Annotated in this window: 118 protein-coding genes, 1 tRNA gene and 2 pseudogenes (1 of these 121 cut by a window edge); 59 read left to right on the top strand and 62 right to left on the bottom strand. The window is 61.9% G+C overall.

Going from position 1 to position 109,822, the window contains the following annotated elements; all coding sequences use genetic code 11:
• The 3 genes from KBY75_RS05285 to KBY75_RS05275 all read right to left on the bottom strand — a co-directional run.
• Window positions 1–1,293 carry the 5' portion of a S41 family peptidase gene (locus tag KBY75_RS05285; RefSeq protein ID WP_255023221.1) on the bottom strand. 54 nt of this gene lie to the left of the window's left edge, so only the first 1,293 of its 1,347 coding nucleotides appear in the window; the start codon lies at window positions 1,291–1,293; its stop codon lies beyond the left edge, outside the window.
• A 93-nt stretch (window positions 1,294–1,386) separates the two neighbouring features.
• A complete protein-coding gene (ispG, locus tag KBY75_RS05280; protein ID WP_255023220.1) occupies window positions 1,387–2,580 on the bottom strand; it encodes a (E)-4-hydroxy-3-methylbut-2-enyl-diphosphate synthase in 1,194 nt (397 codons plus the stop codon).
• 133 nt (window positions 2,581–2,713) lie between these two features.
• Complete coding sequence (locus tag KBY75_RS05275) at window positions 2,714–3,322, bottom strand: uracil-DNA glycosylase family protein (RefSeq protein WP_396097985.1); 609 nt, start codon at window positions 3,320–3,322, stop codon at window positions 2,714–2,716.
• A 122-nt stretch (window positions 3,323–3,444) separates the two neighbouring features.
• On the opposite strand from KBY75_RS05275, the gene KBY75_RS05270 reads away from it, so the two are divergent.
• The 3 genes from KBY75_RS05270 (at window position 3,445) to KBY75_RS05260 (ending at window position 5,863) form a co-directional block, all read left to right on the top strand.
• Entirely contained in the window at window positions 3,445–4,635 is a 1,191-nt protein-coding gene (locus KBY75_RS05270; protein ID WP_255023219.1) for a pyridoxal phosphate-dependent aminotransferase, read from the top strand.
• 15 nt (window positions 4,636–4,650) lie between these two features.
• Complete coding sequence (locus KBY75_RS05265; protein WP_255023218.1) at window positions 4,651–5,577, top strand: putative selenate ABC transporter substrate-binding protein; 927 nt, start codon at window positions 4,651–4,653, stop codon at window positions 5,575–5,577.
• Window positions 5,578–5,638: 61 nt separating this feature from the next.
• Window positions 5,639–5,863 carry a hypothetical protein gene (locus KBY75_RS05260; RefSeq protein WP_254936410.1) on the top strand — a complete coding sequence of 75 codons (225 nt, stop codon included), beginning with the start codon at window positions 5,639–5,641 and terminating at the stop codon, window positions 5,861–5,863.
• Between the two features lie 121 nt (window positions 5,864–5,984).
• On the opposite strand, the gene KBY75_RS05255 is transcribed toward KBY75_RS05260, so the two are convergent.
• Window positions 5,985–7,622 (bottom strand): urea transporter, encoded by a 1,638-nt coding sequence (locus tag KBY75_RS05255; RefSeq protein ID WP_255023217.1) that lies wholly within the window; start codon window positions 7,620–7,622, stop codon window positions 5,985–5,987.
• Between the two features lie 4 nt (window positions 7,623–7,626).
• On the bottom strand, window positions 7,627–9,114 hold the full coding sequence (locus KBY75_RS05250) for an arginase family protein (protein ID WP_255023216.1): 1,488 nt from the start codon (window positions 9,112–9,114) through the stop codon (window positions 7,627–7,629).
• 132 nt (window positions 9,115–9,246) lie between these two features.
• On the opposite strand from KBY75_RS05250, the gene KBY75_RS05245 reads away from it, so the two are divergent.
• The 5 genes from KBY75_RS05245 to KBY75_RS05225 all read left to right on the top strand — a co-directional run bounded on the left by KBY75_RS05245 (window position 9,247) and on the right by KBY75_RS05225 (window position 13,572).
• Window positions 9,247–9,519 carry a hypothetical protein gene (locus KBY75_RS05245; RefSeq protein ID WP_255023215.1) on the top strand — a complete coding sequence of 91 codons (273 nt, stop codon included), beginning with the start codon at window positions 9,247–9,249 and terminating at the stop codon, window positions 9,517–9,519.
• 32 nt (window positions 9,520–9,551) lie between these two features.
• Window positions 9,552–10,298, top strand: coding sequence for an ATP-binding cassette domain-containing protein (locus KBY75_RS05240; RefSeq protein ID WP_255023214.1), 747 nt, complete (start codon window positions 9,552–9,554; stop codon window positions 10,296–10,298).
• Window positions 10,295–11,881 carry an ABC transporter permease gene (locus KBY75_RS05235; protein ID WP_255023213.1) on the top strand — a complete coding sequence of 529 codons (1,587 nt, stop codon included), beginning with the start codon at window positions 10,295–10,297 and terminating at the stop codon, window positions 11,879–11,881. Before KBY75_RS05240 ends, KBY75_RS05235 begins: the two co-directional genes overlap by 4 nt.
• Window positions 11,838–12,518, top strand: a complete 681-nt coding sequence (locus tag KBY75_RS05230) for a GDSL-type esterase/lipase family protein (protein ID WP_255023212.1) — start codon at window positions 11,838–11,840, stop codon at window positions 12,516–12,518. Before KBY75_RS05235 ends, KBY75_RS05230 begins: the two co-directional genes overlap by 44 nt.
• Window positions 12,519–12,633: 115 nt before the next feature.
• Window positions 12,634–13,572 carry a sigma-70 family RNA polymerase sigma factor gene (locus KBY75_RS05225; RefSeq protein ID WP_255023211.1) on the top strand — a complete coding sequence of 313 codons (939 nt, stop codon included), beginning with the start codon at window positions 12,634–12,636 and terminating at the stop codon, window positions 13,570–13,572.
• Here the strand turns inward: KBY75_RS05225 and KBY75_RS05220 are convergent.
• Window positions 13,530–14,303: a DUF92 domain-containing protein gene (locus KBY75_RS05220; RefSeq protein ID WP_255023210.1), complete on the bottom strand. Its 774-nt coding sequence runs from the start codon at window positions 14,301–14,303 to the stop codon at window positions 13,530–13,532. The genes KBY75_RS05225 and KBY75_RS05220 overlap by 43 nt on opposite strands.
• A 34-nt stretch (window positions 14,304–14,337) precedes the next feature.
• Here KBY75_RS05220 and KBY75_RS05215 point away from each other — a divergent pair, with 34 nt between their 5' ends.
• Complete coding sequence (locus KBY75_RS05215) at window positions 14,338–14,805, top strand: hypothetical protein (RefSeq protein ID WP_255023209.1); 468 nt, start codon at window positions 14,338–14,340, stop codon at window positions 14,803–14,805.
• Between the two features lies 1 nt (window position 14,806).
• Here KBY75_RS05215 and KBY75_RS05210 read toward each other — a convergent pair whose 3' ends face one another.
• The gene (locus KBY75_RS05210; protein ID WP_255023208.1) at window positions 14,807–15,589 is read right to left on the bottom strand and encodes a 16S rRNA (uracil(1498)-N(3))-methyltransferase; all 783 of its coding nucleotides are present in this window, start codon (window positions 15,587–15,589) and stop codon (window positions 14,807–14,809) included.
• 137 nt (window positions 15,590–15,726) lie between these two features.
• Window positions 15,727–16,167: pseudogene (locus KBY75_RS05205) on the bottom strand (DUF3531 family protein); the annotation flags it as partial.
• Window positions 16,168–16,228: 61 nt separating this feature from the next.
• Here KBY75_RS05205 and KBY75_RS05200 point away from each other — a divergent pair.
• Window positions 16,229–16,909, top strand: coding sequence for an ABC transporter ATP-binding protein (locus KBY75_RS05200; RefSeq protein WP_255023207.1), 681 nt, complete (start codon window positions 16,229–16,231; stop codon window positions 16,907–16,909).
• Complete coding sequence (hslO, locus tag KBY75_RS05195; protein ID WP_255023206.1) at window positions 16,906–17,823, top strand: Hsp33 family molecular chaperone HslO; 918 nt, start codon at window positions 16,906–16,908, stop codon at window positions 17,821–17,823. The genes KBY75_RS05200 and hslO overlap by 4 nt, the downstream gene beginning before the upstream one ends.
• 102 nt (window positions 17,824–17,925) lie before the next feature.
• Here the strand turns inward: hslO and KBY75_RS05190 are convergent, their stop codons facing one another.
• From KBY75_RS05190 to KBY75_RS05175, 4 genes are all read right to left on the bottom strand, one after another.
• Complete coding sequence (locus KBY75_RS05190; RefSeq protein ID WP_255023205.1) at window positions 17,926–18,603, bottom strand: CPP1-like family protein; 678 nt, start codon at window positions 18,601–18,603, stop codon at window positions 17,926–17,928.
• A gap of 67 nt (window positions 18,604–18,670) precedes the next feature.
• Window positions 18,671–18,910 carry a hypothetical protein gene (locus KBY75_RS05185; protein WP_254936423.1) on the bottom strand — a complete coding sequence of 80 codons (240 nt, stop codon included), beginning with the start codon at window positions 18,908–18,910 and terminating at the stop codon, window positions 18,671–18,673.
• Between the two features lie 118 nt (window positions 18,911–19,028).
• Complete coding sequence (gene arsB, locus KBY75_RS05180) at window positions 19,029–20,096, bottom strand: ACR3 family arsenite efflux transporter (protein ID WP_255023204.1); 1,068 nt, start codon at window positions 20,094–20,096, stop codon at window positions 19,029–19,031.
• A complete protein-coding gene (locus KBY75_RS05175) occupies window positions 20,093–20,419 on the bottom strand; it encodes a helix-turn-helix transcriptional regulator (protein ID WP_254936425.1) in 327 nt (108 codons plus the stop codon). The genes arsB and KBY75_RS05175 overlap by 4 nt, the downstream gene beginning before the upstream one ends.
• A gap of 78 nt (window positions 20,420–20,497) precedes the next feature.
• Between KBY75_RS05175 and KBY75_RS05170 the strand changes: the two genes are divergently transcribed.
• The gene (locus KBY75_RS05170; protein WP_254936426.1) at window positions 20,498–21,523 is read left to right on the top strand and encodes an ArsJ-associated glyceraldehyde-3-phosphate dehydrogenase; all 1,026 of its coding nucleotides are present in this window, start codon (window positions 20,498–20,500) and stop codon (window positions 21,521–21,523) included.
• Between the two features lie 9 nt (window positions 21,524–21,532).
• Window positions 21,533–22,789, top strand: a complete 1,257-nt coding sequence (gene arsJ, locus KBY75_RS05165) for an organoarsenical effux MFS transporter ArsJ (protein WP_255023203.1) — start codon at window positions 21,533–21,535, stop codon at window positions 22,787–22,789.
• Here the strand turns inward: arsJ and KBY75_RS05160 are convergent.
• From KBY75_RS05160 to KBY75_RS05120, 9 genes are all read right to left on the bottom strand, one after another.
• Entirely contained in the window at window positions 22,786–23,703 is a 918-nt protein-coding gene (locus KBY75_RS05160; protein ID WP_255023202.1) for a substrate-binding domain-containing protein, read from the bottom strand. The genes arsJ and KBY75_RS05160 overlap by 4 nt on opposite strands.
• Before the next feature lie 77 nt (window positions 23,704–23,780).
• Window positions 23,781–24,596, bottom strand: coding sequence for a DUF4239 domain-containing protein (locus KBY75_RS05155; RefSeq protein WP_254936429.1), 816 nt, complete (start codon window positions 24,594–24,596; stop codon window positions 23,781–23,783).
• A 5-nt stretch (window positions 24,597–24,601) separates the two neighbouring features.
• Window positions 24,602–25,651 (bottom strand): ABC transporter substrate-binding protein, encoded by a 1,050-nt coding sequence (locus KBY75_RS05150; protein WP_255023201.1) that lies wholly within the window; start codon window positions 25,649–25,651, stop codon window positions 24,602–24,604.
• Window positions 25,652–26,077: 426 nt separating this feature from the next.
• The gene (gene pstS / locus KBY75_RS05145; protein ID WP_254936431.1) at window positions 26,078–27,070 is read right to left on the bottom strand and encodes a phosphate ABC transporter substrate-binding protein PstS; all 993 of its coding nucleotides are present in this window, start codon (window positions 27,068–27,070) and stop codon (window positions 26,078–26,080) included.
• Window positions 27,071–27,269: 199 nt separating this feature from the next.
• A complete protein-coding gene (locus KBY75_RS05140) occupies window positions 27,270–28,850 on the bottom strand; it encodes an iron uptake porin (RefSeq protein WP_255023200.1) in 1,581 nt (526 codons plus the stop codon).
• Window positions 28,851–29,019: 169 nt separating this feature from the next.
• A complete protein-coding gene (locus KBY75_RS05135; protein WP_255023199.1) occupies window positions 29,020–30,000 on the bottom strand; it encodes a CHAD domain-containing protein in 981 nt (326 codons plus the stop codon).
• Between the two features lie 7 nt (window positions 30,001–30,007).
• On the bottom strand, window positions 30,008–31,024 hold the full coding sequence (locus KBY75_RS05130) for a PstS family phosphate ABC transporter substrate-binding protein (RefSeq protein ID WP_254936434.1): 1,017 nt from the start codon (window positions 31,022–31,024) through the stop codon (window positions 30,008–30,010).
• 81 nt (window positions 31,025–31,105) lie between these two features.
• Window positions 31,106–32,206 carry a CorA family divalent cation transporter gene (locus tag KBY75_RS05125; protein WP_255023198.1) on the bottom strand — a complete coding sequence of 367 codons (1,101 nt, stop codon included), beginning with the start codon at window positions 32,204–32,206 and terminating at the stop codon, window positions 31,106–31,108.
• Complete coding sequence (locus KBY75_RS05120) at window positions 32,179–32,325, bottom strand: hypothetical protein (RefSeq protein WP_255023197.1); 147 nt, start codon at window positions 32,323–32,325, stop codon at window positions 32,179–32,181. The genes KBY75_RS05125 and KBY75_RS05120 overlap by 28 nt, the downstream gene beginning before the upstream one ends.
• Before the next feature lie 134 nt (window positions 32,326–32,459).
• Between KBY75_RS05120 and KBY75_RS05115 the strand changes: the two genes are divergently transcribed.
• Together KBY75_RS05115 and KBY75_RS05110 are read left to right on the top strand one after the other, a co-directional pair.
• Complete coding sequence (locus tag KBY75_RS05115; protein ID WP_255017212.1) at window positions 32,460–32,747, top strand: hypothetical protein; 288 nt, start codon at window positions 32,460–32,462, stop codon at window positions 32,745–32,747.
• A gap of 89 nt (window positions 32,748–32,836) precedes the next feature.
• Window positions 32,837–33,865 (top strand): AraC family transcriptional regulator, encoded by a 1,029-nt coding sequence (locus KBY75_RS05110; protein WP_255023196.1) that lies wholly within the window; start codon window positions 32,837–32,839, stop codon window positions 33,863–33,865.
• Here KBY75_RS05110 and KBY75_RS05105 read toward each other — a convergent pair.
• Entirely contained in the window at window positions 33,854–35,095 is a 1,242-nt protein-coding gene (locus tag KBY75_RS05105; protein ID WP_255023195.1) for an FAD/NAD(P)-binding oxidoreductase, read from the bottom strand. The two genes, KBY75_RS05110 and KBY75_RS05105, sit on opposite strands and share 12 nt — an antisense overlap.
• Before the next feature lie 99 nt (window positions 35,096–35,194).
• Window positions 35,195–35,419, bottom strand: coding sequence for a DUF3136 domain-containing protein (locus tag KBY75_RS05100; RefSeq protein ID WP_254936440.1), 225 nt, complete (start codon window positions 35,417–35,419; stop codon window positions 35,195–35,197).
• Window positions 35,420–35,548: 129 nt separating this feature from the next.
• Between KBY75_RS05100 and pyrC the strand changes: the two genes are divergently transcribed.
• On the top strand, window positions 35,549–36,607 hold the full coding sequence (gene pyrC, locus KBY75_RS05095; protein WP_255023194.1) for a dihydroorotase: 1,059 nt from the start codon (window positions 35,549–35,551) through the stop codon (window positions 36,605–36,607).
• On the opposite strand, the gene KBY75_RS05090 is transcribed toward pyrC, so the two are convergent.
• Complete coding sequence (locus KBY75_RS05090) at window positions 36,593–38,206, bottom strand: Na/Pi cotransporter family protein (protein ID WP_255023193.1); 1,614 nt, start codon at window positions 38,204–38,206, stop codon at window positions 36,593–36,595. The two genes, pyrC and KBY75_RS05090, sit on opposite strands and share 15 nt — an antisense overlap.
• A 107-nt stretch (window positions 38,207–38,313) precedes the next feature.
• Here KBY75_RS05090 and KBY75_RS05085 point away from each other — a divergent pair, with 107 nt between their 5' ends.
• The 5 genes from KBY75_RS05085 to KBY75_RS05065 are packed head-to-tail and all read left to right on the top strand — an operon-like array spanning window position 38,314 to window position 45,770.
• Window positions 38,314–39,426 carry an acetate/propionate family kinase gene (locus KBY75_RS05085; protein ID WP_255023192.1) on the top strand — a complete coding sequence of 371 codons (1,113 nt, stop codon included), beginning with the start codon at window positions 38,314–38,316 and terminating at the stop codon, window positions 39,424–39,426.
• A gap of 26 nt (window positions 39,427–39,452) precedes the next feature.
• Window positions 39,453–40,946 (top strand): bifunctional orotidine-5'-phosphate decarboxylase/orotate phosphoribosyltransferase, encoded by a 1,494-nt coding sequence (locus tag KBY75_RS05080; protein ID WP_254936444.1) that lies wholly within the window; start codon window positions 39,453–39,455, stop codon window positions 40,944–40,946.
• On the top strand, window positions 40,943–42,340 hold the full coding sequence (locus KBY75_RS05075; RefSeq protein WP_255023191.1) for a cation:proton antiporter: 1,398 nt from the start codon (window positions 40,943–40,945) through the stop codon (window positions 42,338–42,340). The genes KBY75_RS05080 and KBY75_RS05075 overlap by 4 nt, the downstream gene beginning before the upstream one ends.
• 39 nt (window positions 42,341–42,379) lie before the next feature.
• Complete coding sequence (locus KBY75_RS05070; protein ID WP_094561403.1) at window positions 42,380–42,595, top strand: DUF3136 domain-containing protein; 216 nt, start codon at window positions 42,380–42,382, stop codon at window positions 42,593–42,595.
• Window positions 42,596–42,635: 40 nt separating this feature from the next.
• Complete coding sequence (locus KBY75_RS05065) at window positions 42,636–45,770, top strand: efflux RND transporter permease subunit (RefSeq protein ID WP_255023190.1); 3,135 nt, start codon at window positions 42,636–42,638, stop codon at window positions 45,768–45,770.
• On the opposite strand, the gene KBY75_RS05060 is transcribed toward KBY75_RS05065, so the two are convergent.
• The 4 genes from KBY75_RS05060 to KBY75_RS05045 all read right to left on the bottom strand — a co-directional run bounded on the left by KBY75_RS05060 (window position 45,742) and on the right by KBY75_RS05045 (window position 50,453).
• Window positions 45,742–46,452: a potassium channel family protein gene (locus KBY75_RS05060; RefSeq protein WP_255023189.1), complete on the bottom strand. Its 711-nt coding sequence runs from the start codon at window positions 46,450–46,452 to the stop codon at window positions 45,742–45,744. The genes KBY75_RS05065 and KBY75_RS05060 overlap by 29 nt on opposite strands.
• A complete protein-coding gene (gene bchL, locus KBY75_RS05055) occupies window positions 46,452–47,351 on the bottom strand; it encodes a ferredoxin:protochlorophyllide reductase (ATP-dependent) iron-sulfur ATP-binding protein (protein WP_106501518.1) in 900 nt (299 codons plus the stop codon). Before bchL ends, KBY75_RS05060 begins: the two co-directional genes overlap by 1 nt.
• Window positions 47,352–47,497: 146 nt before the next feature.
• Window positions 47,498–49,120 carry a ferredoxin:protochlorophyllide reductase (ATP-dependent) subunit B gene (locus KBY75_RS05050; RefSeq protein ID WP_396097990.1) on the bottom strand — a complete coding sequence of 541 codons (1,623 nt, stop codon included), beginning with the start codon at window positions 49,118–49,120 and terminating at the stop codon, window positions 47,498–47,500.
• Between the two features lie 70 nt (window positions 49,121–49,190).
• The gene (locus KBY75_RS05045; protein ID WP_255023229.1) at window positions 49,191–50,453 is read right to left on the bottom strand and encodes a ferredoxin:protochlorophyllide reductase (ATP-dependent) subunit N; all 1,263 of its coding nucleotides are present in this window, start codon (window positions 50,451–50,453) and stop codon (window positions 49,191–49,193) included.
• Between the two features lie 183 nt (window positions 50,454–50,636).
• On the opposite strand from KBY75_RS05045, the gene KBY75_RS05040 reads away from it, so the two are divergent.
• Window positions 50,637–51,770: a TrkA family potassium uptake protein gene (locus KBY75_RS05040; protein ID WP_254936452.1), complete on the top strand. Its 1,134-nt coding sequence runs from the start codon at window positions 50,637–50,639 to the stop codon at window positions 51,768–51,770.
• 36 nt (window positions 51,771–51,806) lie between these two features.
• Here KBY75_RS05040 and KBY75_RS05035 read toward each other — a convergent pair whose 3' ends face one another.
• Window positions 51,807–52,025 (bottom strand): CP12 domain-containing protein, encoded by a 219-nt coding sequence (locus KBY75_RS05035; RefSeq protein WP_254936453.1) that lies wholly within the window; start codon window positions 52,023–52,025, stop codon window positions 51,807–51,809.
• Window positions 52,026–52,083: 58 nt separating this feature from the next.
• Here KBY75_RS05035 and KBY75_RS05030 point away from each other — a divergent pair, with 58 nt between their 5' ends.
• A complete protein-coding gene (locus tag KBY75_RS05030) occupies window positions 52,084–52,578 on the top strand; it encodes a hypothetical protein (protein ID WP_315859057.1) in 495 nt (164 codons plus the stop codon).
• A 16-nt stretch (window positions 52,579–52,594) separates the two neighbouring features.
• Here the strand turns inward: KBY75_RS05030 and KBY75_RS05025 are convergent, their stop codons facing one another.
• Window positions 52,595–52,759 carry a Nif11-like leader peptide family natural product precursor gene (locus KBY75_RS05025; protein WP_255023187.1) on the bottom strand — a complete coding sequence of 55 codons (165 nt, stop codon included), beginning with the start codon at window positions 52,757–52,759 and terminating at the stop codon, window positions 52,595–52,597.
• A gap of 208 nt (window positions 52,760–52,967) precedes the next feature.
• Here KBY75_RS05025 and KBY75_RS05020 point away from each other — a divergent pair, with 208 nt between their 5' ends.
• The 3 genes from KBY75_RS05020 to KBY75_RS05010 all read left to right on the top strand — a co-directional run bounded on the left by KBY75_RS05020 (window position 52,968) and on the right by KBY75_RS05010 (window position 54,320).
• On the top strand, window positions 52,968–53,312 hold the full coding sequence (locus KBY75_RS05020; protein WP_254936455.1) for an RNA-binding protein: 345 nt from the start codon (window positions 52,968–52,970) through the stop codon (window positions 53,310–53,312).
• Window positions 53,313–53,416: 104 nt separating this feature from the next.
• Window positions 53,417–54,013, top strand: coding sequence for a triacylglycerol lipase (locus tag KBY75_RS05015; protein WP_255023186.1), 597 nt, complete (start codon window positions 53,417–53,419; stop codon window positions 54,011–54,013).
• An 85-nt stretch (window positions 54,014–54,098) separates the two neighbouring features.
• Complete coding sequence (locus KBY75_RS05010) at window positions 54,099–54,320, top strand: hypothetical protein (protein WP_255023185.1); 222 nt, start codon at window positions 54,099–54,101, stop codon at window positions 54,318–54,320.
• Here the strand turns inward: KBY75_RS05010 and KBY75_RS05005 are convergent.
• The 5 genes from KBY75_RS05005 to KBY75_RS04985 form a co-directional block, all read right to left on the bottom strand.
• On the bottom strand, window positions 54,317–55,126 hold the full coding sequence (locus KBY75_RS05005) for an acyl-CoA desaturase (protein WP_254936458.1): 810 nt from the start codon (window positions 55,124–55,126) through the stop codon (window positions 54,317–54,319). The genes KBY75_RS05010 and KBY75_RS05005 overlap by 4 nt on opposite strands.
• 97 nt (window positions 55,127–55,223) lie before the next feature.
• Window positions 55,224–55,496: a cell division protein SepF gene (locus tag KBY75_RS05000; RefSeq protein WP_106501508.1), complete on the bottom strand. Its 273-nt coding sequence runs from the start codon at window positions 55,494–55,496 to the stop codon at window positions 55,224–55,226.
• A gap of 43 nt (window positions 55,497–55,539) precedes the next feature.
• On the bottom strand, window positions 55,540–56,667 hold the full coding sequence (locus KBY75_RS04995; protein WP_255023184.1) for a glycosyltransferase family 2 protein: 1,128 nt from the start codon (window positions 56,665–56,667) through the stop codon (window positions 55,540–55,542).
• A gap of 78 nt (window positions 56,668–56,745) precedes the next feature.
• A complete protein-coding gene (locus tag KBY75_RS04990; protein WP_254936460.1) occupies window positions 56,746–57,123 on the bottom strand; it encodes a hypothetical protein in 378 nt (125 codons plus the stop codon).
• 228 nt (window positions 57,124–57,351) lie between these two features.
• Window positions 57,352–58,551, bottom strand: a complete 1,200-nt coding sequence (locus KBY75_RS04985; protein ID WP_254936461.1) for an NAD(P)-binding protein — start codon at window positions 58,549–58,551, stop codon at window positions 57,352–57,354.
• 58 nt (window positions 58,552–58,609) lie between these two features.
• Between KBY75_RS04985 and KBY75_RS04980 the strand changes: the two genes are divergently transcribed.
• The 3 genes from KBY75_RS04980 to KBY75_RS04970 all read left to right on the top strand — a co-directional run bounded on the left by KBY75_RS04980 (window position 58,610) and on the right by KBY75_RS04970 (window position 59,653).
• A complete protein-coding gene (locus KBY75_RS04980) occupies window positions 58,610–59,038 on the top strand; it encodes a DCC1-like thiol-disulfide oxidoreductase family protein (RefSeq protein WP_255023183.1) in 429 nt (142 codons plus the stop codon).
• A gap of 7 nt (window positions 59,039–59,045) precedes the next feature.
• Window positions 59,046–59,417, top strand: coding sequence for a hypothetical protein (locus tag KBY75_RS04975; RefSeq protein ID WP_255017378.1), 372 nt, complete (start codon window positions 59,046–59,048; stop codon window positions 59,415–59,417).
• A gap of 95 nt (window positions 59,418–59,512) precedes the next feature.
• Window positions 59,513–59,653 (top strand): hypothetical protein, encoded by a 141-nt coding sequence (locus tag KBY75_RS04970; RefSeq protein WP_254936464.1) that lies wholly within the window; start codon window positions 59,513–59,515, stop codon window positions 59,651–59,653.
• Between the two features lie 6 nt (window positions 59,654–59,659).
• Here the strand turns inward: KBY75_RS04970 and KBY75_RS04965 are convergent, their stop codons facing one another.
• Together KBY75_RS04965 and KBY75_RS04960 are read right to left on the bottom strand one after the other, a co-directional pair.
• Window positions 59,660–61,000, bottom strand: a complete 1,341-nt coding sequence (locus KBY75_RS04965) for a cation:proton antiporter (RefSeq protein WP_255023182.1) — start codon at window positions 60,998–61,000, stop codon at window positions 59,660–59,662.
• A gap of 81 nt (window positions 61,001–61,081) precedes the next feature.
• Window positions 61,082–61,240: a hypothetical protein gene (locus tag KBY75_RS04960; protein WP_255023181.1), complete on the bottom strand. Its 159-nt coding sequence runs from the start codon at window positions 61,238–61,240 to the stop codon at window positions 61,082–61,084.
• A 119-nt stretch (window positions 61,241–61,359) separates the two neighbouring features.
• On the opposite strand from KBY75_RS04960, the gene KBY75_RS04955 reads away from it, so the two are divergent.
• From KBY75_RS04955 to bioA, 3 genes are all read left to right on the top strand, one after another.
• Entirely contained in the window at window positions 61,360–63,045 is a 1,686-nt protein-coding gene (locus KBY75_RS04955) for a SulP family inorganic anion transporter (RefSeq protein WP_255023180.1), read from the top strand.
• 456 nt (window positions 63,046–63,501) lie between these two features.
• Window positions 63,502–64,473, top strand: coding sequence for a sigma-70 family RNA polymerase sigma factor (locus tag KBY75_RS04950; RefSeq protein WP_255023179.1), 972 nt, complete (start codon window positions 63,502–63,504; stop codon window positions 64,471–64,473).
• 4 nt (window positions 64,474–64,477) lie between these two features.
• Entirely contained in the window at window positions 64,478–65,746 is a 1,269-nt protein-coding gene (bioA, locus tag KBY75_RS04945; protein ID WP_255023178.1) for an adenosylmethionine--8-amino-7-oxononanoate transaminase, read from the top strand.
• Here bioA and KBY75_RS04940 read toward each other — a convergent pair.
• The 6 genes from KBY75_RS04940 to KBY75_RS04915 form a co-directional block, all read right to left on the bottom strand.
• Window positions 65,743–66,918 carry a cation:proton antiporter gene (locus KBY75_RS04940; protein WP_255023177.1) on the bottom strand — a complete coding sequence of 392 codons (1,176 nt, stop codon included), beginning with the start codon at window positions 66,916–66,918 and terminating at the stop codon, window positions 65,743–65,745. The two genes, bioA and KBY75_RS04940, sit on opposite strands and share 4 nt — an antisense overlap.
• A 21-nt stretch (window positions 66,919–66,939) precedes the next feature.
• Window positions 66,940–67,341, bottom strand: coding sequence for a fasciclin domain-containing protein (locus KBY75_RS04935; RefSeq protein WP_255023176.1), 402 nt, complete (start codon window positions 67,339–67,341; stop codon window positions 66,940–66,942).
• A 10-nt stretch (window positions 67,342–67,351) separates the two neighbouring features.
• Window positions 67,352–68,656 carry a CO2 hydration protein gene (locus KBY75_RS04930; protein WP_255023175.1) on the bottom strand — a complete coding sequence of 435 codons (1,305 nt, stop codon included), beginning with the start codon at window positions 68,654–68,656 and terminating at the stop codon, window positions 67,352–67,354.
• On the bottom strand, window positions 68,653–70,173 hold the full coding sequence (locus KBY75_RS04925) for an NADH-quinone oxidoreductase subunit M (protein WP_255023174.1): 1,521 nt from the start codon (window positions 70,171–70,173) through the stop codon (window positions 68,653–68,655). The genes KBY75_RS04930 and KBY75_RS04925 overlap by 4 nt, the downstream gene beginning before the upstream one ends.
• Before the next feature lie 10 nt (window positions 70,174–70,183).
• Complete coding sequence (locus KBY75_RS04920; protein ID WP_254936474.1) at window positions 70,184–72,091, bottom strand: NAD(P)H-quinone oxidoreductase subunit F; 1,908 nt, start codon at window positions 72,089–72,091, stop codon at window positions 70,184–70,186.
• 495 nt (window positions 72,092–72,586) lie between these two features.
• Window positions 72,587–73,255, bottom strand: a complete 669-nt coding sequence (locus tag KBY75_RS04915) for a DedA family protein (RefSeq protein ID WP_255023173.1) — start codon at window positions 73,253–73,255, stop codon at window positions 72,587–72,589.
• A 58-nt stretch (window positions 73,256–73,313) separates the two neighbouring features.
• Here KBY75_RS04915 and KBY75_RS04910 point away from each other — a divergent pair, with 58 nt between their 5' ends.
• The 3 genes from KBY75_RS04910 (at window position 73,314) to KBY75_RS04900 (ending at window position 77,338) form a co-directional block, all read left to right on the top strand.
• A complete protein-coding gene (locus tag KBY75_RS04910; protein ID WP_261347230.1) occupies window positions 73,314–74,708 on the top strand; it encodes a potassium transporter TrkG in 1,395 nt (464 codons plus the stop codon).
• A 22-nt stretch (window positions 74,709–74,730) separates the two neighbouring features.
• Complete coding sequence (locus KBY75_RS04905) at window positions 74,731–75,435, top strand: TrkA family potassium uptake protein (protein WP_254936478.1); 705 nt, start codon at window positions 74,731–74,733, stop codon at window positions 75,433–75,435.
• A 94-nt stretch (window positions 75,436–75,529) separates the two neighbouring features.
• Window positions 75,530–77,338: an SLC13 family permease gene (locus KBY75_RS04900; protein WP_255023171.1), complete on the top strand. Its 1,809-nt coding sequence runs from the start codon at window positions 75,530–75,532 to the stop codon at window positions 77,336–77,338.
• A 34-nt stretch (window positions 77,339–77,372) separates the two neighbouring features.
• Here KBY75_RS04900 and KBY75_RS04895 read toward each other — a convergent pair whose 3' ends face one another.
• Genes KBY75_RS04895 through KBY75_RS04870 form a run of 6 tightly spaced genes read right to left on the bottom strand, consistent with a single transcriptional unit; the run spans window position 77,373 to window position 84,903 of the window.
• Window positions 77,373–78,035, bottom strand: coding sequence for a DedA family protein (locus KBY75_RS04895; RefSeq protein ID WP_255023170.1), 663 nt, complete (start codon window positions 78,033–78,035; stop codon window positions 77,373–77,375).
• The gene (locus KBY75_RS04890) at window positions 78,035–80,821 is read right to left on the bottom strand and encodes a cation-transporting P-type ATPase (RefSeq protein ID WP_255023169.1); all 2,787 of its coding nucleotides are present in this window, start codon (window positions 80,819–80,821) and stop codon (window positions 78,035–78,037) included. Before KBY75_RS04890 ends, KBY75_RS04895 begins: the two co-directional genes overlap by 1 nt.
• 39 nt (window positions 80,822–80,860) lie before the next feature.
• Window positions 80,861–81,607: an amino acid ABC transporter ATP-binding protein gene (locus KBY75_RS04885; protein ID WP_315858412.1), complete on the bottom strand. Its 747-nt coding sequence runs from the start codon at window positions 81,605–81,607 to the stop codon at window positions 80,861–80,863.
• Complete coding sequence (locus KBY75_RS04880) at window positions 81,604–82,845, bottom strand: amino acid ABC transporter permease (protein ID WP_255023168.1); 1,242 nt, start codon at window positions 82,843–82,845, stop codon at window positions 81,604–81,606. The genes KBY75_RS04885 and KBY75_RS04880 overlap by 4 nt, the downstream gene beginning before the upstream one ends.
• Before the next feature lies 1 nt (window position 82,846).
• Window positions 82,847–83,830 (bottom strand): ABC transporter permease subunit, encoded by a 984-nt coding sequence (locus KBY75_RS04875; protein ID WP_255023167.1) that lies wholly within the window; start codon window positions 83,828–83,830, stop codon window positions 82,847–82,849.
• Between the two features lie 11 nt (window positions 83,831–83,841).
• On the bottom strand, window positions 83,842–84,903 hold the full coding sequence (locus tag KBY75_RS04870) for an amino acid ABC transporter substrate-binding protein (RefSeq protein WP_255023166.1): 1,062 nt from the start codon (window positions 84,901–84,903) through the stop codon (window positions 83,842–83,844).
• Window positions 84,904–84,981: 78 nt separating this feature from the next.
• On the opposite strand from KBY75_RS04870, the gene KBY75_RS04865 reads away from it, so the two are divergent.
• A complete protein-coding gene (locus KBY75_RS04865) occupies window positions 84,982–85,518 on the top strand; it encodes a YqhA family protein (RefSeq protein WP_255023165.1) in 537 nt (178 codons plus the stop codon).
• A gap of 52 nt (window positions 85,519–85,570) precedes the next feature.
• On the opposite strand, the gene KBY75_RS04860 is transcribed toward KBY75_RS04865, so the two are convergent.
• Window positions 85,571–86,638, bottom strand: coding sequence for a calcium/sodium antiporter (locus KBY75_RS04860; protein ID WP_254936486.1), 1,068 nt, complete (start codon window positions 86,636–86,638; stop codon window positions 85,571–85,573).
• A gap of 114 nt (window positions 86,639–86,752) precedes the next feature.
• On the opposite strand from KBY75_RS04860, the gene KBY75_RS04855 reads away from it, so the two are divergent.
• Window positions 86,753–87,052 carry a Nif11-like leader peptide family natural product precursor gene (locus tag KBY75_RS04855; protein ID WP_254936487.1) on the top strand — a complete coding sequence of 100 codons (300 nt, stop codon included), beginning with the start codon at window positions 86,753–86,755 and terminating at the stop codon, window positions 87,050–87,052.
• On the top strand, window positions 87,049–87,471 hold the full coding sequence (locus KBY75_RS04850) for a hypothetical protein (protein ID WP_254936488.1): 423 nt from the start codon (window positions 87,049–87,051) through the stop codon (window positions 87,469–87,471). The genes KBY75_RS04855 and KBY75_RS04850 overlap by 4 nt, the downstream gene beginning before the upstream one ends.
• A gap of 367 nt (window positions 87,472–87,838) precedes the next feature.
• On the opposite strand, the gene KBY75_RS04845 is transcribed toward KBY75_RS04850, so the two are convergent.
• Both KBY75_RS04845 and KBY75_RS04840 read right to left on the bottom strand, forming a co-directional pair.
• Window positions 87,839–88,936, bottom strand: a complete 1,098-nt coding sequence (locus KBY75_RS04845; protein ID WP_255023164.1) for a calcium:proton antiporter — start codon at window positions 88,934–88,936, stop codon at window positions 87,839–87,841.
• Between the two features lie 41 nt (window positions 88,937–88,977).
• Window positions 88,978–89,061, bottom strand: a tRNA-Leu gene (locus tag KBY75_RS04840).
• A 41-nt stretch (window positions 89,062–89,102) separates the two neighbouring features.
• Here KBY75_RS04840 and KBY75_RS04835 point away from each other — a divergent pair.
• The 6 genes from KBY75_RS04835 to KBY75_RS04810 all read left to right on the top strand — a co-directional run bounded on the left by KBY75_RS04835 (window position 89,103) and on the right by KBY75_RS04810 (window position 91,799).
• A complete protein-coding gene (locus KBY75_RS04835) occupies window positions 89,103–89,360 on the top strand; it encodes an NAD(P)H-quinone oxidoreductase subunit L (RefSeq protein ID WP_255023163.1) in 258 nt (85 codons plus the stop codon).
• Entirely contained in the window at window positions 89,357–89,698 is a 342-nt protein-coding gene (locus KBY75_RS04830) for a DUF3007 family protein (RefSeq protein WP_255023162.1), read from the top strand. Before KBY75_RS04835 ends, KBY75_RS04830 begins: the two co-directional genes overlap by 4 nt.
• 29 nt (window positions 89,699–89,727) lie before the next feature.
• Entirely contained in the window at window positions 89,728–90,543 is an 816-nt protein-coding gene (trpA, locus tag KBY75_RS04825) for a tryptophan synthase subunit alpha (protein ID WP_254936497.1), read from the top strand.
• 30 nt (window positions 90,544–90,573) lie between these two features.
• Window positions 90,574–91,161, top strand: a complete 588-nt coding sequence (locus KBY75_RS04820) for a DUF938 domain-containing protein (protein WP_255023161.1) — start codon at window positions 90,574–90,576, stop codon at window positions 91,159–91,161.
• Window positions 91,158–91,586 carry a hypothetical protein gene (locus KBY75_RS04815; RefSeq protein ID WP_255023160.1) on the top strand — a complete coding sequence of 143 codons (429 nt, stop codon included), beginning with the start codon at window positions 91,158–91,160 and terminating at the stop codon, window positions 91,584–91,586. Before KBY75_RS04820 ends, KBY75_RS04815 begins: the two co-directional genes overlap by 4 nt.
• A 78-nt stretch (window positions 91,587–91,664) precedes the next feature.
• The gene (locus tag KBY75_RS04810) at window positions 91,665–91,799 is read left to right on the top strand and encodes a hypothetical protein (RefSeq protein ID WP_255023159.1); all 135 of its coding nucleotides are present in this window, start codon (window positions 91,665–91,667) and stop codon (window positions 91,797–91,799) included.
• Here KBY75_RS04810 and KBY75_RS04805 read toward each other — a convergent pair.
• On the bottom strand, window positions 91,774–93,018 hold the full coding sequence (locus KBY75_RS04805) for an aminotransferase class I/II-fold pyridoxal phosphate-dependent enzyme (RefSeq protein ID WP_255023158.1): 1,245 nt from the start codon (window positions 93,016–93,018) through the stop codon (window positions 91,774–91,776). The genes KBY75_RS04810 and KBY75_RS04805 overlap by 26 nt on opposite strands.
• Window positions 93,019–93,029: 11 nt before the next feature.
• A complete protein-coding gene (locus KBY75_RS04800) occupies window positions 93,030–93,224 on the bottom strand; it encodes a hypothetical protein (protein WP_255023157.1) in 195 nt (64 codons plus the stop codon).
• 159 nt (window positions 93,225–93,383) lie between these two features.
• Between KBY75_RS04800 and KBY75_RS04795 the strand changes: the two genes are divergently transcribed.
• Window positions 93,384–93,650: a YciI family protein gene (locus tag KBY75_RS04795; protein ID WP_254936502.1), complete on the top strand. Its 267-nt coding sequence runs from the start codon at window positions 93,384–93,386 to the stop codon at window positions 93,648–93,650.
• 7 nt (window positions 93,651–93,657) lie between these two features.
• On the opposite strand, the gene KBY75_RS04790 is transcribed toward KBY75_RS04795, so the two are convergent.
• A complete protein-coding gene (locus KBY75_RS04790; protein WP_255023227.1) occupies window positions 93,658–93,963 on the bottom strand; it encodes a c-type cytochrome in 306 nt (101 codons plus the stop codon).
• 148 nt (window positions 93,964–94,111) lie between these two features.
• Between KBY75_RS04790 and KBY75_RS04785 the strand changes: the two genes are divergently transcribed.
• Window positions 94,112–95,311, top strand: a complete 1,200-nt coding sequence (locus KBY75_RS04785; protein ID WP_255023156.1) for a metallophosphoesterase — start codon at window positions 94,112–94,114, stop codon at window positions 95,309–95,311.
• Window positions 95,312–95,313: 2 nt separating this feature from the next.
• Window positions 95,314–97,995 carry an AAA family ATPase gene (locus KBY75_RS04780; RefSeq protein ID WP_255023155.1) on the top strand — a complete coding sequence of 894 codons (2,682 nt, stop codon included), beginning with the start codon at window positions 95,314–95,316 and terminating at the stop codon, window positions 97,993–97,995.
• Between the two features lie 96 nt (window positions 97,996–98,091).
• Here the strand turns inward: KBY75_RS04780 and KBY75_RS04775 are convergent, their stop codons facing one another.
• On the bottom strand, window positions 98,092–98,457 hold the full coding sequence (locus KBY75_RS04775; RefSeq protein ID WP_106502848.1) for an AbrB family transcriptional regulator: 366 nt from the start codon (window positions 98,455–98,457) through the stop codon (window positions 98,092–98,094).
• A gap of 137 nt (window positions 98,458–98,594) precedes the next feature.
• On the opposite strand from KBY75_RS04775, the gene KBY75_RS04770 reads away from it, so the two are divergent.
• A complete protein-coding gene (locus KBY75_RS04770) occupies window positions 98,595–99,146 on the top strand; it encodes a GNAT family N-acetyltransferase (RefSeq protein ID WP_255023154.1) in 552 nt (183 codons plus the stop codon).
• On the top strand, window positions 99,139–99,669 hold the full coding sequence (locus tag KBY75_RS04765) for a Nif11 domain/cupin domain-containing protein (RefSeq protein WP_255023153.1): 531 nt from the start codon (window positions 99,139–99,141) through the stop codon (window positions 99,667–99,669). The genes KBY75_RS04770 and KBY75_RS04765 overlap by 8 nt, the downstream gene beginning before the upstream one ends.
• On the opposite strand, the gene KBY75_RS04760 is transcribed toward KBY75_RS04765, so the two are convergent.
• Window positions 99,605–100,096, bottom strand: coding sequence for a phosphate-starvation-inducible PsiE family protein (locus KBY75_RS04760; RefSeq protein WP_255023226.1), 492 nt, complete (start codon window positions 100,094–100,096; stop codon window positions 99,605–99,607). The two genes, KBY75_RS04765 and KBY75_RS04760, sit on opposite strands and share 65 nt — an antisense overlap.
• An 88-nt stretch (window positions 100,097–100,184) precedes the next feature.
• On the opposite strand from KBY75_RS04760, the gene KBY75_RS04755 reads away from it, so the two are divergent.
• Window positions 100,185–100,382: a hypothetical protein gene (locus KBY75_RS04755; protein WP_255023152.1), complete on the top strand. Its 198-nt coding sequence runs from the start codon at window positions 100,185–100,187 to the stop codon at window positions 100,380–100,382.
• A 10-nt stretch (window positions 100,383–100,392) separates the two neighbouring features.
• Here KBY75_RS04755 and KBY75_RS04750 read toward each other — a convergent pair whose 3' ends face one another.
• The 3 genes and pseudogenes from KBY75_RS04750 to KBY75_RS04740 all read right to left on the bottom strand — a co-directional run bounded on the left by KBY75_RS04750 (window position 100,393) and on the right by KBY75_RS04740 (window position 102,087).
• Window positions 100,393–100,719: a hypothetical protein gene (locus KBY75_RS04750; RefSeq protein WP_255023151.1), complete on the bottom strand. Its 327-nt coding sequence runs from the start codon at window positions 100,717–100,719 to the stop codon at window positions 100,393–100,395.
• A 5-nt stretch (window positions 100,720–100,724) separates the two neighbouring features.
• On the bottom strand, window positions 100,725–101,120 hold the full coding sequence (locus KBY75_RS04745; RefSeq protein ID WP_254936508.1) for a DUF1232 domain-containing protein: 396 nt from the start codon (window positions 101,118–101,120) through the stop codon (window positions 100,725–100,727).
• A 48-nt stretch (window positions 101,121–101,168) separates the two neighbouring features.
• Window positions 101,169–102,087, bottom strand: a pseudogene (locus KBY75_RS04740) (sigma-70 family RNA polymerase sigma factor).
• A gap of 202 nt (window positions 102,088–102,289) precedes the next feature.
• On the opposite strand from KBY75_RS04740, the gene KBY75_RS04735 reads away from it, so the two are divergent.
• The 3 genes from KBY75_RS04735 to KBY75_RS04725 all read left to right on the top strand — a co-directional run bounded on the left by KBY75_RS04735 (window position 102,290) and on the right by KBY75_RS04725 (window position 104,319).
• Window positions 102,290–102,778 carry a DUF2214 family protein gene (locus KBY75_RS04735; RefSeq protein WP_106502844.1) on the top strand — a complete coding sequence of 163 codons (489 nt, stop codon included), beginning with the start codon at window positions 102,290–102,292 and terminating at the stop codon, window positions 102,776–102,778.
• Entirely contained in the window at window positions 102,778–103,455 is a 678-nt protein-coding gene (locus tag KBY75_RS04730) for a peptidase (RefSeq protein ID WP_255023150.1), read from the top strand. The genes KBY75_RS04735 and KBY75_RS04730 overlap by 1 nt, the downstream gene beginning before the upstream one ends.
• Window positions 103,456–103,560: 105 nt before the next feature.
• Window positions 103,561–104,319 carry a phycobilisome rod-core linker polypeptide gene (locus tag KBY75_RS04725; protein ID WP_255023149.1) on the top strand — a complete coding sequence of 253 codons (759 nt, stop codon included), beginning with the start codon at window positions 103,561–103,563 and terminating at the stop codon, window positions 104,317–104,319.
• Window positions 104,320–104,327: 8 nt separating this feature from the next.
• Here KBY75_RS04725 and hisIE read toward each other — a convergent pair whose 3' ends face one another.
• Window positions 104,328–105,044, bottom strand: coding sequence for a bifunctional phosphoribosyl-AMP cyclohydrolase/phosphoribosyl-ATP diphosphatase HisIE (gene hisIE, locus KBY75_RS04720; RefSeq protein WP_255023148.1), 717 nt, complete (start codon window positions 105,042–105,044; stop codon window positions 104,328–104,330).
• On the opposite strand from hisIE, the gene KBY75_RS04715 reads away from it, so the two are divergent.
• The 6 genes from KBY75_RS04715 to KBY75_RS04690 are packed head-to-tail and all read left to right on the top strand — an operon-like array spanning window position 105,043 to window position 109,203.
• A complete protein-coding gene (locus KBY75_RS04715; protein ID WP_255023147.1) occupies window positions 105,043–105,507 on the top strand; it encodes a 6-carboxytetrahydropterin synthase in 465 nt (154 codons plus the stop codon). The two genes, hisIE and KBY75_RS04715, sit on opposite strands and share 2 nt — an antisense overlap.
• 54 nt (window positions 105,508–105,561) lie before the next feature.
• Window positions 105,562–105,807 carry a DUF3721 domain-containing protein gene (locus KBY75_RS04710; RefSeq protein ID WP_255023146.1) on the top strand — a complete coding sequence of 82 codons (246 nt, stop codon included), beginning with the start codon at window positions 105,562–105,564 and terminating at the stop codon, window positions 105,805–105,807.
• Window positions 105,807–106,232, top strand: a complete 426-nt coding sequence (locus tag KBY75_RS04705; protein WP_255023145.1) for a hypothetical protein — start codon at window positions 105,807–105,809, stop codon at window positions 106,230–106,232. The genes KBY75_RS04710 and KBY75_RS04705 overlap by 1 nt, the downstream gene beginning before the upstream one ends.
• Window positions 106,233–106,268: 36 nt before the next feature.
• Window positions 106,269–107,225, top strand: coding sequence for a permease (locus KBY75_RS04700; protein ID WP_255023144.1), 957 nt, complete (start codon window positions 106,269–106,271; stop codon window positions 107,223–107,225).
• Complete coding sequence (locus tag KBY75_RS04695) at window positions 107,201–107,887, top strand: TIGR03943 family putative permease subunit (RefSeq protein ID WP_255023143.1); 687 nt, start codon at window positions 107,201–107,203, stop codon at window positions 107,885–107,887. Before KBY75_RS04700 ends, KBY75_RS04695 begins: the two co-directional genes overlap by 25 nt.
• Window positions 107,884–109,203, top strand: a complete 1,320-nt coding sequence (locus tag KBY75_RS04690) for a hypothetical protein (protein WP_255023142.1) — start codon at window positions 107,884–107,886, stop codon at window positions 109,201–109,203. The genes KBY75_RS04695 and KBY75_RS04690 overlap by 4 nt, the downstream gene beginning before the upstream one ends.
• Here the strand turns inward: KBY75_RS04690 and KBY75_RS04685 are convergent.
• Window positions 109,189–109,822, bottom strand: a 634-nt coding sequence (locus KBY75_RS04685) for a metal ABC transporter permease (protein WP_255023141.1), incomplete at its 5' end; no start/stop codon positions are given. The two genes, KBY75_RS04690 and KBY75_RS04685, sit on opposite strands and share 15 nt — an antisense overlap.

Raw genomic sequence — 109,822 nt, 5'->3', positions numbered from 1 at the left:
TGGGTTGTAGGCCTTCTCCACGCTGTTGGAATTGCGAAGCCGTTTCACCAGCGTGGTTTCCGCCACCCGGTATTGGCTGTCCTTCTTGGTGCCGAGATCCTCGAGCTTGAGGCGCTGGGCCTCGAGCTCAGTCATCTTCGCCGTCACATCAGGGTCGATGCCGTGCTTGTGGATGTCCCGGCCACTGGGGGTGAGGTATTTGGCGATGGTCACGGTCATACCGGAGCCATCGGATAGCCCCCGCACCGACTGAACCAAGCCCTTACCGAAGGTTTTCTGGCCCACCAACACCGCCCGGTTGTTGTCCTGCAGGGCGCCGGAGAGAATTTCACTGGCGCTAGCTGAACCCTCATTCACCAGCACCACCATGGGCTTGGTGGTGAGGGCGCGGCCGGTGGCGCGCTTGACATCCTGGATGCCATCACGGGTTTTGGTGGACACGATCGTGCCCTCGTTTAGCCACTGGCGAGCAATCTCCACGCTTGCCATCAGCAGGCCGCCTGGGTTGCTGCGCAGATCGAGCACATAACCCTGGGCCCCCTTCTCTTCGAGGTCCTTCACCGCCTGGCGCATGTCCTTGGTGGCGGTGGCATTGAATTGCTTGAGGCGGATATAACCCACCTTGACGCCATCGGCACTGGTGTTGATCTGGTGGTCGACGGCATGGAGCTCGATGCGCTCACGCGTAAGGGGCACCTCCAGGGTCTGAGCCTTGCGCTTGAGGGTGAGGGTCACGGAGGTGCCAGCCTGACCACGAATCAGCTTGACGGCATCCTCGGTGCTCATGCCCTTGGTCGACTTGCCGTCGATCGCCACAATCACATCCTTGGGCTGAACGCCAGCCCGCGATGCGGGCGAACCTTCAATAGGTGACACCACCACCAGATTTTTTGTTTCCTTATCCAGGCTGAGCTGGATTCCCACCCCGGAGAGTTCTCCGGAGGTGTCGATCTGCATCTCTTTGAATTCCCGTGGATCCAGAAAACGGGTGTAGGGATCATCGAGGCTGCCGAGCATGCCCCGAATCGCTTCGTAGGCCTCCTTAGGGCTGCCGTAACTCTTAGCGAGCACGTCACGCCGCAGGCTGCGCCACTGCTCTGGCTTGTACTTGCCGTTGATATCGAGGTAGTCGCGGAAGACGATCTGCCAGGTCTGGTCGATCACTTCCTTGGGGCTGTCGCTGATGCGGGAAGAGCCACCGGGAGGGGTCACCACCTCCCTGGCCACAACCGCCGTGGCCGCACAAGCACCAATACCGACCAGCACGAGCAAGCTGGTGCGGGGGCTGGCCATCAGGAAAAGCCGTTGCGGCGCGGGAAACGTCCTTTCAAGCTAGCGCCGTTATCCGGCCCCAACCGGGGCGGGTTACCGGAAGTGAGCAGGCGCTCAGGGATCAACCCAGCGACCATCCTCCTGAATAAGGGCTATCAGGGCTGCCACTCCCTCTGCCTCCGGCACCCGCCGGATCTCGTCGCGGCCCCTGTACAGAGAGATGGTGCCGGGGGTTTTACCCACATAGCCGTAGTCGGCGTCGGCCATTTCGCCCGGCCCATTAACGATGCAACCCATCACAGCGATATCGAGGCCAGTGAGATGGGCCGTGGCGTTGCGCACCTGATGCAGCACCTCCTCCAGGTTGAACAGGGTGCGGCCGCAGCTGGGGCAGGCCACATATTCCACCATCGTCTTGCGCAGCCCCAAGGCTTGCAGGATCGAGTAGCAAACAGGAATTTCCTTCTCGGGCGCTTCGGTGAGCGAGACGCGGATCGTGTCGCCCAGCCCCTCGGCCAGCAAGGGCGCAATGCCAGCGGTACTTTTAATTCGCCCGTAGTCGCCATCGCCTGCCTCGGTGACTCCCAAATGCAGGGGGTAGGGGAAGCCCTCCGCATCCATGCGGTCGGCCATCATTCGATAGGCGGCCATCATCACCGGCGCCCGCGAGGCCTTCATTGACACCACGATGTTGTGGAAGTCGAGCCGGTCGCAGATGCGAATGAATTCCATGGCGCTCTCCACCATGCCCAGGGGCGTGTCTCCATAGCTGAACAACATCCTCTCAGCCAGGGAGCCATGGTTGACTCCGATGCGCAGGGCCTTGTCCTGCTGCTTGAGCAATTGCACCAACGGTTCAAATGTTTCGGCAATGCGCTCACCGATGGCAGACACCTCCTCGGGGCTGAATTCGGTGCGATTTGGGTCGGGCTTGTCGAACACAAATAGACCCGGGTTGATCCGCACCTTGTCGACGTGCTGGGCCACCTCCAGGGCAATCTTCATGCCGTTGTGGTGCACGTCGGCCACCAATGGCACTGGCTGATAGGTGTCTTCCAACCGCTGGCGAATTTCTTTTACCGCCTTGGCGTGGGCCAGGGAAGGCACCGTCAGTCGCACGATTTCGCAACCGACTTCATGCAGCCGCCGGATACCGGCCGTAGCCCCTTCGATATCGAGGGTGTCCTCGTTGATCATCGACTGCACCGCCACCGGGTGATCGCTGCCGATCCAGATATCTCCCACCCGCACGCTGCGGGTCTGGCGCCGGTGAATCAAGGTGTCGTAGCGAGCCGGGGTGCCGGTCATGGCTGGGTGAAGCGGGGGGCCGGGAAGGGCAAAGCCTGTCACAAAGACAGCTCAAGCGGCGAGGATGTCAAACGCAGTAAGCAGTTCAGCAAGGCGAGCGGGATTGGCCAGAAAAGGATCGGCACCGATCCCCTCAGAGGGCCAGCAAGGATCGGCGTACCTCCTGGAAGTCCGCTGCCGTGAGCGCACGGGGCGAGCCCTGGTCCTGCGAGTTAAAGCGCAGCAGATAGGAGGGATGCAGGACCGGCATCAGGCGCCGGCCCCGCAAAATTTCGATCTCGCTGGCGCGCCACTGGCCCCGCAGGCTGGTGATGCCGCCCTTAATACCCAACACCCCCTCCAGCGCCGTGGCCCCCACCAGCAGGATCAGGGCCGGATTCACTAAAGCGATCTGGCGATTTAGCCAGGGGCGGCAGGCCGCCATCTCCGTCGCCGCGGGCTTGCGGTTGCCAGGGGGGCGGCACTTCACCACATTGCACACGTAGGCGTCTCGGTTGCTGTCGATGCCAGCGGCAGCCAGCAGCTGATCGAGCAGCTGGCCGGAGCGGCCCACAAAAGGCAGGCCAGCGCTGTCTTCCTGAGCGCCGGGTCCCTCGCCGATCAGCATCAGCCGGGCGGCGGGATTGCCCCGACTCACCACCACCTGCTGCCTCTCCGCGGCCAGATCACAGCGGCGACAGGCGGCGCAATCGAGCAGCAACTGCCCTAAGGAATCGGGCGGTGCAGGGGGAATTGTCGTCACGGCAAAACCATCAACGTGTAACTAGCTGGCCATTTCGTGCCCCTTTGAACCGTACGCGGCAAATCCGTAAGGCAGGATGCCAGCCAGTGCTGATGCCGCGCGTCCTGATGCCGGACACAGGGATGACCGCCGCGCCCACCACCACTCCGGCCCTCTCTGCCCGGGCCCGGGCCCTCCAGCCCTCCCTCACTCTGGCAATTGCCGCCCGAGCCAAGGCCCTCAAGGCCGATGGTCAGGACATCTGCAGCCTCAGCGCCGGCGAACCTGATTTCGACACCCCGGCCTTCATCCGCCAGGCCGCCACCGCTGCTCTGGAGGCAGGCCACACTCGCTACGGCCCAGCCGCCGGCGAGCCTGCCCTGCGCGATGCCATAGCCGCCAAGCTCAGCACTGAAAACGGCATACCCACCACCGCCCAACAGGTGCTGGTCACCAACGGCGGCAAGCAGGCGCTCTACAACCTGTTTCAGGTGCTGCTGGAGCCAGGCGACGAGCTGCTGCTGCCGGCGCCCTACTGGCTCAGCTATCCAGAGATCGCCAAACTCGCCGGCGCCTCGGTGACCATGCTGCCCAGCTCGGCGGCCCAGGGCTTCCGCCTCGATCCGGCCCAGCTGGAGGCAGCCATCACTCCAGCCAGCAAATTGCTTGTGCTCAACAGCCCCGGCAATCCCACCGGCATGGTGCTGAGCCTGCCAGAGCTGGAGGCGATTGCGGACGTGCTGCGCCGCCATCCCCAGGTGGCCGTGGTGTGCGATGAGATCTACGAATTCCTGCTGGCACCCGGCCACGCCCACCACAGCTTTGCCGCCATAGCTCCAGACCTGGCCGATCGCGTCTTTACGGTCAATGGCTTCGCCAAGGGCTGGGCCATGACCGGCTGGCGCCTTGGCTGGCTGGCTGGCCCCCAGCCGGTGGTGGCCGCCGCCAGTGCCCTGCAGAGCCAGAGCACGAGCAACGTTTGCAGTTTTGCCCAGTTCGGCGCCCTGGCCGCCATCGAAGCGCCCCGCGACTGCGTGCACGCCATGGCGGCCCAGTTCAACGAGCGCCGCAGCCTGCTCAGCGCGGGGCTGATGGCCATCGAAGGCTTGCAACTGCTGGCGCCGGAAGGGGCGTTCTATGCCTTCCCCGATGTCAGCGGCTTCGGCCTCGATTCAATGACCCTGTGCAACCGGCTGCTCGATGAAGTGGGCCTGGCGGTGGTGCCAGGGGTTGCCTTCGGAGACGACCGCTGCATTCGGCTTTCCTGCGCTGCCGGGCCTGCCACGATTGAGGATGGCCTCCAGCGCCTGCAGCGCTTTCTGGCCGCCCTCTGATTCCCACCCTGTCCCATGCCCACCCGAGAACGTTGGACCGCCGCAATGGCGGGGCTTTGCCTGGCCCTGCTACCGGCGGTCCTCCCCCCAGTGCCCGCCTCTGTGCTGCCGGCGGCCGTAGCCCAGCCGGTGCTGCGCATCGGTGCTATCCCCGACCAAAACCCTGAAAAGCTGAATCGCCTTTACGGCTTGGTGGCCGATGAGCTCAGCCAGCAACTAGGTGTGAAGGTCGCCTACGTGCCCGTCACCGATTACATGGCTGCTGTGAGCGCCTTCCGCACCGGCAGTCTTGATCTGGTGTGGTTTGGCGGTCTCACCGGCGTGCAGGCCAGCCTGCAGAAACCCGGCTCCCAGATGCTTGCCCAGCGAGACATCGATGCGCAGTTTTATACCGTATTTATCGCCAATGCCCGCAGTGGCATCAAGCCGATCCAGAACCAAAAGGGGCTAGTGGCCCTCAAAGGCAAGCGCTTCACCTTCGGCTCGGAAAGCTCCACCTCCGGCCGGCTTATGCCCCAGTACTTCCTCGGCCAGGCCGGCGTCAAGTTGGCTGATTTCGCTGGCGGAGCCCCCGGCTTCAGTGGCAGCCACGACGCCACCATCGCCCTGGTGCAGAGCGGCACCTACGACGCCGGCGCCGTCAATGAGCAGGTGTGGAAGAGCAGCCTGCGCAGCGGCAAGGCCAACCGCAGCAAGGTGGTGCAGATCTGGCGCACCCCCAGCTACCCCGACTACCTCTGGCTGGGCCAGCCCAACCTCGACCAGCGCTTCGGCAAGGGCTTCAGCGCCAAGCTGCGTCAATCGATCATCAGCTGGCGATCCACGGATCCGGAGCAGAAACAGATCCTCGGCCTGTTTGGTGCCCAGCAATTCACCACGGTGAAGCCGGGCGAATACAAGCAGATCGAGCAGGTGGGGCGGCAAATCGGCAAGATCCGCTGACACAGGCGGGCATTTGGGTCCAGCAGCATTCAGAATCAGTTTTCTCCAGAGCCTCAAATCCGTGGTCTGGTTGATTGATTTGGTCTTGCTGCTGGCCGGCTTTGTGCTTTGGAGCCGAGCCAACAATGAAGGCGATGAGGCTTGGTCCCTGTTTCTGCGCAGCATCGCCTTTCTTGATCTGGCCTTCATCACCTTCGGCAACGGCCAACTGCTGATCGAGATTCCCGCCTTGGCCCTGGCCCTGGCCCTGCCATCAGCGGCCAGCCTGGAGCGGCGGCGCAGCTAAAACGTCAATGAATCCCCGCGGCCCTGATCTGATTGAGGTGTCCTTAGTGGCGCTAATCCTGGCGCTGATCGTTTACCGCCTCACCCTGGCCTGAAGGAGCGCTCAGGTTGGGATGGCAGGTTCATGTAAGTAGCAGGTGGTCTACAAACTGCTGCCAGCTGAGGCCATCGGCAGAGCGGCTGAAGAGAAAGGACTCCTCCTCAGCATTAAGAGGTCGTTCGCCCACACTGGCCAGCAGGCGCCTGAGCTCGGCCGGATCAAGCCGGTCATCGCCATTGGCATCGACTGGCAGCAAATAGTTGAGCAGCCGAGCCTCGCCAAGGCGCAAGCGCTGCAGGCGAAGCATCAGCTCACCAAACTCCTCGGCATCCACCCGGCCATCTTCATCCAGGTCCATGGCCTGCAGCACACTTGCCAGCTGGGCTGCCAGCACTCCAACATCTCCGCCTTGCTGGGGATCAATCCCCAGACCCCCGAGCAGCTCCGCCGCACTGATATCGCCATTGGCGTCTTGATCGAGTCGCTGAAACAAGGCCGACATTTGTTGCCGCATCTGCGCCGGAACCCGTCCAGCCAAAAAAGCGCGGCGCTGGCCGGTGATTGCCAGGTGCAAGTTTTGACGAAAATCGGCAAGCAGGGTGCGGGCCAACACAAAGCGCTGGCGATGCTCCTCCGGGGTCAAGATGGCGTGCAGCGAAACCGGAATCAGGGCCGGCAAGGCACGACGCACCAGCAGCTGAATCACCCAGGTAGCAAGCACAAAAGCGAGGGTGAGCGAAGGCCAGCCCTGAGCTGGAGTGAAGCTCCAAGCAAACTGGATCAGGCTCGCCAGAGCCGCCCCTCCCAGACCCACCGCCAAGCTGACCCAGCTGGGGGCGTAAAAAATCCCCCCCAAGGCAATCGCCACCAGCAAGCCGTTGTATCCCCAGAGGCCCACGGCGATCGCGCCCAAAGGGACATCGAGCAGAAGGCCGGTTGCCATGCCAACCAGGGCACCAAGCAAACCCAGTCCCGCGGCAAGGGGGCTGGCGATGGCTGTGGCAATTAGCACCAGCAAGCCACTCCAGGGGTTTGAGCAGAGAAAAACCTGACCCGCGGATCGGAGCAGCCCATGGGTGAGAGCCTGGGAGGTGCTGGCCAGCTCGGACATCGGGACCGGTTCGGCCAGGGCCAATGCTGCCCCCGACGCCAGGGAAGCCACCCCCAGCAAGCCCCAGGTAACAAGAATGAACGGCAGGGTGAGTGGTGGTAGCCCCACGGAACGGTTGATTCCCCTGCCCAGCCCCTCAAGCAGCAAGGTGGTCAGCGCCCCACCAAGCAGCACCAAAGCAACCCAAATCAGGCTGGAGAGGGGGCTATCGAACTGGGCGAAATTGGCGACGGCGCAGCCCACCAGGGCGCCGTTAAAACCGTAGATGCCCTCGCTCCGCAACCCCTTCGCCAAGCGGAGGAGCCGAGCTGTGCAGTGAGAAGCTGCGGTACCCAGCAGGGCCAACAGGGCAAACCAAGGCGACTGCACCAGAAAGGCGAGCAGCAACACCAGGCCACTGAGGGGATTGTTGATGAAGATCACCTGGGCCAAGCCACGCAAACCTGCCAGCAGGGAAACGAGGCCGGGGTTCAGTCGCGCGACAGGGCCATGCAGCTGATGCAGGGTGCCCATGGTGGGCAGCAGCTGTTGAAGCCTGGAGGGCAGGTCAACAACAGGCTCGAGCAAATCTCTAAGCAGCTCAAAAGCCGATTTCACAGACCTGTCCATCGGCCTAGAGGCGGGCGTCGAGCACCTCTAACACATCCTGATAAACGCTAAGTGACACTTCAGCCAAGGTATTAAGACTATCTAGATGGGGGTTGATTTCACAGATTTCCCAGCAGCAAACCCTGGGGTCTGCCAGCAGGAACCGGGTTAACTGGCGAGCTTCATCAGCCCAAAGGCCACCAGGCACTGGCGTGCCGGTGCCCTTGCAGATAGTGGAGTCCATGCAATCCACATCGAAGCTCACATAGATCAATTCGACTTGGCTGAGATGGTCTAGGCAGCGCTGAGCTGCCTGCTCTGGCCCCAATCGCCGAACATCTTCTGTAGTAACAACAGGTATAGAGAACCGCTCAAGCGTGACATTTTCAGCAGGCTCCGTATCACGAACTGCCACATAAATTAGATCTTCAAGCATGATCGACGGCGATCCTGTGCCATTGAGACATTGGAGCTCTTGCCAAAGCAAACTGGTCGTTGAATCGGGCTCGTTGATGGCCTCAATGGTGTTGTCGTGAGCCGAGGCAATGGCCAAAGGCATGCCGTGCATGTTGCCGGAGGGCGTGGTGTATGGGGAATGGATATCGGCATGGGCATCGATCCACACCACGCCTAGGCGACGATCGGGATGGGCCTGGCGAATGCCAGCGATGGTTGAAGCAGCCGTGGAGTGATCGCCAGCGATCACGATTGGGAACAAGCCCCGATCCAGGGTGGAGGCCACCAATGCGGCCGCGTCCCGCATAACGCCGGCAATCGTCTCGATATGGCGTGCGTGGGGGGTGGCGGTGGCGGTGGCGGAGCCCAGCTCCGAGGCTCGGGCTCCAGGCCTTGTCTGACCTTTTATTTCCTCAATCAAACGGTCGCTGATTTGGCGCAGCCCCTGCTGACGGGCAGCGGCCTGCTTGAGCAAATCAATGCCAGAACCAGCTCCCGGCGTGCCAGCACCAAGGTCGCAATCGACCTCCACCAAGGCAACCCGGGAGCGGCTGGAGGCGTTTACATACTGAGCCAGGGTCTTTTTCAGTCGCTTCAGATCTGCAAGCGATAGCTCGATCACAGCATCGGCTTCGAGTAGCTGCAGAAATTCTTCAACGCTGATGCAGTTATCGCCATCTCGATCGAGGGCTGCCAGCAACCGATCTGCCTCTGGTAGATCGGCGCAGGAGGGCGCTAGGGCAGCTAGCAGCACTTCCAGCTCCTGAAAATTGAGGCTGCCGCTGCCATCACTATCTACTAATTCAAAGATCTCGCGCAGGCAGGAGGCGATAGCCAAACCTGGACGGCCTTGGGCCCAGCCGCTGAAAGCCCCCAGCCCCAACTCCCCATCGCAGCCAACCAGATCACGCAGAGCTTGGCGATCTTCAATAGCAATCACTCCAGCCATGCTGGCGAGAACATGCTCCACCTCATCCACAGATATTTTCCCATCGCCGTCTTGATCAAACAGACTAAAAAGACCGACGAATTCATCTGAACGGGAGGATATTGACACTATGAAAGGATCAAAATGATTGAACAGACTGCCAAAGCTGACTTTGCCAAATCCTGCTTTATACAGAACATAAAAGTCGATCAAGCCCTCGGCAAACGTGCCCGTTGCTACTGAAATCAGAAAGTTTCCGGTTTGCAGGGGCCTAATCTGGAATTCGATGCCGCTCAGTTCGCCATGGAGTTCAAGGGATCCCTGGACGAGCTCAAGGAGCTGGTTGCCCAACTAGGGGTGCCTTGTCAATGGCAACACAAGGGAGCTTTTGAGCTGGCCGTCTTTGAAGATGGCGTCAGCAATCTGAAGCTCAACTGGTGGCCCCGGGACGGAATCCTGCGATTGGTGGGAGATCCGGAGGTTCGCGACAGCCTGCAGGCAAAACTTCAAGAAATGCTGAGCGGCCAGGGCTAGAAGCCAAATCACCAGATGAACCGGGCCCGCATGTGACGTCCCTACTGATCCTCCAAGACATCACCGTCAAGGGCCGCAGCCAGCCTCGCCTTGATGGGGTGTCGCTTCAGGTTGATGCCGGTGAACGAATTGCCCTGCTGGGTCCCAGCGGTGCTGGCAAAAGCACCTTGCTTGCCGTGGCCAATGGCTTGCTGACCCCGCAGCAGGGCAGGGTGTTTTGGCAGGGGGAGGTACGGGCCCGCAGCGGACGGGCCCGGCGACGGCAGCAGGCCCGGATCGGCACCCTCTGGCAAGACCTGCGGCTGATCGAGGAGCTCACCGTGCAGCAAAACCTCAACGCCGCCCGGCTAGCCGTCTGGGGCTGGCCGCGGGCCCTGCTCAACCTGCTGATACCCCTAGAGACCAAGGCCTGCACAACGATGTTGCAGCGGCTTGATCTCGATCCAGCCCTACTCAACCAGCCCGTCTCCGCCCTCTCCGGCGGCCAGCGCCAGCGGGTAGCCCTTGCCCGACTACTGCGACAGAAGCCCCAACTGCTACTAGCCGATGAACCCTTAGCCAGCCTTGATCCCCGCCTGGCCGGCGAGCTGTTAACCCTGCTGCTGGAGCTCGCAAACCCGCCTCGGGCCTTGCTGTTGAGCCTGCACCGTCCCGATTTGCTGTCTGGTTTCGATCGGGTGCTGGGGCTGCGGGCCGGGCGCCTTGTCTTTGACCAACCCATGGCCAGCCTTGAGCCAGGCCGGCTGGAGGAGCTTTACGCCGGGACCCCAGGGGCATGAGACCAGCGGCGCCTTTGTGGGTGTTGCTGCCCGCCCTAATTGTGCTGCCGCTGCTGGCGTTGCTGCCGGGAATCAGCCATGGCGGTGGCTGGGAGCTGGTGGGGCAATTTTCTGCCGCAGCCCTGCGGCCCTCCCTGGATCCAATAGTGCTGGGCTCGGTGCTGGGCGGCCTAGCCGTCACAGCCGGCATGGCCCTATTGGGCTGGGCCGGCAGCCTGGTGTTGGGTTTGGTGCTGGGAATCGCTAGTTCAAGGGTGGTGTGGCGCACCTGCTACGGCAGCGCCGCTCCAGCCAGCTGGATACGCCGCCTACTAGCCATACCGCGCTCGATTCACGAACTGCTCTGGGGGCTGCTGCTGCTGCAGGTGGTCGGGCTGCAACCAGTGGTAGCGGTAGTGGCAATCGCCATTCCCTTTGGAGCGCTGGTAGCCCGGGTGGTCAGCGACCTGCTGGATGCCCTGCCCACCGCCAGCCTGGAGGCCCTGCGCTGCGGCGGCAGCCCCGCCCCAACCGCCCTGTTAACGGCTCTGGGGCCACCCCTGCTGCCCCAGGTGATCAGCTACAGCGGCTACCGGCTCGAATGCGCCTTGCGCAGCGCCACCCTGCTGGGAGTATTTGGCCTGGGCGGGCTGGGCACCGAGCTGCGCCTCACCCTGCAATCGCTGGCCTTCAACGAGCTCTGGAGCGGCCTGTGGGCGTTGCTGGCGGTGATGCTGCTGCTGGAAGCCCTAATGGGCTGGCTGCGACGGCGCTGGGCCATGCCGGCACGGCTGGGGCTAAGCCAGCGTGGAGTGGGCAGTCAGGGCCAGGAAATGGTGGCTGTGGCGATGGCCCTGCTGCCCGTGCTGCTGCTGGTGGCCTGGCGCCTGGAAGTGCAGCCCGCCACCCTGTTGCAGTGGCAAGGCCTACCACCGCTGGGCGCCGCCGACTGGGGAGCCTTGGCCACCCTGCCCTGGCCGAGCCTGATCGGCAACACCCTGCTGCTCACCTTGGTAGCCGCGGCCCTAGCTGTGGGGTTGGCGCCGCTGCTGCTGCTGTTTGCGACGCCCTGGCCGGCGGCGGTCGCGCTGGTGCGGGGACTGTGGGCCCTGGGCCGGCTATGGCCGCCACCGCTAACGGCGCTGTTGCTGCTGTTTGTGCTCCAGCCCGGGGTGCTCACAGGCGCCCTTGCCCTGGGCTTCCACAACCTGGGCATTCTCGGACGCCTGCTCCTAGAAGCGGCCGAAACCAGTGGCGGCAACAAAGAGCAGGCCCTGCTGGCCGCAGGAGTGGGTCCGCGCCTGGCCCTGCTCTACGGCCGCTTCAGCGGCCTGGCCCGGCCCTACTTGGCCTATGGCGCCTACCGGGCTGATGTGATTTTGCGCGAATCGGTGGTAGTGGGGCTGGTGGGGGCCACGGGCCTGGGCAGCCAGCTGCTGGAAGCCCTGAGTTCGTTTGCCGGCGACCAACTGCTGGCCCTGGTGCTGGCCTATGCGCTGCTGACCTTGCTGGGGGAAGATCTCAGCGACCGCGCACGCCAGTGGCTGCTGGAGACCCCCCATGGAGATGGCCATCCCCAGGAAGCTGGTGGCACTTGGCGATAGCGGCGTTTTTGGCTGGGGTGATCCCCTTGAGGGGGGCTGGTGCGAACGGCTGCGGCGCCACTGGATGGAACTGCCGGGCGGCCCGGTGCTCTACAACCTCGGCGTGCGTGGCGATGGCCTGGAGCGACTGGCAGCCCGCCTCAGCGCTGAGGTTGGCTGCCGCGGTGAGCTACGGCGCCAGCTGCCGCAGGGGATCCTGCTCGGCATAGGCCTGAATGACACCGCCCGGGTTGGACGGCCTGATGGGCGACCCCAACTGGATGCCGAAGGCTTTTTGTTTGGCTTGCAGCAGCTTCTGCACAAGGCCAAGGAGATCGCTGCGGTGCATGTGATCGGCCTCACCCCGGTGGAGGAGAGCGCCATGCCCTACGCCGGGGTGCTCTGGTATTCCCTGGCAGACATCCGTCGCTACGAGGCCCTGCTGGAAGAGGCCTGCCTGGAGGCGAATGTGCCGTTCCTGCCCCTGCTGGAGGTGCTGCTGGCTGATTCCGACTGGCCCCTATGGCTAAGCAACGACGGCCTGCACCTCAACAGTGAGGGCCATCGCCGGGTATTCGAGCAAGTGCGCTCCTGGCCGGCCCTTCTGAGCTGGGCGGATCTGCAGCTGCGCCAAGAGCCCACCCCCTTGGGCTACTAAGCCGCACGGCGAAGTTGTTTTCTATCACCCATTCGGGTGAGAGCGCTTCACCGCCCCGGGGGAGCCAGCCGCATGGGCACCGCGGCGACGGTAGAAACACCGACGCCTCCACCCCATGGCATCTGCCTTCCCAGCTACTGCCCACTCGAAAACATCTGCCCGCCAGCGCCGCAGCGGCCAAGCCGATCCAGCCCAGGCCGAGCTGGGCCCCTCCCAGCTGCACACCCGCAACCGCAGCTGGCTTGAGGCCATGGCCGCAAGCCCCGACGCCACAACCAAGCTCTGGTGGCGCAACGCCCTAGTGGAGCACAACCTGGCCCTAGTGCGCATGGTGGCCCAGCGCCAGAGCCAGCGAACTGGTCAACCTTTTGATGAGCTCGTGTCTGCAGGCTGCCTGGGGCTGATCCGGGCCGTGGAGGCCTTCGACCTGCGCCAAACCTGCAATCTCAGCAGCTATGCGGTGCCCTATATCCGCGGCGCCATGCTCCACGACGTCCGCGACCACGGCCAGCCGCTGCATACTCCCCGGCGGCTGCGGGAGCTGCAGCAACGGGCCCGGCGGCTACAGGAACAGCGCCGCGGCCAGGGCCTGGCACCGCTTGCCGCCGCAGAGATTGCCTCAGAGCTCGGTTGCAGCACCGCCCAACTTGAGGAGGCCGGCGCAGTGCAGCGGGCCCTGCAGGTGCGCAGTCTCGATGCCCAGCTCAGCGACGATGGCGAGCAGGAGGGCACTCTGCTCGACCAGCTGGCAGCCGGCTCCGCAGCCGCAACCTGCGCCGGCGACGATCCGGGCGACGGTCCAGACGATGATTCAGGCAACGATTCAGTGGCTGGTGAAAGGGCTTTAAAGGCCCACTGGTTGCAGACCCAGCTAAGCCAGCTGGGCGGCATCGAGAAGCGGCTGCTGCTGGGTCACTGGATCGAGGGTCTGGGCTGGTGCGAGCTGGCCCTTGAGCTCAAGCTCAGCAGCCGCCAAGCCCGGCAGCGTGGCGAGGCCCTACTGGCCTGGCTTCAGAAGAACGCCATCGCCAGCAGCGCCGCGATCGCCGTCTGAAGCCCGTTCACCAGCTCGTTGCTGAGCCAGCCCAAACGCTGTTGGACGCTGGCTCCGATCAGGCTTTCGATCAAGGTGGCCGCCAGGCCCACCAGGGTCACAAGCAGCCAGGCGCCGCTGCCAGCCAGCAGCCCCAGGGCCAGCATCAGGGCTGCCATCAGCGCACTGCCCACCAGGCTGGCGGCGGTGCCCTCCAGGCTGATCGCCCCTTCAGTTCCGGGTGGCACCGGACGCAAGGTAGTGATCAGCAGCGTGTGGCGCCCCCAGCGCTTGCCGATTTCAGTGCCGAATGTGTCGGCCAACTTGGCGGCGAAGCTGGCAGCAAAACCAACCAGCAGCAGCGGCGCCGCTGCCGGTGCCAGGGCGGCGGCGCCAGCCAGTAAGGCGCCGGTAGCAGCCGAACCCCAAACGTTCTCCGGCCCGCGCAAACCGCCTCGCGCCTCCGCCAATCCCCGCGCCTCCTTTGTGCGAAAACCCAGGCGCGTTACCAGGGAGCCCAGGGCCAGATAGATCACCACCGCCAGCCAGCCCCGCAGGCCGAGGCAACCCCACAGCAAGCTGCCGAGGATGCCGGCATGCACCCAGCCAGCGGGGGTTAGCAGGGGCAGGCGCTGGGCAAGGAAGATCAGCAACGCATTGAGGGCCACTGCCAGGAGCCAGTGGCTCCAGGTCTGGGGGGCGACGAGTGCTGGGGAGAGCAGGGCTGGCACTACAAGGGCCGGGGCAGACATCAGCACAGGGCAGCAGCGGCGCCAACAAAGTGTGTTGCACAGCGCGGCAGCAGCGTCACAGGGCAGCGCAGCAACGGATAATCGCCATTACGACGCTGCTGCCGTGATGGTGTTCAACCGCAAGGCCTCCTTCTTCTTAGACCTGGGCAGCGAAGGGGCTACACCAGCGCAGGTGGCGATCGCCGAGGCCAAGCCCGATCCCAGCGAGCCGGAAGCTAGCCAAGCGGCAACTTTCCAAGTAGGCGTTGGCTCCTCTAGTCCAGCTGCAGCGACAGCCGCAGCAAAGCCAGCGAGCCCAGCTCCAGCAGGCTCGGCACCCACCACGGCTGAAGCGATCGCTGCCGAATTGCGGGCCGCCCAGGAGGCCCTGCCCCCACCCAGCAACGCCACCTTCGCCCCCGACTGCCTCAACCCGGCCAACGCCCTGCCCAGCCGCCGTCGCCTAGCCGGCGCCAACCTGGCAGGCTTTAAGGCGATGGCCTCCGGCATGTTCCGCAACTAACTCAGCTAGGCACGCCAGTCTGCTGGGCACGCCAGTGGCTGAGCAGCCCTGCTGCCGTTACTGCGGCGGTGCTGCAACGCAAGATCGTGCTGCCCAAGCTCACGGCTTGCCAGCCGTTGGTCAGGGCAAAGGCTTCCTCAACTGGAGTCCAGCCCCCCTCTGGACCAATCGCCACAGTGAGCGGCTCGCTGGCCCCAGGCGGGCCCCCTAAGTGCTCAAGCGCCTGGGATAGCAGGGCCAGACCGGGCCGTCTTGTGGTGCACAGCAGCCCACGGCCTGAACCGCCGGGCGGCTGGGCCCCCAGCAGCTCGGCGGCTGACAGCAGCGGTTCTAGCTGGGGTTGCCAAAGGCGTTCACACTGCTCTACCGCCTCCCGCAGGATCGCCTCTGCTCGCTCCGGCTTCAGGGAGTCAGCGGCAACGCTGCGCTGGGCCTGCAGAGGGGTGAACCGATCCACACCAAGTTCACAGGCCATGCGCAACAACACGTCGGCATCGCGCTTTGGTAGTGCCACCGCCAACTGCAGTGGCGGCGCCGCTGGAGGCTCAAACGCCCGGGGGTAGCTGGGGGGCTGCTCCAGCAGAGCCAGATCGGCTGGACCCAACAGGGCAGTCCAGAGACTGCCTGCCCCATCCACCACCGCAAAGCGATCGCCGGGGCGCAAGCGCAGCACCCGGGTGAGGTAGTGGAGCTCCTGGCGATCCAGCTCCAGCTCAGCGCCAGCAGAGGGGCCGGCGGTCAAGCGACCGGGGGTAACTAGCAGACGGCGAAGATCCCGAGTCACGCTGCTTCTTAGTCGCGGGACTGAAGGTCTTTGTAATCTTCGCCAGCTTCACCATCACCTTCTTCGTCTTCTTCGTCTTCTTCGTCTTCTTCGTCATCTTCATGACTGCCCTCGTCGTCGTCCTCAAGCTCATCGAGGCTAGGGAACAGGGCATCGGGTTGGTCCTCGATCGGCCAGTCGTCGTTGAGGCCACCAATCAGCAACTCCTCAATTTCGAGAACGTCGTTGTTGAGCTGGCCCAGGGCATTGATCAACACGTCGAGGGCGAAGGCATCACTGGTGCCGAGATCCACCCAGCAACGCGCCCACTCCTCCTGATATTCCATCGGGCCCATGTTGTGCATTAGGGCTGGCAGGGCGCCGGCAGCAGCCTCGTGGCTGTAAGCCATCCAGCCCAGCTCTGCGCCCTCCTCGTGGGACTGGAGGTTTTCGGCGTTGAAGCCACCCAATTTGCCCAGGTAAAACCAACTATCAAAGGCAGTTTCCAAGTAACCGCGCTCGCCCGAACCCACCGGGTGGGGGAAACGCATCCAGATCCAGCAGTTGAAGGGGTTGAATTCGCGGAAACGCACCTCCATGGCGGATTGGCTGCAGCACAGAACTGGCTCAATCAAACACGCCCGCCGGCATGCTGGGGAGATGCTTGAACTCCGCAACGTCAGCTACCAACCGGCCACGGCGGTGGCATCGGTGCTCTGCGGCGTCAGCCTCACCCTGGCTGTGGGCCGCGCCTCCCTGGTGGCCGGTCGCAGTGGCAGTGGCAAAACCACCCTGCTGGAGTTGATCAGCGGCTTGGCCGAGCCCTCGAGCGGCCAGGTGTTGTGGGAAGGCCAGCAGCTCAATGGCCGCCAGCTGCGCTGGCTATGCGGCCTGGTGTTTCAGTTTCCGGAGCGCCATTTCCTCGGCCTCAGCGTGGGGCAGGAGCTGAAGCTCGGTCACCGCCGGCTCACGGCAGAAGAGGCCCAGGCAGCCCTGCAGCTGGTGGGTATGGAAGGCTTGTCATTGCAGCAGGCGCCGGAGCAGCTGAGCGGCGGCCAGCAGAGGCGCCTGGCCCTGGCAGTGCAGCTGCTGCGCAACCCCCGAGTGCTGCTGCTGGATGAACCCACCGCAGGCCTCGACTGGGCCGTTCGTGGCGAAATCCTGGAGCTGTTGGCGGCCCTGTCCCAGGAGCGGGCCGTGCTGGTGGTCACCCACGAGCCGGAGCTATTTCGCGGCGTGATCGATGGAGGCTGGCGGCTGGAGCAGGGTCAGCTGGAACCTCTCGGCGCGCTGCCTACGATGGCTCCAACGATGGCCACCCCCCAGGAAAACCAGCCTTGAGCGACCAACTTCTCCGGGCCACGGCCGCCGGCGGCGGCATCCGCATGGTGGCGGTCAGCACCACCCAGGCCAGCCGCACCGCCAGGGAGCGCCATCAGCTCTCTTTTCTCGCCAGTGCCCTGCTGGGCCGCGCCATGACGGCTGGGCTGCTGCTGGCCAGCTCGATGAAGGTGGCCCATGGCCGCGTCAACCTACGCATCGCCTCAGACGGCCCACTGAAGGGCCTGATGGTGGATGCGGGCCGCAACGGCACGGTGCGCGGCCATGTGGGCTACCCGGGCTTGGAGCTCGAGCTGCTGAAAGATCCAGAAGGCCTGGCCCAGTTTGACTTCAAAACCGCCTGCGGCACCGGCTATCTGCACGTGGTGCGAGATCTGGGCGAAGGCGAGCCCTTCAGCTCAACGGTGGAGCTGGTGAGCGGCGGCATCGGCGAAGACCTGGCCTCATATCTGCTGCACTCCGAGCAGACACCTTCAGCGGTATTCGTCGGCGAGCAGCTAGACAACAGTGGTGTGCTTTGCAGTGGGGGAGTGCTGGTGCAGGTGATGCCAAAGGCCGCCCGCGAACCCGCCCTAGTCGCCCTTCTCGAAGAGCGCTGCCGCGAGGTGAAGCACTTCAGCCAGCGACTAGCCGAGTGCGAAGGCCAGCTACACAGCCTGCTCGAAGATATTTTTCCAGATCTCGATCCCCAGCCCCTCGAAGACGCTGAGGCCTGTACGCCGGTGCGGTTCCACTGCCCCTGCAGCCGGGAGCGCAGCGTCAGCGCCCTGAAACTGCTAGGCCACGCCGAACTAAGCTCAATTTTAGTGGAAGACGGCCATGCCGAACTTATCTGCCACTTCTGCAATGAGATCTACACTGTTGAGGCGGATGAACTTAGCGAATTAATCACAGAGTGCACTCCGGCTCCATAGACAGAAAGCCGTGTTCTATAAATAGCAAGGCCTGCACTAAATATAGCAAGCCCTGAACCAATTCAACAATAAAACAATTAGCTGGTTGAGTGATCAATCAAATCAACCAATCAGCAGGGCGCCAAGCAACAACAGCAGCAGAGCCGGCAGGCTTTGAACCTGGGTCAGGCTCAATGGCAACCCGAGCGGCAAGGTGCTGGAGAGAGCACCGGCCAAAATCGAGCCCACCAGCAATCCGGCGCAGAGCAGGGCGAAGCCCCAGCCCACCGCAGCTAGGAAGCGCCGGTTACGCCACTGCAGGTTGATAACTGCCATTGCTGTAGCAAAGGCAAGCACCAGATCCGGGGGGAAGCCTGGAGCTAGCAGTAGTAGGAGCAGTAAAGCCCCAGATGTGGCCAGGGGGAACCAGAGCTCCCGTCCAGTAGCTAGAGCCATGCCAGGAAGCCTGAGCTGGGGAGCGGAAACCCTGGGCAACTGAAGCTGAGGCAAGGCCGGTACCGCAAGCTTGGGCGGCGGCGGCGCCAGTTGCTCCCGCTGGGAGGCGGACTTAGCCGCGCTACTCACGCGACCCTGCTGACGCTCTTTGAGGCGCTCCATCAAGACAGCGTCATAGGCAGCCTCGATCAGCGAGCGCGCCATGGTGTCGTCACCCACCTCGTCGAGCCGGGCCAATTTGGCCGCCTGCACCTCGTCGAAGCCAGCATCAGCAGGCACGCCCAGCCGCTCGTAGGGGCCAGAGGGGTCGGCAGCCGGTGATGGCTGGTCGGAGCGTTGAGTCATGACAAGCCGCGGAACGACATAGGGGGAATCACAAAACGTTCCATTGAGTCAGCGTATCGAGGCCTGACTAAAACAGGGGATCACTAGAGAGAAATCCAGCCTCGAGTTGCAGACGACGGCTGCAGCTTTCTGCTTCCTCAGCCCCGAGTCGCTTGCGGTGTTTAAGCAGGGGCAGCTGGGGTGGCAAGTGGCTGCCTTCCCGCATCTCAACCGTGGTCGCACCAATAGGTCCCTGGGCGGGCAGGAAACTCACGTAATCGCAGCCCCCGTCTGGGCGGGGACGCACCAGCCAAAGAGGCTTGGGCATCACTGTGATGGTTTGTTACTTACCAGTCTGGCGCGCCGGCTCCCCTGCCGTGAGCGTTGCTTGTGGTGGCCTCAAAAGCCGAGGCAGTGTGGTGAAGCCCATGACAATGGAACAGCGCTCAATTCTCATAAACCAGAGGAAACCATCCTCTCAAAGCCCGCGAGACGTAAACCAGGCCCACCAAAACAGGAACCTCGATCAGAGGGCCCACGACCCCGGCAAGGGCCTGCTGAGAAGTCACACCCCAAACACTGATACTGACGGCAATTGCCAGTTCAAAGTTGTTGCCAGAAGCAGTGAAGGCGAGCGACGAGGTGCGCTTATAATCGAGGCCACTACAGCGGCCAATAACAAAGGCCAGGCTCCACATCAGAACGAAATAAATAAACAGTGGAATGGCTATCCACAGCACCCGAAGCGGATCAGATGTAATGGCCTGACCCTGGAAGGCGAACATCACCACAATCGTGAACAGCAGGCCATAGAGAGCCCAAGGAGCGAGCCGTGGCAAAAAGGTTTTTTCATACCAGCGCACACCTTTGGTTCGCACGCCAATACGTCGAGTAAGGAAACCTGCAAGCAAAGGAACTCCCAAAAAAATCATCACCGCCTTAGCAATCTCCCAAAACGAGAAATTCACCACCTCACTATTAAGACCAAGCCAGTCAGGCAGGATCTGCAGATAAAAGCTGCCAAGCAGGGCATAGGCGAGCACCTGAATAACAGAATTAATAGCCACAAGCAACGCAGCCGCTTCCCGGTCGCCCCCAGCCAGATCAATCCAGATCAACACCATCGCAATGCACGGAGCGATACCGATCAGGATCAAACCGGTGCGAAATTCGGGCTGATCAGGCAAAAACAACCAAGCCAAGCAGAACATCAGCAAGGGACCCAAACCCCAAACCAAGCCGAGCGCCAGTCCCAACAGTTTGCGGTCGCTGGCCACCCGCACGAGCTCCCCGTAGCGAACCTTGGCCAGCACCGGATACAGCATCATCAATAGACCCAGCGCAATCGGCAGCGAGGTATGGCCTACCTGCACGGTGCCAAGCAGCGACTGAAGACCAGGCAACAGGCGACCAAGCAATAGGCCGCTCGCCATCGCCAAAAGGATCCAAAACGGCAAAAGCCGATCAAGTAGAGAAAGTCGAGCCAAAACGGGCTGTTGAGCAGGGGAGGTCATCGGCAACAGGGGGCAGGAGTAGAGCATTTGGCAGCCAAATCCCCTAGCCAGCCGCGCAACTGCTCAATCGCATCGGTGCGCAGGCTGTAGTAAACCCAGCGGCCCTCATCTCGGGCCTCAATCAAACCAGCCTCTCTCAACACCTTGAGATGGAAAGAGAGCTTCGATTGGGCTAGGCCCAGCTCACTGGTGAGCTCACAAACACAGCGCTCACCTGCCCCCAAGGCTTCAAGCACCTGGAGCCTGAGGGGATCGGCCATGGCCTTAAGCAGGGCCCGAGCCTTGGTGGGCTCAAGCGCCACAGGGTGATCTAGAACACTCATACACCAATTTTAGTTGATGAATCAACTCATATTGATTTAGGGTCTCGCAATCCATGCCGCCATTGTCGGCTCTGATCCATGAAAATCGGCATAAACGGCTTTGGCCGCATCGGCCGCCTGGTGTTTAGGGCCCTGTGGGGCCGTCCCGGCATTGAGCTGGTTCACGTCAACGACTGCGGCGGTGATGCTCAAACCGCCGCCCACCTGCTCGCCTTCGACTCCGTTCATGGCCGCTGGCAACAGGCGGTGCAAGGAAATACGCGGGGTTTCTTCGTGGGTAGCCAGGCTGTGAGCTACACGCGGGAGAGCGATCCGACCGCAGTGCCCTGGAGGGAAGCCGGCGTGGAGATGGTGCTGGAGTGCAGCGGCAAGTTCAAAACACCGGAAACACTCCAGCCCTATTTCGACCAAGTGGGCCTCAAACGCGTGGTGGTGGCCTGCCCAGTGAAGGGTGAAATCGCAGGGGCAGAGGCTCTCAACGTTGTCTTCGGTATCAACCACCAGCTTTACGACCCAGGCCAGCACCGCTTACTGACCGCCGCCTCCTGCACAACCAACTGCCTGGCGCCGGTGGTGAAGGTGATTCACGAGAGCTTTGGCATCAAGCACGGCTCAATCACCACCCTGCACGACGTCACCAACACCCAGGTAGTGGTGGATGGCTTCAAAAGCGACCTGCGCCGGGCCCGCTCCTGCATGCAAAGCCTGATCCCCACCACCACGGGGTCAGCCAAGGCGATTGGAATGATCTTTCCAGAGCTCCAAGGAAAACTAAACGGCCATGCGGTGAGGGTACCGCTGCTGAATGCCTCCCTCACCGATGCAGTATTTGAACTAATGCGCGAGGTGACAGTAGAGGAGGTAAACAGCGCCTTTGAAGCCGCTGCCAACGGACCACTGCGCGGCCTGCTTGGCTATGAAACCAGGCCGCTGGTCTCAGTTGATTATGTAAATGATGATCGCAGCGCCATCATCGATGCCGCCTCGACCATGGTGGTAAACGGCACCCAGCTAAAGGTATACGCGTGGTATGACAATGAGTGGGGCTACAGCTCTCGCATGGCCGATCTGGTGAGCCATGTGGCACTGATCGACGAGCGCTGAACCTGAGCCATGAGCCGCGCCCTTTCAGCCCTGCAGCAATACATGATCGTGACGGCCAATTACTGGGCCTTCACGCTCACCGATGGTGCCCTGCGCATGCTCGTGGTATTCCACTTCCACGAGCTTGGCTACAGCACCCTTGAGATCGCCTTTCTATTTCTTTTTTATGAGTTTTTCGGCATCATCACCAACCTCTATGGTGGCTGGTTGGGAGCGCGCTTTGGTCTGCGGCTAACTCTCTGGAGCGGCACCTTGATGCAGGTAGCGGCGCTGCTAATGCTGATCCCAGTAGCTGAAGACTGGCCAAAATGGTGGAGCGTGGCTTACGTGATGGTAGCCCAGGCGATCAGCGGCATAGCCAAGGATCTCAACAAAATGAGTGCCAAGAGCGCCATTAAAACCGTAGTGCCCGAAACTCCGGAAGACCACAGCAAGGGAGAAGGTCAACTTTTTAAGTGGGTAGCTATTCTCACAGGCTCCAAAAATGCCCTCAAGGGGGTGGGCTTTTTTCTTGGCGGGGTGTTGCTCACCACAATCGGCTTTAACGCCGCGGTTGCAGCGATGGCTGCTGGTTTGTTTTTAGCCTTTCTGGTGACCCTAGTGCTGCCGGCAGATATCGGCAGGATGAAACAGAAACCAAGCTTTACGGCGCTGTTTTCCAAGAGCCGGGGCATCAACGTGTTGTCGCTGGCACGCTTCTTCCTATTTGGTGCTCGCGACGTTTGGTTTGTGGTGGCTCTACCGGTATTTCTGCAGAGCGCCCTGGGGTGGCGCTTCTGGGAGGTGGGCGGTTTCATGGGCCTGTGGGTAATCTGCTACGGAATCGTGCAGGGAACGGCACCGGCCCTGCGCCGGTCCTGGGGAAGGAGCGCCCCTCCAGGAGTAGCAGCAGTGCGGTTTTGGAGTGCGGTACTCACGGCTATTCCAGCCCTGATTGCAATTGCCATGTGGCGGGAGGTTGGCCAGCCCGGGGTAACAGTAGTGGTGGGACTGGCAGTATTTGGAGTGGTGTTCGCGATGAATTCATCAATTCACAGCTACATGATCCTCGCCTACACGGAAGCGGAGGATGTGAGCCTCAACGTGGGCTTCTATTACATGGCCAATGCCGCCGGCCGACTGCTGGGCACCGTGCTATCAGGAGCCCTATTTCTGCTGGGCGGCCTGCAGGCTTGCCTGTGGAGCTCGGCAGTACTTGTTGCTCTAGCGGCCTTGGTGAGCACTCGCTTGCCAACGCCGCCGCGGCAGCTTAAAGAAACTACCTAACGCTGAATGCTACCAAGCTGACCTAAGGATTTTTGCCTCAAGTCGGCAGGCAAGCGCACATAACCCAATAACTCAGAATCATCCTGGCCCGCTCCACTGAGAATATACGTAAGGCTTATTTTAATAGCCGGCAGGTTGGCTGCCAAACCTTTTCTCGGCACAAGCATCCAACTAAGATAAACAATTGGATAACCATTGGATGGATCGGAGCTAGAGCCTAACAATCTATTGTCAAGAGCAATGCCTGACAGAGAAAGACCTGCAGCCTTTATATCCGGACGGACAAACTCGCCCTTGCGATTTTGAAGTGCTGCCGACTGCAAAGGTGAGCGTAAGAATGGTGATTCAAGAAAGCCAATGCTGCCAGGAGTAGCTTCTAAGGCATTCGCCATGGCATCTGCTCCCTGCACTGCAGCACCAGAGGGCCAGGAAACAAGCCGTCCCGACCCTGGGCCGTTACGCCATATTGGACTTACAGCAGCGAGGGAAGCCGTGAAATGGGCGGTAGCAGCTGAGGCATCACCCCGATATAGAAGAGTAATCGGCTGATCTGGGCAACCCAACTCAGAAAAATTGCGAATCTTGCCAAGGAATAATTCGACGAGCAGATTCCGAGTCAATTTCAACTGACAATTCGGTTGGTTGTAGGCAACCGCAATAGCAATCCCAGTGACAGGAAATGCCAAGACCTCCGTGGGCAAGGCCTTTAACTCTTGCACCGACGGAGATTTATCAATGCCGGCAAACTGAATCTGCCCGGCAGCAAGACTAGATAAATCAGGAGCAAGGTTATTCGATTGCAACTCTACATTTACTCCCTTACGGACCGCAAGCTGATTGAACCAGCGATAGTAAGCATTAGCAGTCTCGACACTAGTTGTTCCCTCCAAGGAAACTGCCGCACTTTCATCCAAGTCTGCGCTAGTAGAATTAACGCAACCGCAAGCCAAGGCAGCAAGGCAGACGGCAAAAACACGAATAATTATCATTTTCAAAGACTCCGAGCCAAAACGGCTTCCAGCGTGGCTGTGATATTGATCAAACCACTGGCAATCGGGTTTGAATATACAAACAACATAACAGCCGGCACGGGAGCAGATAACAACAAAATGATAGCCACCCAAAGAGTTGTCCAAGCACCACTCTGCACCAAAAAAGACAACAAGGCGAGCGCAAGATACATCACACCAATTGCGAGCACTAGCCGCACTGGAAAGGCTTGGGGCGCAGCGAGGGAAAGGCGACGTTCGCGAGCATCAATAAGATCAAAACCGAAATCACTTGCCTTACGGAAATAATTCACCGATTCAGGCGTTACCTCAATCGATTTAGAAGGTGAGGCATCCCGGGTAGAAAGGAAATCCCTGAGGCGGTCAATAGACTCTTGAGTTACTTCACTACGAGTACCATTACGCATCGTCAGCGCTTCATCCCGTGCGATTGACTCGCCATAATCATAAAGAAGCCTTCTTCCCTCAATACGCTGATCAGCCGGGAGAACAGACATAACGGCACCAAGCTTATTAATAGTTACCACTTCCTGCGTGAGCGCACTACGCAAATTTGTATACTGAAAAATTACATTAGACAGCAAAAAAGCGGTAGTCAGCGTATAAAGCGAGCCCATGGGACTTAGCAATGCTGCTTGAATCTGAATACTGCCACGCGCCTTAACCCAGCGGGCCAAAAGCAAGGCCACGAAGGTTAGAAAGACAAATCCAAGGTAAAGTATCAGAACTCCAGTATTGAGCAGGATATCATCGAGAACTCTGTTGGCTACCATTGCAAAAGCAGGAGTAAAATACATAACAATCAATGGATAAAGGCGCCGTCGCGGCCCACTAAAAATGTGAGTTCAACGAAGTCACTGCCTTGATGCTGTTTGGCACTAAAACGAAGCGGAAAGCCTCCCAAATCGACTGGACCCATGGTCTCCATGGCTGTTAGAAAACGCTCACGGGTGAGATTGGGCCCTGCGGCCTGAAGTGCACGAACGAGCATTGTGGCGGAGATATAACCCTCAAGGCTTGAAAAGCCGTAAGGTGCATCACTTCGATTACGGCGAATTGTATTTTGATAATCCCGCACAACAGGAACCCGAGGGTTCCAAGGGAATGGCACCACCTGGCTAACGCCCACACCATGCCGAAATTCAGGAGGGAGTGCCTGTGCAAGTGCATTACTTCCTACAAACGACACATTCATTACCTGGGCCTTATTACCTTGGCGGCGCAGATTCGTAATGAAACTAGCTACGGTGCCATAGGACGAAACCATAAGTACAGCGTCGGGACGCGCCAGCGCAACCCGTCGAGCTGACTCAAACGTGTCTGCAGAGTTACGTTCAACCGTAACAGCCACCACGGGCTGTAGGCGCCGAACCGCAAGGGCTTTGCGGGCTCCCTCTAAACCATCGCGACCAAAGGCATCATTTTGATAGACCACCGCAATGGAGCGGCGCCCGTAGCGGAGCAGATACCGAACTGTGGCCTCAATTTCTTGATGGTAACTGGCCCGAATATTGAACACCAAGGGTTTAACCGGTTGGCGGATCAACTGGGCCCCAGTGAGCGGAGCCACTAACGGAACTCGGTATTGATTAATCAGTGGTAACGAGGCTTTAACCGTAGCCGTACCTACATAACCAAACAAACCAAAAACCTTGTCGGAGCGTATAAAGCGCTCCGTGTTGCGCTTGGCCAGCTCGGGCTCGTAGCGGTCATCGCGATACACCATCACAATCTGCCGCCCATGAACTCCCCCCTGGGCGTTCACCTGATCAAATACCTGGTGGGCACCTTCGCGAAACTCACTGCCAAGCTGGCCCGCCGGCCCACTAAAAGCAGCCGACTGGCCAACCAATATAGATCGGGAGCTAACTCCCACCTCCGCCCGCGAGGGAGTTGGCAGCGTCGCAACAGCAACAAGCATGCCGGCAAGAGCTACGCTAACTGAGGGCCTAGTCAAGAGGCAAACGCTAAGCAAGAGAGAAGGGGACCTCAATAGACCCTAGATTAAGCCTATTGATCAGATCCGGAGGATCTCGACTTCAACTGCCAATCTTGGCGACGGCTGCCTTGGCAGGCTTCAGCTCATCACCCTTGAGGGGTATGTAGCAGAGAGCTCAGCTGCTACCTTGTGATCCTTGCGTGAAAGGGCCCAAAGTAAGAACTTACGCACGTCTAATACCTGGCACCTGCAGGCTTGAAATCGTCCCATAAAGCAAGACAAAAAAAGGCCCCTTGCGGGGCCTTAGCTTTCAATACGTTCGCAGTAGAAAGGCTGCGATCACCGACCAATTTGACCGACGGCCTTCTTAGACGCGGAGAGAATACTGCCTTTAAGTGGCACGAAGTCGAGGCTGGAGGCCTGACCCTGGGCTTTCGGGCTCAGCAGAAACAACATCGCCTCACGGATCGCCGGAGCCTTGTCACCGTTACCGGTGCGATAGGCCAAGATCCAGGTGAGGGTCGAAATCGGGTAGCTGTTTGCACCGGATGGATTTGGCTCTTCCCCAGCCAGCATTGAATCTAGCTTAATGTTATTCAGTGCAGCAGCGCCGCTCTCTTCTGTGGGCATGACGAACTTGCCGGCCTTGTTTTGCAGGGCAGCAGCTCTGATAGCACCTTTAACGTAACTCTGGTTGAGGTAGCCGATTGCACCGGGGGTGTTCTGAATCACACCAGAAACGCCTTCGTTGCCCTTACCGCCAACTCCTACAGGCCACTTGACACTCTTGCCTTCACCCACCTTGCTCTTCCACTCGGAAGAAAAGGCCGAGAGGCTATTAGTGAACGCAAAGGTGGTGCCGGAACCGTCGGAACGGTGCGCCACAGTAATCTTGCCCTTACCACACTTGAGCTGATCCCAAGTGTTGATCTTGCCGAGGAAAATGTCGACGGCTTGCTGCTGAGTGAGCTTAAGGTTCTTGCAGTCTGCCTTGTTAAAGGCGATAGCAATGGTGCCGCCCACGGCGGGGAACTGAATCACCCCACGCTTTACCTTAGCAGCCTCCTTGTCTTTGATTGGTTCGTCGGTGGCGCCGAATTCAACAGTACCGGCTACGAATTGACGCACGCCCGAGCCGGAACCAACCGACTGGTAGTTGACACGCACCTTGTTGGCCACACCAGCGAAAGCGCGCTGATAGAAAGCTGCAGGGAAGGTTGCCCCGGCGCCATTGATAGTGGCCTGGGCAAGCGCAGGAATCATTGCTGAAGTTGCGCCAGCACCGATAGCTGCAACGGTACCGACAATCAGGGCCTTCTTGGCGAAGGTCATGGAAAAAGACTTTTAGGGTCAACCCATTAATAGCAAGACGCACAGCTAGCAGTCTTTATCGCCCGGTTAAGGGGGGTTCAAGATTGGCGCAAATTAGCTTTGCAAACAATAAAAAGCCCCCCATTGCTGGGGGGCTGAAGGTGTGTGAGTTGTAGCTACGAGAAAGCGGTGAGGAGTGTCTGGATAAACGCCAGTTGGATCAGAAGCGGAAAGTGGTTTGAATCACGCCGCCATAAGTACCTTCGCCAGCATTACCGTCGTTATAGTTTTTAGTGATCCAGAAGACGGCCGGGGTGACGGAGATATTGTCAGAGACACGGAAGCGGTAGAACAACTCGTACATGTAGCCAGGGGTTTGATCAACACCATTATCGGAGCTGCTGGTCACGTAGAGGGGTGAACCCACTGCGAAGCCTGCGCTGTTGCCCTTGGCAAACACATCCTTCCACTGGAGGCCAACCATCCAAGACCAGATGTCCGCTGATGGCTGGGTATCTCCGCTGGTGTAGTTGGTGTAGCTAAAGCCACCGGAGATCGAGGGAAGCCACTTAGCATCCATCGGTTCCCAGAAACCAGCGAGCGAAACGCTGTTGCTATCCTGACCAGCACCTACTGTCCGGAAGAAGTCACTGGAAGGGCTGTTGGGATCCCTCAGGCGTGCATTTTCGGAGCCGTAGCGATAAGCCACTGCTGCCCCCCAGTTCTGGCCTTTAACACCCAACTGGGCCAGAATGTTCTGTGCACCTTCTGACTCAAAGGCACCAATTTGGGAGTTTGCGAAGCCATCTCCTTCGCCACCATCTTGGGAAACCCAGTTGACATCAAAGGAAACAAAGGGGTCGCCTTTCTTGACCTTTTGCTTCCAAGATAAGCCTGCAGCAGCACCTGTGGCTTTGTTGTAGGTACCCGTTGCACCGGCCAGGTTAAAGAAGTCGAGGATATCAGACTTATAAGCAGTTGGCAGGAAGGTAAGCATCTCGGTGTTACGGGCGAGTGCGCCGACCGTAAGCTTCACTTCATTGCCTACTGGGAAAGTATAGAAGAGTCGATCGATGGAAACAGCATTTCCCCCATCAACAGCATTTTCCTCAGCCTTATCCAGCTTGAACACGTTGCCGCTGCTGCCGAAAGGATCATCGAGGAAGTTGCCACTACGCAGGCGGGTCCTCAGCAAGTCCTTACCAGTGAAGCTGGTATCGAAGCTGAGACGGACGTCGTAGTTGAAGGTGGTTTTGGTTGAACCGTCACCGTCGTAGTTGGGAGATCCGCCAATAATCATGCTCACTTCACCACGCAGCTTGGTAGTGGTGGAGAACTGTTGAGCCTCCAAGACCCCTACCTTCTTCTCAAGGCCATCGACGCGGCCGCGAAGAGTGGCAAGTTCAGCTTTGAACTCTTCCATCAGGCGCTGCAGTTCGTCGGTCACTTCAGTGACGCGATCGAGACAGGCGTTAAGCAGGGCAGCCGCTTCGTAGCGGGTCATGGCCTGGCCGCCTTTGTAGGTGCCGTTGGGGTAGCCGGCCACGCAGCCGTACTTCTCAACCAGGTTGCTCAGAGCCTGGTAAGCCCAGTCGGTGGGCTGGACGTCGGAAAACTGGGTGACGCTGGTGACTTGGTTCTTGGATTCCCAAGCGCGGAAGCGATCAACGTCTTGCTGTTGCATGTACTCGTTGACGGCAGCAGCACCGTTCAACGAAGCCAGCTCTTGAGCAGAAGCGGCCATGGGGGCCATCATGCCAGTGCCAGCCAAAGCCAGCAGCAGCTTTTTAGAAAGATTCATCGGGTCCTCACACCGATAGGAAAGACTTCACAAAGGAAGTCGAGGGCAACTTATCTACGAAGCAAGGCCAAAACGAGCAACTAGGCGACATAGCCAATGTGCTCCTGGACACATTTGACTGAATTGCGGCTGAATTGCGGCTGAATTGCGGCTCAGTGCCCGCTTCCCATCAACCAATTCCCAGGACGCGCCTTAAGCCAACACTCAGCCAAGAACGCGGCCCAGCGGGCCGCGGCTCCGCCAGTAGGGCAAACCGCAGGCGGCGGCGCTGCCGGTGGGGCAACAACTCATCCACCAGCTCGCGCCACTGCAGCCAGCAATGGCGTTGATGTTGCACCAGCAGCCACTCCAGTTGGGGCAAGGTGTCTTCAAACCGTCCTGGCACCTGGTCGTGGATGGCGCTTTGCAGCACCTGCAGATCATTCCACTCCCCCAGCAGCTCCTGGCCCAGCTTGAAGCGGCTAATCCAGGGTTCCGTAGCGGCACCCTGCAAGGGAGCAAGATTCTCCAGCAGATAACGCACCTGCTTGAGCTGGCGGCGCAGCTCATGCAACTGCTCGGTTTCAGCAGAATTCTTTTGAACCGAATCCTTGCTGATCTGCCAACCCGGGTGAAGAAACAGACCCGAAACTGCGGGCCCCTGCCACTCCACCACCCACTGTGAAATCGGTTGCTCACCAAGCGACGTGAAGGTGGGCTCCTTCAACCAACGCTGTAGCTGACCCAACCCCTCTAGGTAGGAGCGGCTTTGCAACACCTCCACCACATGGCCGTGGGCTAGCTGACGCTCGCGGCGCAACTGCCTGAGCACTGGGCGCAGGGCCTTCACCTCCGCTGCCGGCAATTGGGGCAGGAAGCCATCTTCGAGGCGTTCGCGTAAAACATCTAGATCCCGGGCCATCCCCAAACGGCGCACCCATTTGGCAAGGCGCTGATCATTAACAGCAGCTGGCAGCTGCAGGGCCGGCTCAAACTGAACCAATGTCGTGCGCAGCCGACGCATTACTACCCGCATCTGATGCAGCGGCTCGCTGCCCTCGCCTGATGCCACTGGTGTCTGCAGTTGGACCAGCTTGGCGACCTGTTTCTGCAGCAGTTCCCGCGCAAAGGCACCGCTTGCTAAACCGCGGCAGCGATCCATCAACACCATGCGGAACTCAACGGAATTCTGGTTTTTTGATGCTATCTAAGCTGCGCTGCAGAGCTTGGCCGGTGGTAAGACCCACCGGTAAATCGCCGCCAAAAGCCGTGCCGAGCACATGGCGGTAGAGCTTGCTTTCCACCAAGCGGTAGGTGCTGGAGGGCATGGGGATATATCCCGCCTGCTTGACCAGCTTCAAACCATTTTGGATTGTGTAAGCAACAAATTTTCGCAGCTCAGGCTGGCTAAGCAGTGCCTGATCGTTGACGTAAATAAAGAGAGGCCTGGATAGGGGCACATAACTCTCCTTCTGAACCGACTGCGGTGACGGATATGCAGGACCCTTACTACCCACAACGCTGAGGGCCTTTAAACGCTTGCTGTTGGCTTGAAAATAGGCATAGCCAAAGTAGCCAAGAGCATCAGGGTTACCAGCTACACAGGTAACCAGATCGTTGTCGTTTTCGCTTGTAAAAACATCAGCGCGCGAATTTTTATCATTGCCGTTTATAGCCTTATTAAAATAGTCGAATGTGCCGGAATCCTTGCCAGGGCCGCAAAGCCGAATCGGGCGATCAGGCCAATCCAGGTTCACCTGGCTCCAGCGAGTCACCTTGCCGGCAGCCGCCTGGCTCCAGAGGCGGGAGAGCTCGCGGGTGGTGATGCGGGTGGCCCAGGTGTTTTTAGGGTTGACCACCACCGTGATTGCATCAAAACCAATCGGCAGCTCAAGGAAGCGCACCCCTTTGGCGGCGCAAGCCTTGAGCTCCTTGGCGCTTATGGGGCGGGAAGCATTAGCCAGGTAAAGCTGCCCGCTGCAGAACTGACGGAAGCCGGCAGAGGTGCCCGTTTCCTTGAGCTCAAAGCGCACCTGGCCATTGGCACCGGCTTTTTGATAAGCCTGGATAGATGCCTGCATCACCGGAAACACTGTGCTGGAACCGCCGATGCGCAGCGGAGCAGGAGTCGCCGCCTGGGCAACTTCCAAGGGCAACAGCGACAGGAGAGCCAGATGGAGCCAGGAAAAGCGCAAGGCAGGGCGCATAACGGTCACAACCACAACAGAAGTCTGGGTGATTCCAGGGCTTAGAGGGGTTAAGGCCAGGTTGTGGCTTCAGCGCGGTGCCGTCCAATCCGCAAACCAACCACGGCGCCACAGCCAGTAGGTCTGGATTACGCCCACGATTGACATCAACAGCAGACAGTAGAAGTAGCCAAGATGCCAACGCAGCTCAGGCATGTTGGTGAAGTTCATGCCATAGATCCCGGCGATGAAGGTGAGCGGCGCGAAGATGCTGGTGAGGATGGTGAGGGTTTTCATCACCTGGTTCATCCTGTTGCCCACACTGGCCGCATAGGCCTGGGTGATGGCATCACATTGATGGCGCAACAACTCACAGTTTTCAAACAGCAACTCCACCAGATCGGCCATCTCCTGAAAGCCAACTAGGGCATCGGCGCCGAGTAGCTGCTGCCTTTGGCGCAGCAGCACCCGGATCTGGTGGCGCAGGGGCCAGACCTGGTTGCGAATCGTGCGCAGGTTGCTGCGATGCACAAAAGCCCGGGCCAATAACTTCGGCTTAGGGTCCCGTAAGGCAGCTTCTTCCAAATCGTCGAGGCGATTGGCGATCTGCTCAAGCATGGGGAAAAGGGCATCGAGCAACTCATCCACCAGGAAGTGGAGAATGTCATCGAGGTCGCGATGTTCCACCGCACCGACCCTGGATTCCAGCCAGGCGGTGAGCTCCGGAAACGACTCCCCCGCCGGAGCCTCCTCAAAGGTGACCAGCAGGTTGGGCAGTAGTAGCAGACCCACCTGGGAACTGAGCAGGTGCAATGGATCACGCGCAAAGCTGAGCCGGTGCAGCACCACGATCACGGCTTCCCCGAGACCATCAACCCGCGAACGCTGAGGCACCTCCAGTAGGGGAGGCAGCAACATGCGAGGCACTTGGACTATGTCGAGCATGGCCTCAACTGCCCCTGGATCGCCCAGGCCCATCACCCTCAGCCAAATGGGATAGCCGAGCGCTTGCAGAGGCAAAAGTTCGGCAGGGTTGTGCAGGGATATCAGCCGGAGGCCGTCTGGCTCAAACAAAACGGCGCTGAAGCAACTGCGGTGCCGCCCTCCAGAGACGTAGAGGTGGACCGGCAAATTGGCAGGCCGCTCCTCCAGCAGGTGGGAATTCAGAGCACCAGGGGTGGGGCGCAGCACGTTGGGGTCAGATCAGGAGCCTGCCAGCGGATCAAGAGTTGGCCACCGGCAACGATGCTGGCCTGGATCAGCAGACACATCACTACCTGTAGCCACCTACCACCCGTGGACTGATCCATGAGAGCGCAGATCGGATGATTTGGCATGTTGCGGCCGCCGACCTGATGCCGCCGGTGCTCCTGACGACACCGAAGCGCCCTTCAACACTCCTTAATCAGATCCTTCTAAATTGACATGAGTTCAGCAGACACCAATGTCCAGTGCGGGGCCCCGGCCCACCCCATCCGATCCGAGAGCCGAGGCCAACGGCCTGATCTCGCCCATGGAGCCCCATTCCACCTACCGGGGCTCTGATTGGACTCCCCAGCGTTTGATGTTTCACCAAAACCTCGAATCATTTGCCGAGAGGGTCGGACTGGTGGTGGGCCTGCAAAGCAATGGCAAGGTGAGTCAGGAGGAGGCCTACGCCGAAATCCGCCGCATCTGGAAGGATCTCAAGGACAGCAAGGACACCCTGCTAAACCTCCCGAAGCAGAGCTGAGCACTAAATCACTAAGGATTAATACTGCTTCCCAGGTGCTGGCACCGCAGCCGGGTTTCATTAGGGTCTGAGCATTGATCTGGTCTGGCTTGGATCCTGTCTCCCAGTTCCCCCTGGTGTTCCACGACCAGCAAGCGGTGGTGGATTTGGATCCCCAGGCCCTAGCTACCAAGCTGGCCCAGCACTTTCCTGTAGAGGATTTTGCCCCTCGCAACCCCTTGCTGAACCCGTTTCGGCACCGGGCCAGCACAGCCGTGGCTGGAGACCTCACTCTCACCTCTGGATATACAAGTCCTATTCATGGCTGCATCGGTGATAACCCCGGCATAGGCGCAATCAACATCTGCTACCGGGGGGAGTCTTCCTACGAAGTGGATGGAAACACCTTCCACATTCACGCTGAAGCACCCCTCTACTTCAACCCTGGTTTCTCTTACAACTACACCACTGGGCACTACAACGGTCTAGTGCTGCACGTAGACCTACAGCGATTGCAGGACACGGCAGCTGCCATCGGCGGCATGGGGTTATCCGGTCGACGCTTTGCCCCCGATCTGCAGCGTCCCCAGGTGCTCTCAATGACCGAGGGCCGGCAGGCCACACTGCTGATCACCATGCGCCGGGCCTTTGCCCTGCTGGATGCGCCGGAGCTGCAAGCCCATGGCGATCTGGCGGCGCTGCAGATCGACGACCTCATCTATCGCATCCTGGCCCTGGCCCTCTGCCCTCAACTAGAAAAGCAGGACTTGCAGGGCCGCCGGAAGGACGAGGGGCTTTGCAGGGAACTGATCTTCGAAGAACTGCTGGAGTGGATTGGGGCGAATCTGCAATCACCAATCAACCTCACGCAGCTGGAGCAGCGCAGTGGCTATTCGAGACGCAACCTGCAGCTCGCCTTCAGCCAACGCTTCGGTTGCGGACCAATCCAATGGATCCGCCGCCAGCGCCTTGGCCTGGCCCGGCAGCACCTGCTCAACCCCTCGCCGAGCGACAGCGTTGCCGGCATCTCCTCAAGACTGGGCTTCAGCAACCTCTCCGCCTTCAGCCGCGACTTCCACAACACCTACGGCATTCGCCCCTCAGAGATGTTGCGTGAAGGGCGACGGCTACACGGCTGAGCCCTTCAGCCCGGGGATAAAACGCCGCTCGTGCTGGGCACCGGTGAGCATGCGATTCCAATAAAGCCCCGGCAACAGCTTGCGCTTGATCCACCACATGCTCCAGCGCTCCTTAGTCGGGTCGAGCGGGAAGGAGGGGACCGGCTGCTGCTCATAGTTGAACTCAGCCATGATCGCCTTGCCATAGCCGGTGATCAAGGGGCAGCAGCTATAGCCGTCGTAGGCCGCCGCTAAGGGCTGGCCATCGAGCAGGGCAAGCAGGTTGGCCACCAGCACCGGCGCCTGGCCACGCACCGCCGCGGCCGTCTTGGAGTTCGGCATGCCACTGACATCGCCGAGCGAAAACACATTGGCGTAGCGGGTGTGCTGCAGGCTGAACTTGTCGACCTCGACGAAGCCGCTCACCGCTGCCAGCGGGCTATCTGCCACCACCTGGGGGGCAGCCATCGGCGGCGTCACGTGCAGCATCCCGTAACCGATCACTTCTTCGCGGCTGGTGTCTCCCTCACTCACCGTGAACACCGCCTCCCGACTCTGGGGACGCACCTCCGTAAGCACGTGGTTGTAGCGGGCATCAATACCCTTGCGCTTCACCACCTCCCGTAGCGGTGCGGCATATACGGGCACTCCGAAGATGCCAGGCGTGGCGGTGGCATAGATCACCTTTGCCGTTAGTCGCTTCTTGGCAACAACATCGGCAGCCAGATAGGCGATCTTCTGGGGCGCCCCAGGACACTTGATCGGCATCGGCGCACAAGTAAACACGGCGTTGCCGTCGGCCCCCTGGCCGCCCTTGAAGGCCTGGAGAGTGTCCCAGGTGTAGGCGGCGTGGTGCTGGCTGTAGTTGCTGCACACCCCGCCCTGGCCAAGGGCCTCGGGCAGGCCCTTGATCTTGTCCCAGCAGAGCTGCAGGCCGGTGGCCACCACCAGCACGTCGTAGCTGAGGCTCTGGCCGCTGGCTGTGCTCACCAGGTTGCGATCCGGATCGAAACCAGCCACCGCATCCCGGATCCAGGTCACCCCCGCTGGGATGAGATCTGCCTCAGAGCGACGAGTCTCCTCAAGGCTGAACACACCTGCACCCACCAGGGTCCAGCCCGGTTGGTAGTAGTGATCGCTGGAGGGCTCGAGAATCGTTACCGCAAGGGCCGGACGGGCCCGTTTCAGCTGGGCGGCGGCGGTGATGCCGGCGGCGCCGCCGCCGACAATCAAAATTTGGTGATGGGCCATAAAAAGGGCCGCTGGTGGAGCAGCGGCTGGATGCCATTCCCCCGCTTTAGACGGGAAGCGTCAAGTCGACAAGCACGAAGGGTTCACACCGCCAAGGATTCACACCGATTCGGTTACCTCGCGTTTGAGCAGGGCGTAGAGATAGTCGGGTGCCTTGTAACGGGTGGGTAGGCAGGAGTGGAGCAGGCTGAGTCGGTCCCAGGCCACGGTGCGCTTGATCGCCTCCAAACTGCGCCCTTCCCGGATCAGTAGCCGTAGGGCCTTGCAGCAGCCGGAGTAACCAGCTTCCAATTCTCCGATCGTGGGTTTGGGGGCAACGGTCATGCTGGGAAAGTTCGGAAGGAAGCCCGCCGACGAGCTCGATACAACGCTAAACAGAGGGTTGTGTGCCCGCGGCAACAATGCCGTCCAGACACGAATCCTTACCAGTTCCACCACCACCGATCCCGCGCCATGCCAAGCCAGCAGCTGAGCCTGCGTCAACCCGATGACTGGCATGTGCATCTGCGGGATGGCTCCATGCTCCAAGCCGTCGCCCTGGCTACGGCCCGCCAGTTCGCCCGGGCGATCGTGATGCCAAACCTGAGCCCGCCTGTCACTACTGCTGCGGCAGCCGAGGCCTATCGCCGCCGCATCCGCGAAGCCTTGCCCGACGGCAGTCGCTTCGAACCACTGCTGACGGCGTACCTCACCGATGCCATTGATCCCGCCGAAATCGAACGGGGCTTCCGCCAGGGGGCCTGGGTGGCCTGCAAGCTCTACCCAGCCCATGCCACCACCAATTCAGCCGCTGGCGTCAGCTCAATCGAGGCGATCACGCCCGTGCTCGACACCCTCGAGCGCATCGGCTTGCCCTTGCTGATCCACGGCGAAGTAACCAGCGCCGATATCGACATTTTTGACCGGGAGGCGGTATTCATCGAGCGCCACCTGGAGCCCCTACTGGGGCGCCACCCCGGCCTGAAGGTGGTGCTTGAGCACATCACCACCAGTGATGCGGTTGATTTTGTGCGTAGCGGGCCGGGCAACCTGGCGGCCACGATCACGCCCCACCACCTGCACATCAACCGCAACGCCATGTTTGCCGGCGGCCTGCGGCCCGACCTCTACTGCCTGCCGGTGGCCAAGCGGGAACTGCACCGGATCGCCCTGCGGGGCGCCGCCACCTCCGGCAACCCGAAGTTCTTCCTGGGCACCGATTCCGCACCCCATGCCCGCACTGCCAAGGAAGCGGCCTGCGGCTGCGCTGGCATCTTCAATGCCCCATTTGCGCTGGAGAGCTACGCGGCGGTATTTGAGCAGGAGAACGCCCTGGAGAGGCTGGAGGCCTTCGCCTCAGAGTTTGGGCCCCGGTTTTACGGGCTACCGCTCAACGAGACCAAGGTCACCCTGGAGCGGCAGCCCCTGGAGGTACCCAGCCGGCTCCACCTCAATGATGCGGCCGGCACCGCCGTCGAACTGGTGCCCTTCCATGCTGGAGAAACCCTGCCCTGGCGGCTAGTGCAGCCCTGAGCCACCGAGGTGGTAGCAGGCCCGCCCCAGGTGCTGGCTCACCCGCTGCAGCCAGCGAATCGCCTCCAGCCGGGCCGTACCGGCATCGACATTCAGCTCGCCCCTGGCCACCACTGCCAGCACCTCCTGGCGGTATGGCCCGACACGGCTATGTAACTCCTGGGCACAGGCGCTGACCAGGGCGCTGGCTTGAGCCCAGTGGCCCTGCTGCACCAGCACGGGCAGCTGCTCAAGGGTGGCCAGGAGCTTCTGGCGCTCGCTAGCCAAACTCGGGCTTGTGGCTGCGGTGCGCAGGCGGTCCTGCTCCTCTTCACAACGCTCATGTAGGCGCTGAAGATGATCAAGACCATGCAGCAGGTGGAGCAGGGCCTCCCTTACCGCTTCATCGCTGCCCGGATGCGGCCCCGGCGCCAAGTGGATCTGATCGAGATAAAGCTGGAGTCGATCTAAATCGGCCTGCAGCACAGCCAGCCGCTGAGCGCCTGAGGCGGGCCTGCCGTTGCCCCTAGCCAGCCCATCGCTCAGCAACTGGAGCATTTCCAGCAGACACGCCTGCAGGGACTGGCGGGCTAGGCCGATGGCGGCAGCGAGATCGGCCGGCGGCGTGTCAGCCAGGTCATCGATTAGGCGTCCCTCCCCCGGCCGCACCAAGCGCCGGATCAGGGCGGCAAATGGCGCGGTGAACGGCAGAACGAGCAGCACGCCAAGCAAGTTGAAACCGGTGTGGAAAGCGGTGAGAGCAAATTCAGAGTCCTGCTGGCTCAGGGCTGGCCAACCCAGCCGTAGCAGCGCCAGGTAGGCCGGCAGCAGCAGGAAGGCCCCGATGGCGGTGAGGAGGTTGAAGATCACATGAGCCGCCGCGGTGCGACGGGCGCTGAGGCTGGCGCCAAGCGAGGCCATCACGGCGGTGACGGTAGTTCCCACATCCATGCCGATCACCAGGGCACAGGCCTGGGGCAGGCCGATCACCCCGCTCGCCAAGGCCGCCAGGGTGGTGGCCACCCCCGCCCCCGAGGATTGGGTGATCACCGTGCTGAGCAGACCGAGCAGCAGCAACTGCAGCCGCCCCCCCGGCAGGGAGGCATCAAAGCGGGCCGGATCAAGCAGCAACCCCTGACCAGCCAGCGCCTCCTGCAGCGCGTCAATACCCAAAAACAGCAGCGCTAGCCCAGCCAAGGCCTGGCCCAGCAGCGCCTGGCGGCCGCGGCCCAGCAGCCGCAGGCCGGCCCCCACCAGCAGCAGCGGCAGCATCACCCCGGCCAGCTCAAACTTGATGCCGAAAAGGGCCACCAGCCAGCCCAGGCCCGTGCTGCCCACGTTGGCGCCGAAGATGATGCCCAGGGACGACTGGAAGCTGAGCAGCCCAGCGCTGACAAAACCCACCGTGGCCACGGTGGTGGCGGTTGAAGATTGCACTAGTGCCGTACCGATCGCCCCAGCGGCGGCACCGCTCCAGGGGGATCGGGTGAAGCGCAGCAGGGCCTGACGCAGGCTGTTGCCCGCCAGGCTGCGCAAGGCCTCCGTCATCAAGCCCATCCCCAGCAAAAACAGTCCCAGACCGCCGGCAGCGTTGAACAGGGAACTGCCGGAGAGCGTCATGGGGGTGTCATGGGCGCCAGCGGCTACTTGAGCCAGGGACTGGCATCTATGGCGGCTCTAACGCAGGCTTGCCAGGCTATGCCCAATCCAGGCCTGCACCCGATCGCATGACCCACGCCCTGGTGGTGAACACGGGCAGCTCCAGCGTCAAGCTGGCCCTCTGCGATGCGAGCGGCCGACGGCTCTGGCAGGAGCAGCGCAGCTGGGGTCTTCCCCAAGCGGATTCGGGCAGCCAGCAACTGGCTGAACTGCTGGAGCAGTGGCTCTCCCCCCTGCTCGCGGCCCTTGAGCCCCTACCCCAGCTTGTAATTCACCGGATCGTGCACGGTGGTGTCCACTTCAGCGCTCCCACCCTGCTGAGCTCGCAGGTGCTGGCGGAGCTGGCAAACCTGGTGCCCCTGGCCCCGCTGCACAACGGCCCAGCGCTGGAGGCAATCAACTGGCTGCAGGGCCAACTCGAGGGTCAACTGGAGGGCAGCGCCATCCAGCAGTGGGCCTGCTTCGACTCCGCCTTCCACGCCAGCCTCAGCGAAGCTGCCTCCACCTACGCCATACCGGCGCCTTGGCGCCAGCAGGGCCTGCGCCGCTTCGGCTTCCACGGCCTCAACCACCAGCACGTGGGCGAAACGGTGGCAGCCCGAGAGCCAGACATACGCCGCCTGATCAGCTGCCAGCTCGGCGCCGGCTGCTCCCTCTGCGCGATCGAAATCGATCCTCAAGGCCAGCCGCGCAGCGTCGACACCACGATGGGCTTCACGCCGCTCGAGGGACTGGTGATGGCCAGCCGCAGCGGCAGCGTGGATCCAGGGCTGCTGCTGCACCTAATGCGCCAGGGCATTGGCGTCTCCGAACTGGATACGGCCCTTAACCGCCAGAGCGGCCTGCTGGGGCTATCCGAGCTCAGCGGAGACATGCGGGAGCTGCGCCTCCAGGCTGGCGAGGGCCACCGGGGCGCCCAGCTGGCAATCGCGGTGTTCCGCCACCGGCTACTGCAAGGGATTGGGGCCATGGCAGCCAGCCTCGGAGGAGTGGAGGCCATCGCCCTCAGCGGCGGTATCGGCGAACACGACGACGCCCTCGCCACCGAACTGGAGCAGGCCCTGGCCTGGTTGCCCGGGCTGCGCTGGCTGCGGGTGGCCGCCGATGAGGAAGGGTTGATGGTGCGGCTGATTGCAAAGAGCTGTGTCACCAGCCGGCGGACAGGCCAACGGCTGGCTTAACAACGAGCCCAAACAGCCTGCGGGCGATGGGCTTCTTCGTCAAACTCACCGATGCCATCGCCGACCGCCAGTCGCTGCTGGTTACCGGGCTTGATCCCAACCCGGAGATGTTGCAGAGCTGGGCAGCGAGGCGGGGCCTAGCGGGCCGCTCCTTCCTCAGCCAGGCCCGCCATTGGATCAAGGCGGTGATCGAGGCCACAGCGCCCCATGTGTGCGCCTACAAGCCCAGCCTTGGTTTTTATCAGGCCCTTGGGCCGGTGGGACTGGAGCTGCTGCTGGAGGTGCGCGACCTGGTGCCCCGCGATCTCCCCCTGATCATCGACGCCAAACACGGCGACCTCAACTCCTCCTCGGCCCTGGCCCACTACCTGTTCAAAGATCTGGGCGCCGATGCGGTGACCCTCTCCCCCCTGGCTGGCCAGGACATCGCTGCCCCCTTCCTGCTCTATCCAGACAAGGCCGTGGTGATGACCTGCCACAGCTCAAACCAGGCGGCGCGCCAGATCCAGCACTACCCGAATGAGGAGACACCTCTCTACCTGCAGATTGTGCGCGAGACCCAGCTGTGGGCCACCCCGGACCAGCTGTTGCTGGAGGTGGGAACCAGTGATCCGCTAATCCTGGCGCGGGTGCGGGCCGAAGCGCCCGAGCGCTTCTTGATCCTGCGCAGCCTCTGGGGGGAAGAGGAAAAGCTCGACGCCATGCTGCAGGCCGGCCTGGGGGCCGCCGCCGATGGGCTGCTGCTGCCCCTACCTCAAAACCTGCTGGTAGAAGACGACATGGCCAGTCGAGCCGAGGCGCTCAAACAGCAGATCACGGCAAAGCGGCACCAGTGGCTGGAAAATCACGACAAAGGCAACGCTGATACCTGTGCCCTGTGGCTACCTGAGAAGCAACCAAGCGCCGACCCGCTCGAGAGCCTGATTGTTGATCTGTTCGACATCGGCTGCCTGCTATTCGGCGATTACGTACAAGCCTCGGGCGCGGTCTTCAATTACTACGTCGATCTGCGCCAGATCATCTCCGACCCAAACCTGTTCCACCGAGTGCTCCACGCCTATGCCGGCAAGCTGCAGGGCCTCGAATTTGACCGCATCGCCGGCATCCCCTACGGCTCCCTGCCCACCGCCACTGGGCTTTCACTGCAACTGCACAAGCCGCTGATCTATCCCCGCAAGGAGGTAAAGGCTCATGGCGCCCGGCGCCTGATCGAGGGCGACTTTGAGGAAGGCGACCGGGTGGTGGTGGTAGACGACATCTTGATCACAGGCGGCAGCGTCCTAGAGGGCATCGGCAAGCTGGAGAGCTCGGGCCTGACGGTGCAGGACGTGGTGGTGTTCATCGACCATGGCGGCGACCATGACCGCCGCGCCCGGGAGCGGCTGGCGGCGGCGGGCTACAGCTGCCATTCCGTGCTGGACATCGCCCAGATCACCGCTGTGCTGCAGCGGGCCAGCCGGCTCAGCGATGCCCAGGCCGCGAGCCTCGGCTCAGCCCATGCCAACTCAGCCCAGCCGTGATCGCGACCCTCTTTGCCCAGGCACCCCTCTTTGCTCAGGCACCTTTCTTTGCTCAGGCACCCCTCTTTGCTCAGGCACCAGGTCTTAATGGAGTGCCCTTGGAGGGCCAGCTGCTGTTTATCGGCCTGCTGTTTCTAGGCACCTTGGCGATCAGCCGGTTCTCTGTCCAGATCGGAATCCCGGCGATTCTCGGGGTGCTGCTGCTGGGCCTAGCTATCAACATCAAAAGTCTCAACGTCTCCCACGAACAGGCCGAAAGCCTGCATGTATTCGCCCTGGCCCTGCTGCTTTTTTATGCGGGGCTGAAAACGGATATCAAAACTATCCGGGGCTTTTTGGAATACGGCCTGGCCCTGGCGGTAGGCGGTGTGGCGATTGCCACGGGTCTGCTGGCCGGCCTGATCTGGCTGCTTTCTTCCGCTGGTGGAAACCAACTGGCACCAGGACTCAGCAACGCCATGCCCCTGGGGGCCGCCCTGCTGATTGCCGCCTGCCTGGGCTCCACCGATGCCGGAGCCACCATCAACGTACTGAGTTCGGTGCGGCACCTGGTGCCAGAACGGCTCAAGCACCTGCTCGAATTCGAATCCTCGGTCAATGACCCAACGGCCCTGCTGCTATTTGGGTTGATCGTGGGGTTGTTCAGCACCTCCAGCGCCGGCGCCAGCCTCGAGCAAGCAGCACCTGTAGTAGTGATGCTCAACGGCCTGCGCAGCTTCGTGCAACAGGTAGGCGGCGGCCTAGTCATAGGAGCACTGTTTGGCTATGTGGCCAAATTCGTGATCAATGAGCTGGCCCACGACAAATCCCAGCTACTAATCGTAGCCATGTCTATTGCCTTTGTAGACTATGGCTGCAGCTACTTTCTAGGCGGATCCGGATTAATTTCGGTATACATCACTGGAGCAATGATGACCAACATGGTCTACCGCCAAGCCGATATCAACCATGAATCGATTCAGGAGGTACTACTGCCCTTCAACACCATGGCTGAGATCTGTATATTTTTACTATTTGGTCTGCTGGTGAATCCAAGCAGCCTGGTTCCCGCCCTGCCTGTGGGCTTGATAACCGCGGCGGTGTTGATGCTGGTGGTGAGACCAATCAGCGTCTTGGTGTTCCAACCCCTCTCCCCCTTCCGCTGGAAAGACAGCGTGCTGATTTCTTGGTGTGGCCTAAGGGGGGCAGTGCCTTTGGCCCTCTCTTACAGCGCGGTCGATCAGATCAACCACCTACGCGGTGTTGACCCAGGCTCCGTCATTGCCCTAGCCCACAACGCCCAAAGCATCGTATTCGTTGTGGTGCTGATCAACCTGCTAGCCCAAGGCCTCACCCTGCCGCGGCTCTGCCGTCGGCTCAACCTGATCTCGGCGCCACCTGAAGCCGTAGGGTGATTGGTGCGTCTTTGCAACTCCTGGACGCCCACCCGTGCGATGAGCAGCAGTCAGGGACTCACCATCGGGGAACTCGAAGCCAATTATTCGCTTTATTGCAAGGCCCTGAGGCTGCTTCTAAAGGAGGGAAAAACCGTAGCCGCCATTCAGCGCACCGTCTGCTGGAGCCGTTTGGAGCAACTGCATATCTGCTTGCCTAGTCGCTATAAAGCGCCTGACTATCTCTGCGTTGTGCTGAAGCGCGATCTCGGCTGATCATTCATCCCGGCCCGAGCAGCGCAACGCAAAGGCTCCCATGAAATCGATCTCAGATCCCTTTCTGCGCCGGCCCGTGCTCACCCTGGTGGTGAGTCTGCTGGTGCTATTGACAGGGCTGGTGTGTTTACCGCTGCTGCAGGTGGAAAACCTGCCGCCGATTGCTCCCAGCCGAGTCACGGTGCGGGCCACCTACCCAGGTGCCGGCCCAGAGGTGGTGGAGCAGGGGGTCACCGCCCTGCTGGAGCAACAGCTCAACGGCCTCGAGCGGCTCGACAGCATCCGCTCCACCAGCTCAGCCAACGGCAGCTCCATCACCCTGGGATTCGAGGGCGGCGACCCCGAGCTCAACCAGATCAACACCCAGAACGAAGTGGCGGTGGTGACTCGCCAGCTGCCAGCACCGGTGGCGCGCTTCGGGGTGCAGGTGCGGCGCAGCTCCGACGACCTGCTGATGATTCTCAGCTTCAGTGCCGATCCCAAGCTCTATGGCGAAACCTTTTTGAGCGGCTGGCTCGACCAGGTGGTGAAAGAGAAGCTGCAGCGGGTGCCTGGGGTGGGCAACGTCACCCTTGCAGGTGGAAATAGCCTGGCCTTCAGGCTCTGGCTCAACCCGGCTCATCTCGAGGAGCGCGGCCTCACCATTACCGATGTGCGCACGGCCCTGCAACAGCAAAACGTGCTGGCTGCATTGGGTCAAATGGGTGAAGCCCCCAGCCCCAACGGCCAGGAGCTCACCCTGCCGCTGCGCATGGAGGGGCGCCTGCGCAGTCCGGCGGAATTTGAGCAGCTGGTGGTGGCCCGCAGCGCTAATGGAGGCGTCACCCTGCTGCGGGATGTGGGCCGAGTGAGCCTGGGCAGCGAGAGCTACGACACGATCGCCACCAACCTGCAAGGCAGACCAGCGGTAGCCGTGCTGATCAACCAGCGCGACGGCAGCAACGCCATCGCCGTTAGCAAAGCTGTGAATGCAGCCCTCGATGAGCTTGCACCCCAATTTCCGCCCGGGGTAGATCAGCAGTTGATTGTTGATGAGGCCGACTTTGTGCGCGGCAGCATCCAGGGCACCCTCGACAGCCTGCGCGATGCGGTGTTGCTGGTGTTCTTGGTGCTACTTCTTGGCCTTGGCAACAGCCGCCTGGCCCTGATTACAGCTGCCGCAGTGCCAGTGGCCTTGATCGGCTCGTTGAGCGTGCTGAAGCTTGCCGGCCAATCGCTCAACACCCTCACCCTGTTTGGCTTGGTGCTGGCCTCTGGGCTGGTGGTGGACGACGCCATCGTGGTGAGCGAGGACATTGGCCGCCGGCTGGAGGCTGGCAAGCCGCCCCTACAAGCCGCCCGCGAAGCCATGGCCGAGCTGGGCGGGGCCGTGGTAGCCACCTCCCTAGCCCTGGTGGTGGTGTTCATCCCGGTGCTGGGCCTGGGGGGCAGCTTGGGCCGGCTGTACGCGCCGATCGCAATCACGATCAGCGGCGCCATCGCCTTCTCCACCCTGAATGCCCTGAGCTTCACGCCGGTAGCCGGCAGCCGACTACTAAACCCCGAGCGCCGCGAACCGGCCTGGTTGCTGCGTTGGATCGACCCGCCGCGGCGCTGGCTCGAGGGACTGGAGGTGCCCTACGAGCGCTGGCTGGCTTGGACTATGAAGCGGCGGCGGCTGGTGATGTCCCTGCTGCTGGCTGGCCTAATGATCACGGGATTCGCCCTGCAAGCCCTGCCCAAGGCCTTCATTCCCCAGGAGGACAACGGTCAGCTGCGGGGAGTTGTGATTCTGGCTGATGGCCTCGGATTGCAGCAGACCCAACGGGTGCTGGAGCAGGTGCGCCAGGTGGTGGCCGACGAGCCGCTGATCACTCGAGCCACCTTCTATGCAGGGCGCTCCTTTGGGGACAGCAGCCCTAATAAGGGCATCTTCTACCTGCGTTTGGCGCCGATCGAGCAGCGCCGTGGCGCCGAGGCAGCTACTCGGGCCGTGGGACAGAGACTCAATGGCGAGTTGCGCCGCCGCATCACCGGTGCAGTGGTACAGCTCAGCGAGGCCCCCTCTGTGCGCGGTTTTAGTGCTGAAGGCGGGCTCGAGCTCGAACTGCTGGACAACAGCAACGGGCAACTCAGCCTCTCTGACTTCGAGCAGCAAGCCCAGGCCTTCATCCGCGCCGCCCAAGCCACCAATCGCTTTGAACGGGTTTCAACCCGCTTTACCGCCGGTGCCCCCCTGGTGCAGCTTGTGCCAGATCGGCTGCAGATTGCCTCCCTTGGGGTGGATCTCAGCACCGTGGTGGACACCCTCGGAGCCAGCTTCGGCAGTGACTACGTCAATGACAGCTTTGAGAGTGACCAGGTGCGCAAGGTAATCGTGCAGCTTGACGGCGCCTCGCGCCGCAGCGCCGATGACGTGCTCGCTCTGCAGGTGAAAACCCGTGACGGCCAGCTGATCCCCCTGGCCCAATTGGTGCGAGTCGAACAAGAAACAGGTCCTACCTCGATCAATCACACCCGGCTGGTGCGTTCGATCAGCATCCGGGCCCTGCCCCGCCCTGGCGTAAGCAGTGGCCAAGCCATGGCCAGCCTGATGGAAGTGCAGCGGCAGCTCGGCGGCAGTACCGAATTGGAATGGGCCGGCCTGGCTCGGGAAGAGTCACGCGCCGGTGGCGGAAACCTGCGGGTGTTTGCCTTAGCGATCCTGGTGATGGTTTTGGTGCTAGCAGCCCTCTACGACAACTTTGCCGACCCCTTGATCATCCTGGTGACCGTGCCCCTAGCCATGCTGGGGGCCATCGGCGGCCTGATGCTGCGGGCCCTGCCCCTGGACGTTTATGGACAGATGGGCTTGCTGGTGCTGGTGAGCCTGGCCGCCAAGAATGGCATCTTGATCGTGGAGTTTGCCAACCAGCGCATGGCCGAAGGACTGGATCTAGACACGGCGATCCGAGGCGCCGCCATCGCCCGCCTACGGCCGATCCTGCTTACGGCCATTTCCTCACTGGCGGGCTTCGTGCCCCTGCTGCTGGCCAGCGGCTTCGGTTCAGGTAGCCGGGTGAGTATCGGCACGGTGGTGTTTTCAGGGCTACTTGTAGCCACCGTCCTCAGCCTGTTCGCGGTGCCGGTGGTTTACCGGATCGTCAAGGGCTGGGAGTTGGGCAACCCTAAGGCTGCTGGCTTTCCTGCACCGTAAGACGGCTGATCAACACCCCCATCACTGCGGCCACATAAAACGTGCCCGCTATGGCGATGGCCACGCTCACCATCTGGGCTTGGGGGCTCTCGGGAATCACGTCGCCGTAGCCCATCGTGGTGAGGCTGACGAAGGCAAAGTAATTGAGTCGCACAAAATTGAGGCCCCACACCGGGCTGCTCTGGCCCATATCCTGCGCCGACAAGTTCACGTTGCTGAAGCTGGCCGGATCAATCGTCTCCAGGGCACAACAGAGCAAGCCTGCTGCCAAGCCGAGCATCAGATAGCCCGCCAGCGCCCCCCGCAACACCACATCCGACACCCGTCGCTCCTGGGCCAGGCCCCTGATTAGGCGGATAGCACTCCAACCGCTGAATAAGGCCCACAGCGCAATCACCGGGATACCGGTGCTGCGCAGCTCCAGCGGAGTGAAATACCAGAGCAGACCAACAGCAATGGCCGCAACTCCCAGCCCCTTGAATAACCGCCGCGGGAGTATTCCGAACTGCAGGCTGCCAGTGGGATTACCCAGGCCCCGGATCATCACAAGAGCCATCAGTAGATAGCCCAAGGAGGAAAGACGATTCCAGGGTTGGGGCAGGGTGAAGGTGATCAGCACCAACAGACAAACGATCAGCAGATGGCCGTAGCTCTGCTGTCGTGGGGTAGATCCCCCATCCATCAGTCGAAGCCGAGCAGGTCGAAAATCTCCCGATCCTTAAGGGATTCGGCCTCCAAGGGCTCGACGTCGTCGAGCATCCGCTGGGCCAGGTTCAAATATTCCTGCTGAACAGCATCCACTTCCGGTGTGCTTTCCATCTCGAAGATAGTGCACTTCTTGAGGCGGGATTTACGAATCGCGTCCACGGTCTTGAAATGGGCCATGGTGCGCAGCCCCGTGCGGGCATTGAACTTGTCGATTTCGTCGGTCTCCTCAGAGCGGTTGGCGATCACACCACCGAGACGCACCTTGTAGTTCTTGGCCTTGGCATTAATGGCCTGCATGATCCGGTTCATCGCGAAGATCGAATCGAAATCATTGGCAGTAACAATCAGGCAGTAGTGGGCGTGCTGAAGCGGTGCAGCAAAGCCACCACACACCACATCTCCCAACACATCAAAGATCACCACATCGGTTTCTTCGAGCAGGTGGTGCTCCTTGAGCAATTTCACCGTCTGACCTGTGACATAGCCACCGCATCCAGTACCCGCCGGCGGACCACCAGACTCCACACACATCACGCCGTTGTAACCCTCAAACACAAAGTCTTCGGGCCGCAACTCCTCTGTATGAAAATCTACCGTTTCGAGAATATCGATCACGGTGGGCACCATCCTCTTGGTGAGGGTGAAAGTACTGTCGTGCTTGGGATCGCAACCGATCTGCAGCACCCGCTTGCCCAGCTTCGAAAAGGCCGCCGAAAGGTTTGAAGAGGTAGTCGATTTACCGATCCCACCTTTGCCATAAACTGCCAGCACTAAGGCACCTTCCTCGATAGCCATGGTGGGATCAAGGTGTACCTGCACACTGCCCTCGCCATCAGGCTTGGAAGTAGCTGGAGGATTGAGTGTTGTGGTCATTGAAGTTGGGGAAACAGGAAAGATCGGAACTGAAACTCTTAGCTAAATAATTTAGGACCGTAAGGCTTAGTCCTTGACTTTTGGAATCAGTGAAGGAGCGTCAGGGTCACCCCCGCAGCGCGGGCCTGCTATTGCCATCCAACCCATCATGGAGCGAAATGGGCCTTGGCCTCATAAAGGGCTTCGCTGTCGATCAGAGCTAGGCCCTGCTCGCGGGCGTAGGCCTCCGTGTTTTTACGCACCTTGCCCCGCACAAAGAAGGGGATCTTGGCCAGCTCAGCTTCACCATCCGGGCTCCAAACGATCACCCCATCGCCGGGAATGCTGGCTGGCGCAGTGTCATTAGCTTGGGGAGCAGCAGTTGCTGTAGCAGTCACCGTGGCCGTGACCGTGGACGTGGCCGTAGAGGTGGGGTGCTTGGCGGGGGCACTGGCACCCTCTAGGTGGCTGAGGTGCCCATCCACGAATTCAAAATCGTGGCGGAACATGCCGATCAGGTGCTCCTCCAGACCCATCATCAGCGGGTGCACCCAGCTGTCGAAGATCACATTTGCCCCCTCCCAGCCCATCTGGGGCGAAGTGCGCGCTGGCACATCCTGAACGTGCAGCGGCGAGCTGATCACGGCACAGGGGATGCCGAGGCGCTTGGCGCTGTGGCGCTCCATCTGGGTGCCAAGCACCAGCTCCGGGGCCGCCTCCGCCATCGCCGCCTCCACGGCCAGGTAGTCGTCTGAGATCAACGCCTCCAGCCCCAGCTCCTGGGCGGCCGCCCGCACCTCCCGTGCCTGCTCGCGGCTGTAGCTCCCCAGGCCGACCACCTTGAAGCCCAGCTCGCGGCTAGCGATGCGGGCTGCAGCGATGGCGTGGGTGGCATCGCCAAAAATGAATACCCGCTTACCGGTGAGGTAGGTGGAGTCCACCGAACGCGAATACCAAGGCAGCCGCGAGCGCCGTTCAGCAGCGCAGGTGCCGTCGGCTGCGGTTTCAAGCTCAGCGGGCAGCTCCACACCCAGCACCCCGTGCAGCTCCCGCAAAAAGGCGGCCGTAGCGCCGATACCAATCGGCACTGTCTTCACCGTCTGCATGCCGAAGCTGCGCTCCAGCCAGCTGCATACCGGACCCGCTAACTCGGGGTAGAGGCTCACGTTGGCATCAGCCGTGGGGATACGCATGAGGTCTGCCGGGCGGGCCCCCAGGGGCGCCACCACCGCCACATCAATGCCATAGCCAGCCAGCAACTGGCTGATCTCGCGCACATCGTCGCGGCAGCGGAAACCCAGCAGGCTGGGTCCCAGCAGATTCACCCGCGGCCGCCGGCCCTCGGCACGCCAGCGAGTCGGATCGGGCTTGGGCTCGCCGGGCGGCGGCACCTGGGCCTTGAGCAGGCCTCGCACCAGTTGATAAAGGGTTTCAGCGCCGCCCCAGTTCTCCTTCTTGGAGTAGGCCGGCAGTTCCAGGCTCACCACCGGGATGCCGCCCAGGTCCATGGTCGCCGCCAGGGAGCCAGGTTGGTCCTGGATCAGTTCGGCCGTGCAGCTCTCGCCCACCAGCAGCGCCTCGGGCTGGAAGCGCTCCACGGCTGCAGCGATCGAACTCTTCACCAGCTCGGCGGTGTCGCCACCCAGGTCGCGGGCCTGGAAGGTGGTGTAGGTAACGGGCGGGCGCCGGTCGCGCCGTTCAATCATCGTGAACAGCAGATCGGCATAGGTGTCGCCCTGGGGGGCGTGCAGCACGTAGTGCACCCCCTCCATCGAGGCGGCTATGCGCATGGCACCCACGTGGGGGGGCCCTTCGTAGGTCCAGAGGGTGAGTTCCATGGCTGATTAATGAGACGGGTGGTCAGGAAAAGGAGAGTGCGGCGCGGCGGCGCAGGGAGCGGGCAAACAATTCGGCCAGATCGCCGGCCTGGTCGCAACCGTGGATGGGGCTGAATACCAGCTCAATCGACCACTTGGTGGCGATTCCCTCCGCCTCCAGGGGATTGGCCAGGCCAAGGCCACACACCACAAGGTCTGGCCGCTCGGCGCGGACCCGCTCCAGCTGGCGTTCCACGTCTTGCCCCTCGGTAATACGGGTGCCAGGTGGCAACAGGGCCAGCTCCGCATCGAGCAGCTGGCGATCGAGATAGGGAGTGCCCACCTCCACCAGCTCCATGCCGCACTCGCGCTGCAGGAACCTCGCCAAGGAGAGCTCCAGCTGGGAATCGGGCAGCAGAAAAAGCCGCTTACCGGCCAGTAGCTCCCGGTGGGGAGCGATGGCACGCTGTCCCCGCTCCACCAGCGGATCGAGCACCTCGGCCACCAGGGCCGGGGCCACCCCGAAGGCAGCGGCGCCCGCAGCCATCCAGGCCCGACTGCCCTCCACACCAAACGGATAGGGAGCCGTAAGCAGCTGGCCGCCGCGGCTCACCAGGGCCCTTGCCGTAGCCGAGAGGAAGGGCTGGGCCAGCAGCACCCGGGAGCCAGGCCCAATCGGGGGCAACTCGGTGGAGCGCCGCGGCGGCAAGCTCGTGACCACCGGAATACCCAGGCGACCAAAAAGCTGCACCAGCCTGTCTTCCACCGCATCGGCCAAGGTGCCGACGATCAACAGCTGGTCGACCTCGCTGCTTGGCATCAGGGGAACCATCGCCAGCAGGGCTTGGTCTTCTCCCTGGGTGAAGGTGGTTTCGATGCCGCTGCCGCTGTAGTTCAGCACCATCACCCGGCCAGCCAGCTGGGTATTGAGCCGCTCGGCAGCCTTAGCCAGATCCAGCTTGATCACCTCGCTGGGGCAGGAGCCCACCAGAAACAAGGTGCGGATTTCGGGGCGCCGCTCCAGCAGATCCTTCACCAGCCGGTCGAGCTCATCATTGGCATCGGCTAGGCCGGCCAGATCACGCTCCCCCAGAATCGCAGTGCCGAAGCGGGGTTCGGCAAAGATCATCACTCCGGCGGCGCTCTGAACCAGGTGGGCGCAGGTGCGGGAGCCCACCACTAGAAAAAAGGCATCCGGCATGCGCCGGTGCAGCCAGACAATCGAGGTGAGTCCGCAGAACACCTCCCGCTGACCGCTCTCCTTAAGCAGCTGTAGGGGCGGCTGCTCCGCCAAACCAGTTGTCATGTCACCAATCACCGAAGACGCGCCCATCCAGGCGACCCCTGCGGAAAGAACCTTTAAGGGTTAACGGAGCTGGCAGGCCAACTGTCGACAACGACTACAAATGTTCGGGATCAGCCCACAGGCCGTAACTAATTGCAGCCGATAATCTTGGATGCGTGATCTGGAGCACCGGGTCCAGGTCCCATGCCCAAGCCTTTCTGGTCAATCGTCCCCAGACGACCACCCTCTCGGCGAGCACGCAAGCCCTGGCGAGCTCCCCTGTCGCTGGCCATGCTGGTGAACGCTGGCGCCATCGGCTATCACCTCAGTGAGGGGTGGGACTGGGGAGATTCCTATTGGATGGTGCTGATCACCCTCAGCACCCTGGGATTCAGCGACGGTCACACCCAGGTCCTGAGCGCCGGTGGGCGGGTGGTCACCACCCTGCTGATCCTGGGCGGGCTGGTGGTGGTGCAGATCAGTATCCAAGGGGTGCTGGGCCTGTCTGAATCCGGTTACTTCCGGCGCCTGCGCGAGCGCCGATTCCGCAGTTGGCTTTCCACCATGCATAACCATGTGATCCTTTGCGGCTATGGCCGCATCGGCCGCGAGATCGCCGAACAACTTGCCAGGGAAAACGTTCCCCTGCTGGTGGTGGAGATGGACGCGGAGCGCCGTGAGGCAGCAGAAGAGCGGGGGCTGGCCGTGCTGATGGCCGATGCCACCCTCGACGAAACTCTGCTGGATGCCGGCATCCACCGCTGCCGTGCCCTGGTGGCGGCCCTACCCAACAACGCATCCAACCTCTACGTGGTGCTGAGCGCCCGGGGTATGGCGCCCAACTGCCGGCTCATAGCCCGTTCCGATAGTGAGGAAGCGGAACGCAAGCTGCGCCTAGCCGGCGCCGATCAAGTGGTGAGCCCGTACGTCAGTGGGGGGCGCACCATGGCCGCCACCGCCCTACGGCCCCTAGCGGTGACCTTCATGGATCTTTTGGCGGGCTCTGGCTGCGAGGTGGAGGAATTTCTGCTGAGTAGCGACCCAGCTGACCTTGGCAGCCTCAATGGGGCATCCCTGGCGGAGCTCCAGCTCGGCTCGCGCTCTGGTGCCCTAGTGCTGGCGATCGTGCCGCCCCAGCCAGCCAGGAGTGATGTCCCAAGGCAGTACCGGGGATCCCAGTACTCCCAAGAGCGGCCAGAGTTGCTGGCCAATCCCGGAAGCGACACTCGCCTGGCTCCAGGCCAAATGCTTGTTGTGATGGGCAGTCAGGAGCAGCTGGACCGATTCACCCGGCTGCTTGGCACCGCCCTTAAAAGTGTGGACGTGATGTCTACCTGACTGTGATGATTAAAAAACGAACAACTAAGCCAGGGCTCAATCGTCGTAGACGAGGCAATTGACATCCGATGGGTTGAGATCACAGAACACCTCAAACGGTGTTGGAGCCTCGGTTTCCTCCGGATGGCGCAACTGAAAATCCTGCAGCTCCTTGATCTGCTGCTCGATCTTGCGGGCAACGGCCTGATCTCCCCGCTCCGTGGCCTCCGCCAGTGCTGAGTGATAGGTCACCAACTGGTCAGCAATGCTCGACATGGCGCTGGCTCCCTGAAAAGGAGTTGTGAGCGAACGGCAGAAAATTTAGTCCCGGCAAATGCCGGTAGGGCTGCCCGATCCGCCAACGGCAACAGAAGACCAAATACGTGTCAGTTTCCACACCGAAGCCGCGCCCCTCGCCATGGTGTGGCGGATCACAGAGATTTCCATGGCTGACGCTCCATACCTGGTGGCCCTAGCCCTAGTCGAACTCGATGGCAAGCGGGCCCTGCCCCTAACCGGCAAGTCCCAGCGGGAAGACAGCGGCGGCGAACCCGGCGAAGCAGGCCGCACCCTGGCCCTGGAGCTGCTGCTGAGGCTTTGGCAGCGCAGTGACGAGGGGCCCCTGCGGCGCGCCGCTGCTGAAGACAGCCTGTTGCTATTGGAGATGCCGCTCGAGGTAATGAGCGAGCGGTTGCCATTGATCAAGGCCGACTGGATCGCCGGTGGCACAACTGAAGATTTGCTAGCCAGCCTGAAGCAACTGGCCCAGCGGGGCTGGCGGATCGGCATCGTTAAATACCAGCCCGCCACCCTCACGCCCTGGCCCTAATCAGGCGCAACTGCGCTCAGGGACGCTGGGCGCGGGACCAGGAAGCAGGAGAAAAGGTATGGCCCTGCTCCAGGGCAATCGCCACGACCGCATCGACACTGCCGGCGGCATCAACCCGGGCCCTTAGGGCCATATCGGCATCAACCTTAACCATGAAGGCGGTGAGCTGGGCTTTCGACATGGTGTTGCAAGGCATGGAACACCCCATCCCTAGCCAGGGTTTGATGATTTGGCATCAAACCGCTGGTCAAAGCAGATCCCGATAGGGGCAGTTTTGACGAAAGCGTTAGGCGGCCCTGTATGGTGAAAAGTGATTCAAAGATTTCTCTGTAGCGAGCTAACCACTTTCTGTTGGGCCGTCGAAGGATCAATTCATAGTTTCTGAGTTCATGACCATTTACGTCGGCAATCTTTCCTTCGATGCAGAAGCGGAAGATGTCCAGCATCTGTTCAGCCAGTACGGACAGGTGAGCAAGTGCAGCCTCCCCCTCGACCGCGACACTGGCCGCAAGCGCGGTTTCGCTTTTGTCGAGATGGCCAATGAGGCCGAAGAGACCAAGGCAATTGAAGACCTCCAGGACGTTGAGTGGATGGGTCGCGCCATCCGCGTCAACAAAGCTGAGCCCCGCGGCAGCGGTGGCGGTGGCGGCGGTGGTGGCGGCGGTCGCCGCGACTTCGGCGGTGGCGGTGGCTACAACGGTGGTGGCTACGGCGGTGGCGGCAGCCGCTACTGAGCCCCGCTCTCAAATCTGATTTCCGGATCACTCCGCCGATCCATTGGCCGTCCCTACGGGGGCGGCTTTTTGATGCCAACCAACCAGCTTCCTAGCCTGAGCCCATGGCAAGCGCTCCCCCCTTGGTGCTGGTGCATGGTCTGTGGGACACGCCACGCCTGTTTGATCGCCTCAAAAGCCGGCTGGATGGGCGGCGATCTCCACTGCTTATCCCCTACCTACCCAATCGCCTCGGTGCCACTCCGATCCTGGAGCTAGCTCACCGGCTGGGCAGCCAAATCGAAGCAACCTTTGGTACCCAAACCCAAATCGACCTGCTGGGCTTCTCAATGGGCGGCGTGATCGGCCGTACCTGGATCCAACTTCAGGGCGGCCGATCCCGCACCCGCCGCTTCATCAGCGTCGGCAGCCCCCAGCAGGGCACTCTCACGGCTCAGCCCTGGCCAAGCTGGCTGCTGGCTGGTATTGCCGACATGAAGTGGGGCAGCCCGCTGCTGCACCAGCTCAACACAAATCTCGAGGAGCTAGACGGCGTGGAGTGCTGCAGCTTCTACTGCGCTGCCGACCTGATGGTGCTGCCTGGTTGGCGCGCCGTATTACCGCTGGGCCCGCGGCAGCCCTTGCCCGTGCGCACCCACCGGCAGCTACTGCAACATCCCGCGGCGCTGGAGCCACTGGTTGCCGAATTGCTGCGCCCCTGAACTGGCTTACAACCCCCCAACCTTCAATTTCTCTGAAACTCTGAAGGCTGACGCGATTTTCAGCAATTGGATCCAGAATCCAGGCATGGCTGATCCCATCGCTTCGGGTCGTTATCGCGTACGCGCTGCCGTAGAGCGCGAACAAAGCGTGCCGCTGCAAGTGCAAGCAGCTCGCTTCAACACCAGAGATGACGCAGAGACCTTCGCCCATTTGGTAGCCCACGATCGGCTCCAGAATGTGGTTGTCGAAAAGCTGGCGCCAGGAGGATGCTGGCTGCAGTTGAGCCTTGTGGCCTGCGCTATTTAGCTCTCAGCACCGCGAGCAAGCAGGGCGTGATTACTGGGGATCCTTAGATCCCAGGCCCAGCCGCAACGCTCGAGCAGACGGATAAAGCGGTAGGTGGGATCTGGCAATAACCGCACTCGCCCTTGCTTGAGGGTGATGCCTTGACGCACCGAAGCTTGGAAAGCGTGGTGAAGATTGTGCCAGCCCTCGCCCAAGGTGATCAAGGCCACAAACAGGTTGTTGCGGCTGGCATCTCCGGTGGCAAAGGGTTGATCGCCTTGCAGGTGGGCCAGGGAATTAACGCTGGCTACCCCGTGATAAAGAACTGTTGTGCTTAGGCAAAAGGCCGCCAGCCAAGGCAGCCCGCCCAGCTGCCAAGACAGGCCGGCAAGCAGCAGCACGGGCACAAAATGAAGCCTATCGATCAGGCGCAGTACCGGATCGGCCTCCACATCGGCCGGCAGGGTTGTGGGGAAAAAACTTGAAGACAACAACCAGCCAACCTGGGAGCGCCACAGGCCTCGCCATCCCGCTGAAGGAGCAAGGGGGGTGTGGGGGTCGGCGCAAGTGTCGACGTGGCGGTGATGGGTTTGGTGGTGGGCCTTCCACCAGCTAGGGCCCATTTGACCTGCCGAAGCACCCACAAAGGCACCGATCCAGGCAACGGGCCGGGGCGCCTTATAGCTGGAGTGGGTAATTAGGCGGTGATAGATGGCCGTGGTTGCCAGCATGCGCACCAAGTAGAGCCCCAAAGCCCAAAGGGCTGCACCGAGGCTGAGACCGGTCCAAAAGAGCAGCAGGCAGCCAAGGTGGGCAGCAATCGTCAAGACGGGCCCGAGGGAGTACAGAAAGCGACGTAGACGGGGCACTCAGCCCACTCCCGGAATGGATTCGAGCCTAGGAGGCAGAGCGCTGCAGCCTGAATCACGGCGGTGCGGGATCCCGCCGCAAGGCCACCATCTCTGGGACGAAAACGAAGGTGAGCTCGTCGAGGCATTCGGCCTGTCCGTCGATAGCGCTGACACCACCAGCAACAAAATCGATCAACCGCTGGGCCTCGCTGCGCTCCATCGCCCCGGCGTGGACCAGCACGGTCTTGCGCTCGCGCAGGTGGTGCACGATCCACTGGGCCTCCTCGAAGCGGGTGGGGTGAAACACAACCACTTCGGGCATCCATTCGTTGAATGGGCTGGGCATGCCTGGGGAAACCCCGCTGGCGGTGGGCACTCAACGTATGGGGCTATTGGTACATGTGCAAGGAGCGGCCCCGCCAGGTCCAGCCCCGGCCGCTGAGGGTCTTGATCACCGAGACCGGGGCCATGGCGCCGATCAACAGCCCGCCCAGACCCGCCAACCACCACCAGTTGAGGGGAGTGCCGAAATGGCGACGACTCCAGAGCCGGATCGCCAATTGCAGCGCGATGGCCAGCAGAGCCGCCAGAGCCGGCAACCAGGACAGGGGCAGGGGCGATCGCCAGGCCAATAGAAGGGCTGGGGGCAGCAACAACCAGGGAACGGCGTAGAGCTGCACCACCACCGCACCAGCCGCCAAGGCCTTCGCCACATCACCATCGAGGCCCAGCAGCCAGTTTTTGGTCCAGCCTTCCCAGAGAGAGGCCAAGTCCCGGTACATGCGCAGGGTCAACCAGTCGAGCCCCAGCAGATAGCGCAGGCGGAATCCCTGGCCCTTGATCGCCCGAGCCAGGGCGAGATCCTCCACCACCTCGCCGGCCACGGCAGCGTGGCCACCAATAGCTCTGTAGGCCTGGCTGCGGAACAGCAGAAACGGACCCGCTGCAAAGGCGAGGGGATCGCAGGGATCATTAGCGCGCTCAATTGGAAAACCCAGGCCCAGCAAGCTGGCGATGATCGGCTGCACAAGCCACTCGGCCAGGCAGCCACAGGTGAGCCGCGGCGCCAGGGTGAGCAAATCTGCCCCGTGGGCAATGGCGTCTGTCAAGGCGGCCCGCAGCGCTCCCGGAGCGACGCGCACATCCGCATCGATGAAGATCAACCAGTCGCTTTCGAGCTCACTGCTGGCGCGAAAACAGGCCCAGTTTTTACCCACCCAGCGCTCCGCCGGGGGACGGGCACCCGCCGAAAGCAGACCAAAGCGTGGATCGCCTGCGCCCGCCTCCAGGGCTAAGGCCGCAGTGGTGTCGCTTGAGTCGTCATCGACCACCAGCAGTGCCCAGTGCTCACAGGGCGCCTCGCTGGCGAGAATTGCCCGCACGCAGTCGCTGATGTTGTCCGCTTCGTTGTAGGCCGGCACCACCACGGTGCAGGAAGTAGGGGCAAGGAAGCTTCCTGATGGAGCTGGTTGAAGAGCTGGAGCTGCACTGAAGCTGCGTTCCAATAGGGCCAGCATCACCGCCAGACCAAGGCAGGAAATCAGCCCCCAGCCACTGGCCAGCGCGATCCAAATAGATGCGGAAGGTCCCAGGATTCAGCCGCTCCGCTGGCGCAGCAAGCGATCAGCCTCGGCGCGGCGACAAACCCGACGAAAGGGTGCAAGGCCAATGCCGAACAATTCCTCAAACAGCTGATTGGCGGCCATCACCGAAGCCAGGCCACAGCGATGCACCTGCTGCTCAAGGGGCATTTGCGGTTGGGCTGCAATGCCCTCAAACAGCCGACTAAGCCGAATGTGCTGGAGCGTCTGAAACGGTGTCTTGCCGCGGCAGTGGTCAAAGCAGAGATCGAGCCACTCAGCGCTTACACCGATCGAATAAGCCACCACCTCCAGCTCGATCTGCTCGGAAAAATGATGGGCGAAGTAATGGGCAGCCCGCTTCACTACTTCAAGTTGCTGGGCAGGAAACACGGGAAGGCTGCGGCAGCGACGCGGCGGACCGTGAACAGCACTGCTGAGTGCCGTTTGTGGTGAGAGTGGCCGCATCGCACTTCAGGAGGTGATCGCGTGTAAGACATCCAAGACGTCTCACCTTCCAACTGATAGCCCCACCGCAGCAGTGGCTGCAATCGCAATCAACACCGTTTGGGCGATCTGTAGCAAGGCTGCACCTATCGCAATGATCGACAGCACGCAGCTTTAGACAAGTGCACAAAGTTCGTGGGCAAGCTGTTCGCCACTGCGCAGTGCACCCTCAATCCGCCCAAATCCCACCCCGGCGATGAAGTCACCGCAAAACCCCACCCGGCTGCTTGGGCAGCAACTGAGTTCGGAGGGCAGTCCAGGAGCCAGGGGAAAAGCGGCACCCCAGCGCATCAGCTGGCGATCAGCCGTAGCTAGGTCTAGGCCAGGCAACCAGGGGGCCATCACCTGCTCAAGCGCAGTAGTGAGGGCAGCGATCACCGTATCTTCGCGGCCCTCATCGGGGGGCAGCTGAAGCATGCGGGCCACGGCGGAATGGGTGCCATAGACATCAAGGTGATCGGCGGCAAAGGAGTGGCTGGAATGGGCCACCACGGCGCAGCGACCGTCGGACAAGGGCTGGACGGTGATCCGCTGCAGCCCCCAGCGCTGCTGGGCTGCAGCATCGAAATGGAGCAAGCTGAAAGGAAGACTGGCCCAAGGTCCTGCCGCGGCTGCCTCAAGCAGCACCAGCAGATTGCTACGAGCCTCAGTGCGGATGCCGGCGATCACAGTGAGGGCATGCTCCAGCCGGAGGTCGCCCAGCCGTTCTGCGGCCTGCTTGAGGGGAACCTCCTCCCAGCCAAAGATCTGCCGGCTGCGCGGATGGGCCAACAAGGTGCTGCTCAGCACAAGCCAATGGGCCTGCCCCAGCAACTCCCCCTCCCGATCCAGCAGCTGCCAGAGCCCATCCTGCCAAATGAGATGGCGCACCAGGGTGCCGTAGTGAGGCTGCCACGCTTCGCCAGCCTCGCCAGCCAGGCTCAACAGTCCTTTGCAGAGATGATCCATGCCACCCCGACCCCGGTAAAGCTGGCCGAGCCCTAGGGCATCAGCCTGACCTGGCCGCAGGGTCGCTTCCCCCTGGAGCTGGGCGATCAAACCAGGCCACGGCTCAATCCAGCCTCCTGCCAGCAGGGGCTGCAACAACAGCGGCTCCGTTGCGCCGGTGATGTTGAGCAGGGGCGCCCCGTGATCGATGCGCAGCCCATGATCCTGGCGGGAGCGCCGGGTGCTGGCCCGTCCGCCCGGGCCTCGCCCCGTCTCCCAAAGGCTGAGGGCTCCGGTGTAACCCAAGCGGCGCAGCTGGGCAACGAAAGCGCAGCCCGATACACCGGCCCCGATCACGGCGATGGATTCAGGGCCCGAACTGGGCATACACAACAACTAAACCGCTAGGCCTTCAGGATGACAGCGATCTCAAAGGCTGCAGCCGATGATTGGCCTCCCGGCACTTGAGCATCCGGTACTGGTGTTTGACGGCGGCTGTCCCTTCTGCCGCCATTTCGCTGAGCTGGCGGAACTCCGCAGTGGCATCCCGAACTTGGCGATCCGCGATGGCCGCAGCGATCACGAACTGCGACGGCAGCTGCGGCAGCAGGGCTGGGACCTGAGCCGGGGTGCCGTGGTGTTGGCAGAGGGCCGGGTGCTGCATGGAGCCGAGGCGATTCAGTGGATTTGCAGCCGGCTGGAGCCCAGCGCCACCCTGCTGCAGCTGCTTGGCCCGCTCCTCGCCACACCGGGGAGAGCAAGACGCCTCTACCCGCTGCTGCTGCTGGCCCGGCGCCTCGCCCTTGCTGTGCGGGGATTACCTCTGGATCCGGACCAACCAGCTGGGCAGGCTGTAACAGGTAGCGTGAATTGATAAGGGAGTGGCTGTGGCGCGGTTTTTAGTAGTGCTCAAACCCGGCGTGCCTGTGGAGGCCGTCACCATGCTGGAGGCCCTCCAGCCCGTACTAGAGGGGCTTAGAGCGGAGATCGAGCACCGCACTCCAGCCCACCTCAGCGCCATGATCCGCGGTGGCGGTGAAAGCCAGCGGATGCAGCTATTTGCCGATGTGCAATCAAAAGCAGATGGCAAGGTGCTGGAGCTGGTGCTTCTGAGTCGCGAAGCCATGGGAACCACCGCACCCCACACCCGCGAGGTTTTCGAGCTGCTGCTGGAGTTGATTCAGCGGCATGTGCCATCTATGCCTCTCACCTTCCGCTCCGACAGGGACGGCCCACTGCCAATCGGAACCTGAGCCGATCAAGGCCTGCCCGGCCATCCCGGAAATTTAATAAAGGCTTAGGATTTGCGAGTAAGTCCTGGATTTGCTCCGTGAACGAGAACCACCCCGTGCTTCTCTCGCTTGACGCCGAGCTGGACCAGCTGCGCAGCGCCTACATCCAACAGCCCAACGAGCAGACCCGCTACCAGCTGGTGCGCCTCGAACAGCTCATCCACCAGTGGGCACCAGGTCGCTCCAGCAACGGCTGAGCTTGATTAGCTGGCCGACTGAGCCTCCTCAACAGTGGGCGGAATCACCAGCCGCAGCAGGATCGGAGCCAGAAAGGTGGTGCCAATCACCATCAACAAAATTGCTGCTTCCAGCGCCGGCGTGAGAATGCCGGCCTGGCTGCCGAGCCCCAGGAAAATCAGGCCCACTTCGCCACGGGGCATCATTCCCAGCCCAACCACCAAACGATTGGTGGGTTCCTTACTGAAATAGCTCCAGCCGGCAGCCACCTTGCCAGCCATGGCTACCACCAGCAGGAAAGCGGCCACGATCAGGCCCTCTCGGTTGGCGGGATCGAAAGGGTTGAGCACCGAGAGATCCAGGCCGGTGCCGATCAGCACAAAAAATACGGTGGCAAACAGGGCCACCAAGGGCTTCACCGCCGCATCGATGTCGTGGGTGTGCTTGGAGGCGCTGAGGATCAATCCAGCGGCAAAAGCACCCAAGGCCGCCTCTAACCCAATCGCCTGGGCGGCAAAGCAACAAACGGTGAGCACCAGAAAGCTTGCCACTGCTACGTCGCCGGGAGCTTTGAGCTGATCCACCACCCAGTCGAAGGCGGGAGCGGCCTTACGGCTCAGCACCAAGGCCACCGCCACAAACGCCACCGCCGCCAGACACAGCTTCAGCACCGGGCCAACACTGAAGGCACCACCACCAACGATCGCCACCACAACCGCCAAGATCACAATGCCGATGATGTCGTCGAGCACGGCGGCACCGATGACGATCTGGCCCTCGCGGCGCTTCAGCCATTTCAGTTCGCCGAAAACACTGGCGGTAATACCGATGGATGTGGCCGTCATGGCGGCCCCGGCAAACACAGCTGGAATCAACGGCACATGAAATATGAAGTAAAGACCAGCCGTACCGAGGGCAAAGGGCAGCACCACCCCAGCCACGGCCACAGTGGAGGCTTGAACGCCCACAGCCACCAGCTCGTCAAGCTCGCTCTCCAGACCAGTAAGAAAAAGCAGAGCGAACAGACCTAACTGGGATACGGCCTGCAGGTTCGGGAATGTTTCCCTGTAGACCTCTCGTGCCGCGTCCGGGCTGATCTGGGCCAAGGAGGCAAGCAGACCGGCGACTCCGGCACTGAGCTGGGCCTGGGTTTCTGGCGGCACGATTAGATGCAGTCCCGAAACACCGATCAGCACCCCAGCCACTAGCTCACCGAGGATCGTGGGCAACTGCAAGCGCACCATCACTTCCGCGATGGCCCTCGCAGCTAGGAAGATCACCACAAAGCGACCCACCTGAATCAGGGTTTCCGCCACCTCAAGCTGGTGGGAACTGAACTCCAGCAACACCGGAGAGATCGGCAACATCGGCAATGGGCAGGGTTAAAGTTTTATAGGGACGATGACATTGGGTTTGGGGTGGCAAAGCCAATCAGACCCGGGAGGTTCCTAGCGGTCAGCAGGGGCATCGATCAGGCCCCGATCCCTGAGTTCCTGCTCAAAGGCCCGCCCAAGCTGGGCCTCGCTGCTATGGCGTGACACCTGGCTAAGTAACAGCACAGTGCGCAGGCTCAACCAGCCGAGGCCGACAAGCAGGAGCAAGGTCATGGAGGCAAACCGTGGACCGAAGCAATCCTGGGCAGAACAGAAAGCAGCTGGGTCGGATGACAGTCACCCAACTTCCAACGGCACTCCCTATGGTTCTGCGCCAACCCACGCCTGTAGCGATGACAACCGCTTCGGCGCCACCCCGGCGCCCGTCCCTGCTGAATCACATCAGCACCAACAACATTAAAGGGGACCTCTTCGGAGGTGTCACCGCTGCGGTGATCGCCCTGCCCATGGCCCTCGCCTTCGGTGTGGCCTCGGGTGCAGGTGCAGCAGCCGGCCTCTGGGGCGCTGTTCTGGTGGGCCTGTTTGCTGCCCTTTTCGGCGGTACGCCCTCCCTGATCTCCGAGCCCACGGGGCCGATGACGGTCGTAATGACCGCCGTCATCGCGAGTTTGACCGCTGCTGATCCGGAAAACGGCCTGGCCATGGCCTTCACCGTGGTGATGCTGGCCGGCGTGTTCCAGATCGTCTTCGGCTTCCTGAAGCTGGGGCGTTATGTCACCCAGATGCCCTACACGGTGATCTCGGGCTTCATGAGCGGCATCGGGCTCATTTTGATCATCCTGCAGCTGGGTCCTTTCCTCGGCCAGGCCATCCCCAAGGGCGGCGTGATGGGCACCCTCAGCGCCCTACCACAGCTGCTTCAGAACGCCCGCCAGCCGGAAGTGGTTCTGGCGGTGATCACACTTGCCATCCTCTGGTTCACTCCGGCGGCGATCAAGAAAATCGCCCCACCCCAGCTGATTGCCCTGATAGCCGGCACGGTGCTCTCTCTCAGCCTGCTCAGCGGTGGCCCTGGTGGCGAGGAAATTCGCCGCATCGGCGAAATCGCCTCTGGCTTCCCCCAACTGCGCATGCCCTATTTCGAGCTGGGGCAAGCGAGCAAAATGCTGATCGATGCTGCCGTGTTGGGCATGCTCGGCTGCATTGATGCCTTACTGACAGCCGTCGTGGCTGACAGCATCACCCGCACAGAGCACGATTCCAACAAGGAATTGATCGGCCAGGGTTTAGGCAACATCGCTTCTGGCCTGTTCGGTGGCATCGCCGGTGCCGGCGCCACCATGGGCACCGTGGTCAACATTCAAGCCGGCGGCCGCAGTGCCCTCTCAGGCATCAGCCGGGCCGTAATCCTGATGGTGGTGATCCTCGCCTTCACTGGCGTAGCTGCCCAGATCCCCCAGGCAGTGCTGGCCGGTATCGCCCTCAAGGTGGGTGTCGACATCGTCGACTGGGGCTTCCTCAAGCGAGCCCACCGCATCTCGATCAGCGGCGCTCTGATCATGTATCTGGTGATCGCCCTGACCGTGCTGGTCGATCTGATCGCCGCTGTGGGCATCGGCGTGTTCATCGCCAACATCCTCACCATCGACAAGATGAGCGCCCTGCAGAGCAAAAGCGTCAAGTCGATCAGCACCGGCGACGGTGACCTGATGCTGCCCGACGACGAGAAGGCTCTGCTCGACCAAGGCAAAGGCAAGGTGCTGCTCTTCCAGCTCAACGGCGCCATGATCTTTGGTGTGGCCAAGGCCATCGGACGTGAACACAACGCCATCGGCGACGTTACTGCCGTGGTCTTCGATCTCACCGAGGTATCTCACCTGGGCGTTACTGCAGCGCTGGCTGTGGAGAACGCAGTTGAGGAAGCGATAGAGAAAGGGCGTGAGGTGTTTGTAGTGGGCGCCAACGGCACAACTCAGCGCCGATTGGAAAAGCTCGGCCTCTACAAGAAGCTGACCCCTGATCGCACAAACCTGAGCCGTCGCGACGCTCTCCAGCGATCTGTCGCAGCCATCGGCTGACGCCCCAATCCAACCCCCCAGGGCTCGGCAAAACCGGGCCCTTTTTTTGTCTTTAGTGACGCCACAAGAATCTGCTCAACGACAAACGATCCTCTCCACCATCCACGGATATGAACGACAATCGGCTTCTGTGACTTTTATCGCCTTGGAAGTGCCGTAGAACCTGACTGCCTGCCCATGACTGCCGTAGCCCAAAATTCATGGCGCTGCCAGCAGGAAGCGAAAGCAAATCCAAACTCCTCGCAGGCTTTACGTCATTGTGGCTGGTCTTGCCGCCGCCTATTAGCCAATGAAGCAAGCAAGACATGATCCGCAAAGCAACTGCAGAAATACAACCATGGATCAGGATCCCTGATCACAGAGATTGCACATGCTAGTTGATAAATCAACTCCCAAATGCCCAGGCCTAAAAAATACCCACTAACGTTTTCTTACACCCCCGCAGACGCCCAACCGATGCCTGCGCCACAGAAGCGCCCCAAGGGTGACTGCGACGCACTAAGCCAGCACATGCGCGCCATTGGTCGCATAGCCATACTCACCGCTGAGGAGGAAATCAGCCTGGCCAGGCTTGTCCAAAGCGGCTGTAAAGCCACTGACATAGCTCAGGAGATGAAGCTGCGAGCAGGCGGTGCGGCTCCCAGTCCCACCGCTTGGGCCAAGGAAACAGGCATGACGGTGCGCGAGTTGCAGATCTGCCTTAGGCAGGCCAACAAAGCGCGCAGCCGCATGGTGCTAGCCAACATTCGGTTGGTGATAACAATGTCTCGCCGCTACCGGCACACCCCTGTCGATCTGGAAGATCTGATCCAGGAGGGCACTATCGGCCTAATCAGGGCCGTGGAGCGGTTTGACCCCAGCCGGGGCTACCGCTTTTCCACCTACGCCACCTGGTGGATCCGCCACGGGATCACCAGTGCCCTATTGGCCAAGGGACGCACCATCCGCCTACCGGCCGCGATGGTGGATCAGCTTTGTCGGCTGCGCCAGACCCAGCAATCCCTGAGCCAGCAGCTGGGGCGGGACCCCAATCTGGAGGAGCTGGCGGCCGCCACAGGGCTTAAGCCACTGGACATCCGCGAGGTGTTGTTCCGGGCCCAAGAACCCCTGAGCCTCGATGGGCACCAAACCTCCCAATCTGAGTGGAGCTTGCTTGAAAGCCTGGCCTGCGAGGTCAGCAAGCCCCTGGAGCATGTTGATGCCACCTTGATGCAAGAAGATATCCATCAGCTGCTCGATGAACTTCCCAAACAGGAAGCCGAGTTGCTGCGCTTGCGCTATGGAATCGCAGCTGGGGAACCTTTGAGCCTGAGCGCCACGGCCCGGCAGATGGGCATCACCCGTGATACGGCCCGAGGTTTAGAACGAAGGGCCAATGCAACAATCCGGCGACTTTCGGTGCGCTTCATTGATCACCTTCAAGCCTGAGCCCATGACCTGGCACCCCCATCTCTGGCATCCCACCACCCAGGTGGCCACCAGCCCGGCGCCCCTGAGGGTGCAGTCGGCACGTGGCAGTGAGCTGGAGCTAGACGATGGCAGAAGGCTGATCGACGCCATCAGCAGCTGGTGGGTGACGCTGCATGGTCACGCCGAGCCGGCCATTGCGGCGGCGGTTGCGCGCCAAGCCCAGCAGCTGGAGCAGGTGATCTTCGCCAACTTCAGCCACGAACCCGCCGAGCAGCTGGCCACTCGGCTCAGCGCCCTCACTGGGCTGCAGCGCCTGTTTTTCTCCGACAACGGCTCCACCGCCGTGGAGGTAGCCCTCAAGATCGCCTGGCAGTGGTGGCGCAATCAGAACAGCGAGCGCCGCCAGTTAATCGCCTTTGAGGGGGCTTATCACGGCGACACCGTGGGCACCATGGCCCTAGGCGATCGCTCCCTATTCACCGCCGCCTACGAGCCCCTGCTTTTTGACGTGGCCAGGGTCGCCTGGCCCCACAGCCACTGGGGCGACGACAGCGTTGAGCCGCGGGAACAGCAGGCCCTTGGCCAGCTTGAGCTGGCCCTGGAGACACCCACAGCAGCGGTGATTTTTGAGCCCCTCATACAGGGGGCCAGTGGCATGCGCGTCGTGCGTCCAGCGTTCCTGCGGGCAGTGGCGGAAAGGGTCCAGGCTGCTGGTGCGCTGCTGATCGCCGATGAAGTCTTCACCGGTTTCGGCCGCACCGGAGCCCTGTTCGCCTGCCAGAAAGCCGGTATCCAGCCCGACCTGATGGCCCTCTCCAAAGGGCTCACGGGTGGTTTTCTGCCCATGGGCGCAACGATGGCCAGCGAACGGCTCTACCAGGGCTTCATCAGCGAGAAGCCCAGCGATACCTTTTTCCATGGCCACAGCTTCACGGCCAACCCCTTGGGCTGTGCCGCCGCCCTGGCCAGCCTAGATTTACTGCAGCAAAACCCTGAGCGCTTTGAGGGCTTTGAGCAACGGCACACCCCCCTGCTGGAGCAGCTGAGTCGCCAGCCCCGGGTGCTGCGCCCCCGCTGCCTAGGCACCATGGCCGCCTTCGAGCTCGACGCCGGTGAAAACAGCTACCTCAACCCGATCGGCAAACAGATCCAGCGTCAGTGTCTGGAACACGGGGTCTACCTGCGCCCCCTCGGCAACGTGGTGTATCTGCTGCCGCCCCTAGGCAGCAGCGATGAGCAGCTGCAGCAGTGCTATCAAGCTCTAGAGCAGGCCATAGTTGCTTTGGGCTAAGGCGACGCCATAGCTGCCAAACGGCGGCCCAGCAACAGCAGTCCAAGCACCGTGGTGCAGCTCACCATCAGCACCAGGGCCGAAAACTGCGCCGGAGTGATCACGCCACTGGCCAGGGCCGTTGAGGCAAACACCAAGCCCGGCAGGCCCCGCGGAATCAAGCCAAACACCACCACCCAGCGATCGATGCCAGCGGCTTGATCCTGGCGGCTGATGCCCAGGGCACAGATCAACTTGCAACTAATCGCCAGCAGCAGCAGGCTCAGGGCCAGGGCCCAGGCAGCGGGCTGCAGCAAGGTGCCGGCCTGGATGCGCATGCCCACCCCTAGGAAATAGAGGGGTAGGAACACCTCCGACAGCAGAGCCAGGTTGCCCAATAGCTCGCGGGCCTCGGTGCTCCCTTCCCCCATGGGCGCCAGGCGATTGAACAGCACCCCACCCCAGAGCGCCCCCAGCAGGCTGGTCACCCCGGTGACCTCACCGATCCAGCTGCAGCCAATCAACAGCAGCAACATTCCAAGCGGCCCCGGCTGCCAGGGCCCGTGGCTCCGCAACCACCAGCTCGACAGCGGCACGCTCAGCAGGGCCAGGGCTGGGCCGAGCAGCACCAGCCAACCCGACCCGGCCGTAGCCGCGCCACCGCCCAGGCGGGTGCCCGCCAACAGCAGAGAGCAGGTGAGCAGGCCGATCGCGGGCAGATCGTCGAGCACCGACACCCCCACCAGCAGGCGACCGGAGGGGGTTTTCAAGGCGCCGAGCTGGCCTAGGGCCCGCAGGGTCACCCCGGTGCCGGTGGCGCTGAGCACGGCCACAAAGAGCAGGGTGGTGGCAGTCGAGAGGCCAAAGGCCTGCTGCAGCGGCCACCAGGCCAGCAGCGGCGTCAGCGCCGACAGCAACACCGTGCGCAGCACTGCCGCCGGCCGGGAGCCCAACAAGCCTCCGCGCACCTCCAGACCCACCTGAAAAAACAGGGTGAGCACCCCCAGCTCCAGCAGACCGGAGAGGGAGCGGATCTGCTCAAAAGGCAGCACCGTGTTGCCCAGAGCAAAGCCCACTCCCAGCTCCAGCACGATCGCCGGCACCGTCCAACGGGCGAGCCGGGTGGCCGTCAACCGGGCCAGCAGGGCCCCCACCAACAACAGCAGCAGGGTGGTGAGCAGGGAGGAACCCAAACGGGTAGTGGCGAAAGTGGATCAGCCCGGCAGGATCACGCGATCAATCGCGTGCACAATGCCGTTGTCGCAGGCAATGTCTGCGGTTACCACTGTGGCGTTTTTCACCTCAAAGGGCTCGCTGCGGCGGATTGGGATAGGCGCCCCCTCTAAAGACGGCCACTCGGACTGGGCCACCAGGTCCTCGCGGGTGTAGGCACCAGCCAGGACGTGGTACTTAAGGATCCTGGCCAACTGGGGTGGGTTGTCTACCAACGTTTGCACCGTGCCCGCAGGCAGTGCCGCAAAGGCATCGTCCACCGGGGCAAACACCGTGAAAGGGCCCGGGCCCTCCAGGGCGCCTCGCAGGCCGGCGGCATCAACGGCCGCCAGCAGGGTGTTAAAGCCGCCGGCGGCGAGGGCGGTTTCCAGAATCGTGGCCATGGCAGCTCTCCTAGCGGTAATCCTGGGTTTGAATGTCGGCAAGGCGCGCCTCGGGCCGCAGGAAGCGATCCATCTGGGCCTCAAAGAAGCGGCGGTTGGCAGCAAGATGCTCCGGGTCGGTGTCGTCGAGGGGATAGAGCAAGGCACAGCGCAACGCCTGGATCACTGCCGAAGTCACGTTGTACATCGAGCGCTGGAAGGTGATGCCCAGTTGGATCAGTTGATCTTCTTCGCCGCGGCGATGCTGCTTATAAAGCTCCTGCAGATAGGGGGGCAGGAAATGCAGCATGTCCTGCATAAGCAGGGTGGGTGGAATGCCGGCGGATCCCACCGGAAACACATCGGCATAGAGAATGCCGTAGTGGAAGTCGGCTTGATCGGCCGGCACCTGATTGGCTTGGGCGTTGTAGCTCTTGGTGCCACGGAAAGGTGAGGTGCGGTAGAACACCGCCTCCACATAGGGCAACGCCGCCTCATAGAGCCAGGTGAAGCCCTCGCTCTTGGGAATGATCTCGAAGCACTCGCCCCGAATGAACACGTGGTGGTAGATGGGTCGGCCCGCCACAGCGAAGATGCCGTTGACGAGGAAGTCCATGGCGTCTGGCACCCCCTTAAAGCCACCCTCGTCGTAGATATCGCTCATCTCAAAGAACACCGGTGCCATCACCTCCCAGAACAGGCCCAGGTTGCTGTAATAACTGAGCTGCTTCACCTGCTCCAGGAGCATGTCCGGGAACAGCTTGTAGAGGCCAAGCATCAGCGGATTGCCGCGGAAGTAGGCCTTGATGGCGCGGTCGGCGTTGGCCTTGTAGGCATCGCTCGCGAGGTAGTCGTTGAAGCGACCACCCATGCCTTGGTGCCAGAGCATGGCCTGCATGCAGGCCTCGGCGAACTCCATGTTCACCCGGTCATGCCAAAGGTGATGCAGCAGCTTGGGCATGGCCCGGGTTTCACCCTTGGCCATGAACTCCAGTAGCTCCGGATGGGCCTTTTCACCGCCTCGCCAGATACGCAGCTTCGATTGATCGCCGGCGTAGCTGTTGGGGAGATCTAGATACTCCTGGGAGATGAAGTACTTGAAGGCCGGCAACGGATTAAGAAACACCTGCTCGGCGATGTAGAGAAGGTCGCGCCAATAAAAGTCCATCGGCACGGCGTAGGCCTTGTAGATGCCGATGATCTGCTGGAGGTTCTCCGGCGTATCCGGCAGCATCGATCCACCGGCCTCGAGCCGATGGATCACCTCGGCGAAGCGGTGGGTGGAGGGGGGGATCAGGGCCGTCTTGGTACCCGCTGCAGCAGTGGAGGTGGTCATGCGGGCAGGGTCAACGACGGAGAACGGGGTGCCATGGCCAGGGTTTGCACCACCGGATCGCTGTGGCGCAGCGCGATAGCGGCCGTGCTGGCCTCACTCCAGGAGGTGAGACCGACCGGCCAGATGCCGGCGAGCACCACCAGAGTGGTTAAAACCACGGCCGGCAGCCGTTCAGCCAGTCGGGTGCTCTGCCAGTCAGCGCGGCTGTTATCGAGCCGGCCGAAGCCCACCCGATTGAACAGCCGCACCGCGTAGACCGCAGTAAAACCCGAGGCCACTATGCAGATCAGGGTGGCCCGGGGGAACACGGTCCAGCTGCCCTCGAACACCAGCAGTTCTGCCGGGAAGCCCGCCAGGCCGGGGATGCCGGCGGCGGCCATCAGGGCAAGCAGCATTAGACCCATGGTGAAGGGCAGGCCGCGGATGGGGTTCATCAGGCCCGAGAGCTCGGCGATCACGGTGGTGCCGGTCTTGCGCTGGATCAGCCCCACGCAGTCAAACAGCAGGGCCACGATCAGTCCATGGGCCAGCACCTGGGCCATGGCTCCTTGCAGGCTCATCGGCGTGGCTGCAGCCAGGGCCAGCACCAGCAGGCCCATATGGCCCAGGGAGCTGTAGGCCATCAGTCGGCGGATGTCGGTGGCGGCAACCGCATTGAGGGCGCCGTACACCGCGCTCACGGCACCGGCAGCGGCGATCCAAGGCGAAAAAGCACTCCAGGCGTCGGGCAGCAGGCCCACACCAAAGCGCAGCAGGCCGTAGGCCCCCAGCTTCGACACCACACCCCCCAGCAGCATCACCACCGGCGGCGGCGCTTCTGCGTAGCTGATCGGCTGCCAGCCATGCAGGGGCACCACCGGCAGCTTGATGCCGAAACCGAGCAACAGCAGGGCCAACACCCAGCGCTGGGCCGAGGCCGGCAGGGGCGTGGCGGCAAGGGCCTCAAAGCTGAAGCTCACGGCGGTGTCGGCGCCGGCAGCGCCCTGGCCAAACCAGCCGAAGGCCAGCACGCCGCCCAGCAGACTGAGGCCCGACACCGCGCCAAAGAGCAGGAAGCGCACGGCGGCTCCAGCACGGCGCTCGCCGCCCCAGATAGCCAGCAGCAGGGTGGTGGGGATCAGCACCAGCTCGAAGGCCAACACAAATAACAGGGCGTTGCGGGCTAGGAACGCCCCCACCGCCCCCAGGTTGGTGGCCAGCATCAGGGCGTAATAGAGGCGAGGGCGGGCTTGGTCTGCGGGGGAGGCCAGCACCGCCATGGCGGTGATCAGGCCCGTGAGCAGCACCAGCGGCAGCGACAGCCCATCGAGGCCGAGATCCAGGCCCAAACCAAGCCGGGGCAGCCATTCGAGGCTCAGGGCAGGGGGCGGCTGGCGCCAGGCCAGCAGGCCGACCACCAACTGGGCCAGGGCGGCGCCGGCGGCCAGCCCGCGCACCAGCCCGGAGCGCCCAGGCGGCAGCAGCGGCAGCAGCAGGCCCACCAGTAGAGGAAGCAGGAGCAACAGCAGCAGGGTCATGGCGGCGGCCTCAGGGCAGAGCGATGGACACGGGCGGCAGATCAACGGCAATCAGCCAGGCCGCCATCAGCAACACCCCGAGCACCAAAGTGAGGGCGTAGGCCTGGGAGCGACCGGAGGTCGTGAGGCTGAGGCGCCGGGCTCCCTCCAGGGCCACGGCACCGGTGCCGCCGCTGAAGCCATCCACCAGGCGACTGTCACTCCAGGCTCCGAAGCGGGCCAGGGCCAGCACCAGGGCCACCACGGTGCGGTGGTAGAAGCGCTCGGTCTGCATGTCGTGGGCGAGCCAATCCTGCAGGCCTCCGAGGAAGGCCGGCAGCTGGGCCAGGCCGTGGGGACGCAGGTAAAAGGCGGCCGAGAGGCTTCCGCCCACCAGGGTGGAGGCGATCAGGGGCCAGGCCAGAGGTCCCCAACCGGCAAGGGGGGTGAGGGAATAGACCCCATTGGCCACCAGGAGCATGGGGAGATGCAGCACCATGCCCACCAGCACCATGGTGGGCAGCACCATCAGCCAGAGCACCTCCGGAGAACGGGTGGTGAAGGGGGTGGGTCGACCTCCCCAGATCTGGCCGAACACCCGGATCAGGCCGGCGCTGATCAGGGCGTTGGTGACCAGCACCACGCCCCCCAGCAGCACGGGATGGCCACTCGCCGCCGTGAGGGCAAGCAATTCCCGCAGGGCCGCGAAGCTGGCGAACGGAGGCAAGCCCATCAGGCCTCCCGCGCCGGCGAGGAAGGCGATGCCGATCAGGGGCCGCTTGCTCCAGAGCCCCCCCAGCTGGGTGAGGTCCTGGGTCACATTGCTGATCACGATTGTGCCGATCGCCATCAGGATCAGGGCCATCGGCAGCGGATACACCAGCAGCAGGTGGTCGGCCACGGCGGTGCCACCCAGGCCCACGGCCACGAAGAGCAGCCCCAGCCAGCTACTCACCAGAAAGGAGAGGGCCCGCTTCACATCCACCTGGGCCAGGGCGATCAGCGAGGCCACCACGGCGGTGGAGCCACCCACCACCACGAGCACCGCCTGCACAAAGGGACTGAGCTCCAGCAGGGGCTCCAACCGCAGCAGCACCCAAGCGCCGCCCACCACCACCACCGAATTGCGCAGCACGGTGGAAGGCAGGGGGCTCTCCATCGCCTCATCGAGCCAGAGATGCAGGGGGATCTGGGCGCACTTGCCCATGGGGCCAGCAATCAGGGCCAGCAGGATCAGCTGGAAGCCCATGGGCAAGGGCGTGCCGTTGTTGGTGAGGTCGGCGGCCCAACCCTGCAGACCATGGAAATTCCAGGTGCCGGTCATCGGCAACAGGGCGATCACCCCGGCCAGGAGGATCAGGTCGCCAATCCGCTTAGTGAGAAAGGCATCGCGGGCCCCCTTCACCACCAGGGGCTGGTTGTACCAGGTGCCCACAATCAGGTAGGTGCCCAGGGTGAGTAACTCAAGGATCACGTAGCTGAAGAACACCGAATCGGTGAGTACCAGGGCGCAGAGGCCAGCCTCGAAGAAGCTCAGGGAGCCGAAGAAGCGGGGCCAGCCCCAGTCCATTTCCAGGTAGCCGATCGCATAGATCTGCACCAGCAGGTGCAGGCCCGTGATCACCGCCATGGCGATCAGGGCCGGCTCGGTCACCAACCCGTCAAAACCCACCCGCAGGCCGGCGGTGTCAAGCCAGGTCCAGCCGAAGCTGATCGGCCGATAGAGGGCCTCGGCTCCGGCACGGGCGTTGGTGTGCAGAGCGGTAAGCGCCACCAGGCTGTGGCCGAAGGCCACAGCCACCATCAATAGATTCAGGTAACCGCAGGGCCGAGGGCCGGTGCGGGAGATCAACCCCGGGGACCAGGCCAGCGAGGCCACGGCCGCCAGCAGGGGGTAGGCAGGAATCAGCCAGGCCGCCTGAAGCAGAAAGACGGTCATTGTGTCAACCAGGCAACAAAAATCTCAACATTTCATACATTGGAAAAACCGTGGAAATGCCTTCGGGTTGGTGACGATAGAAACAGCTGAAACGGCTTGGGGCGGCAAAAGTAGGGCAAAGCCAATCGGCGTCAGTAGAAGTGCTTATCAAGCGTCGAGACCGATTGGATTCCCTCTCAGCTCCATACTTCTCCACTCTGTAAAAACTTCTCGAATGTGTAAAAACCATGGCCTGCCCAAAATGCAGCTGCCGCCTACTCACCAAGGGGGGCGCTCTAAGCAGATGCTGATCTGCAGCGGTTGCAGCCACCCACGCGACCTTTCCTTTGATCAACTGGCCTTCCAGTGGAGCCAGCTATCCACATTGATGTTTGTGTTGATGGTGGCTAGAGGGGCTGTGTTTCACACCCTGGTTTCAGACATAGTCAGCTCCATGTCCACACCATTAGATAGGAAATCTCAAATAGAAAAGATCAACTAGCCGGGTCAACCGGGTTATTGGCCATCACTGCCAGCGGCCCGGCTGCGTAGCTGCCACAGCCTCAGCAGCGCAAGCACTCCGCAGATGAGGGCAATCTCCAAAACCAGCTTGATCCCTTCGGCCCAGGGGGCCAGCAGAGCCTCGAACTGGCCGTAGGCCTGGCCCATCTCCCTCCCCGCCAGGGTGAGCAAAGCGGTCCAGATCAGGCTGCCCGCAGTGGTCCAGGCAAGAAACTTCGCCTGGGGCATCAATTCAATGCCAGCCGGCACGGACACCAGGGTCCGCACCCCTGGGATCAGTCGTCCCCAGAACACCACCGCCGAGCCATGGCGGTTGAACCAGCGGCGGCTTTTGGCCAGGTCATCTGGCTGGATGCCAAGCCAGCGGCCCCGGCCAGCCAGCCAGCCAGCGATTCGCTCTTCATTGATCCAGCGGCCCATGCCGTACCAAAACCAGGCACCCAGCACGGTGCCCACCAGTCCGGCCGCCACCGTGGGAAGTAATTGCAGCCGGCCCGCATGCACCAGATAGCCCGCGTAGGGCATCAAAACTTCTGAGGGAATGGGCGGGATGAGATTTTCCAGCAGCATCACCAAAGCAACCGCTCCGTAACCGAGCAGGGGGCTGGTCTCCACCGCGGCGCTGATCAGGTCTGGCAGCCCGTCGATCAACTGCTGAATCAAAGGGAAAATCCAGGCACAGAACTGTGATTAGGTTAGGCACCACAAACGCAACATCAGCCTGACCAGCACACCCTGGACCGCTCTTAAGACGTGGCGCCAACGCCTCACGGTGCCCCAGTTCACGCTGGTCACCGGCGCCCTTGTGATCGCCATCGGCACATTGGTGCTGGCCAGCCCGCTTTGTTCCAGCGACGACGTGGGGCTATGGCAAGCACTGTTCACCGTGACTTCGGCAATCACGGTGACTGGTCTTTCGATCATCGATGTGAGCCGCGATCTGACTGCCTTCGGCCAGGTGACGTTGGCGGGGCTGATCGTCACCGGCGGCCTGGGGCTGATGGCGATCACCACCTTTTTGCAGGGCTTCGTGCAGGGAAATTCGGGTCTGCGCCACAGGCTTGATAGGGGCCGCGCCCTCGACGAATTTGGCGTGGGGGGCATCGGCCCCACCTTCAACAGCATCCTGATCACGGGCTTCTGTGTGATGGGAATCGGCACGGTGGTGCTTTACGGCTTCGGCTTCACCGACATCGCCAACCCGATTGAGCGCTTCTGGGCTTCTCTTTTTCATTGCATTAGCGCTTACAACAACGCTGGCTTCGGCCTCTGGGGCGACAACCTGGTGCGCTACCGAGACAACCCGGTGGTGAATGGAGTCATCGCCTCAATGATCGTGGTGGGCGGCATCGGCTGGCGGGTGATCAACGATCTGTGGAGCAACCGCTCCCGGCTGCAACGGCTGCGCCGCCTCAGCCTGCATACCCGGCTGGTGCTGCGCAGCACGGCCTTATTAATCGTGTTTGGGGCCCTGGGCCTCCTGTTCACCGAACAATTCGCCTCCGGTGGGATAATCGAAAACCTGCAGTGGTGGCAGCGGATCCAGGTCACCCTGTTTCAGTCGATCACGGCGCGCACGGCAGGCTTCAACACCGTGCCGCTGTCGATCCAGACCTTTTCAGACGCCGGGCTGCTGCTGCTGATCGTACTGATGTTTATCGGCGCCAGCCCAGGCGGCACCGGCGGTGGCATCAAAACCACCACCTTCGCTACCTTGATGGGAGCTACCCGCTCCACCCTGCAGGGGCGCGAGGAGGTGGTGATCCATCGGCGCCAGATCCCTGACACCGTGGTGCTTCGGGCAGTGGGGGTAACCCTAGCTTCAGCAATTTTTGTGATCTTGATGGCCCTGCTGCTGGGCCTCGGACCAACAGCCTCCGGAGAATCCACCCGCACCAGCTTCAACTTCCTCGAAAAGCTGTTCACCTGCATGTCGGCCTTCGGCACCGTGGGCCTGGATTTGGGCGTGACCGCCCAACTCAACCGCTGGGGCCAGCTGGTGCTGATGGTGGGGATGTTTGTAGGCAGACTGGGCATCCTGCTACTGCTCTCGGCGATCTACGGCAGCCGGCCCCAACCCCGCGTGGGCTACCCCCGCGAAGAGATCTACATCTGAATCCCCTGAACAGGTTGACTCCATGACGAACTGGTGGCATTGGAATCCGTCTGAAGGCGCCATTAAAGGTGGCTTTGCTGTGATCGGGGTGGGGCGATTTGGCTCCGCCGTGTGTAGCGAATTGGTAAAAGCGGGAGCAGAGGTATTGGCCATCGACGCCAGCCAGCGGGCCATAGATGAGCTGCGTCAAATCGACCCCGCCATCGAGGCCCGGGTGGTGGACTGTACCGACGAAGAAGCCCTACGGGCCGCAGGCGTTCTCGACATGACCACGGTGGTGGTGGCGATGAGCGAGCCGATAGAAGCCAGTGTGACGGCCACTTTGATTGTTAAAGACAGCCCGGGCAGCAAGGTGAAGCAGGTGATCGCCCGGGCCACCAGTGATCTGCACATGAAAATGCTGCAGCGGGTGGGCGCCGATCGGGTGGTTTTTCCTTCAAAGATGCAGGGCCACCGCCTAGGGATGGAACTGGTGCGGCCCAACCTGCTGGAGAAGCTGCGCCTCGACGACCGCAACAGCATCGAGGAGATCCGAGTGCCCCAGGCGTTCATCGGCCAGTCGCTGCGGGAGATCAATCTGCGCAAGAACTTCAACGTCAGCGTGCTGGCCGCCGGGCCTGACAACCAGCTGACCGTGAACCCCCCCGCCTCCCACGTCCTCGATGCGGGCGAGCTGCTGGTGGTGATGGGCGCCAGTGAAGACCTGGCCAAACTGCCTGGCAGCTGAGGCAGGCCAACGCGGGGCCAAACCAGCCCCCACCTAAACCTCGTATCCCGATCAGAGAACCGTAGTTTAAGATCTCTATGCCCGAGGGATATCTGTGACCGACCTTCTGCAGGCCTCACTACAGCCCGGCGCCCTGATCACCCTGACGGTGCTGGTCCTCTCAATCGTGCTGTTCGTGTGGGGAGTGATCCCGCCAGAAGTCACGGGCCTGCTGGCGGTAGGCCTGCTGATGGCCACTGGGGTACTCAAGCCGGGAGAAGCCCTCGAGGGCTTCGGCAGCCCGGCCCTGATCACGGTGATGGCCCTGTTCGCCTTGTCAGCGGGGCTGTTTCGTTCCGGTGCCCTCGATCGCCTGCGGGGCTTGATCGGCTCCGATGCGGTGCGAAGCCCCAAACGCATGATTGTGTTGTTATCGGCAGTGGTGGGGCCGGTATCGGCCTTTGTGCCCAACACCCCAATTGTGGCCTCGCTGCTGCCGGTAGTTGAGGGCTGGTGCCACCGCCGCCGCATATCTCCCTCCAAGGTGCTGCTGCCCCTTTCGTTTGCCACGGTGCTGGGTGGCACCCTCACCCTGCTGGGCAGCTCGGTGAATCTGCTGGCCAGCGAAGTCAGCGAAAAGCTCGGCTATGGCGCCTTCGGCCTGTTCAGCTTCACAAAAATCGGCATCGGCGTCTGGCTCGTGGGCAGCCTGGTGATGGCCCTGCTATCAGATCGCTTGCTGCCAGATCGCGGCAGCGATGACGACGACCTAGCCCGCGATATAACCAGCAGTGGCTATCTCACCGAGGTGATGATTCCAGCCAGCTCGGAATTAATCGGCCAGTCTTTGCATGGCAGCCGTCTGCAACGACGCTTCGATGTCGATGTGCTCGAACTGCATCGGGGCCCAGAACGTTTCACCCCACCCCTGGCCGACCGCCCCCTGCAGCAGGGCGACCGGCTGCTGCTGCGCTGCACCCGGGCCGATCTACTGCGCCTGCAGCAGGAGCAAATGGTGGTGCTTGCTCCGACCCCCGACAGCCCAGACACCGCAGATACCCTTTCTGGCAGCCAGCGTATGGTGGAGGTGTTGCTGCCTTCCGGATCGAGCCTGGCTGGTGGCTGCCTGCGCGACCTGCGTTTCCGCCAGCGATACAACGCCACAGTGCTAGCCCTGCGCCGCGGAAACTCCGTGCTTAGGGAGCGCCTTGGCAAGGCGGTGCTGCGAGAGGGCGATGTGCTGCTGCTGCAGGGGCCTAAGGATGCCATTCGCGGTCTTCAAGCCAACAACGATCTAGTGGTGCTGGAACAGCTAGAAGACGACCTGCCCACCGTGAGCCGCAAGCGCCTGGCCCTAGTCATTGCCGTGCTGGCAATCCTGCTGCCGAGTTTGGGGCTAATTCCGCTTGTGGCCTCAGTACTGCTTGGCACCGTGGCGATGGTGGCCACAGGCTGCCTGCGCAGCGGTGAGCTGCAGCGCTCAATCCGACTAGATGTAATCCTGCTGCTGGGATCCCTGGGCAGTTTCAGCGTGGCCCTTGAGAAAACAGGCCTGGCCGAAGCTATGGCCAAGGGACTGCTCAGCGGCCTAGATGACTGGCCCATCTACTGGGCCATCGCGGCAGTGTTCTTGTTCACCACCCTGCTAACCGAGGTGATGAGCAATGCCGCCACAGTCGCCATGCTGATTCCGATCGCCGGCAAACTGGCCATAGGCCTTGACATTGTGCCAATGGCGCTGATCTTCACCGTGCTGTTTGGGGCCAGCCAAAGCTTTTTAAGCCCGGTTGGCTATCAAACCAACTTGATGGTATTTGGCCCTGGCCGCTATCGCTTTTTAGATGTGGCCCGCTACGGCTTCCCCCTCACCATGGTGATGACCCTGCTGGTACCCCTATTGGTTTGCCGCCAATTTGGGATCTAGGCGAAACCAGAGCCAACACTTATTTCAGCAACTACTAGCGCCAGTGGAATTTCTTGCCAATCCACCTCAAAAACAGCCACAACAATCCGCCAACTGCCGCCACCAAAAGGATCCCAACTAGAACGCTGGTAAATGGTTTAAGGGCGGCTGCAACACCTTCGTAGCCAGCCCCCAGCGTTTGACCGGCAACCGTGAGCAGCAATATCCAAATCAGGCTGCCTGCCGTAGTCCAAATCAGAAACAAAGGCTGGGGCATCAACTCGATGCCAGCCGGTAATGACACCAGCGTGCGGACCCCGGGGATAATCCTCCCCCAAAAAACCACCGCTACTCCATGGCGATTAAACCAACGGCGGCTGCGGGCCAGGTCCGCAGGCCTCAAGCCAAACCAGCGGCCATGGTTTGCCAGCCACTGCTCCAGATGCTCCTCGTTGATTAATCGGCCGATTCCATACCAAAACCAAGCGCCAAGCACGGTGCCCAACAGGCCAGCCAGCACGACAGGAAACAGCTGCAGCCTTCCCTGCTGGATCAGAAAACCGGCTAGCGGCATCACCACCTCCGAAGGGATAGGTGGCACCAGGTTTTCCAGCAACATCACCAGGGCAATTGCCCCATAACCCAGCAGCGGATTGGCATCCACCGCCGCCAAGAGAAGCTGGGGAAGCTTCTCCATCAAGGCGGACAGATCAGCCATCAATTCATTACTGCCGGGGTATTAGCCCTGCGGCGGCCAAACCACTGCCGCAGAATTTTTTCAGCCTCGAGGTAGGTGAAGAAAACCAGGCTCACCCCTACACACACCATTAGATCTGCAAAGGCCAAGGGCACGGTGCCGAAGAAACGAGACAACCAGGGTACATATAGGAGCAGCAATTGCAGGCCACTAGTAAACACCACTGCCCAGAGCAGCCAGGGATTACTGAAGGGATTCACTTGCAACAAGGGGCGATCACTGCGAGCTGAGAGGGCATGACCCATCTGGGCCAGGCACAAGGTGGTGAATACCATGGTTTTCCAGGGGCCATCAGCCCCCTGGATGCGGTAACTCCACACCATCAAAGCAATCACCATTAAGCCGAACACCACACCAACTCGCACGATGTAGCGGCCAATTCCTCTAGCAAAGATCGATTCACCTGGCCGAGCCGGGTCCCGGTCCATAAGGCCCGCCTCCGCCGGTTCAAGGGCCAGGGCTAGGGCAGGAACCCCATCTGTGACCAGATTCATCCAGAGGATCTGCAACGGAGTCAAGGGCACGCCAAAGAGACCAACCAGGGGAGCTGCCGCAATCGTGACCAACTCGCCGACATTGCTACCAAGAATGTATTTAACGAAGCGGCGAATATTCGCGTACACCAGTCGCCCCTCCTCCACCGCACTAACAATCGTGGCGAAGTTGTCATCCAGCAGCACCATGTCGGATGCCTCCTTACTCACCTCCGTGCCAGTAATGCCCATGGCCACGCCGATATGGGCTTGCTTAAGGGCAGGGGCGTCATTGACCCCATCTCCCGTCATCGCCACCACCTGGCCATTGGCCTGCAGGGCCTTAACGATGCGCAGCTTCTGCTCAGGCGGCACCCGGGCATAGACACTGCAGCGAGCTACTACCGCGCGCAGCTCCTCTTCACTACAAGCTTCCAGCTCCCTGCCCAGCACCACCTCAGCATCAAGGGTGGTGAGCCCAATCCCAGCGCCGATGGCCCTGGCGGTGAGAGGGTGATCGCCGGTGATCATCACGGGCCGAATGCCAGCTCCGCGGCAGATCGCCACCGCCTCAGCAACCTCAGGCCTGGCCGGATCAAGTTGGGCCATCAGGCCAAGCAACACCAAACCCGATAGGTCTTGCTCTGGACTGGGATGGTGTGGGGCGCAGGCAAAGGCCAGCACCCGCAAGCCTGAAGCTGCCAGATCGCGAGCCTGATCGAGCCACCACTGGCGCTGATCGGCTCTGAGAGCTATCACCCCGGAACCATCCAGCCAGCGGCTGCAGCTAGCCAGGATCACTTCTGGGGCACCTTTGCTGATCATCAACTGATGGGAGCCTTCTGCCGCTGCCCCGAGGGGAGCCTGGAGGCTGCCGTCAGGATCGTCCACCCAAACAGCCATCAACTGACGCTCTGAGCTGAAAGGAATCTCAGCCTTGCGGGCGTAGCGCCGCCTGAGCTCAAAATCGTCGTAACCAGCCTTACCAGCCACCACGGCCAAGGCGCCTTCGGTGGGGTCGCCAAGCACCTCCCAGAGCCCATCTGCGCCTTGACGCAACTCGGCATCACTGCAGAGCACGCCCGCCTGCAGCAGCAGATTCTGCAAACCAGGATGGGCACCGGCCAAGGCACCCTCAGGGGTTGCAAGGGGCACCGACGTGAATTCTCCAGTTGGTTCGTAGCCTTGGCCACCCACCGCCACCGATTGGTTACCGAAGCGCAGCTCCTGAACTACCTGACGATTTTGGGTGAGGGTGCCGGTTTTATCGGAGCAGATCACGGTGACAGACCCCAAGGCCTCCACCGCCGGCAAGCGCCGGATAAGGGCCGCACGCTGCACCATGCGCTGGGTGCCGATCGCCAGGGTGACGGTGATCACCGCCGGCAAGCCCTCGGGCACGATCGCTACCGCCATCGACAGGGAAACTTCGAGCAGGTTGAGCGGGTCTTGACCCAGCAACAGCCCAAGGCCCACAACTACTGCTACTAAGGCCAGGGAGGTGCCAACCAGCACCTTGGCCAGACCATCGAGCCGCTCCTGCAGGGGGGTGCTCTCGCCGCCAGCGGAATTGATCAGGGTGGCTATCTGCCCCAGCTCAGTCGCCATGCCGGTAGAGGTCACTACCGCCACACCGCGACCCCGCACCACCTCGGTGCCCTGGAACAGGCAGTTCTGGCGCTCCAGCACCGGCGTGCCTGGCTCCAGCACCAGATCGGCCCGCTTAAACACGGCCTCCGATTCACCAGTGAGGGCGGCTTCGCGTACGCCCAGATCGGCCGTCTCCAGCAGGCGCCCATCAGCCGGCACCCGATCGCCGGCCTCGAGGCGAATCAGGTCGCCCGGCACCAGCTCCTCACTCGACAACCTTTGCCACTGGCCGTCGCGGCGCACCTGCACCTGGGGTTGGGCCAAATCGCGCAGAGCCAGCAGCGCCTTCTGGGCTCGGCTCTCCTGCAGGTAGCCCAGCAACCCGTTAAGACCAACGATCAGCACGATGGCGATCGCATCCTTAGGAAACTTCTGCTCCACATAGGCCACGCCGGCGGAAACCGCCGCAACCGCCAGCAACATGATCAACATCACGTTGCTGAACTGGTCCCAGAGGATCTGCCAGTTGCTGCGACCCGCTGCAAGTTCAAGCCGGTTGGGGCCAGCAGCGGCCAGCCGCCGGCTTACCTCAGCCGTGGTCAGCCCAGCATCCCCACACTGCAGCTCCTGCAGGCAGGATTGCCCATCGATGGCATGCCAGCTCTGGGGCATGGGAGTTGTCATGAAAGCAGGCGCAGTTGGGGTGGAATACCTAGGGAGAACTCAGCTGATCTGGCTGAGAAACTGCTTGCTGCGCTCATGCTGCGGGTTAGTGAAAAACTGCTGCGGCGGCGCCACCTCCACCACCTCGCCATCTGCCATAAGCACCACCCGGCTGGCCACCTGGCGCGCAAAGCGCACCTCATGGCTCACCACCACCATGGTCATGCCGTCGCGGGCTAGCTCCTGCATCACCGCCAGCACCTCCTGCACCATCTCGGGATCTAGGGCGCTGGTGGGCTCGTCAAACAACATGATCCGGGGCTCCATGCAAAGCGAGCGGGCAATCGCCACCCGCTGCTGCTGGCCGCCCGAGAGCTGGCCTGGAAACTTGTGGGCCTGTTCGGCGATCCCAACTCGCTCCAACAACTCCAGCGCTTGGCGCTCCACCTCAGCTTTAGGGCGTTTGCGCACTTTCACCGGCGCCAAGGTGAGGTTGTCGAGCACCGAGAGGTGGGGAAACAAATTGAACTGCTGGAACACCATGCCCACCTCCCGGCGGATCGCATCGATGCGGCGCAAATCGTCGCTGATTTCAATGCCATCCACCACGATTGAGCCCTTCTGAAAATCCTCCATGGCATTGAAGGTGCGCAGAAAAGTGCTCTTTCCCGAGCCCGAAGGACCCATGATCACCACCACCTCGCCTTGATGCACGTATAGATCAACACCACGTAGGGCATGGAAGCCGTTGGGATACCACTTCTCGACCCCACGGGCTTCGATCATCAGGGCGGGTGAGCTGGTCATGCCTGGGGCGCAGAGGGGGAATGGGGGTTAAGGCGAGTTTCTAAGGCGCGACTGCCCAGCCCGAGGGCCGCGCAACAACTCCAAAACAAAATGGCGAGCACTAAATACACCTCCGCGTTCTTACCAAGAAACATTGGGTTTGCCATCACCGTACGGGCGGTGCCGAGTAGGTCAAGCAGGCCGATCAAGGAGAGCAAGGTGGTGTCTTGCAGCAGGGAGATGAATTGGCCCACCGTGGCTGGCAGGGCAACTCGAATGGCCTGGGGCAGCACCACATGCACCAGAGCAAGTGGCACCGGCAGGCCCAGGGAGCGAGCCGCCTCCATCTGACCCGCAGGCACCGCTACCAAACCTGATCGCAACGCCTCAGCCACATAGGCAGCAGCAAAGAAGGTGAGCACCCAGGCAGCCCGCCAAACCCGATCGGGAGCCAGCCCCCCTGGCAGCAGGAAGCCGAGGATGTTTTGCCCCAGAAACAACAAGGTGATCAGCGGTGCCCCGCGGATGAACTCGATGTAAATCACCGAGCCCCAGCGCAGCAGCGGCAGCTCGCTGCGGCGACCAAGGGCGAGCAGCACCCCCAGGGGAAAGCAGAGCAGGATGGCAAAGGTGGCCATCAACATCGTGAGCAGCAAGCCACCCCACTCGGAAGGCGGCACCTGCACCAGCCCCAGGCCACCACTAATCAGCACCATGCCCACCAGGTAAAGCAAGGGCCAAAGCAGGGGAATCAGCCGGCGGAAAGCCTGGGGAATGGCTTGCCCGTAACGCCCAGAGGCCCAGCGGGCGAGAAGCAGTAGGGCAGCGATCCCCCACCAACGCACCTGGATAGCAAGGGTTAGTTGGAGCGCCATAGGCCGCCAGAGGGCTAGGGCCGCCAAGATTGCGGCGGCCCAGCGGTCATTGCGGGGCCAAAGAGGCTGAACAGCCCCGGAACCTGGAAAAGCCCTCAACAGACCCCAACTCAGCCCAGTTGCGAGGGCCAGCAAGGTAGTGAGCAGCCATAGGCGCCACTGCTGCTCAACTGGATAGCGACCTACAGCAAACAGGGTGCTGTTGGCACTGAGCACGGCCCATTGGGCCTGGAATAGCGCCCAGCGGAAAAAGCCCAAGCCCGCTGCCAGCAGGGCGGCCAAAAGGGCGATTGAAATCAAGCCATCGAGTCGGCTGCCAAAGAGCTCCTTTTGCAATCTGCGCAAGGGATTGGCTCGCACCACCAGAGGAGCTGTACTTGCCATTTCAGCGTTCTCTCAGCTGCACAAGGCCATTTAGCCCATTCATCAGAGCAGAAATCACAAGGTCGATCACTAAATAAGAACCCAATAAAATCAACATCACCTCAATGGCACGGCCGGTTTGATTGAGCGTGGTTTCAGCCACCGAATAAAGGTCGGTGAAGCCGCAGGCCACTGCCAGCGATGAACTCTTGGCAAGCGAAATGTATTGGCTGTTGAGACCTGGCACAATCACGCGCAAGGCTTGGGGCAAAACGATCCGCCGCAGGGTCAGCAGGGGCGAAAAGCCCAGCGAGGTGGCTGCCTCCCACTGCCCCTTAGGCACCGAGGCAATACCGCCGCGCACCACCTCGGCGATAAAGGCTCCCGAATAGATCACTAGACCACTCAGCAAGGCTGCAAATTCCACTGAAATCCTCAATGGCGCTTGCCACACCCCGTTCTCGAGCAGGGGCAACTGCCATTGCAACGCCGAATCAAACCAACTGAGATAGAGGCCAGATTTAGCCAGCACCACCCCGGGCATCTGCAGGGCTGCTGCGCCGTTAGGGAGAGACAGAAAAACCACGAAGTACCAAAACACCAATTGCAACAACAGGGGAATGTTGCGAATCAGCTCAACGTAGATGCGGGACAGGAGACGCAGCAGTCCGTTGGAACTGAAAGAAGCAGTACCAACTGCAACCCCTAGCAAGGTGGCACCGAACAAGCCAAATAAAACCACCCTTAAGGTGTTCATCAAGCCAGCCATCAATGCACGCCAATAGGGCATTGATGCATCGAATGGAATCACCGTTTCGGAGATTTCAAATCCAGAGGGATTACCAAGCCAACTCCAGGTAAGTAGCAATCCGGCATTGGTGAGGTTGCGCACCAAATTACCGAGCAAAAAAGCTACCAGCACCAGCACAACAAGCCCAACAACCGCCTGGAGCAGCCAAGCAATCAGTCGGCGGTTGCGCCACCAAAGCGTGACTCCAGAACTCATCGCAGACCGGTTCAACGGAACGGGGGCGAGTAAATCAGCCCGCCTTGAGTCCAGAGACGATTCATGCCTCGATCTAATTTGAGTTTAGAATCTCGACCAAGATTACGTTCAAATATCTCACCATAATTACCAACAGCTCTTATGGCCTGAACCACAAAATCAGCAGGCAATCCAAGTTGACGACCATACTCTCCCTCCACCCCGAGGAATCTGCGTAGCTCAGCCTGATTTGGATTTGCCTTGGCTTCAGCAAGCTTCGCCTCAAGATTGGCCTGAGTAATCCCCAGCTCCTCGGCTTGCATCAGGCCATAAACGATCCATCGCACTGCATCAGCCCAAGCCGGATCGGCATTGATGGTGGAGGGCGTGAGCGGCTCCTTGCTCATCACCACCGGCAACAAGCTATGGAGCGCCGGCTGGGGAAGGATGCTGCGGTAGGCCGCCATCTGGGAGCGATCGGTGCTCACAGCCGCACATCGGCCGCTGAAATAGGCCGTCCACATCTGGTCGAGGGTCTGGAACTTCAGCGGGGTATAGGCAATGCCCTCTTCCCGCATCCGGTCGGCCAGGTTGAGCTCGCTGGTCGTGCCGCTTGGAACACAAACAGGCTTGCCGGCCAGATCCTTGAGCTCGCGGATACCACTAGCCGAGGGCGCCATCACACCTTGGCCGTCGTAAAAAGTAGTTGGGGCAAAGCTCAGCCCATTGCCCCCGGGCGCATCCCTGCTGAGGGTCATGGTGGTGTTACGGGCAAGCAAATCCACCTCACCACTGGAGAGGGCGGCAAAGCGCTCGCTGGGATTTAGATCTCGGAACTGCACCTTCTCGCCATCGCCCAACATCGCAGCGGCAACGGCCCGGCAAGTATCCACGTCGAGCCCGGCGTAGCGGCCGTCTGAGTCCACGTAGCCAAAGCCAGGCAGCTTTCCATCGGTACCGCAGAGCAGGCTGCCCCGGGCCTTGATAGTGGCCATCTTCTGGCTTTGAACACCACCGCCGTCTCCTGCGCAGGCCACCAGGGCCAGGGACGCGATCAGGAGTATGACGGCATTGAACCGGCGAAGCAGGACCATCAGGACCATGGATAATTCCGATCTCGGCCCAGTGTTACATCAAGGTTAGTGTGGCGCCCTAATGTTTTCATCAGAGCCATGGCTCACCGTCAACATCGCCTTGAGTGGATATTTGAGCGTTGGCTGTGGCGCTTCCGGCTGATCGCGATTGTGCCGGTGGTGATGAGCCTGCTCAGTGCTGCAGCCGCTTACCTTGCCGGCACCCTGGAGGTGCTTAGTGCCCTGAAAATTCTGATCGATGGCTCTAGCGACTCAAGTTACACAATCGCCATGCAGCTGGGCAGATTGGTGGGCGGAGTAGACCTTTACCTGATCGGCATCGCCCTGATGATCTTTGGCTACGGGGTGTATGAGCTGCTGATCTCCAACATCGAAGCGGCGCACCTGGACGGGAAAGACGGAGGTAGCGGCCTGCTCGACATTCGCAGCCTCGATGACCTCAAGGAAAAGCTGGTTAAGGTGATCGTAGTGGCATTAATCGTATCCGCCTTCAAGGCAATGTTGATCTTCCCAATCAATAGCACCACCAACTTGCTGGTATTCAGCGGCAGTTTATTTCTGTTAGCCCTGAGCGCCTGGCTGGTGGCTGGCGGCAAAAAGCCCCCCCACTCCTAGGTGAAGGGAAAAGGCCTCAAGAGGGCTGGCTCAGCACTGCTGGCCAGGTGGCTCAAGCGAAGCGATTCCGGCGCCAGCTAAGGGTTTGCCACACGAGAAACACAAACACCAGCGGCAGGATCGCCACTAGGGCTACAAACCTGAACTCATCAACTGCTGATGTGACCGTATTTGTAAGCACCTGCTCCACCAGATACAAGCCGTAGAGACCTACCAAGATTCCCCCCTCGAGGCGGGTGATCACGCCATGGGTCCAGAAAATCGGCAAGCAAGCCAGGGTGGTTAGCACCATGATTGGAAAATCTCGGCTCACCATCACCGGATCAACCGCCAGGCCCTGGGCACCGGAAGCCACACCGCATACCCCAAGGATCACCAGCTGGTTGAGCAGGTTGCTGCCCACCACGTTGCCGATTGCCAGGTCTGCCTTGCCGCGGTAGGCCGCCACAAGTGAAGTAACCAATTCCGGCATCGAGGTGCCGGCGGAAACAATCGTGAGGCCAATAACTGTTTGGCTGACGCCCAAGCCCACGGCCGCTGCGGTGGCCCCCTTGACCAAAATCTGGGATCCCACCACAAGCAACACAAGCCCGCCCGCCAATTTGGCTCCTGCTACAACCGGTGTAGCCCGATCGTTTTCGTCAATATCATCAGCCTCATCAGGATTCTCACCGGCAGTGCGCATCTCCCAAACGACGTTGATCACCGTGCCAACCAGCAGGGCCAGTCCGGCCTGCCAGGTGATCCGGCCGCCAGAGGCCATGCCCCACACAGCCATCGACACGCCAAGCAGCAGTGGCACATCACGGCGTATCAGCCGGCTTTTGACTCGCAGCGGCACCACCAGGGCGCTGAGCCCAAGCACCACCAGCACGTTGAAAATATTGCTACCCACAACGTTGCTGACAGCAATAGCATCGTTGCCTTGAATCGTGGAGATCAAGCTCACAAACAGCTCTGGCGCGCTGGTGCCGAGAGACACCACCGTGAGCCCGATCACGATCTGGGGAATGCCAAACAACAGGGCCACGGCCGTGGACCCACCCACAAACAACTCGCCGCCACCAAACAGCAGCAGGATGCCAACGATGATTTCGATGGCGCTGGGCAACAGGGGCATCGGTGAAGGGCTGCCAAAGAAGCGATATAGGGATTCTGTACGGTCGCCCTCCGTCAGGGGTCAACCTGGGTGCTCCGACCTACGATTTGGCTTGATTTCGGGCAGACATTACGAGTGATTGATCCGGACGCCAAAACCACAGCAGCTGGCTCCGGTCAGCCCGACGAGCTCGAAAGCCTCTTTACCTTCCTGGGCCAGATTCAGCAGGATGGTGCCCTGCGCGACCAGCTCAACGAAGTGATAACCGCTCCCGATGTGGTGGCCATAGCCGCCGATCAGGGCTTCAGCTTCCAGGCCTCCACCTTGCTGGGACTGTTCGAGCGCTGCAATGAAGCGCCTCTGGCGCGCCAGGGGCTGATGGACGAAAAGTTGATTCGTGTCTATCTGCAGCGGCAGCGCCTGCAGGCCCCATGACCACAACCAAACTCCTGGCCCTGCTTGATCTCTGGCAGCAGCAGATCAGGTCCTGGGCCCAGAACGGCGAACTTGTGAGCGCCGCTGTGCATGCCCTGGGGCTAGGTCAGGAGCCTTTGGCTCTGACAGCTTTGGCTAAGGCCCTGGCCCAGGGCGATTTCAGCGGTCTGCCAAAGGTGGAGTTGATGGCAGACGACGAATTGCCAGGGGCTCGCAGCCATTTTTCAGAAAGCAGCCAAACGGTATTTCTCAACACCAACTGGCTGGCTGGTTCTGACCAAGACGCCGCACTGCGTGAGTTGACGGTGCGCTGGGGCGAGCATCTAGATGTGCTTTTAAACACCTCCGACACCCCTGGAGACGAGGGCAGACACTTTGCGGCCCTGCTCAGCGCTGGCCTAGCAACTCCTCCCAAGTGAGCGGTTGGGAGGTGGGACGTCCTTGGGGACGGGAGTGCAGCGGGCAGCTGGGATAGCTGGTGCGGCTAGAGCGGGATGAGGACGGGGAAACAAGAAACATGGAAAAGTGAATCGATATGGATCTCGCACCGAAAGATTGCCATTCCCGCAAAGGGAATTCACACGGAGCAATCGCTAAGCAGAACAATCAAACTGGACTGAGCTGACTTGGCCTACAGATCTGAATTAGCAGACTGATCGGCCTTCCCCAGGAAGCGCAGGGGATGCATGGTGCTTGTTCTGGCCTGCGCAAGCTCTTAGAGCTAGCCGGCTTCTGCCAGACCCCTCAACCATAGCCCGAGAGCAGGTACCCGTTCGCTTGAGCGATTCAAATGATGGGTTTGAGCAACAAAGCACCCACGAACAGGGCCGTATAGATGCTGAGCAGCAGCAAACCCTGGTACCAGGTCAGGGAATCCCCTTCCGTCACCCAGTGCACTGCAAAGGCAGTGGCCCCAAGGCAAGCAAGGGCCTGGGGAGGGAAGGTGAGGTGCAGGAAACGCCCCATCAGTGGTCCGAGCAGCACCAAAACGGGCAATACGAACAACATCAACTGGACGCTGGATTCGACGGTGCTGGCCATCGCCAGGGCCATCCGACCTCGACTGGCCGCCCGAAAGGCGACCAGAGCTTCTGGGATTGCCGAAAACAACGGCAACAACAACATGCCCACAAATAGGGGGGTGACCGCACTGCCTTTGACCAGATCCTCGAGCCCAGCCACCAGGTGCTCCGAAACCCCGGCAATGGCCAGGGCCACCAAAACCAGTACCCCCACAATTGCCAGCAGGGACCCCTTGGACTCGCTGGTAGCACTGGCTTCAGTCAGCTCCCTCTCAACAGCAAAGAGCCCCCGATGGGTTCCCAGTTGATATAGGTAGGAAAGCAGATAAGCCAGCATCACTATCACCGCCACGATCAGTGAGTAGACGGCAAATAGATCAAATACGTTGCTGCCCTCGGTGATCGGGTGCATCGAGTCCCAGAAAAATATCGAGGGGACCGACATCAAAATCACGCTGATCAACAACTGGCGGGTGCTAAGGCCACGACTGTGGCGATTGAGATCCACCACCAACTCACGCCGGCCAGCCACGATCGTGCTGATTCCGAGCACCAACAGGCTGTTGGTGATCACGGCACCGGCAATGCTCAACACCACTAGGTCGTACAGGCCGCTTTTCAAGGCCGTCAGGGCAATCACCAGCTCAAGCAAATTGCCCAGGGTGACGTTCAGCAGCCCTCCCAACCGCTCACCAACGCGGTGCACAAGGAGATCGACCAGCTCAGCTGTGATCTGGGCCAGAGGGATCAGGGCCAGACCGCAAAGCAAGAAATAGGGAAGCTTGAAAGGGCCCGCCGCCTCAGGCGGCACCACAATCGCCACAGCGCTCAGCAGCAGCAGCAGCTTCCAGCGCCCACTCAAAACCTCTCGAATTACCACGAGGCAAGTCCAACCAAAATCAATGGGGGCAGGGGGACTTGAACCCCCACAACGTTGCCGTCTGCGGATTTTAAGTCCGCTGCGTCTACCAATTCCGCCATGCCCCCTGCTTGGTCATCCTAAATTGGTGGCAACACGAAGGTTTGCCGTGCAGCTGCCCGGGTTTCTTCAATCCGCTTCGCCTGATCTGCTGCTGGTACTGGTGGCCTATGCCGTGATCGGAGGCGCCTACCTAGTGGCAGTGCCCCTGCTGCTCTACTCCTGGATGATCAAGCGTTGGACAGTGATGGGCAAGCTTGAGCGCTTCGGGGTTTACGGACTGGTGTTTCTGTTTTTCCCTGGTCTGATTTTGTTTGCACCCTTCATCAACCTGCGCATGGCAGGCCAGGGCAACGTGCTCTCATGACCAACGGACGGGCTCTGCTGCTTGCCCTGGGGGTTTTTGGCTTGGGCGGTGGCGGTTATTGGCTTTTTCAGGCCGGGGGCTTTGAGGGCTTTTCTGCTGGTATCGCCGCCTCAGCGCTGCTGATGGTGCTGGTACTCGCCTGGACGGGCAGCTACCTATTTCGGGTGGTCACAGGCAAAATGACTTTTATCCAGCAGCGGCGTCAATACCGCGAGGCCTACGACGCCTTCACCACTGAAGCCCTGCAACGCAAGTTTGACGCCCTCAGCCCCGAAGACCAGGAGCGTCTACTGCGCGAAACGGGCCAGCTGCCAGATGCTCCCCAGGGAGAGGCATAGGCTCACTGGCCGAAGCCCTACTCGCTGCTGTGTCTGCCGCCCCCACCCAAATCCAGCAGCGTTTCAGCTCCCTTCGCCAACGCGGACGCTGTGCCCTGATGCCGTTTTTGATGGCGGGCGATCCGGATCTGGCCCACACCCGGGCCAGCCTGCTGGCCCTCCAGGCCAATGGCGCCGACCTGGTGGAGCTAGGCATTCCCTACAGCGATCCCTTGGCCGATGGACCGGTGATTCAGGCCGCTGCCAGCCGAGCCCTGAAGGCTCGCACCACTCCAGCAGGGGTGTTGGAGATGCTCAGCTCCCTCAAGGGTGAACTGACCATGCCGGTGGTGCTGTTCACCTACAGCAACCCCTTGCTCAACCGCGGCATGGAGGCCTTCTGTGCCGCCGCCGCCGCCGCCGGAGCCGCCGGCTTGGTGGTGCCCGACCTACCCCTTGAAGAGGCCGAGAAACTCTCAGCAATCGCAGCAGCTGCCGGTCTCGATCTGGTGCTGCTAGTGGCGCCCACCACGCCAGCCGAGCGCATGGGAAGAATCCATCAGGCCAGCCGCGGCTTCACTTACCTAGTGAGCGTCACCGGCGTGACCGGGGTGCGCACAAACCTTGAGTCCCGGGTGGGCGATCTGGTGGGCCAGCTCAAGATCCTGGGAGATACGCCAATCGCCGTGGGCTTTGGTATTTCCGGCCCCGAGCAAGCCCGTCAGGTGCGCGACTGGGGCGCCGATGGAGCAATTGTGGGCAGTGCCCTAGTGAAAGTGATGGCGGCCGCCCATGGCCAGCAGGGCGACGTTGCCGCCGCGGCCGGGCGCTTCTGCGCCGAGTTGCGGGCCGGGCTCGACGCTTAAGCCCCAATCAGGCTGCAGGGATTTCCCCTCATGCTGTTTTCCCCCGCCTGCGAGCGCAACAAAAGGCCGATCCTGGCTGTGCTTAAAGAGTGGCTGCCTGCCCACGCCCAAGTACTGGAGATCGGCTCGGGCAGCGGCCAGCACGCAGCGTTCTTCTGCGAGCAGATCGCAGGCCTCAGCTGGCAGGCCAGTGAACGCCAAGAGAGCCTCCTGGATCTGCAGGCCCAGCTGGAGGCCCTGAGCCCCGCGCTGCCAGCAGCCATCGCCCTGGATGTCACGGACGTTGGGCAGTGGCCACGCCAGGGCTTCGATGCTGTTTTCAGCGCCAACACCTGCCACATCATGTCGGCAGCGGCCCTACCGCATCTGCTAGCCGGAGCCTCGCGGGTGTTGCGGCCGAGCGGGCTGCTGCTGCTCTACGGCCCCTTCCACGACGGCGGCGTTCACACTGCCGCCAGCAACGCCGCCTTCGACCAGCACCTGCGCAGCCTCGATCCAGGCATGGGGGTGCGTGATGCCATTGAGCTGGTGCAGCAAGCCCAAAATCTCGGTCTCGAGCGCCTAGCCGATCTGCCCCTGCCAGCCAACAATCGAATGCTGGTGCTCGAGCGTCGATGAACGAGGCAACCAACGAGACAACCAAGCTATTCAGCGCGATAGCCGCGGCCTACGCCCGCCACCGGATCACCTACCCCGCTGCCTTCTTAGATGCCTTCCTGGGCCACCTGATCAGCAACCCCCTGGTGTGGGAGTGCGGCTGCGGCTGCGGCTGCGGCCTGGACAACGCCAGCGTCGACGGGGTGCTGGTGGCGGCCGCAGTGCACTGGTTTGCCGGCGACGCGTTCAACACCGAAGTGCGGCGGGTGTGCAAATCGGGGGCTGTGGTGGCCTGGATTGGCTACCTGCCGTTGCGCTTGGCGGATCAACGGCTCCAGTCATCACTGGACGCGTTCCACAGCGTCACCCTGGCCCCCTGGTGGCCCGCCGAGCGCCGCTGGGTGGAGCAGAGCTACGCCGGTTTGGCCTTCCCAGCTGAGGAGTAGCAGTTTCCGGCTGGGCTATGGATCGAACGCCACTGGACCCTGGCCGAACTGATCGCCCATATCGGCACCTGGTCGGCGGTGCAGCGCAGCCGTGAGGCCGGTAGTGATCCACTCCCCAACCTTCAGACTGAGCTGGAGTCCCTATGGCCCGAGATGGGTCAGGCAGCGCTGCTGGTGCGCTGGCCCTTCATGGGTCGCTGGGGCCAGCTGTAGCAAGCAGGCTGCGCAGGCCGCTGAATAGCCGATCGAGGGCCTCAGCCAGATCCGCAGCGTCGAGCAGGCCGTAGCTGAGCCGCAACACTGGGCCAGCGTCGCTGGAATCCAGCCCGAAGCTGCCGCCACTCAGGGTCGCCACCCTGTGCTCGAGCACCAGCCGCCGCATCAACGTGTCCGCAGCGAAGGGCAACGGCGCTGCAACTTGCAGCAGGCCGTAAAAGGCCCCATCGGGCTGGGCCAGCAAACGCACCGGCAAGCCCTGGTCCTGCTGCTCTGCCACGGCAGCCAGCAGCTGCAGGCGCAGCTCCGCCAGGGCTGCGATCCGGGGCGCGCACCAAGCCGGCCCAGCAGCTAAGGCGGCCCGGGCGGCGTGCTGGGTGAGTCGGGGCGGACAGATCAGCACCGTGTCCTGCACCTTCAACAAGGGAGGCAGCAGCGCCTGCGGTACGGCCATATAGCCCAACCGCCAGCCCGCCAGGCCATAGGCCTTAGACAGCGAATGCAGCGAAACGGTGTGGGCGGCGCTGCCGGGCAGCGAACCGGCGCTCCAGTGGGGCTCCTCGCCGTAAACGAACTGCTCGTAGGCCTCATCGCTGATGTGAAAGAGGCCGTGCAACGCACAGAGCTGGTTGATCGCCGCCAACACCTGGGCCGGAATCACCACGCCGCTGGGGTTATTTGGCGACACGGTGACGATGGCCCGGGTGCGCGGGGTGATTGCCGCCGCCAGTCGCTCGGGATCGGGTATCAGGCCGGCCTGCACCGGTACCGGCACGGCACCGGCCACCTGCACCGCCATCACGTGGTTGAAATAAAAGGGCACAGGCAGGATCACCTCGCTGGGTTCCCCAGGGGGACCCGCTGCGATCACTTGAGCTACCGCGTTGAAAGCCATGTTGCTGCCGGCTGTGACCAGCAGCTCAGCCCCTGTGAGATCAAGGTCGTTTTGGTTGGTGAGCTTGGCTGTGATCGCCGCCAGCAGCTCTGGATCACCCCGGAGTGGGCCGTAACGGTGCAGCGCTGGCCCCCCGGCAGCCAGAGCCTCGGCCACGGCAAGGGCTACCCCCGGTGGCGGATCCCAGCCCACCATTCCCTGGGCCAGCGACAGGGTGCCTGGGGTCTGGTGCACTAGGGCAGCCAGCTCAGGAATGATTGGGCTGAGTACCTTCGCCAACCTCTGGCTTGGGCCTTGTAGGGGGTAAGCGAAATCGCTCACAGCCCTAAGGCTCAAGGGTTGTATTTGGCAGTTGACTGCTTAACGCAGGCGGCCTTGGCCTGGTCCAAGCTTTGACCTTTGCCGTAGCCGTCGGCAATGCAGCCACAGGTCTCGCTGACCATTCCAGCAGGGGGTGTTTTACCTGCCTTCTTGAAGTCATCCTGCATGGCGCTGGAGCACTTGCCGACAATGATTTGCTTCACCATGTTGGCGTGGGCAGGAGCCGTGAAAAAGGCAGCAGCTGCAAGAACGAGAAAGGAGCGCAAAACGGGGATTGGGAAGCTTCATCTCTGTCCTAACACCATTGATATGCAGCCAGTAAGCAGGTAACCCCGTAATGTCAGGCCCCGACAACTCCCATCACCATGCGCTTCGTGCTCTGGGGCACCTACTGCGATAACGCCCTCGCAAAGCGCAGCCCCTATCGGGAAGAGCACCTGGCCGGACTGCAGGGCCTTAAGGACGCCGGCACCCTGATCACCCTGGGCCCCACCGAAGGCAGCACCCATGTGTTCGGTATCTACGAGGCGGGCAGCAAGGAGCAGGTTGAAGCCCTTGTCAAGGCAGACGTCTACTGGCTCAATGGCATCTGGACTGAGGTTCAGGTGTATCCCTGGATCCAGGCCTTCTGAAGCAACTTCAGGCCTTAGGCCAATCCAGCTGGGCCTGCTGCCATACGTAGGCGGCCACCGCCTCTGCCCCCCCATCCCCAAGCACGGCTGCATAGCCCGACATCTGGCCCTGGCCAGCGGCGGCTATTACGGCGATCCGCTCCGGAACATCGATGCCATTGCGCTCCAGGGCCGCCAGGCGCAGGGTTTTACCCCGGCGAATGATGTTGCCGCCGTTGACGTGGCAGCCAGCGCAATGGTTGGTAAACAGCTCAGCCCCATCCGCCTCAGGGGCAGCCCAGGCCGGCTCTGCGCTGATAACCAGTGCCGCCATCACCACGGCTAACAAGGCCAATCTGGCCAACCCCACCCCCCGCAACAGCTTCTGCAGCACCTTGGCAATCTTGCAATCGATGATTCCAGTGTGCGCCTGCAGGCGCTAAACAGGGTCTTACGCCGCCACCTGGGCCCTGGCTAGCCCCTTGCCACCCGTCACCCTGCTGCACAGCGCCGACTGGCAGATCGGCAAGCCCTATGCCCGGGTCAGAGATCCAGACAAACGCGCCCTGCTGCGCCAGGTGCGGCTCCAGGCAATCGGCCGGATCGCAACCCACGCCGCCGCCACAGCAGCCGACTTGGTGGTGGTAGCTGGGGATCTATTCGACTCACCCACGCCTGGAGCAGCGGATGTGAGTGCCGTGTGTGCCGCCATCGGCACGATCCCTTGTGCCGTGCTGGTGATCCCCGGCAACCACGACCACGGTGCCCCAGGCAGCGTGTGGCATACGCCCTATTTCCAGGCGGAGCAGGGGCGCCGCGCCGCCAACCTGCAGGTGTTGCTGGAGGCCACACCCATCGAACTGGAGAGCGTGGTGGTGCTGCCCTGCCCGCTTCTGCGTCGCACTGATGCGAGCGATCCCTGCGGCTGGCTCAACGGCCTCAACTGGACTGAGCTGCCTAAAAACAAGCCCCGGCTGGTGCTCGCCCATGGCTCGGTTCACGGCTTTGGTGCCACCGACCTTGATGCCGCTGGCGAGCCAGACGACGACAACCCCGGCGATGCCAGCAACCGTCTGCGGCTAGGTGGGGCCTGGATGGAGCATGTTGACTATGTGGCACTGGGCGACTGGCACGGACTCAAACGGGTATCCGAGAAGGTTTGGTACAGCGGCACCCCCGAAGCAGATCGCTTTCCCCGCAGCGCCGACTACCGCTGCGGCCAGGTATTGCAGGTGCAGATTGGGCGGGGCGTGCTGCCCCAGGTGAGCCCCTTGGCCACCGGAGCGCTGAGCTGGCATCCCCTCCGCGTCCAACTGCAACAGGACAGCGATCTTGAGCGACTCGAAGCTCAGCTGGAAAGCCTGCTTGGCGGGCGCATCGGCAGCGACCTGCTGCTGCTGGAGGTGGGCGGCAGCCTCAGCCTGGCTGGCCATCGCCACTACGCAGAGCTGCTGGAGCGCCTGGATGCCCAGCTGTTGCGCCTGAAGCTGCGGGGTCGCTGCGAAGCAGCGCCGGGTGAAGCCGAACTAGCCGAGCTCACCCAGCGCCCCGGCGATCCCCTGGTTGCCCGGGTTGCCCAAGAGCTGCATCGCTGCCTGAAGATCCCTGGCGACGCCAACCCAACGGTGGTGCGTCTAGCCCTCAGCGAGCTGCACCAGACCGTGGCCCAGTTGCAGGGCTAAATATGCGCCTGCTCCACGCCACCCTGCGCCAGGTGCGCTTGCACCAGCAGCTCGAGCTTCAGTTTGATCCCCGCTTCACCCTGCTAGGCGGCCCCAACGAGGCGGGTAAGAGCACGGTGGTGGAAGCCCTGCACAAGGTGCTGTTCCTGAAGGCCAGTGCCACGGGCCGCGCGGTAGACGAAATGCGCTCCCGCCTGCACAGCGGCCTGCCCGAGGTGGAGCTGGCCTTTGAAGTGGCCGGCGCCCGTTGGGAGCTACGCAAGCGCTTTTCCGGGGCAAGTGGCACCTGCCAGCTCAGCAGTGATGCTGGCCTGGCCCTGCGGGGGGCGGCGGCGGAGGAGCAGCTGGCCCGTCTGCTGGGGGTGGATGGGCCAATCGAGGGCAGGCGCCACAGTCAGTTGCCGCTGCGCTGGGCCCACCTCTGGGTGCGCCAGGGGGAGGCGGGCACCAACCTGCTGGCCAGCCCCAGCGAGGCCTACGACGTTGAACAGCTTGTACAGCAACTGCAGCAGCGGGGCGCGGCGGCCGCAGCCCTGGAATCCCCCCTAGATCGCCTGGTCAGCGAGCAGCTGCAAGCCCGGCTCGACCAGCAGTTCACGGCCACAGGCAAGCTCAAAGCCGGCTCCACCCTGGCCGCGGCCCGCCAGCGCTGCTCAAGCGCCCTACTGAACCTGGAGCAGGCCCAAGCCCTCCAAGCTGAGCTGGAAGCGGCCATGGAGCAGCTGCGTCAAATAGGTCAAAGGTTGCAATTGATCGAAGCCCAGGAGCGGCCGCAGCTGCAGCGAGCTCTCCAGCTGGAGGCCCAATTACGGCTGCGGCGAGCCCAGGTGGAGCCCCTGCGCCAGCAACTGAGCAATCTTGAGCAGGCCCAGGCGCAGCTGCAAGCGGTGCAGCGGCAGCTGGGCGAACTAGGGGCGCAGCAGCAGGGCTGCCAGCTGCAACGCAGCACCCGGCAACAGCAATTCCGCAGCTTGGAAGCCAATTGCCAAAGCTCAGACCAGGCCTGCCAGGAGCTGAAAAACCAGCAGCAGCAACAGGTCGAGCGTCTCGAGCTAGCCCAGCAACTGCTCGATCTAGCCAACCTCGAGCGGGAGGCTCAGCAGCTCCAAGAGCATCAACAACAATTCCAGCGGCTCCAGCTCCAGGCGGAACAGTGCAAGCAAAGCCTTGCCCAGCTGGCCCCGATCGATGCCGCCGCTGTGAAGTCCCTGCGGCAGGCCGAACAGCAATGGGCCCAGGCCGAAGCCCGCAGCCAGGCCATGGCAACAGCAATCAGTTTGATTGAGGCAGATCAGCCCGTGAGCCTCGCCGGCCAGACCCTATCCCCTGGAGAAACAGCTCAGCTCAATGGCAGCGCCGAGCTAGCGGTGGGCTGCGGGGTACGGCTGCGAATCAGCCCTGGAGGAGGGGAGGCAACCGCCCAAGCTGCAGCTGCCCTGCAGCAAAGCGGCGCGGCCCTGCGCGAGCTGCAGACCGCCATTGGCGTGGCCAACAGCGAAGCGGCAGAAGTAATTGCCCAGCAGCGCCAGGCCCTGGAGCTGGAGCTGGCCAACCTGCGCCAAGCGGCCAGCTCCATCCCCTGGAGTCGCCTGGAAGAGCAGATCGCCGCCCTTGAGCCCAGGCGTCAGCGCCTGCTCAGCCGGCTGGCAGAGCATCAATTGCAGCGCCAGAGCCTGACCGAACGCGGCGAGCTGCCCCAGGGGCGTGCGGAGCTCGAGGCCTGGATCGAAGAGCTGCGGCGACAAGCTAATGAGCTCAGTAAAAGGCAGCAGCAGGCCGAGGCCGAGCGCACAAGCTGGCGCCAGCAGCTGGAGCAGCAGAGCCGAAGCAGCCAGGAGCTGGAGCGAAACCTCGAGCAACTCACGGGCTCCCTGAGCACCTTGGCGGAACGCGAACTAGCCCTACAAGCCAGTCACGGTGATGCGCAGCAACTAACTGATGCGGTGAACAGCAGCCGCCAGGCCCTGCTCATCCAGGAGGCGGAGTTGGCCGCCCTGGATAAGGAAATACTCGACAAGCTGCCAGCTGGCGGCGCCATCGAGCAGCGCCTTCGCCTGCTAGATGGCGAGAAAGACGCCCTACTCACCAGCCGCGGCCAAAACGAGCAACGCTGCCTCACTCTTAGCTCGGATGATCCAGCGGCATTAGTCGAACACCGCCAGGCCGCCTGGGAGTCGGCCCAGGCAGATCTGGAGGCGCTGGAGCTCCAAACCCAGGCATTGCAGATGTTGCAGAACCTGTTTCACCAGAGCCGCCAGGATTTCTCCCAGCGCTACAGCGAACCGCTAGAGCAGGCCATTGGGCCCTACCTCCAATACCTGCAAAACGGCAGGCACCAGGCAAGCCTGGACTTTGACCCCAAAAGTGGGTTTGGCAATTTCGAACTTCAGCAAGGCCCACACCGCTTTGGCTTCGAGCAGCTAAGTGGAGGCATGCGCGAACAATTAGCCGCCGCCCTACGCTTGTCCATAGCGGAGGTGCTCCAACCCGCCTACGACGATTGCCTGCCGTTGATATTCGACGACGCCTTTACCAACAGCGATCAACAGCGCCTGCAAGCGCTGCAGCAAATGCTGCGCCGAGGGGCCAACCACGGCATGCAACTGATCCTGCTGTCCTGCAACCCGAATGACTATCAGGCGCTGGCTGCCGAGCTTGGCAGTGAAATCGCTTTAGCCGCCTGAGCAAAGAGTCTTAGGCGGCAAGGCAAAAAAAACCCCGGACCAGCCGGGGTAAACAATCAACAGATGCTTAAGCAGCGTCAAATGGGGACGCGACTATCACTCTTCGTCTTCGTCGGTGGCACCGGCGGGAATCAGGCGAATCTGCTTGCGGCCGAGCTTGATCTCGAACTCATCGCCGGGCTTGAGATCAAGCAGTGCCGTGTAGGCCTTGCCGATCAGCAGATTGCCATTGCCTTGCACGGTAGCGATGTAGCTGAGTTTGCGGCCGCCCTTGCCAACCTTGCCAGCACCGCCAAGCTCAACGCCCTTGGCTTCAAGGAGGGCCTCATAGAAGGCAGTGAAATTAAGGCGCTCGCCGCCATCCTTCTTATTGGAGACATAGCCGCAGGCCCGGACGATCTCCGACTTACCCACATCGCCAAGCTCTTTGACCTTGGCAAGCAGTTCTGATCCTGTGAGCATCGATTTAGGGGATTGGTGGGTGAATTGGCGGGGCTTAAGAGGTTTGCCCCTGGAAATTACATTTAGAATTTACACCATTAACTGCAGCTGCCAAGCTTTGCCAGGCAAATCAATTCCTAAACATTCAGCCCATTTCGATGCTGGCTGGCAGCGGTGATAGAAAGCAGGCTGAACCCAGCAACGGGATGGAAAACCTGCGGGTGCTGCATCCCGTCGATCTCGATCAAGTAGCAGCGGTGTATCACGACGCCGTGATCAGCCAGGCCAAAGGCCTCTATAGCCAAGCTCAGATTGCGGCATGGGCCAACCATGCCCACACCAGCAATGCTGTTCGCGAAGCCCTGCATAGGGGCTATGGCCTGGCCAGCTGCGCAGCCAACAACCAAAACATTATTGAAGCTTTTGGGGTGCTGGATCCGCCGCAACGGCTATCGCTTCTGTACTGCCGCGGCAGATCCTCCCGGCAGGGAAGGGCCCGCCTAATTCTCCAGTCCCTTGAAAGCCACGCCTGGCAACAGGGGTGGCGCCAGTTGCACACCGAGGCGAGCCAGCTTTCCAAACCGCTTTTGCTCCATCTCGGCTGGCAGATCGATGCCGAAGAGAAGGTGATATTTGCTGGTGAATCCTTCCTGCGATGGCGGATGATCAAAGATCTAAGCCAGCAAAGCGAACGGGGCCGCGATGGCTGAAGCCCAATTGCAGCAATTTCTCGAGAAGGTACGCCAGCTGAATGCCTTCGTGGCCCTCAGCGAGGCCGAGCCATCCCTGCGCCAGGCCCTGCGGAATTGCAGTGATCACCACGCGGTGGTGGAACTAGCCCGCAGCCGGGGCTTCGAGATCGGCCGGCGCTGGGGTGAAACCGATCCCCCCCGCCAAGCCGAAGCCAATCTCTTAGCTACTCCCTGCCCGGCTACGGGGCAGGAAATCAGCGTCGTTTTAGTGGATCAAAAAAACTGGCGACTTGAGCGGATTCACTCCTGCCTTGCAGCCAGTCCTGAGGGTTTTTGGTACGACCAAGAGGAACACGAGTGGGTAACCCTGCTCCAAGGCAGCGCCCTGCTTGAGCTAGACGGTGAGGAGCTGCCCGTAGAGCTCTGCCGAGGTGACAGCCTGCTGATTGCAGCCCACCGGCGGCACCGGATCCTCGCTACGGATCCTGCTCCTGGGACCGTATGGCTGGCCCTGTTCTGGCGGGAGGCTGGCGAATGTTGACGCTGCGAACCAGCCAGAACGCCGCCGCTAGGGCGAGCACCGCAATACCTAGCCCGCCGAGAAGCTGGGGCTTGTTTTCAGCCCCGGGGGGCAGCACTATCACTTTGCGAGCTACCGCGGTCATGGCTGTGAGCAACACCAGCTCGATCTGCACCACATGACGGCGCAGATAGGAGGTCACGTTTTGGAGCACCTCCACCGCAATTAGCAGGGTGAGCAGATCGCCCAAAACCGCATTCATCTTGCTGCCGAGCCAGGGCGTATCGGGCTGCAGCACCGCCGCGGTTACAGCGATCGTCAACTGCACGGTGCCAGCCACCAACACCACCAGCAGCACGATGCCGAGCAGCTTGGCCAGGGATTGCTCGCCGCGATCAACCAGCTGGAGATAGGTGGCGTCTTGCCAGAGCCGGCGCAGTTTTTTGATCACGGTCGCCCATTAATTCTTGAACTGTTCATAGATAGGTCGGGCTTGGGTGTCGCTGGGGGAGTTTTCCAGCTGGGTGTCACAAGTAATGGATCCATCCGCCGCTGTGACGCAATTTTTGGGCTTGACCTTGGTGGATGGCCCCACGGAACTGCCCGGGCCCAAAAGAAAACTTTCAGCCTGGGCCAAGACCGGAGCCATGGTGAGCAAGGTGCTGGCGGCAAGGGTTGCCAAAGAGAGGCCTGGGAGCTGCATCGAAGCGATGGCTGTTATTTCTCCACTCTGAACTGCCATGCTCAGGTTTGCTGGTCTTGGCGAATTTCCTGCAACAGCAGATCTAGCTGCCCCAGCGAAGCCTCCAACCCCGGCCGGCCTGCACCCCCACTCTGGCCCGCTCCGTCTTCGTTTTGCCAGAGCTCCTCAACGCCACACAGCTGCTGGGCGAGGCCAGGCAACCCGTCGCTGTTGTGGGTGCGTTGCAGCACCTCAAGCAGGACGGGCATCCGAATCGAAGCTGCATGCAGGGCGCGCCTGAGATCCGCCTGGGTGCGTCCGGTGTGGCGCAGCCAGTCTTTGAGAAAGCTCTGCAGATCATCGAGCTCTGCACCTGTGAGGCTGGCCATCGCTATCAGCGGTTCAGGGGAAACCATTGATCCAGTCTGCGCTGGGCCCGCAACTGCACCGCCGGGGTGCGATGGCGACTGCACAAACCAAGCAACGCCGTAACGGCCACAAGATCGTCGCTGAAGCCCGCCGCCGGAATGAAATCTGGAATCAGATCTAGGGGCACCAGCAGGTAGGTAAGCGCAGCCAGCACAGTGAGTTTGGCTGGTGCAGGCGTCTGGGGGTCAAGCAACAGCTCCAGACATTCAAGGGCTGGTCTGGCCAGGGTGCGGCCAGCTCGGCGCAACAACTTGAGCAACACCACCTCATTCACCTCGGTGCTCTCCAACACCTGGGCATCAACGACGGGAGCATCCGTTGCGGGGGCATCCCCTGAGGTCGGATCTACGAACTCGGTCACGGGCAGCACTGCAGCCAACCTGCTTATTCAAGGAGCAAACGACAGCTACTAGGCCTCCACCAAACCGCTATCGATGCCGGTTTTCCGCAGTTTGCGCAGGGCCCGCTGCAGCACCTGGCGGCAATACTCCCGGCTGCAATCGAGCTGGCGGGCCACCTCTGCCAGGGTCCGCCATTCGTGGCTGCTATCGAGACCAAAGCGCAGCATCACCACCGTGCGCTCCTTGGCTGTGAGGTTGGCGCGTTCGAGCAGGGTCCACACCGTGGCTGTGCGCTCGGCAAGCTCAGCGCGCTCCATCGGCGGCAGCTCCGGGCTGGGCAACACATCAACCAACTCAGTGGGATCAGACTTCGACTTCACCACCCCCTGCAGGCTCACGGTGATGCTGCGTAGTTCGCAGCCCAGTAAATCCTCCACTTCCGCCTGAGGCAGATGCATCATCTGGGCCAACTGGGCTGGCCTTGGTGCAACTCCGTTGGCCTGGAGATAGCGAGATTTGGCAGCCCGCAATTTTGTGAGTTTTTCATTCACATTTACGGGAATGCGAATGGTGCGGCTCTGGGTGGATAGGGCGCGATTTAGACCTTGACGAATCCACCAATAGGCATAAGTACTAAAGCGATGCCCGCGGCTGGGATCGTATTTCTCCACGGCGCGAGTGAGACCAAGGGTGCCCTCCTGGATTAGGTCCAGCAGCTCTAGGCCCTTGTTCTGGTAGCGCTTGGCCAGATTGACCACCAGCCGCAGATTGGCCGTGATCATTTGGTTTTTGGCCCGCTCACCGGTTTTGAGGGTGCAGCGCTCCAGATCATTGAAATCACAAGCAAGTCCCGAGCCACCGGCATCACGGCAGCGCTCCTGCAAAAGGGCCAGCCTGCACCTTGCGACCCAAGGTGAGCTCCTGCTCGGGTGTCAACAACTGATGACGGCCAATTTCACCCAAAAAGGCGCTCAAGGAGCTCACCATGGATCACCCAAGCAGTGAATTGAACCTAAGGGCAATCAGCAGGCACAAACGGACTAACAGAAAAGCTTCCGACTTTCAAAATTCCTTCGCAATTTCCGTGATTGTTCAACTTTCATAATGGCTGCTGATTTCAGCTCACTTTTGAGCAGGCAGCAGGCCAGCTGAGCCGCCGGTTACGGTTGCAGGGATCTGCTTACTACAAATGCCTGGCTTGGCTGCCATCCCCCCTGAAGTGCTCTCCCGCGCTGGGGTGGCCTACGTGCACTACGTGAGCTTCATGCTCTGTTTTGGCGCCTTGGTGCTGGAGCGGCGCTTGATCAAGCCAAATCCAAACAAGGCCGATGCCACCTTGATGGTCATCACCGATGTGGTGTACGGCCTGGCAGCCCTTGCCTTGCTGGTGAGCGGGATTCTGCGGGTTCTGTACTTCGGCCAGGGAAGCGAGTTTTATACGGAGAACCCCCTGTTCTGGTGGAAGGTTGGGCTCTATCTAGGGGTGGGCGGCCTGTCCCTCTATCCCACCATCACCTACATCCTCTGGGCCATCCCGCTGCGCAAGGGCGAGCTGCCCCAGGTGAGCGAGGCTCTAGCCACCCGTCTGGGCTGGATCCTCAATATCGAGTTGGTGGGCTTTGCCCTGGTTCCCCTACTAGCCACCTTGATGGCCCGCGGCGTCGGCCTGCCTGCCTGATGCTGCGGCGATTAAGCCGGCGATTAAATCGAGCGAGCCTGCCGGTTTACGGCCTAGTTCTTGCTCTCGGTCTTTTCCCCGCCAGGGGATTGGCCGCAGCACCAGCTGCTGGTGATTATCGCCAGCGGCTAGTGCCCACACCCCACGGCTGGCCCAAGCGTCAGCATTGGTGCGTTTGGATCGAGCCCGCCGCAGCGGCCGGGCCTGCTGCCCGCTGGGATCAGCTTTGGCTGCAAGCCGTGGAAGCGGCGCTGGCAAGCTGGGCTGAATTGGTCACGATTCACCGCAGTGAAAGTAAGGAATCGGCCCAAGTACAGATATTGAGGCGCCGGCCACCTCTGCAGCGGGGCCGGGCCAGCCATGGCCGCGCCGAGCTAGCTCTGGCGACGAATAAGCCCGGCGACCCGCCAAAAATTGAGCCGCGGGTTGTGGTGAGCATCAGCCCTGGGCAGCGACCGGACGCCATCCAGGCCACGGCCCTACACGAGCTCGGCCACGCCTTCGGGATGTGGGGGCACAGTGATCGGCCCCAAGACGCCATGGCGGCCGTGCCTGGAGCGAACCCAGTGCTACAGCTCACGGCCCGGGATCGGGCCACTTTCATGTGGCTACAACAGCAGCCCGGCCTACCAGGCAATGAGCCAACTGCAGCAGGGGGCCAGGCTGGCTGCCATTAATTGCGCGATGTTGCGGATTGTCAAGTTGTCTGATAATCCAACGAATCTTTTAAAGAGCGCTTGAAAAAACTTATACGTTGCTCGCCTTGAGGATTTTTCACCCCTGTGCCCTTGCCCGTTCTGGCCACCAAGCCACTCACCAACAGCGCTCGCGTCAGCAGCTTTCTGGCCGCCGGTGAGGAAAGCCCCCGCCAGAGCGACACCACTTGCCTGGTGCGGGATCCGGCAGCCACCGATGCCGTGATTGAGCAGGCATACCGTCAGATCTACTTTCACGCCTTCAAAGTGGACCGTGATGCGGTGCTGGAATCCCAGCTGCGCTCCGGTCAGATCAGCACCCGCGACTTCATCCGCCAACTCCTGCTCTCCGAGAAGTTTCAGAGGGATTTTTATCGCTGCAATAGCAATTACAGGGTGGTGGAACAGGTGGTGGGTCGGGTATTTGGCCGGCCGGTGCATGGCCAAGCTGAACAGATCGCCTGGTCGATCGTGATCGCCGAGCAGGGGCTGCCCAAGTTTGTTGACGCGCTACTGAATTCCGACGAATACCGCGACAACTTCGGCGACAACCTGGTGCCTTTTCAGCGCTCGCGGGTACTTCCCGGCCAGGCGGTAGGCACCATGCCCTTCAACCAGCAAGCCCCCCGCTACAACTCCTACTGGCGTGAGGCGATGAACAGGCGCGCACCCGCTGGAGGATCAAACCCCTGGTCAGACGGTGGCGGCTGGGCGCGCCCAGCCTGGCTGGAAGGCCAGCCCACACCAAAGGTTCAAGCTATCTGGCAATACACCGTGGCAACTGGTGGATTTGTGCTCACCGGCCTGGTGATTTGGATTGCTGCGGCCATGCTCAGCACAGGCTGAGGCGGCCCTCAGCCCCGCCGAGGAGCACCTCGGCGGGCGGCCAGCACCTGCTGCACCTGACGCCAACTGACGCCGTGGTGAGCAAGCGCCACCTGCAAGTGGAAAACGATGTCGGCGGCTTCGCCTGCGATCTCCTCGCCGTTGTCGTCCTTGCAAGCCATCACAAACTCAGCGCTCTCCTCCCCAATCTTCTTGAGGATGCGGTTGTCGCCCCCCTCAAACAGTTTGTTGGTGTAGCTGCCGGGCTCGGGAAGGTCGCGGCGCCCTTCGATCACCCGCATCAGTTCGGTGCAGACATCTGCCGGCGGCTGAGCGGCCGATGGCCCCCCGGCCGTGGGCTCGGGACCGTTGTCGTAGAAGCAGCTGCGGGCGCCGGTGTGGCAGGCCACATCGCCGCTCTGCTCAATGCTGAGTAGCAGCACGTCGGCGTCGCAGTCGTAGCGCAGGCCCTTGAGCTGCTGGATATGGCCGCTGGTGGCCCCCTTGTGCCATAGCTCCTGGCGCGAGCGGCTCCAGTAGTGCACCTCGCCGCTGGCGAGGGTGTGCTCGATCGCCTGCTGGTTCATCCAGGCCACCATCAACACGGCGCCATCGAGCCAGTCCTGGGCGACCGCGGGGATCAAACCAGCTTCGTTGAAGCGCAAGGCCCCAATGAATTGAGGGTCTGGGGGCTGAAATACTGCTGACAAGGCCCTTGCGCTGCTGCTGTCCCGATCCTCACCCATGCCCACTCCGGCCTACAGCTGCAGTAAAACCTTCAGCGGTTATCCCTGTTGCCATCGCCAATGGCGCCACCAGGGCCACTGCCGCTTCGTGCATGGTTACAGCCGCAGTTTTAGCTTCTGGTTTCGGGCCCATGAACTCGACGACTGTGGCTTTGTGGTGGATTTTTCCAGCCTGAAACAGCTCGAAGCACGGCTGGTAGATCAATTCGACCACACCTTTCTGGCCAATGCCGATGACCCCCTCCTCTCCACCTGGCGCCAGCTGCACGACCAGGGCGCCCTCGACCTGCGGGTGATGGCCAATGTGGGCATGGAGGCCAGCGCCGAGCTGGTGTGGGGCTGGGCCAACGAACTGCTGCACGGCCGCGACAGCGGCCGCAGCTGCTGCTGGAAGGTGGAGGCGAGGGAAAACGAGAAAAATGCCGCCTGTTTTGAAGCCCTGCCCGGGTGGTTCAAACCCTGACATCAAGCCAGCAATGACTGGGCCAGGGGCGCGAGGCTCCTAACTTGCGCCTCAATGAACCGCCACCGCCCGATGGGCCGCTTGCTCCAACTGCTTACCGCTGCCCTGATGCTGCCCGCTACCGCCCTGGCCCAGACCAGCCCAGGTGGAGGTGGGGTTCAGGCGCTATATCCCAGCAAGGCCGCGGCCGAAAAAGCCGCCAAGCACTTCCACTGCACCGGAGCGCACCAGATGGGCGATAAATGGATGCCCTGCGCCCAACATGGCGATGGCCATGGCAGCCATACGCCGGCCCACTAATGGCCAAGTGCGGCGACAAACCCAAGCTGCTGGCCATCGGCATCGCCCCCTTGGGCATCATCTCGATCGGCATCGTGCCAATGGGGGTCGTGAGCATTGGGGTGGTGCCGATGGGCGTGCTGAGCCTCGGTGCCGTGGGCATGGGGGTGATCAACATCTGCGTGGTGGGCATGGGCATCGTGGTGGCTGGCGTCAATGTGATGGGTATCTGGAACCCCGGAGCCAGCACCCCCCACCAGCACCCCCATGCGGCCAGCGGGACCCATACCCCAAACCTCTACGCCTACCCAAGCAAGCAGGAAGCCCTGATCAAAGCCAAACAGCTGGGCTGCAACGGCGTCCATGCGATGGGTTCGCTGTGGATGCCCTGCGCCACCCATCCCGAGCTCGAGCCACCCCCGGCTGCTCAAAGCCAAAGGCCCTGAATCAGCGTCCATGATGGCCATCCCTGCGGGTTGCTCTTGGCACAGCTGGCCACCGCCTGGGCGATTTTTCAGGGTCTACTGCTCGAAGCCCTGCCGTTTCTGCTGATTGGCGTCGGTATCGCCAGCCTGGCCCGCTGGCTGGCGCCTGGAGGTGCCTGGCTGCGGCAGCTGCCCGCCCACCCCCTGCTGGGTCCCCTCACCGGTGCCGCCCTTGGCTTTGCCCTGCCCGCTTGTGAATGCGGCAATGTACCGGTGGCAAGGCGGCTGCTAGCCGGTGGCGCCCCAGTTGGCACGGCCCTGGGCTTTTTATTTGCCGCGCCAGTGCTGAATCCAATCGTGCTGGCCAGCACCTGGGCCGCCTTCCCCAACCAGCCCTGGCTGCTGGCGGCCCGCCCTGGAGCAGCCCTGCTGCTGTCGGTGCTGCTGGCCACGGTGCTGCGCCTGCTGCCCGAGGCCGAATTACTAGATCCAGTGCTGCTCGAAGAACGGCGGCTGAGCCAGCCCTTGGCCCAGGTGGGGCTGCTGGAGCGTCGCAGCGGAATTGTCGGTGCGATCGGCGCCAAGGTGCAGCCCCTCAAGGTGGCGCGGCCGCCCTTGCAGGAGGTGCTCCAGCACGGCAGCCGCGAATTTCTCGATCTGGCAGCCCTGCTGGTGCTGGGTTGTGCCATCGCCGCCACGGTGCAAACCTTGCTGCCGCGCAGCTGGCTGCTGGCGGTGGGGGGAGCACCAACCATCTCTGTACTGAGCCTGATGCTGCTGGCGGTGGTGGTGTCGGTTTGCTCCAGCGTCGATGCCTTCCTCGCCCTGGGCTTCGCTGCCCAGGTCACCCCGGGAGCGCTGCTGGCCTTCCTGGTGCTGGGACCGGTGGTCGACCTGAAGCTGCTGGGACTGTTCCGGGTGCTGTTTAAACCCAAGGCCATCGCCCTCACCAGTGCCGCCGCAGCGGTGGCAGTGCTGGTGCTGGGGCAATGGGTCAACTTGCTGCGGCTGTGATGCGCGCCTTCGCCCTGGGAATGTGGGGAGCCGTGCTGCTGCAAAGCAGCCTCAGCGGCAGGCTGGATCTCTTGCTCAGCGGCGTTTTCCACCCCCTGGTGGCGCTGAGCGGTGTGGCCTTGCTGCTGCTGGCTGGCCTGCTGCTCAGGGGTCAGGAAAGCCCAGCCCCATCGCGACGCCAAGCCATCCCAAAAATCTGGTGGCTGAGCGCCGCAGTGGCTTTGCTGGTGTTGGCCATTCCCCCCAACCCCTCCTTCAGCACCCTGACCGCCAACCGGCCTGCCGAGCTGGGCGATGAGACTGAGCTGAGCTTCGTGCTGCCGCCAGCCCAGCGCAGCCTCACCGATTGGGTGCGCTTGCTGCGCAGCCAACCCGACCCCAGCCTCTACGCGGGTGATCCCGTGCGGATCAGCGGCTTTGTCTTGCCCCAGCCGGGTGAGCCCCCCCAGCTAGCCAGGCTGCTGGTGCGCTGTTGTCTCGCCGATGCCACCCCGGTGGGCCTGCCTGTGCGCTGGCCGGCCGGCCGGCCGCCCCGGGTGGATCAATGGCTGGCTGTGGAGGGCACCATGGCTATTGAAGAACGCGACGGCCAGAGCCGCAGTGTGGTGTTAGCGCAGCGAATCACACCGATTGCCCGGCCCAAGCGGCCCCTGGAACCATGAAGGCCACGGGGCAACGGATCACGTTGGTGCTGGCGGCTGGACTCGCCCTGGCCTTGCTGCAGCAACAACTTCTGCTACGGCGCCCACCCCGGCTACTGGAGCTGGAGTCAAGCAGCGCCAGCTCCGGTCCAGCGGCCCTAGATCTGCGCTTCAGCCGACCGATGCGCAGATCCAGCCTGGTGGGCTCCAGCAGCCTGCAACCCCAGTTGGCCTGGACGTGGCTGGGGGAAAGCAACCCCCTGCGCCTGCTGCTGCTTCCAGGCCAAACCATCCCCGGACCATTGCGGTTGCTGCTGGCAGGGGTCGACAGCCGCAACCTGCCGCTGGGCCGCCAGCAGTGGCTCTGGGACCCCCGGCCGCGCTTGCTGGCGGTGGTGCCCGTGGCCGGCGGCGAACAGCTGCAGCTGCAACGGCGCGATGGCAGCTGGCAGGCACTGACCCCGGTGTGGCCGCAGCTGGCCCAAGTGCAGCCCCTCGGCAACGGTGCCGGTGTGGCCCTGCTCAGTGGTGATGGCATGGGCAGCCACCGTCTCTGGCTGCTGCCGCTGCAGCAACACAACCTGGTGCGCGAACCGCGGCGCCTCTCCGAACCCGTGGCGGGTGGGCTTCAACCCCTAGACGACGCACCGCTGCTATTTGCCCACCTGAGCAGCAACCGACGCGGCGACCTGCTGGTGCAATCGTCCACCACCGCCCTGGATCCGGGCAGCACCAGCGTGCGTACCGGCCAGGGGCGCCAATGGCCCCTGCCCCACTCTGCTTCTGGCCCCATGCAGCTGCTCCCCGAGGGAGGCGGGGTGGTGGTGCCTGAACTGGAAGGCCTCACCCTGCACAACCTGCCGGGCCAGCCCCACCGGCGCCAGCTGCTGCCCGGCAGCCGGGAACTCAGCAGTTTCTGCCCCGTGAGCGGCCGCGCCCTGCTGGTACGTCACTGGCCCGACTACCGGCGCTCCCTAGAGCTGGTGGAGCCGGGCCAACCGCCGCGGCAGCTTTGGATCGGCAGCGAAGCCGTCCTGGCCAGCGCCTGCGACCGGGGTGGGGATCGGGTCTGGCTGGTGGTGAGCAACTGGTCCCAGGGATCCCAGCCCCTGATGCTGGCCCTCGATCGCCGCGGCCAACTGCTCAAGCAACGCTCCTTGAAGGGCTGGGAGGTGGAACCGGGAGCGCCGATGTTGTTTGATCCCACCCGCCAGCAGCTGCTGCTCACCCTGCGCTCAGGCAGCCACGCCAAGCCGGTGCTGGTGGATGGCAGCAGCCTGAGCCTGCACCCCCTGGCCAAGCCGGTGCGCCTGGCCCTGTGGCTACCCGCCGGCTGAAAGGCGCTGGTGCTGCAGGGAAGCCAGGGGCAGCAGGCCCATGCACAGCACCCCGATCAGGGGGCCGGGCGGCAGGTTCACAGCTGGCTGAATCGCCAGCAGAAAGCCGCCACCGCTGATCCCCATACCCACCAGGGCTGAGCGCCCCAGGGCCTGGCGCAGGCTGGCGGCTCCAGCCAAGGCCACTAGGGCCGGAGCACCCATCAAGGCAATCACCAGCACCACCCCCACGGCGGTCATGGCGCTCACCACCGTGAAGGCCGTCACCAGGGTGAGCAGCAGCCGCAGCCGCTGCACCGGCAAACCAGCACTGGCGGCGCCGATGGGATCCACCCCCAGATACACGTAGTGGTGATAGCGCCAGGCGAGCAGCAGCAGCACCGCCACCAGGGCCAGCAGGCTGCGCAGCAGGTCGGCAGGAGCGGCGGCCAGCAGATCGCCAAACAGCACCGCCTCCAGATCGACCCGGATGTGCAGCAGGGGAATCAACACCACCCCTAAACCTAGAAAGCCAGCCAGCACGGTGTTGAGCACCGCCTCATCGCCCCCTTCACCAGAACGATCACCCCGGCTGAGCCGCTCCGCCAAAAGGGCACCGGCCAGGCCGCTGATCACGCCA

It is taken from the genome of Cyanobium sp. T1G-Tous, from assembly GCF_024345455.1.
Lineage (GTDB): Bacteria > Cyanobacteriota > Cyanobacteriia > PCC-6307 > Cyanobiaceae > Cyanobium_A.
Note: the sequence above shows the minus strand (reverse complement) of the source record. Positions and strands in the feature narration are given on the sequence as shown.

What these genes read in the sequence shown, in the direction of transcription:
- KBY75_RS04920 (WP_254936474.1), bottom strand. Translation starts at nt 72,091, where the DNA reads ATGACCGTCTTTCTGCTTCAGGCGGCCTGGCTGATTCCTGCCTACCCC.
- KBY75_RS04780 (WP_255023155.1), top strand. Translation starts at nt 95,314, where the DNA reads ATGCGCCTGCTCCACGCCACCCTGCGCCAGGTGCGCTTGCACCAGCAG.
- KBY75_RS05080 (WP_254936444.1), top strand. Translation starts at nt 39,453, where the DNA reads ATGGGCTTCTTCGTCAAACTCACCGATGCCATCGCCGACCGCCAGTCG.
- bioA (WP_255023178.1), top strand. Translation starts at nt 64,478, where the DNA reads ATGACCTGGCACCCCCATCTCTGGCATCCCACCACCCAGGTGGCCACC.
- KBY75_RS04985 (WP_254936461.1), bottom strand. Translation starts at nt 58,551, where the DNA reads ATGCCCAGTTCGGGCCCTGAATCCATCGCCGTGATCGGGGCCGGTGTA.
- arsB (WP_255023204.1), bottom strand. Translation starts at nt 20,096, where the DNA reads ATGACCTCCCCTGCTCAACAGCCCGTTTTGGCTCGACTTTCTCTACTT.
- KBY75_RS04955 (WP_255023180.1), top strand. Translation starts at nt 61,360, where the DNA reads ATGACAACCGCTTCGGCGCCACCCCGGCGCCCGTCCCTGCTGAATCAC.
- KBY75_RS04950 (WP_255023179.1), top strand. Translation starts at nt 63,502, where the DNA reads ATGCCTGCGCCACAGAAGCGCCCCAAGGGTGACTGCGACGCACTAAGC.
- KBY75_RS05030 (WP_315859057.1), top strand. Translation starts at nt 52,084, where the DNA reads ATGCCGGTAGGGCTGCCCGATCCGCCAACGGCAACAGAAGACCAAATA.
- KBY75_RS04730 (WP_255023150.1), top strand. Translation starts at nt 102,778, where the DNA reads ATGCTGCGGCGATTAAGCCGGCGATTAAATCGAGCGAGCCTGCCGGTT.
- KBY75_RS05120 (WP_255023197.1), bottom strand. Translation starts at nt 32,325, where the DNA reads ATGGATCAGTCCACGGGTGGTAGGTGGCTACAGGTAGTGATGTGTCTG.
- arsJ (WP_255023203.1), top strand. Translation starts at nt 21,533, where the DNA reads ATGAGCCGCGCCCTTTCAGCCCTGCAGCAATACATGATCGTGACGGCC.
- KBY75_RS05100 (WP_254936440.1), bottom strand. Translation starts at nt 35,419, where the DNA reads ATGACCGTTGCCCCCAAACCCACGATCGGAGAATTGGAAGCTGGTTAC.
- pyrC (WP_255023194.1), top strand. Translation starts at nt 35,549, where the DNA reads ATGCCAAGCCAGCAGCTGAGCCTGCGTCAACCCGATGACTGGCATGTG.
- KBY75_RS05115 (WP_255017212.1), top strand. Translation starts at nt 32,460, where the DNA reads ATGTCCAGTGCGGGGCCCCGGCCCACCCCATCCGATCCGAGAGCCGAG.
- KBY75_RS04875 (WP_255023167.1), bottom strand. Translation starts at nt 83,830, where the DNA reads ATGAGTTCTGGAGTCACGCTTTGGTGGCGCAACCGCCGACTGATTGCT.
- KBY75_RS04770 (WP_255023154.1), top strand. Translation starts at nt 98,595, where the DNA reads ATGCTGGCTGGCAGCGGTGATAGAAAGCAGGCTGAACCCAGCAACGGG.
- KBY75_RS05170 (WP_254936426.1), top strand. Translation starts at nt 20,498, where the DNA reads ATGAAAATCGGCATAAACGGCTTTGGCCGCATCGGCCGCCTGGTGTTT.
- KBY75_RS05070 (WP_094561403.1), top strand. Translation starts at nt 42,380, where the DNA reads ATGAGCAGCAGTCAGGGACTCACCATCGGGGAACTCGAAGCCAATTAT.
- KBY75_RS05045 (WP_255023229.1), bottom strand. Translation starts at nt 50,453, where the DNA reads ATGACAACTGGTTTGGCGGAGCAGCCGCCCCTACAGCTGCTTAAGGAG.
- KBY75_RS04705 (WP_255023145.1), top strand. Translation starts at nt 105,807, where the DNA reads ATGGCCAAGTGCGGCGACAAACCCAAGCTGCTGGCCATCGGCATCGCC.
- KBY75_RS05270 (WP_255023219.1), top strand. Translation starts at nt 3,445, where the DNA reads ATGACCGCCGCGCCCACCACCACTCCGGCCCTCTCTGCCCGGGCCCGG.
- KBY75_RS04830 (WP_255023162.1), top strand. Translation starts at nt 89,357, where the DNA reads ATGACCAACGGACGGGCTCTGCTGCTTGCCCTGGGGGTTTTTGGCTTG.
- KBY75_RS05015 (WP_255023186.1), top strand. Translation starts at nt 53,417, where the DNA reads ATGGCAAGCGCTCCCCCCTTGGTGCTGGTGCATGGTCTGTGGGACACG.
- KBY75_RS05175 (WP_254936425.1), bottom strand. Translation starts at nt 20,419, where the DNA reads ATGAGTGTTCTAGATCACCCTGTGGCGCTTGAGCCCACCAAGGCTCGG.
- KBY75_RS05010 (WP_255023185.1), top strand. Translation starts at nt 54,099, where the DNA reads ATGGCTGATCCCATCGCTTCGGGTCGTTATCGCGTACGCGCTGCCGTA.
- KBY75_RS04755 (WP_255023152.1), top strand. Translation starts at nt 100,185, where the DNA reads ATGGATCCATCCGCCGCTGTGACGCAATTTTTGGGCTTGACCTTGGTG.
- KBY75_RS04925 (WP_255023174.1), bottom strand. Translation starts at nt 70,173, where the DNA reads ATGACCCTGCTGCTGTTGCTCCTGCTTCCTCTACTGGTGGGCCTGCTG.
- KBY75_RS05050 (WP_396097990.1), bottom strand. Translation starts at nt 49,120, where the DNA reads ATGCGCATAGCCGCCTCGATGGAGGGGGTGCACTACGTGCTGCACGCC.
- KBY75_RS04790 (WP_255023227.1), bottom strand. Translation starts at nt 93,963, where the DNA reads ATGGCGGCACTGGTTATCAGCGCAGAGCCGGCCTGGGCTGCCCCTGAG.
- KBY75_RS05090 (WP_255023193.1), bottom strand. Translation starts at nt 38,206, where the DNA reads ATGACGCTCTCCGGCAGTTCCCTGTTCAACGCTGCCGGCGGTCTGGGA.
- KBY75_RS04860 (WP_254936486.1), bottom strand. Translation starts at nt 86,638, where the DNA reads ATGCCCCTGTTGCCCAGCGCCATCGAAATCATCGTTGGCATCCTGCTG.
- hisIE (WP_255023148.1), bottom strand. Translation starts at nt 105,044, where the DNA reads ATGGGTGAGGATCGGGACAGCAGCAGCGCAAGGGCCTTGTCAGCAGTA.
- KBY75_RS04935 (WP_255023176.1), bottom strand. Translation starts at nt 67,341, where the DNA reads ATGGCCACGATTCTGGAAACCGCCCTCGCCGCCGGCGGCTTTAACACC.
- KBY75_RS04995 (WP_255023184.1), bottom strand. Translation starts at nt 56,667, where the DNA reads ATGCTGGCCCTATTGGAACGCAGCTTCAGTGCAGCTCCAGCTCTTCAA.
- KBY75_RS04775 (WP_106502848.1), bottom strand. Translation starts at nt 98,457, where the DNA reads ATGCTCACAGGATCAGAACTGCTTGCCAAGGTCAAAGAGCTTGGCGAT.
- KBY75_RS04820 (WP_255023161.1), top strand. Translation starts at nt 90,574, where the DNA reads ATGCTGTTTTCCCCCGCCTGCGAGCGCAACAAAAGGCCGATCCTGGCT.
- KBY75_RS04815 (WP_255023160.1), top strand. Translation starts at nt 91,158, where the DNA reads ATGAACGAGGCAACCAACGAGACAACCAAGCTATTCAGCGCGATAGCC.
- KBY75_RS04795 (WP_254936502.1), top strand. Translation starts at nt 93,384, where the DNA reads ATGCGCTTCGTGCTCTGGGGCACCTACTGCGATAACGCCCTCGCAAAG.
- KBY75_RS05200 (WP_255023207.1), top strand. Translation starts at nt 16,229, where the DNA reads ATGCTTGAACTCCGCAACGTCAGCTACCAACCGGCCACGGCGGTGGCA.
- KBY75_RS04715 (WP_255023147.1), top strand. Translation starts at nt 105,043, where the DNA reads ATGCCCACTCCGGCCTACAGCTGCAGTAAAACCTTCAGCGGTTATCCC.
- KBY75_RS04690 (WP_255023142.1), top strand. Translation starts at nt 107,884, where the DNA reads ATGAAGGCCACGGGGCAACGGATCACGTTGGTGCTGGCGGCTGGACTC.
- KBY75_RS04885 (WP_315858412.1), bottom strand. Translation starts at nt 81,607, where the DNA reads ATGACCAGCTCACCCGCCCTGATGATCGAAGCCCGTGGGGTCGAGAAG.
- KBY75_RS04800 (WP_255023157.1), bottom strand. Translation starts at nt 93,224, where the DNA reads ATGGTGAAGCAAATCATTGTCGGCAAGTGCTCCAGCGCCATGCAGGAT.
- KBY75_RS04865 (WP_255023165.1), top strand. Translation starts at nt 84,982, where the DNA reads ATGGCTCACCGTCAACATCGCCTTGAGTGGATATTTGAGCGTTGGCTG.
- KBY75_RS05105 (WP_255023195.1), bottom strand. Translation starts at nt 35,095, where the DNA reads ATGGCCCATCACCAAATTTTGATTGTCGGCGGCGGCGCCGCCGGCATC.
- KBY75_RS04765 (WP_255023153.1), top strand. Translation starts at nt 99,139, where the DNA reads ATGGCTGAAGCCCAATTGCAGCAATTTCTCGAGAAGGTACGCCAGCTG.
- KBY75_RS05025 (WP_255023187.1), bottom strand. Translation starts at nt 52,759, where the DNA reads ATGTCGAAAGCCCAGCTCACCGCCTTCATGGTTAAGGTTGATGCCGAT.
- KBY75_RS05265 (WP_255023218.1), top strand. Translation starts at nt 4,651, where the DNA reads ATGCCCACCCGAGAACGTTGGACCGCCGCAATGGCGGGGCTTTGCCTG.
- KBY75_RS05035 (WP_254936453.1), bottom strand. Translation starts at nt 52,025, where the DNA reads ATGTCGAGCATTGCTGACCAGTTGGTGACCTATCACTCAGCACTGGCG.
- KBY75_RS04890 (WP_255023169.1), bottom strand. Translation starts at nt 80,821, where the DNA reads ATGACAACTCCCATGCCCCAGAGCTGGCATGCCATCGATGGGCAATCC.
- KBY75_RS05155 (WP_254936429.1), bottom strand. Translation starts at nt 24,596, where the DNA reads ATGTATTTTACTCCTGCTTTTGCAATGGTAGCCAACAGAGTTCTCGAT.
- KBY75_RS04735 (WP_106502844.1), top strand. Translation starts at nt 102,290, where the DNA reads ATGCCTGGCTTGGCTGCCATCCCCCCTGAAGTGCTCTCCCGCGCTGGG.
- pstS (WP_254936431.1), bottom strand. Translation starts at nt 27,070, where the DNA reads ATGACCTTCGCCAAGAAGGCCCTGATTGTCGGTACCGTTGCAGCTATC.
- KBY75_RS05220 (WP_255023210.1), bottom strand. Translation starts at nt 14,303, where the DNA reads ATGTCTGCCCCGGCCCTTGTAGTGCCAGCCCTGCTCTCCCCAGCACTC.
- KBY75_RS04880 (WP_255023168.1), bottom strand. Translation starts at nt 82,845, where the DNA reads ATGGCAAGTACAGCTCCTCTGGTGGTGCGAGCCAATCCCTTGCGCAGA.
- KBY75_RS04980 (WP_255023183.1), top strand. Translation starts at nt 58,610, where the DNA reads ATGATTGGCCTCCCGGCACTTGAGCATCCGGTACTGGTGTTTGACGGC.
- KBY75_RS04870 (WP_255023166.1), bottom strand. Translation starts at nt 84,903, where the DNA reads ATGGTCCTGCTTCGCCGGTTCAATGCCGTCATACTCCTGATCGCGTCC.
- KBY75_RS05020 (WP_254936455.1), top strand. Translation starts at nt 52,968, where the DNA reads ATGACCATTTACGTCGGCAATCTTTCCTTCGATGCAGAAGCGGAAGAT.
- KBY75_RS04895 (WP_255023170.1), bottom strand. Translation starts at nt 78,035, where the DNA reads ATGGCTGATCTGTCCGCCTTGATGGAGAAGCTTCCCCAGCTTCTCTTG.
- KBY75_RS04750 (WP_255023151.1), bottom strand. Translation starts at nt 100,719, where the DNA reads ATGGCCAGCCTCACAGGTGCAGAGCTCGATGATCTGCAGAGCTTTCTC.
- KBY75_RS05135 (WP_255023199.1), bottom strand. Translation starts at nt 30,000, where the DNA reads ATGGTGTTGATGGATCGCTGCCGCGGTTTAGCAAGCGGTGCCTTTGCG.
- KBY75_RS04695 (WP_255023143.1), top strand. Translation starts at nt 107,201, where the DNA reads ATGGGTCAACTTGCTGCGGCTGTGATGCGCGCCTTCGCCCTGGGAATG.
- KBY75_RS04930 (WP_255023175.1), bottom strand. Translation starts at nt 68,656, where the DNA reads ATGACCACCTCCACTGCTGCAGCGGGTACCAAGACGGCCCTGATCCCC.
- KBY75_RS05065 (WP_255023190.1), top strand. Translation starts at nt 42,636, where the DNA reads ATGAAATCGATCTCAGATCCCTTTCTGCGCCGGCCCGTGCTCACCCTG.
- bchL (WP_106501518.1), bottom strand. Translation starts at nt 47,351, where the DNA reads ATGACCACAACACTCAATCCTCCAGCTACTTCCAAGCCTGATGGCGAG.
- KBY75_RS05000 (WP_106501508.1), bottom strand. Translation starts at nt 55,496, where the DNA reads ATGCCCAGCCCATTCAACGAATGGATGCCCGAAGTGGTTGTGTTTCAC.
- KBY75_RS04710 (WP_255023146.1), top strand. Translation starts at nt 105,562, where the DNA reads ATGAACCGCCACCGCCCGATGGGCCGCTTGCTCCAACTGCTTACCGCT.
- KBY75_RS05085 (WP_255023192.1), top strand. Translation starts at nt 38,314, where the DNA reads ATGACCCACGCCCTGGTGGTGAACACGGGCAGCTCCAGCGTCAAGCTG.
- KBY75_RS05140 (WP_255023200.1), bottom strand. Translation starts at nt 28,850, where the DNA reads ATGAATCTTTCTAAAAAGCTGCTGCTGGCTTTGGCTGGCACTGGCATG.
- KBY75_RS05255 (WP_255023217.1), bottom strand. Translation starts at nt 7,622, where the DNA reads ATGGACAGGTCTGTGAAATCGGCTTTTGAGCTGCTTAGAGATTTGCTC.
- KBY75_RS05235 (WP_255023213.1), top strand. Translation starts at nt 10,295, where the DNA reads ATGAGACCAGCGGCGCCTTTGTGGGTGTTGCTGCCCGCCCTAATTGTG.
- KBY75_RS04850 (WP_254936488.1), top strand. Translation starts at nt 87,049, where the DNA reads ATGACCACAACCAAACTCCTGGCCCTGCTTGATCTCTGGCAGCAGCAG.
- KBY75_RS05060 (WP_255023189.1), bottom strand. Translation starts at nt 46,452, where the DNA reads ATGGATGGGGGATCTACCCCACGACAGCAGAGCTACGGCCATCTGCTG.
- KBY75_RS04960 (WP_255023181.1), bottom strand. Translation starts at nt 61,240, where the DNA reads ATGACCTTGCTCCTGCTTGTCGGCCTCGGCTGGTTGAGCCTGCGCACT.
- KBY75_RS04965 (WP_255023182.1), bottom strand. Translation starts at nt 61,000, where the DNA reads ATGTTGCCGATCTCTCCGGTGTTGCTGGAGTTCAGTTCCCACCAGCTT.
- KBY75_RS05040 (WP_254936452.1), top strand. Translation starts at nt 50,637, where the DNA reads ATGCCCAAGCCTTTCTGGTCAATCGTCCCCAGACGACCACCCTCTCGG.
- ispG (WP_255023220.1), bottom strand. Translation starts at nt 2,580, where the DNA reads ATGACCGGCACCCCGGCTCGCTACGACACCTTGATTCACCGGCGCCAG.
- KBY75_RS05230 (WP_255023212.1), top strand. Translation starts at nt 11,838, where the DNA reads ATGGAGATGGCCATCCCCAGGAAGCTGGTGGCACTTGGCGATAGCGGC.
- KBY75_RS04905 (WP_254936478.1), top strand. Translation starts at nt 74,731, where the DNA reads ATGACGAACTGGTGGCATTGGAATCCGTCTGAAGGCGCCATTAAAGGT.
- KBY75_RS05185 (WP_254936423.1), bottom strand. Translation starts at nt 18,910, where the DNA reads ATGCCCAAGCCTCTTTGGCTGGTGCGTCCCCGCCCAGACGGGGGCTGC.
- KBY75_RS05225 (WP_255023211.1), top strand. Translation starts at nt 12,634, where the DNA reads ATGGCATCTGCCTTCCCAGCTACTGCCCACTCGAAAACATCTGCCCGC.
- KBY75_RS05190 (WP_255023205.1), bottom strand. Translation starts at nt 18,603, where the DNA reads ATGACTCAACGCTCCGACCAGCCATCACCGGCTGCCGACCCCTCTGGC.